The organism is Gymnodinialimonas sp. 57CJ19 (assembly GCF_038396845.1).
GTDB lineage: Bacteria > Pseudomonadota > Alphaproteobacteria > Rhodobacterales > Rhodobacteraceae > Gymnodinialimonas.
Genome location: NZ_CP151587.1, coordinates 693085 through 808427, shown reverse-complemented (window position 1 = coordinate 808427; position 115343 = coordinate 693085). Strand labels below are relative to the sequence as shown.

General features: G+C 60.0%; 94 protein-coding genes and 1 tRNA gene (2 of these 95 only partly in view). 46 read left to right on the top strand and 49 right to left on the bottom strand.

What is annotated here, in order from left to right; genetic code table 11:
• The 6 genes from AADW23_RS03935 to AADW23_RS03910 all read left to right on the top strand — a co-directional run.
• Positions 1-508, top strand: the 3' portion of a protein-coding gene (locus AADW23_RS03935; RefSeq protein WP_341863228.1) for a glutathione S-transferase family protein. Its footprint begins 158 nt before the window's first position; the window shows 508 of its 666 coding nt (coding positions 159-666); the start codon falls outside the window, past its left edge; the stop codon is at positions 506-508.
• A complete protein-coding gene (queG, locus tag AADW23_RS03930) occupies positions 505-1536 on the top strand; it encodes a tRNA epoxyqueuosine(34) reductase QueG (RefSeq protein ID WP_341863227.1) in 1032 nt (343 codons plus the stop codon). The genes AADW23_RS03935 and queG overlap by 4 nt, the downstream gene beginning before the upstream one ends.
• The gene (locus AADW23_RS03925) at positions 1533-2381 is read left to right on the top strand and encodes an SDR family oxidoreductase (RefSeq protein ID WP_341863226.1); all 849 of its coding nucleotides are present in this window, start codon (positions 1533-1535) and stop codon (positions 2379-2381) included. Before queG ends, AADW23_RS03925 begins: the two co-directional genes overlap by 4 nt.
• A gap of 60 nt (positions 2382-2441) precedes the next feature.
• Complete coding sequence (locus tag AADW23_RS03920; RefSeq protein ID WP_341863225.1) at positions 2442-2924, top strand: L,D-transpeptidase family protein; 483 nt, start codon at positions 2442-2444, stop codon at positions 2922-2924.
• Between the two features lie 296 nt (positions 2925-3220).
• A complete protein-coding gene (locus tag AADW23_RS03915; protein ID WP_341863224.1) occupies positions 3221-3406 on the top strand; it encodes a hypothetical protein in 186 nt (61 codons plus the stop codon).
• Between the two features lie 205 nt (positions 3407-3611).
• Positions 3612-3797: a hypothetical protein gene (locus AADW23_RS03910; RefSeq protein ID WP_341863224.1), complete on the top strand. Its 186-nt coding sequence runs from the start codon at positions 3612-3614 to the stop codon at positions 3795-3797.
• A 100-nt stretch (positions 3798-3897) separates the two neighbouring features.
• Here AADW23_RS03910 and rlmN read toward each other — a convergent pair whose 3' ends face one another.
• From rlmN to AADW23_RS03895, 3 genes are all read right to left on the bottom strand, one after another.
• On the bottom strand, positions 3898-5088 hold the full coding sequence (gene rlmN / locus AADW23_RS03905; protein ID WP_341863223.1) for a 23S rRNA (adenine(2503)-C(2))-methyltransferase RlmN: 1191 nt from the start codon (positions 5086-5088) through the stop codon (positions 3898-3900).
• An 84-nt stretch (positions 5089-5172) separates the two neighbouring features.
• Entirely contained in the window at positions 5173-5694 is a 522-nt protein-coding gene (locus AADW23_RS03900) for an invasion associated locus B family protein (RefSeq protein WP_341863222.1), read from the bottom strand.
• A gap of 7 nt (positions 5695-5701) precedes the next feature.
• Positions 5702-6229: an invasion associated locus B family protein gene (locus AADW23_RS03895; RefSeq protein ID WP_341863221.1), complete on the bottom strand. Its 528-nt coding sequence runs from the start codon at positions 6227-6229 to the stop codon at positions 5702-5704.
• A gap of 174 nt (positions 6230-6403) precedes the next feature.
• On the opposite strand from AADW23_RS03895, the gene AADW23_RS03890 reads away from it, so the two are divergent.
• Positions 6404-7417 carry an asparaginase gene (locus AADW23_RS03890; RefSeq protein ID WP_341863220.1) on the top strand — a complete coding sequence of 338 codons (1014 nt, stop codon included), beginning with the start codon at positions 6404-6406 and terminating at the stop codon, positions 7415-7417.
• Here the strand turns inward: AADW23_RS03890 and AADW23_RS03885 are convergent.
• A complete protein-coding gene (locus AADW23_RS03885) occupies positions 7414-9555 on the bottom strand; it encodes an ATP-binding protein (protein WP_341863219.1) in 2142 nt (713 codons plus the stop codon). The genes AADW23_RS03890 and AADW23_RS03885 overlap by 4 nt on opposite strands.
• 167 nt (positions 9556-9722) lie before the next feature.
• On the opposite strand from AADW23_RS03885, the gene AADW23_RS03880 reads away from it, so the two are divergent.
• Both AADW23_RS03880 and pbpC read left to right on the top strand, forming a co-directional pair.
• Entirely contained in the window at positions 9723-15131 is a 5409-nt protein-coding gene (locus tag AADW23_RS03880; protein ID WP_341863218.1) for an alpha-2-macroglobulin family protein, read from the top strand.
• Positions 15128-17167, top strand: coding sequence for a penicillin-binding protein 1C (pbpC, locus tag AADW23_RS03875; protein ID WP_341863217.1), 2040 nt, complete (start codon positions 15128-15130; stop codon positions 17165-17167). Before AADW23_RS03880 ends, pbpC begins: the two co-directional genes overlap by 4 nt.
• 91 nt (positions 17168-17258) lie before the next feature.
• Here the strand turns inward: pbpC and AADW23_RS03870 are convergent, their stop codons facing one another.
• The 3 genes from AADW23_RS03870 to AADW23_RS03860 all read right to left on the bottom strand — a co-directional run bounded on the left by AADW23_RS03870 (position 17259) and on the right by AADW23_RS03860 (position 21347).
• Positions 17259-18434, bottom strand: coding sequence for an acetyl-CoA C-acyltransferase family protein (locus tag AADW23_RS03870; RefSeq protein WP_341863216.1), 1176 nt, complete (start codon positions 18432-18434; stop codon positions 17259-17261).
• Between the two features lie 72 nt (positions 18435-18506).
• Positions 18507-20102: a phosphoglycerate dehydrogenase gene (gene serA / locus AADW23_RS03865; protein ID WP_341863215.1), complete on the bottom strand. Its 1596-nt coding sequence runs from the start codon at positions 20100-20102 to the stop codon at positions 18507-18509.
• Positions 20103-20189: 87 nt separating this feature from the next.
• Positions 20190-21347 carry a phosphoserine transaminase gene (locus AADW23_RS03860; protein WP_341863214.1) on the bottom strand — a complete coding sequence of 386 codons (1158 nt, stop codon included), beginning with the start codon at positions 21345-21347 and terminating at the stop codon, positions 20190-20192.
• A 547-nt stretch (positions 21348-21894) separates the two neighbouring features.
• Here AADW23_RS03860 and AADW23_RS03855 point away from each other — a divergent pair.
• The 4 genes from AADW23_RS03855 (at position 21895) to serB (ending at position 27020) form a co-directional block, all read left to right on the top strand.
• Positions 21895-22563 (top strand): ABC transporter ATP-binding protein, encoded by a 669-nt coding sequence (locus tag AADW23_RS03855; RefSeq protein ID WP_341863213.1) that lies wholly within the window; start codon positions 21895-21897, stop codon positions 22561-22563.
• Positions 22564-22566: 3 nt separating this feature from the next.
• Positions 22567-24957: an ABC transporter permease gene (locus AADW23_RS03850; RefSeq protein ID WP_341863212.1), complete on the top strand. Its 2391-nt coding sequence runs from the start codon at positions 22567-22569 to the stop codon at positions 24955-24957.
• Complete coding sequence (locus tag AADW23_RS03845; protein ID WP_341863211.1) at positions 24957-26009, top strand: lipocalin-like domain-containing protein; 1053 nt, start codon at positions 24957-24959, stop codon at positions 26007-26009. The genes AADW23_RS03850 and AADW23_RS03845 overlap by 1 nt, the downstream gene beginning before the upstream one ends.
• Positions 26010-26144: 135 nt before the next feature.
• Positions 26145-27020, top strand: coding sequence for a phosphoserine phosphatase SerB (serB, locus tag AADW23_RS03840; protein ID WP_341863210.1), 876 nt, complete (start codon positions 26145-26147; stop codon positions 27018-27020).
• A gap of 347 nt (positions 27021-27367) precedes the next feature.
• On the opposite strand, the gene gltB is transcribed toward serB, so the two are convergent.
• The 4 genes from gltB to AADW23_RS03820 form a co-directional block, all read right to left on the bottom strand.
• Positions 27368-31903 carry a glutamate synthase large subunit gene (gene gltB / locus AADW23_RS03835; RefSeq protein WP_341863209.1) on the bottom strand — a complete coding sequence of 1512 codons (4536 nt, stop codon included), beginning with the start codon at positions 31901-31903 and terminating at the stop codon, positions 27368-27370.
• Positions 31904-31914: 11 nt separating this feature from the next.
• Positions 31915-32568 (bottom strand): DUF4328 domain-containing protein, encoded by a 654-nt coding sequence (locus AADW23_RS03830; RefSeq protein WP_341863208.1) that lies wholly within the window; start codon positions 32566-32568, stop codon positions 31915-31917.
• Between the two features lie 3 nt (positions 32569-32571).
• Positions 32572-33312, bottom strand: coding sequence for a hypothetical protein (locus AADW23_RS03825; RefSeq protein ID WP_341863207.1), 741 nt, complete (start codon positions 33310-33312; stop codon positions 32572-32574).
• Positions 33313-33449: 137 nt separating this feature from the next.
• Positions 33450-34886 carry an NAD(P)-dependent oxidoreductase gene (locus AADW23_RS03820; protein ID WP_341863206.1) on the bottom strand — a complete coding sequence of 479 codons (1437 nt, stop codon included), beginning with the start codon at positions 34884-34886 and terminating at the stop codon, positions 33450-33452.
• 204 nt (positions 34887-35090) lie between these two features.
• On the opposite strand from AADW23_RS03820, the gene AADW23_RS03815 reads away from it, so the two are divergent.
• On the top strand, positions 35091-35894 hold the full coding sequence (locus AADW23_RS03815) for an undecaprenyl-diphosphate phosphatase (protein WP_341863205.1): 804 nt from the start codon (positions 35091-35093) through the stop codon (positions 35892-35894).
• A gap of 6 nt (positions 35895-35900) precedes the next feature.
• On the opposite strand, the gene AADW23_RS03810 is transcribed toward AADW23_RS03815, so the two are convergent.
• Positions 35901-36884, bottom strand: a complete 984-nt coding sequence (locus tag AADW23_RS03810; RefSeq protein WP_341863204.1) for a complex I NDUFA9 subunit family protein — start codon at positions 36882-36884, stop codon at positions 35901-35903.
• Positions 36885-36986: 102 nt separating this feature from the next.
• On the opposite strand from AADW23_RS03810, the gene AADW23_RS03805 reads away from it, so the two are divergent.
• From AADW23_RS03805 to AADW23_RS03790, 4 genes are all read left to right on the top strand, one after another.
• Positions 36987-38840 carry an autotransporter assembly complex family protein gene (locus tag AADW23_RS03805; protein ID WP_341863203.1) on the top strand — a complete coding sequence of 618 codons (1854 nt, stop codon included), beginning with the start codon at positions 36987-36989 and terminating at the stop codon, positions 38838-38840.
• Positions 38837-42457, top strand: a complete 3621-nt coding sequence (locus AADW23_RS03800) for a translocation/assembly module TamB domain-containing protein (protein WP_341863202.1) — start codon at positions 38837-38839, stop codon at positions 42455-42457. Before AADW23_RS03805 ends, AADW23_RS03800 begins: the two co-directional genes overlap by 4 nt.
• Positions 42458-42499: 42 nt before the next feature.
• Positions 42500-42586, top strand: a tRNA-Leu gene (locus AADW23_RS03795).
• 63 nt (positions 42587-42649) lie between these two features.
• A complete protein-coding gene (locus AADW23_RS03790; RefSeq protein ID WP_341863201.1) occupies positions 42650-43825 on the top strand; it encodes a DUF6538 domain-containing protein in 1176 nt (391 codons plus the stop codon).
• 570 nt (positions 43826-44395) lie between these two features.
• Here the strand turns inward: AADW23_RS03790 and AADW23_RS03785 are convergent.
• Entirely contained in the window at positions 44396-45733 is a 1338-nt protein-coding gene (locus AADW23_RS03785) for a hypothetical protein (protein ID WP_341863200.1), read from the bottom strand.
• A 212-nt stretch (positions 45734-45945) separates the two neighbouring features.
• Here AADW23_RS03785 and AADW23_RS03780 point away from each other — a divergent pair, with 212 nt between their 5' ends.
• The 9 genes from AADW23_RS03780 to AADW23_RS03740 all read left to right on the top strand — a co-directional run bounded on the left by AADW23_RS03780 (position 45946) and on the right by AADW23_RS03740 (position 56749).
• On the top strand, positions 45946-47511 hold the full coding sequence (locus AADW23_RS03780; RefSeq protein WP_341863199.1) for a class I SAM-dependent DNA methyltransferase: 1566 nt from the start codon (positions 45946-45948) through the stop codon (positions 47509-47511).
• Entirely contained in the window at positions 47508-48620 is a 1113-nt protein-coding gene (locus AADW23_RS03775) for a restriction endonuclease subunit S (protein ID WP_341863198.1), read from the top strand. Before AADW23_RS03780 ends, AADW23_RS03775 begins: the two co-directional genes overlap by 4 nt.
• Before the next feature lie 292 nt (positions 48621-48912).
• Positions 48913-52077: a type I restriction endonuclease subunit R gene (locus tag AADW23_RS03770; RefSeq protein WP_341863197.1), complete on the top strand. Its 3165-nt coding sequence runs from the start codon at positions 48913-48915 to the stop codon at positions 52075-52077.
• An 880-nt stretch (positions 52078-52957) separates the two neighbouring features.
• Positions 52958-53569, top strand: a complete 612-nt coding sequence (locus AADW23_RS03765) for a ribonuclease D (protein WP_341863196.1) — start codon at positions 52958-52960, stop codon at positions 53567-53569.
• 35 nt (positions 53570-53604) lie between these two features.
• The gene (lptC, locus tag AADW23_RS03760; protein ID WP_341863195.1) at positions 53605-54201 is read left to right on the top strand and encodes an LPS export ABC transporter periplasmic protein LptC; all 597 of its coding nucleotides are present in this window, start codon (positions 53605-53607) and stop codon (positions 54199-54201) included.
• Between the two features lie 10 nt (positions 54202-54211).
• Positions 54212-54694, top strand: coding sequence for an LptA/OstA family protein (locus AADW23_RS03755; RefSeq protein WP_341863194.1), 483 nt, complete (start codon positions 54212-54214; stop codon positions 54692-54694).
• Complete coding sequence (lptB, locus tag AADW23_RS03750; protein WP_341863193.1) at positions 54694-55443, top strand: LPS export ABC transporter ATP-binding protein; 750 nt, start codon at positions 54694-54696, stop codon at positions 55441-55443. The genes AADW23_RS03755 and lptB overlap by 1 nt, the downstream gene beginning before the upstream one ends.
• 188 nt (positions 55444-55631) lie before the next feature.
• Complete coding sequence (gene raiA / locus AADW23_RS03745) at positions 55632-56207, top strand: ribosome-associated translation inhibitor RaiA (RefSeq protein WP_341863192.1); 576 nt, start codon at positions 55632-55634, stop codon at positions 56205-56207.
• A gap of 77 nt (positions 56208-56284) precedes the next feature.
• The gene (locus AADW23_RS03740) at positions 56285-56749 is read left to right on the top strand and encodes a PTS sugar transporter subunit IIA (protein WP_341863191.1); all 465 of its coding nucleotides are present in this window, start codon (positions 56285-56287) and stop codon (positions 56747-56749) included.
• On the opposite strand, the gene AADW23_RS03735 is transcribed toward AADW23_RS03740, so the two are convergent.
• The 8 genes from AADW23_RS03735 to cysQ all read right to left on the bottom strand — a co-directional run bounded on the left by AADW23_RS03735 (position 56746) and on the right by cysQ (position 66017).
• Positions 56746-58188, bottom strand: coding sequence for a sulfotransferase family 2 domain-containing protein (locus tag AADW23_RS03735; RefSeq protein WP_341863190.1), 1443 nt, complete (start codon positions 58186-58188; stop codon positions 56746-56748). The genes AADW23_RS03740 and AADW23_RS03735 overlap by 4 nt on opposite strands.
• 3 nt (positions 58189-58191) lie before the next feature.
• Complete coding sequence (locus AADW23_RS03730; protein ID WP_341863189.1) at positions 58192-59892, bottom strand: beta-1,6-N-acetylglucosaminyltransferase; 1701 nt, start codon at positions 59890-59892, stop codon at positions 58192-58194.
• On the bottom strand, positions 59889-60899 hold the full coding sequence (locus AADW23_RS03725) for a glycosyltransferase family 2 protein (protein WP_341863188.1): 1011 nt from the start codon (positions 60897-60899) through the stop codon (positions 59889-59891). The genes AADW23_RS03730 and AADW23_RS03725 overlap by 4 nt, the downstream gene beginning before the upstream one ends.
• Positions 60900-60922: 23 nt before the next feature.
• A complete protein-coding gene (locus AADW23_RS03720; protein WP_341863187.1) occupies positions 60923-62149 on the bottom strand; it encodes a glycosyltransferase in 1227 nt (408 codons plus the stop codon).
• Between the two features lie 13 nt (positions 62150-62162).
• A complete protein-coding gene (gene galU / locus AADW23_RS03715; RefSeq protein ID WP_341863186.1) occupies positions 62163-63056 on the bottom strand; it encodes a UTP--glucose-1-phosphate uridylyltransferase GalU in 894 nt (297 codons plus the stop codon).
• A gap of 95 nt (positions 63057-63151) precedes the next feature.
• Positions 63152-64378 carry a glycosyltransferase gene (locus tag AADW23_RS03710; protein ID WP_341863185.1) on the bottom strand — a complete coding sequence of 409 codons (1227 nt, stop codon included), beginning with the start codon at positions 64376-64378 and terminating at the stop codon, positions 63152-63154.
• A complete protein-coding gene (locus AADW23_RS03705; protein ID WP_341863184.1) occupies positions 64375-65223 on the bottom strand; it encodes a manno-octulosonate cytidylyltransferase in 849 nt (282 codons plus the stop codon). The genes AADW23_RS03710 and AADW23_RS03705 overlap by 4 nt, the downstream gene beginning before the upstream one ends.
• Positions 65220-66017: a 3'(2'),5'-bisphosphate nucleotidase CysQ gene (cysQ, locus tag AADW23_RS03700; protein ID WP_341863183.1), complete on the bottom strand. Its 798-nt coding sequence runs from the start codon at positions 66015-66017 to the stop codon at positions 65220-65222. Before cysQ ends, AADW23_RS03705 begins: the two co-directional genes overlap by 4 nt.
• A 135-nt stretch (positions 66018-66152) precedes the next feature.
• On the opposite strand from cysQ, the gene AADW23_RS03695 reads away from it, so the two are divergent.
• Positions 66153-66974: an ABC transporter permease gene (locus tag AADW23_RS03695; RefSeq protein WP_341863182.1), complete on the top strand. Its 822-nt coding sequence runs from the start codon at positions 66153-66155 to the stop codon at positions 66972-66974.
• A 7-nt stretch (positions 66975-66981) separates the two neighbouring features.
• On the opposite strand, the gene AADW23_RS03690 is transcribed toward AADW23_RS03695, so the two are convergent.
• Positions 66982-67602: an alpha-ketoglutarate-dependent dioxygenase AlkB gene (locus AADW23_RS03690; protein WP_341863181.1), complete on the bottom strand. Its 621-nt coding sequence runs from the start codon at positions 67600-67602 to the stop codon at positions 66982-66984.
• 155 nt (positions 67603-67757) lie between these two features.
• Here AADW23_RS03690 and dnaK point away from each other — a divergent pair, with 155 nt between their 5' ends.
• The gene (gene dnaK / locus AADW23_RS03685; protein WP_341863180.1) at positions 67758-69677 is read left to right on the top strand and encodes a molecular chaperone DnaK; all 1920 of its coding nucleotides are present in this window, start codon (positions 67758-67760) and stop codon (positions 69675-69677) included.
• A gap of 69 nt (positions 69678-69746) precedes the next feature.
• Positions 69747-70901 (top strand): molecular chaperone DnaJ, encoded by a 1155-nt coding sequence (gene dnaJ / locus AADW23_RS03680; RefSeq protein WP_341863179.1) that lies wholly within the window; start codon positions 69747-69749, stop codon positions 70899-70901.
• Positions 70902-71004: 103 nt separating this feature from the next.
• On the opposite strand, the gene AADW23_RS03675 is transcribed toward dnaJ, so the two are convergent.
• Complete coding sequence (locus AADW23_RS03675) at positions 71005-73269, bottom strand: NADP-dependent malic enzyme (RefSeq protein WP_341863178.1); 2265 nt, start codon at positions 73267-73269, stop codon at positions 71005-71007.
• 111 nt (positions 73270-73380) lie between these two features.
• Here AADW23_RS03675 and mutS point away from each other — a divergent pair, with 111 nt between their 5' ends.
• Positions 73381-76017, top strand: a complete 2637-nt coding sequence (mutS, locus tag AADW23_RS03670) for a DNA mismatch repair protein MutS (protein WP_341863177.1) — start codon at positions 73381-73383, stop codon at positions 76015-76017.
• Between the two features lie 3 nt (positions 76018-76020).
• On the opposite strand, the gene AADW23_RS03665 is transcribed toward mutS, so the two are convergent.
• Positions 76021-76587, bottom strand: a complete 567-nt coding sequence (locus tag AADW23_RS03665) for a nucleotide exchange factor GrpE (RefSeq protein WP_341863176.1) — start codon at positions 76585-76587, stop codon at positions 76021-76023.
• A gap of 23 nt (positions 76588-76610) precedes the next feature.
• The gene (hrcA, locus tag AADW23_RS03660; RefSeq protein WP_341863175.1) at positions 76611-77675 is read right to left on the bottom strand and encodes a heat-inducible transcriptional repressor HrcA; all 1065 of its coding nucleotides are present in this window, start codon (positions 77673-77675) and stop codon (positions 76611-76613) included.
• A 100-nt stretch (positions 77676-77775) separates the two neighbouring features.
• Here hrcA and rph point away from each other — a divergent pair, with 100 nt between their 5' ends.
• The 3 genes from rph to hemW are packed head-to-tail and all read left to right on the top strand — an operon-like array spanning position 77776 to position 80247.
• Positions 77776-78489: a ribonuclease PH gene (gene rph / locus AADW23_RS03655; protein WP_341863174.1), complete on the top strand. Its 714-nt coding sequence runs from the start codon at positions 77776-77778 to the stop codon at positions 78487-78489.
• Positions 78489-79100 carry an RdgB/HAM1 family non-canonical purine NTP pyrophosphatase gene (gene rdgB, locus AADW23_RS03650; protein ID WP_341863173.1) on the top strand — a complete coding sequence of 204 codons (612 nt, stop codon included), beginning with the start codon at positions 78489-78491 and terminating at the stop codon, positions 79098-79100. The genes rph and rdgB overlap by 1 nt, the downstream gene beginning before the upstream one ends.
• A complete protein-coding gene (gene hemW / locus AADW23_RS03645; protein ID WP_341863172.1) occupies positions 79087-80247 on the top strand; it encodes a radical SAM family heme chaperone HemW in 1161 nt (386 codons plus the stop codon). Before rdgB ends, hemW begins: the two co-directional genes overlap by 14 nt.
• Positions 80248-80250: 3 nt before the next feature.
• Here the strand turns inward: hemW and AADW23_RS03640 are convergent, their stop codons facing one another.
• The 6 genes from AADW23_RS03640 to rho are packed head-to-tail and all read right to left on the bottom strand — an operon-like array spanning position 80251 to position 87001.
• A complete protein-coding gene (locus AADW23_RS03640; protein WP_341863171.1) occupies positions 80251-81153 on the bottom strand; it encodes a ParB/RepB/Spo0J family partition protein in 903 nt (300 codons plus the stop codon).
• Positions 81153-81932, bottom strand: a complete 780-nt coding sequence (locus AADW23_RS03635; RefSeq protein WP_341863170.1) for an AAA family ATPase — start codon at positions 81930-81932, stop codon at positions 81153-81155. The genes AADW23_RS03640 and AADW23_RS03635 overlap by 1 nt, the downstream gene beginning before the upstream one ends.
• A 13-nt stretch (positions 81933-81945) precedes the next feature.
• Positions 81946-82566 carry a 16S rRNA (guanine(527)-N(7))-methyltransferase RsmG gene (rsmG, locus tag AADW23_RS03630; RefSeq protein WP_341863169.1) on the bottom strand — a complete coding sequence of 207 codons (621 nt, stop codon included), beginning with the start codon at positions 82564-82566 and terminating at the stop codon, positions 81946-81948.
• The gene (mnmG, locus tag AADW23_RS03625; protein ID WP_341863168.1) at positions 82563-84437 is read right to left on the bottom strand and encodes a tRNA uridine-5-carboxymethylaminomethyl(34) synthesis enzyme MnmG; all 1875 of its coding nucleotides are present in this window, start codon (positions 84435-84437) and stop codon (positions 82563-82565) included. Before mnmG ends, rsmG begins: the two co-directional genes overlap by 4 nt.
• Positions 84438-84439: 2 nt before the next feature.
• Complete coding sequence (gene mnmE / locus AADW23_RS03620; RefSeq protein WP_341863167.1) at positions 84440-85720, bottom strand: tRNA uridine-5-carboxymethylaminomethyl(34) synthesis GTPase MnmE; 1281 nt, start codon at positions 85718-85720, stop codon at positions 84440-84442.
• Positions 85721-85729: 9 nt separating this feature from the next.
• On the bottom strand, positions 85730-87001 hold the full coding sequence (rho, locus tag AADW23_RS03615; protein WP_341863166.1) for a transcription termination factor Rho: 1272 nt from the start codon (positions 86999-87001) through the stop codon (positions 85730-85732).
• A 539-nt stretch (positions 87002-87540) separates the two neighbouring features.
• Between rho and AADW23_RS03610 the strand changes: the two genes are divergently transcribed.
• The 4 genes from AADW23_RS03610 to dnaQ are packed head-to-tail and all read left to right on the top strand — an operon-like array spanning position 87541 to position 90253.
• Entirely contained in the window at positions 87541-88137 is a 597-nt protein-coding gene (locus AADW23_RS03610) for a nucleoside triphosphate pyrophosphatase (RefSeq protein ID WP_341863165.1), read from the top strand.
• Positions 88134-88970, top strand: a complete 837-nt coding sequence (locus AADW23_RS03605) for a shikimate dehydrogenase (protein WP_341863164.1) — start codon at positions 88134-88136, stop codon at positions 88968-88970. The genes AADW23_RS03610 and AADW23_RS03605 overlap by 4 nt, the downstream gene beginning before the upstream one ends.
• Positions 88967-89551 (top strand): dephospho-CoA kinase, encoded by a 585-nt coding sequence (gene coaE / locus AADW23_RS03600; RefSeq protein WP_341863163.1) that lies wholly within the window; start codon positions 88967-88969, stop codon positions 89549-89551. Before AADW23_RS03605 ends, coaE begins: the two co-directional genes overlap by 4 nt.
• A gap of 3 nt (positions 89552-89554) precedes the next feature.
• The gene (gene dnaQ, locus AADW23_RS03595; RefSeq protein ID WP_341863162.1) at positions 89555-90253 is read left to right on the top strand and encodes a DNA polymerase III subunit epsilon; all 699 of its coding nucleotides are present in this window, start codon (positions 89555-89557) and stop codon (positions 90251-90253) included.
• A 13-nt stretch (positions 90254-90266) separates the two neighbouring features.
• Here the strand turns inward: dnaQ and secB are convergent, their stop codons facing one another.
• On the bottom strand, positions 90267-90782 hold the full coding sequence (gene secB, locus AADW23_RS03590; protein WP_341863161.1) for a protein-export chaperone SecB: 516 nt from the start codon (positions 90780-90782) through the stop codon (positions 90267-90269).
• A gap of 55 nt (positions 90783-90837) precedes the next feature.
• Positions 90838-91302: an FxsA family protein gene (locus tag AADW23_RS03585; protein ID WP_341863160.1), complete on the bottom strand. Its 465-nt coding sequence runs from the start codon at positions 91300-91302 to the stop codon at positions 90838-90840.
• Between the two features lie 154 nt (positions 91303-91456).
• On the opposite strand from AADW23_RS03585, the gene AADW23_RS03580 reads away from it, so the two are divergent.
• Genes AADW23_RS03580 through AADW23_RS03570 form a run of 3 tightly spaced genes read left to right on the top strand, consistent with a single transcriptional unit; the run spans position 91457 to position 93742 of the window.
• A complete protein-coding gene (locus tag AADW23_RS03580) occupies positions 91457-92107 on the top strand; it encodes a Tim44/TimA family putative adaptor protein (protein ID WP_341863159.1) in 651 nt (216 codons plus the stop codon).
• A gap of 3 nt (positions 92108-92110) precedes the next feature.
• Positions 92111-93127 (top strand): MltA domain-containing protein, encoded by a 1017-nt coding sequence (locus AADW23_RS03575; RefSeq protein WP_341863158.1) that lies wholly within the window; start codon positions 92111-92113, stop codon positions 93125-93127.
• A gap of 3 nt (positions 93128-93130) precedes the next feature.
• Positions 93131-93742: a Smr/MutS family protein gene (locus AADW23_RS03570; protein ID WP_341863157.1), complete on the top strand. Its 612-nt coding sequence runs from the start codon at positions 93131-93133 to the stop codon at positions 93740-93742.
• Here AADW23_RS03570 and AADW23_RS03565 read toward each other — a convergent pair.
• From AADW23_RS03565 to idi, 5 genes are all read right to left on the bottom strand, one after another.
• Positions 93739-94860, bottom strand: coding sequence for an alpha/beta fold hydrolase (locus AADW23_RS03565; protein WP_341863156.1), 1122 nt, complete (start codon positions 94858-94860; stop codon positions 93739-93741). The genes AADW23_RS03570 and AADW23_RS03565 overlap by 4 nt on opposite strands.
• Before the next feature lie 22 nt (positions 94861-94882).
• Positions 94883-96199 carry an ATP-dependent protease ATPase subunit HslU gene (hslU, locus tag AADW23_RS03560; protein WP_341863155.1) on the bottom strand — a complete coding sequence of 439 codons (1317 nt, stop codon included), beginning with the start codon at positions 96197-96199 and terminating at the stop codon, positions 94883-94885.
• A complete protein-coding gene (locus AADW23_RS03555) occupies positions 96196-97272 on the bottom strand; it encodes a hypothetical protein (protein WP_341863154.1) in 1077 nt (358 codons plus the stop codon). The genes hslU and AADW23_RS03555 overlap by 4 nt, the downstream gene beginning before the upstream one ends.
• Positions 97269-97826: an ATP-dependent protease subunit HslV gene (gene hslV, locus AADW23_RS03550; RefSeq protein WP_341863153.1), complete on the bottom strand. Its 558-nt coding sequence runs from the start codon at positions 97824-97826 to the stop codon at positions 97269-97271. The genes AADW23_RS03555 and hslV overlap by 4 nt, the downstream gene beginning before the upstream one ends.
• Positions 97827-97922: 96 nt before the next feature.
• Positions 97923-98444 carry an isopentenyl-diphosphate Delta-isomerase gene (gene idi / locus AADW23_RS03545; protein ID WP_341863152.1) on the bottom strand — a complete coding sequence of 174 codons (522 nt, stop codon included), beginning with the start codon at positions 98442-98444 and terminating at the stop codon, positions 97923-97925.
• Between the two features lie 260 nt (positions 98445-98704).
• Between idi and AADW23_RS03540 the strand changes: the two genes are divergently transcribed.
• Entirely contained in the window at positions 98705-99148 is a 444-nt protein-coding gene (locus AADW23_RS03540; protein WP_341863151.1) for a cytochrome C, read from the top strand.
• 71 nt (positions 99149-99219) lie between these two features.
• Here the strand turns inward: AADW23_RS03540 and AADW23_RS03535 are convergent, their stop codons facing one another.
• Positions 99220-100089 (bottom strand): DMT family transporter, encoded by an 870-nt coding sequence (locus AADW23_RS03535; protein ID WP_341863150.1) that lies wholly within the window; start codon positions 100087-100089, stop codon positions 99220-99222.
• Entirely contained in the window at positions 100086-100742 is a 657-nt protein-coding gene (mnmD, locus tag AADW23_RS03530) for a tRNA (5-methylaminomethyl-2-thiouridine)(34)-methyltransferase MnmD (protein ID WP_341863149.1), read from the bottom strand. The genes AADW23_RS03535 and mnmD overlap by 4 nt, the downstream gene beginning before the upstream one ends.
• Positions 100743-100796: 54 nt before the next feature.
• On the opposite strand from mnmD, the gene AADW23_RS03525 reads away from it, so the two are divergent.
• Together AADW23_RS03525 and AADW23_RS03520 are read left to right on the top strand one after the other, a co-directional pair.
• Positions 100797-101828, top strand: a complete 1032-nt coding sequence (locus tag AADW23_RS03525) for an FAD-binding oxidoreductase (protein WP_341863148.1) — start codon at positions 100797-100799, stop codon at positions 101826-101828.
• A 51-nt stretch (positions 101829-101879) separates the two neighbouring features.
• Positions 101880-103496 (top strand): thiamine pyrophosphate-dependent enzyme, encoded by a 1617-nt coding sequence (locus AADW23_RS03520; protein ID WP_341863147.1) that lies wholly within the window; start codon positions 101880-101882, stop codon positions 103494-103496.
• A gap of 9 nt (positions 103497-103505) precedes the next feature.
• On the opposite strand, the gene AADW23_RS03515 is transcribed toward AADW23_RS03520, so the two are convergent.
• Positions 103506-104849, bottom strand: a complete 1344-nt coding sequence (locus tag AADW23_RS03515; RefSeq protein WP_341863146.1) for a mechanosensitive ion channel domain-containing protein — start codon at positions 104847-104849, stop codon at positions 103506-103508.
• Positions 104850-105092: 243 nt separating this feature from the next.
• On the opposite strand from AADW23_RS03515, the gene leuC reads away from it, so the two are divergent.
• Positions 105093-106499 (top strand): 3-isopropylmalate dehydratase large subunit, encoded by a 1407-nt coding sequence (gene leuC, locus AADW23_RS03510; RefSeq protein ID WP_341863145.1) that lies wholly within the window; start codon positions 105093-105095, stop codon positions 106497-106499.
• A 50-nt stretch (positions 106500-106549) separates the two neighbouring features.
• Here the strand turns inward: leuC and AADW23_RS03505 are convergent, their stop codons facing one another.
• The 5 genes from AADW23_RS03505 to AADW23_RS03485 form a co-directional block, all read right to left on the bottom strand.
• Positions 106550-108226 (bottom strand): iron ABC transporter permease, encoded by a 1677-nt coding sequence (locus AADW23_RS03505; protein ID WP_341863144.1) that lies wholly within the window; start codon positions 108224-108226, stop codon positions 106550-106552.
• Between the two features lie 87 nt (positions 108227-108313).
• Positions 108314-109291: a DMT family transporter gene (locus tag AADW23_RS03500; RefSeq protein ID WP_341863143.1), complete on the bottom strand. Its 978-nt coding sequence runs from the start codon at positions 109289-109291 to the stop codon at positions 108314-108316.
• Between the two features lie 108 nt (positions 109292-109399).
• Positions 109400-109759, bottom strand: coding sequence for a hypothetical protein (locus tag AADW23_RS03495; protein WP_341863142.1), 360 nt, complete (start codon positions 109757-109759; stop codon positions 109400-109402).
• A 65-nt stretch (positions 109760-109824) separates the two neighbouring features.
• On the bottom strand, positions 109825-110925 hold the full coding sequence (gene leuB / locus AADW23_RS03490) for a 3-isopropylmalate dehydrogenase (RefSeq protein WP_341863141.1): 1101 nt from the start codon (positions 110923-110925) through the stop codon (positions 109825-109827).
• A gap of 57 nt (positions 110926-110982) precedes the next feature.
• Positions 110983-111870 carry a LysR family transcriptional regulator gene (locus AADW23_RS03485; protein ID WP_341863140.1) on the bottom strand — a complete coding sequence of 296 codons (888 nt, stop codon included), beginning with the start codon at positions 111868-111870 and terminating at the stop codon, positions 110983-110985.
• A gap of 90 nt (positions 111871-111960) precedes the next feature.
• Here AADW23_RS03485 and AADW23_RS03480 point away from each other — a divergent pair, with 90 nt between their 5' ends.
• Positions 111961-112827 carry an epimerase gene (locus tag AADW23_RS03480; protein ID WP_341863139.1) on the top strand — a complete coding sequence of 289 codons (867 nt, stop codon included), beginning with the start codon at positions 111961-111963 and terminating at the stop codon, positions 112825-112827.
• Here AADW23_RS03480 and AADW23_RS03475 read toward each other — a convergent pair.
• The 3 genes from AADW23_RS03475 to leuD form a co-directional block, all read right to left on the bottom strand.
• Positions 112821-113666 (bottom strand): endonuclease/exonuclease/phosphatase family protein, encoded by an 846-nt coding sequence (locus AADW23_RS03475; RefSeq protein WP_341863138.1) that lies wholly within the window; start codon positions 113664-113666, stop codon positions 112821-112823. The genes AADW23_RS03480 and AADW23_RS03475 overlap by 7 nt on opposite strands.
• A gap of 92 nt (positions 113667-113758) precedes the next feature.
• Positions 113759-114634, bottom strand: a complete 876-nt coding sequence (locus AADW23_RS03470) for a hypothetical protein (protein ID WP_341863137.1) — start codon at positions 114632-114634, stop codon at positions 113759-113761.
• A gap of 235 nt (positions 114635-114869) precedes the next feature.
• Positions 114870-115343, bottom strand: the 3' portion of a protein-coding gene (gene leuD, locus AADW23_RS03465) for a 3-isopropylmalate dehydratase small subunit (protein WP_341863136.1). 132 nt of this gene lie beyond the right edge of the window; only the last 474 of its 606 coding nucleotides appear in the window; the start codon falls outside the window, past its right edge; it ends in the stop codon at positions 114870-114872.

The window sequence follows — 115343 nt, the reverse complement described above, 5'->3', positions numbered from 1 at the left end:
GAAGATTGACGGTCTGACGCTGAGCGACAGTTCCGCGATCTGCGAATACATCGAGGAAACGGTGCCAGAGCCGTCCCTGATGCCCCGCGATCCGGTCGCAAGGGCCGAGGTGCGCAGGCTGGTGGCGTGGTTTGACGACAAGTTCTACAAGGAAGTCACCTGCAATCTGGTGCACGAGAGGGTCCACAAGAAGCTGATGCGGGGAGGATACCCCGATGGCCGCGCGGTGAAGTCCGGGGCGCAGAACATCAAGTTCCACATCCACTATATGAATTGGCTGTTGGATCAGCGGCGCTGGTTGGCGGGCGACAAGATGACGATGGCGGATTTCACCGCTGCCGCGCATCTAAGCTGTCTCGACTACATATCCGATGTGGATTGGAGCCTGAGTGAGCCGGTGAAAGACTGGTACGCGACGATCAAGTCTCGGCCTGCGTTCCGCTCGATCCTGGCGGACCAGATCTTTGGCTTCCCGCAGCCGCCCCACTACGCGAACCTCGACTTTTGAGCGCCTTGAAACACGCCCTTCTGGCCGAATCCGTTGCCGCGGGTTTTGCCAAGATGGGTGTTTGTCGCCCCGATGCGGTGCCGGAAACCGCGGAACGCCTGAAGGCCTTCGTTGACGCCGGATATCACGGGCAGATGGGTTGGATGGCAGAGCGGATGCATTGGCGCGGTGATGCCAGCGCGCTTTGGCCCGAGGCGAAGTCGGTCATCATGCTGGCCGAGCCCTACGCGCCGGACATTGACCCGTTGGAGCCCCTGAAGGCGCACGATTGCGCCACCATCAGCGTTTACGCCCAAGGGCGCGATTACCACGATCTGGTGAAGAAGCGCCTGAAGCGTGTGGGGCGCTGGCTGCTGGAGCAAGCGCCGGGGGAGCAGATCAAGGTGTTCGTGGATACCGCCCCCGTAATGGAAAAGCCGCTGGCACAGGCGGCGGGCCTTGGGTGGCAGGGCAAACACACCAACTTGCTGGGGCGCGATCTGGGCAGCTGGTTCTTCCTGGGCGCGATCTTCACCACCATTGAACTGCCCGTCGACGCCCCCGAGGCCGAGTATTGCGGCAGTTGCACCGCCTGCCTTGATATCTGCCCGACCGATGCCTTCCCCGCGCCTTTCCAACTGGATGCGCGCAAGTGCATTTCCTATCTGACGATTGAACACAAAGGCCCCGTGGCCGAAGATCTTCGCGCCAAGATGGGTAATCGGATTTATGGCTGCGATGATTGCCTTGCGGCCTGCCCGTGGAACAAATTCGCGCAAGCGGCACGGGATATTCGCTATGCGCCGCGTGAGGGTATGCAATCACCACCACTGGCTGAACTGGCGACGCTGGATGATGCAAGCTTTCGGGAGCGATTCTCGGGCTCTCCGATCAAGCGGATTGGACGGAATCGGTTTGTGCGCAATGTGCTTTACGCGATTGGCAACTCGGGCGATGTGGCACTAACGACGGCGGCGCAGCCCTTGGTGGATGATCCCGATGCGGCGGTGGCAGATGCCGCCCGGTGGGCAGTGGAGAGGTTACAATGAAACTTCTGATATTTGGCTACGGGTTTACGGCCAAAGCCTTCGCCAAGGCGGCCCCAGACGAATGGGAGATCATCGCAACCACGCGCTCGGCGGAAAAGGCGGCCCAGATGCAGGGCGTCACGCCGCGCATCTTCCCCGGCGATGACTTGCGTAAAGATGTGGCCGAGGCGACCCATATCCTGATCTCTGCCGGGCCGCAGGACGGGCGTGACCCGGTGCTGGCCGAACTGCATGATGCCTTTGCGGCAGAAAAGCCCCAGTGGGTCGGCTACCTGTCCACGACGGGCGTCTACGGCGACCATCAGGGGGGCTGGGTGACAGAGGACACGCCATTGACCCCCACCAGCATCAGGGGCGAGGCCCGCGTCGCAACCGAGGGCGAATGGCTGGACCTCTACAAAGACCACGGGTTGCCGGTGCATATCTTCCGCCTTGCGGGCATTTATGGTCCGGGGCGTGGGCCGTTTGCCAAGGTGCGCAGCGGCAACGCGCGGCGGGTCGTGAAAGAGAATCAGGTGTTCAGCCGCACCCATATCGACGACATCGCGCAGGTGCTTCTAGCCTCTATCGCGCGCCCCAACCCCGGCGCGGCCTATAACGTTTGCGACGATCAACCCGCGCCGCCCCAAGACGTGATCGCCCATGCGGCCAAACTACTGGGTCTGCCGATTCCCCCGGAGGTTGCCTTTGAAGACGCCGAGATGACGCCCATGGGCCGCAGCTTCTATTCCGAATCCAAGCGGGTCGATAACACCCGAATCAAAGAGGAATTGGGGGTAAAATTGCTCTACCCTGACTACGACACCGGCTTAACTGCGCTTCTTTCCGCTGAACGCGAAGGCTAACCCTCGCATCGGGCGCGGACTTCGGTGTAACAGGGGCAAACTCCGATAGGTGAACAGACCATGCGTTTCCTTTTGATTGCTATTCTGACTCTGGCCGCCCTGACGGGCTGTTCGCGGTTCATCGACTATGATGGCCCAGAGGTGACGCGTGTTGTCGTCTACAAGAACGACCGCATCATGTTCCTGATGCACAACGACGAAATCCTGGAAACCTACGAGATCGAGTTGGGCTTCGCCCCCGAAGGTCACAAGCTGGAAGAGGGCGACGGCCGCACGCCCGAGGGTGAATACGTCATCGACCGGCGCAATCCCAACAGCCAGTGGTATCTGTCCATTGGGATAAGCTACCCCAATGCCGAAGACATCGCCCAGGCCCGTGCTCGTGGCGTCAGCCCCGGGGGGGATATCTTCATTCACGGCACACCGCGCCCGTCGCGGCGAACCGATGATTGGACAGCGGGATGTATCGCCGTGAGCAACGCCGAAATGCGTCAGATTTATGCGATGGTGAACAACGGCACACCGATCTCCATCTATCCGTAGATCTGCCGTAAGAATCACCCCCCAGCAGCTTGATTCGGCAGCATTCCATGGTCGCAAAAACGCCGGATTGCGCGCACATTCGAGGTGAAATCGCGCCGAAAACGCCTTTAGTTAAAGGGCGATGGGAAGAAGTGTTGCCAAATTGACGACATGGCCCGTTTCCGATGCCAGCGAGAATTTCGCCAGCATTGCAATCAAACCGGGTTGCTGCTTAAAGAAAAGTACGAGGTACAGTCTTGGGTGCCCCAACCTGCGCATAGTGCGCAAAAGGGGCGTATCTTATAAGGATATCTACTATGAAAAAACTCGCTCTCGCTGCTGCACTGTCTGTTGTCGCCACTGGCGCATTCGCAGGCGGTTACGTTGCTCCTACGGTCGTTGAGCCCGTAGTCATCGTTGAAGACACTGGTTCTTCCGCAGGCGGCATCTTGGTCCCAGCCATCGCAGTTCTGCTGCTGGTTCTGGCACTGCACCACTCCTGATCCGCGGATCAGAACTTACGATTTGAATTGGCGCTGCCTTCGGGTGGCGCCTTTTCTTTTCTGCAACACCTTTGATTTCTGTTGTAGAGAATATTGCACAGCCTGTTGCAACACTGGGGGCCGAAAGGCTAATCATCTTGCCAAGGTCTTAAATATATCTGCCCAACCTACGCATACTGCGTGAAACCGGGCTAAGGAGAATACTATGAAAAAACTCGCTCTCGCAGCCGCTCTTTCCGTTGTCGCAACTGGCGCATTCGCTGGTGGTTATGTTGCCCCTACGGTTGTTGAGCCCGTAGTCATCGTTGAAGACACTGGTTCTTCCGCTGGCGGCATCCTGGTTCCAGCCATCGCAGTTCTGCTGCTGGTTCTGGCTCTGCACCACTCCTGATCCGCGGATCAGACTCGAATTTGGAAAGGCGCAACCCTCGCGGGTTGCGTCTTTTCTTTTGGGCAAACGGTGGTTGAGATACCCACCGCCTTGGGGCGCGCTACAGACCGGCCTCGGCCTCAATCTGCTTGCGAGACTTGCGCGCGCGTTCTGTCGCGGATTTCAACTGGCCACAGGCCGCCATTATGTCTTCCCCGCGCGGTGTGCGGATCGGAGAGGCATAGCCCGCCTTGTAGACGATATCGGCAAACGCCTCGATTCGCGCCCAATCTGAGCGCTCATACGGCGCGCCGGGCCATTCGTTGAACGGGATAAGGTTGATCTTGGCAGGGATGCCCTTGATCAGCTTCACCAGACGCCGGGCGTCTTCATCCGTGTCGTTCACGTCCTTCAACATCACATATTCAAAGGTGATCCGCTCACTGTTGGAGACCTTCGGGTACTCCCGCAGAGCGCCCAACAGCTCTTCGATATTCCAGCGCTTGTTGATCGGCACCAGCTTGTCGCGGACCTCATCGGTGGTGGCGTGGAACGACACGGCCAGTTGGCAGCCGATCTCCTGTGCCGTCTTGGCGATCTCGGGTACAACGCCCGAGGTCGACAGGGTGATCCGGCGCCGGGACAGGGAAATCCCCTCGGGGTCCATCGCGATTTTCATCGCGTCGCGGACGTTCTCGAAATTATAAAGCGGCTCTCCCATGCCCATCAGCACGATATTCGACACCAGACGGGGCTTGGCGTCCGAGCCCTCGCCTGTGGGCACCCATTCATCCAGATCATCGCGGGCCAGCATGACCTGACCAATGATCTCTCCGGCGGTCAGGTTACGCACTAACTTCTGGGTGCCGGTATGGCAGAACGAACACGTCAGGGTGCAGCCCACCTGGGAGGAGATGCACAGCGTGCCGCGATCCACTTCGGGGATATAGACCACCTCAACCTCATGCCCACCGGCGATGCGCACCAGGTACTTGCGGGTGCCATCGGCGCTGACCTGCTTGGACACGACCTCAGGCACATCGGCCACAAAGGTCTCGGCCAGCATGGCGCGGTAATCTTTGGACAGGTTGGTCATCTGCGCGAAGTCGCGCACGCCCTTCTGATAGAGCCACTGCCAAATCTGCCCCATGCGCATCTTTGCCTGCTTCTCAGGGGTACCCGCTTCGATCAACGCGGCACGCAAGCCATCCCGGGTCAGCCCGATCAAGTTGACCGGACCGTCAGGCAATTTACGAGGGAACGTGCGAACGTCCTGCGTGATGGGGGCATTGGCAGAAACAGGGGCAGTCATGACGACACTCCTTTGAGGAACGGTCTTTTAAGAAGCGCCTTCCATATAGGAGGCCGCCCGTCCGCGCAAATCAATCACGGCAGGTCAGTTACTGGGCGCACACCGAACCGAGGCGTCATCCATCGCACGCGAAAAACCCTGAAGGTCGAAGGTATCCACAACCTCGGTGCCACGGGTGGAGGTGGCGGTTAGCACCGCTTCCGTTCCGTCACGCATGGCGGCGATGATCCGCGCATCGTCCTCTGGCGACCCGGCCCAAGCCATCGGGCCTTCGGTGAACAGCGCAAACGTCTGATCGCCCACCACGACAGTCACGTCGCTGCCGACCGCGAATTGATACCCGCCAGTGTAGCTGATTTCACCCAGCCGCCCATCTTCGGGCCAATAGGAGACGAACATCAAAACCGTGTCACGGCTGATGTTGCCCGATACGTCCGTGCCGTTGCGCGAGGCGGTCGTTCCCGTGGGGGGTGACACGACCCAGCAACGCGCAGGATCTTCCTGCACGTAGACAGGCCAAGGGGCATCAGCGGTTTGCGCAAATCCGGGCATCGCTGTGCAAAGACCCAAGGCCAGCACGGTCACGCCGCTCAGTCCAGTTTTCATGGCGATGTCAGTTCCCGCAACGTGTCTCGGCGTCTTCTACCGCAGCCGTGAAGCCCAACAGGCTGAACGTGTCCTGCGTCTGGGTGCCCCGCGACGAGCGTGCTGTCAGCACAGCCTCTGCGCCGCGCTTCATGGCGGTGATGATCCGATCATCGTCCTGCGGCGACGCGGCCCACGCCATTTCGCCGTCGGTGAACAGCTCGAACGAGGTGCTGCCGATTGACATCGTCACGGTGGAGCCATCGGCGAAAGGATAGCCGCCCGTGAAGCTGACTTCGCCCAAACGCTCTTGGCCGGGCCAGAACGACACGAACATCAGGATTTCGCCGCGACGCACGGACACCACACGACCATCGCGCGTGTTCACCGTCTCAGATGGTGTGGAAACGACCCAGCACTGCGTTGGATCATCTTCGACGAACACGGACCAATCGGTCTCGGCGTTCACTCGGTTAGTTGATTCGTCCTGCGCAAACGCGCCTGTGGCCGAAAGGGCCAGTGCGCCCGCCAGAATACCAGCAAGATATGTCTTCATGAGTAAGAGCCTCCAGCCCCTTCGCTGCCTCTGGTCGGCACCCGTTTTTTAGGTCATCACAAAAGATGGGGCGTCCGACCGTAATTGCCCGTTAACGTAGACGAAAGACACGGTTGAAAAAAGCCCCGTGTGCGGAAATTCGCCGGGATGTGAACGGAGTAGGAGCAAATGACGATGACAAAGAACGCAACCGAGGTGTTGGTCGAGGTTCACAGGGGCCCGATTCTGGAGTGTTCGCACCGGGGACACGTTGCGATTTGGCGCCACGGAGAGGGTCTGATTGGCGGAATCGGCGACACGGAGGCCCGGATTCTGCCGCGTTCGTCCTCGAAAATGATCCAGGCCCTGCCGCTCGTGGAAAGCGGCGCTGCCGATGCGCGCGGGTTAACCCCAGAGCATCTGGCGCTGTCTTGCGCGTCCCATCAGGGGGCCGCGATCCATACAGATCGTGTGAGTGCCTGGCTTGCCGACATTGGCATGTCCGAATCTGACTTTCGGTGTGGCGTGCAATGGCCAAACGATGTGCCCGCCCGTGACGCGCTGATTTGTTCCCATTGCGGGCCGGATCAACGGCACAACAATTGCTCGGGCAAACACACCGGGTTCCTGACCTATAGCCAGCATGTGGGCGCGGGGCCGGAATATATCGACCCGTCACATCCCCTTCAGGCCGCCATTAGCGAGGCTTGGGACGACCTGACCGATGAGCCCAATCCCGAATTCGCCATCGATGGCTGTTCCGCCCCGAACTTCGCCACGCGCCTGTCGGGCCTTGCCCGCGCCATGGCGGCCTATGCCGCTGCCACAACCGACGGTGGCACGCGCCAAGCCGCGATGGCGCGTCTGCGCGATGCGATGATGTTGCACCCCGATCTGGTCGCCGGAGAGGGCCGCGCCTGCACCCGTCTGATGCGCGCCATGGATAAACGTGCCGCGATCAAGACCGGGGCCGAGGGCGTGTTCATCGCCATTATCCCCGAGCTGAAAATCGGCGTTGCCCTGAAGATCGCCGATGGAGCCACCCGAGGGTCCGAGGCGGCGATTGCCCACATCCTTGGCGCACTTGGGGTCCTGGACCCACAACACCCCGAGGCGCTTGCCTTCACCCACGGCCCGATCCGCAACTGGAACGGGATTGAGACAGGCCACTATCGCATTGCCGACGCGCTGACGGGGTTGCAGCTTTAGGCATCGGCAAAGGCCGCCTCGATCTTGCAGTGGATCACATCCTTTTTCAGGGGCTTGGTGATGTAGTCATCAAGCCCCGCGGCAAGGATACGCTCCCGGTCACCCTCTACGGCATGGGCTGTCATGGCAATAATTTGCACCCGTGGTAGACCCTGTTCAGCCTCATAGGCTCTGATTTGTTGCGAGGCTTCCAGCCCATCCAACTCAGGCATCGAGATATCAGTCATCACCAGATCCGGCACGTCGCGTTTGTAGGCGTCGACCAGTTCGACGCCGTTGTTGGCGATCTCCAAATCTAACTCCAACCCCTTCAACATGGCCTTGAACACGAGCTGGTTGGTCTTGTTGTCCTCCGCCGCCAGAAGGCGGAGCGGCTTGCTTGGCGATGGCGCCGGTTCAGCTTGTGTCACGGCGGGTGCAGGGCTGTGGGCATCGGACACTTCCCACATCAGCTGCTCGCGAAACGCGGCGAGCCCTTCGTGCAAGGCGCAGCTTTCGTAATCCTTTGGCGTATTGTCCGGCGGCTGAACACATAGACGCGGGCCGTTGAAATCACTCGCGTCCAATGCCGCGTTGACCTGTTCCGCGCCTATGCCCAGATCGCAGAGCACCACCGCTGCCGTCCCTTCCAGATCGCGCGGTGTAGGCAACCGCCTGATCTGCGTCGTTTCCGCATGGAGTCGCCCAAGGGCGGCAAACAACTGCGCCTCAAGCTCGGCGCACTGCCCGATCAACAACACCCGAGATTTCGTCACGGGCAGGCCCGCAACCGGTTCTTCCTCCCCCTCCGGGTCGGCTTTCAACGCGATCTTGAACCCGAAGGCGGACCCTTCTCCAAGCTCGGATTCCAACCACATCTCTCCGTTCATCAGGTCAATCAGCCGCTTGGTGATCGCAAGACCAAGCCCGGTGCCGTCGTGGCTGCGGTTCCGTTCGTCTTCGACCTGGTTGAACTCTCCAAACACATGGGCTTGTTTTTCCTTCGCAATCCCCGCGCCCGTATCCTCAACCACGATGGACACCTCCAGCGCGTCACTGGGATCGAGAGTCGGCATCGCCATAACGTGCACGGTTACATGGCCCTTTTCAGTGAACTTCACGGCGTTCCCGATAAGATTGATCAGAACCTGCCTGATCCGCCCGGGATCACCGATCAACCGCCGAGGCATGAAGATGTCGTAGTCCAGCACAAGCTCCAGCTCCCTTTCGCCAATGCTGGGTTCCAATAGACGGAAAATCTCACGCAATAGGGCGTTGAGGTCGAAGCTTTCTTCTTGGAGGACGAGCTTGCGTGCTTCGATTTTCGAGAAATCAAGGATGTCGTTGATGATCACCAACAACGCCTCTCCCGAATTGCGGATGGTATCGGCAAATATCTGTTGTTCTTCATTCAACGGCGTTTCGCGCAGCAGTTCCGCCATCGAGACGACGCCATTCATCGGCGTCCTGATTTCATGGCTCATGTTGGCGAGGAAATTGGACTTCGCCCGATTCGCTGCCAGTGCAGCATCGCGCGCCTCGGCCAGTTCCCGTTCACGGCGAATGTTGCCGGTAATATCGACCGCCAAAGATACGAAATCGCCCTGCGGGGTCTGTTTATCGTTCAACCGAATATAGGCGCCGTTCCATAGTTTGATGTCGGCTTTGGGGATCGGGTTCATTTCCCAACGGGCGATCATCTGATCGACCCAATCTTCCGGGTCTTCGCCTTGCAGATCAACGATCCCCTCTTCCACCCCGATGCGAAGAATCGCCTCGTAGGTGGCGCCTTCCGTCACATCCGCGACGCCATCAAAGATCGAAAAGAAGGCAGAGTTGGCCGCGACCAGTCGCCAATCACGATCAAAGATCGCAAAGCCATCTTCCGTGGCCGTTAACGCATCCCACAAGCGCCGCTGCGCCGTGACCGCGCGTTCAGTCGCCACCTCCAACTGCGCTTCGGTCTTGACCGACAAGCCCTTTAGCGCTGCATTTTCTTCACGTTGTTCAATGACTTGCGTAGACAGCGCCGTGGCATGTTCGGCTAGCTTTCGGTTTGCTGAATAAAGCTCCTCTGACCGCAGGGCGAGCAGTTGCTCGGCCTGTAGGCGGGCGCGCCTTTCCTGCGCCATTTTGTCGTTGAAATCTCTCGCCGCCATCGGGTGAAGTCCTGCACGTTTCAGACCCGCCCGTTTTGCGGCAACTTGCTGAACATAGCGTTAATCCGCCATTGCGCGGGCCCTAGTCGGAGGAATCATCGACAGACTCCCCGGCCCCGTGCCACCCTTGCCCCATTCAATTTTGCATAATTTTGTTTGAGGTCCGTATGACGCGCTTATTCGCTGTTGCTGCCGGTATCTTTTTTCTTCTGACCGGGGCCGTGTTGGCCCAAGGCGTTTTGCCCGACCGGACGCTGATAATTGTCCGCGATACCGACTTTCCGGGCAACGATCTGCGCCCGATCCTCGACACCACGCTAAGCAATTGCACCGCCGCTTGCCGCGCCGATCCTGATTGCGCGGCGTTCACCTTCAACAGCGCCAATAACAGTTGTTTTCCCAAGACCGCCGCGGGCGAGGGGCTGACCTACGCGGGGGCCATTTCGGGCATCTTCAGCGTCACGCCAGAGCCCGCCCACCGCCTTGCCGCACAACGGCGCATTGATCTCGCCTTCCTGCGCGACGCGGATTTCTCCGCCGCGCGCGATCAGGCCATAGGGCTGGGGCTGGTCCATTATGCCGGGCAATTCCCCGCCAGCGATTGGCGGCGTAGCGCTCAAAACGCTTTTGCGGAGGGGAACATCCAAGGCGCAATGCGCCGGATCGGGGCCGCAATCACAGCAGGCGACGTGGCCGAGGATTGGGCGACCTACGCCACCTATCTGCTCGCGCTAGAGCCTGACAATCGCTCGGCAGGGCAACGGCTGGAGGAACGCGCCCTGCTGGCCGCCCTGAACGCCGCCTTACGGTCCAATGACGGGGCACCCCTTGCCGCCGCACTTGATACGCTGGCCGAGGCGTTGGAACGGCGCGGACGCGGGCGCGACACCATCCCGACCCTGCGCCTTGCCCTGTCCCACGACGATACACCCGCCCGCGACGAGGCGCTGAGCCGTGTGCTTGGCCTTTATGGCTTCCGCGTCACCGATACCCGGGTGGATATCGAGGCGGACTTCCCCCGCATCTGCGCCATTTTCTCTGAACCCCTCGCAGCGGGGGGCGTCACCTATGGCGACTTCGTGCAGACCACGGTGTCCGACATCGCGGTCGAGGCCGATGGCCGCCAGCTTTGCCTGTCCGGCGTGCGCCATGGCGGGCGGTATGAATTCACCCTTCGCGCGGGCCTTCCCGCCGCCTCGGGCGAGGTGCTGCACGCCCCCATCTCTCTGCGCCAATACGTACGCGACCGGGAGCCTTCAGTGCGTTTCGCCGGGCGTTCTTACATCCTTCCGGGGTCTTCAAACGGCACTATTCCGCTCGTTGGGGTCAATACAGGGCTTGTCGACCTGCGCCTGTTCCATGTGGCGGATCGCAATATTCTGCGGACCTTGCAGCAGGATTACTTTGGACGTCCGCTGGCCGAATGGCAGGTGGATCAATTCGCCGATGAGATCGGTGAAGCCGTTTGGCAGGGGGAGGCTGAAGTCGCCCAAGAACAAAACCGTAGCGTCACCACGCGCCTGCCGATTGGGGAGGTCTTGCAAGGCCGCGCCCCCGGTCTTTATGCGCTGGAAGCCCGTGTGGGCGGTGCAGGCACGGCCGAGGGCGGAGCGACCCAGTGGTTCCTTGTCAGCGACCTTGGCATCAGCGCCATGAGCGGCACCGACGGCGTCCACGTCCTTGTGCGGTCCCTTGCCACGACTGCGGCCCATGCTGGCGCAACGGTTGACCTTATCTCGGAGTCGAACCGGGTTTTGGCCACGTTAGAGACGGATGAAGACGGCTACGCCCATTTTCCCGCAGCCCTTGCCGCTGGCGAACAGGGCGCTTCCCCTGCGCTTGTGACGGTGCGCCAAGGTGACAATGATCTTGCCTTTCTGTCCCTTCGTGACGCCGAATTTGACCTCTCGGATCGGGGGGTTGAAGGCCGCGCGCCCGCCGGGCCGATTGATGTGTTCCTGACCACCGATCGGGGCATCTACCGGGCGGGCGATACGATCCACCTGACCACCCTTGCCCGCGACCCTCAGGCGCAGGCGATTACCGGGTTGCCCCTTACCGCCATTCTCACGCGGCCCGATGGGGTCGAATACACGCGGCACCTTTTGGCGGAGACTGGCGCGGGGGGCTTTGTCGCTTCCCTCCCCCTTGGCGCGGACGTGCCGCGGGGCACGTGGCGGTTGGCGATCCACGCTGATCCCAACGCCCGCCCCCTGCGCGATACGCGGCTGTTGGTGGAAGATTTCCTGCCCGAACGCCTCGACCTCAGCATTGATCTGGACGCCGACGCAGGCACCGCGCAGTTTCAGGCCGATTACCTTTTTGGTGCGCCTGCCGCTGATCTTGCCATCACGGGCCGGCTTGCCCTGCGCCCCCGCTTCACCCTGCCTGATTACCCGGGCTTCCGGTTTGGCCGTTACGATGCCCCGCCGGAACCCGCGTTCACCAGCCTCGACACGCTGACAACCAATGCCACCGGGGCCGCCTCTGCCACCCTGCGCCTGCCCCGCTTTGACGGCATCAGCCATCCGGGTGAGTTGACCCTAACCGCAGAAATCACCGAAGGCTCTGGCCGCCCGGTGGAGCGTGCCGCCGTGGCCACCATCCTGCCCGACGCGCCCCTGATCGGCATTCGTCCCCTCTTTGATGGGGGGCTTCCCCAAGGGGTCGAGGCCCCCTTCCACCTTATCACAACAGGCGCTGACCCTATGGCGGTCCGATGGACCCTCAGCCGGGTAGAGCGGCGCTATCAATGGTATCGGCAGAACGGCAATTGGACGTGGGAGCCGATTACGACGCGCCAGCAAATCGCCATCGGCGAGGCGACGCTATCAACAGAGCCCACGGCCCTTTCCCTTCCCGTTGAATGGGGCGAATTTGAGCTGCGCGTTGAAAGCGATGAAGGCGGGTTTGCCGTGTCCTCCGTCAGCTTCAGCGCCGGGTGGTATGGGGCCAACGACGGCACCGATACGCCCGACGCGCTAGAGGTGTCCTTGGACGCCGAAGCCTACCGCCCCGGCGACACCGCGACCTTGCGGATTGTGCCCCGCACCGGCGGCCTTGCCCTCGTGCAGGTAGTGACGGATCGGTTGATTGATCAGCAGATCATCGAGGTCGGCGATGACCCCACCGAAATCACCCTTCCCGTGACCGACGATTGGGGCGCCGGAGCCTATGTGACTGCGACCCTGATCCGCCCGTTAGAGACTGTTTCTGGCCCCGCGCCAACCCGTGCCATTGGCCTTGCCCATGCCGCTGTCGCCCCCGGTGATCGGGCGCTGAATGCCACCCTTGAAGCGCCAGAAACCATGCGCCCCCGTGGACCGCTCGACGTGGTGCTGGGGGTGGAAGGCGCGCGGGCGGGCGAGGTTGTGCACGCCACCATCGCCGCCGTTGATCTGGGTATCCTCAACCTCACCGGGTTCGATGCCCCCGATCCTCAGGGGCACTACTTTGGGCAACGCCGCCTGGGCATGGCGTTCCGCGATATTTATGGTCGCCTGATTGATAGCCGTGACGGGGCCGAGGGGCGCATTCGCCAAGGCGGGGACGCAGGCGTGGGCTTGCGGATGCAGGCTGATCCCACGTCCGAAGACCTCGTCGCGCTGTTTTCCGGCCCGCTCACCGTTGGCGCAGATGGCACCGTCCGCGCCAGTTTCGACATGCCCGCTTTCAACGGCACGATTCGCCTGATGGCCACTGTGTGGAGCGATACCGGCGTCGGGCAGGCCGAGGCAGACGTGATTGTCCGCGACCCGGTCGTTGTTACCGCCAGCCTGCCCCGCTTCCTCGCCCCCGGCGACAGCGCCGCGCTTTTGCTGGAGATCACCCATGCCGAAGGACCGGTTGGAGAGATGCCTTTGGCCATAGCCTCCTCGCCCGAGTTCCAGATTTTCGGGCAGATCATCCCCACGGTCACGCTTGCCGAACGCGAAGCCACCCGCCTGCGCATCCCCTTTATCATCGCCGACCGCACCGGGCCGGCAGAACTTACCGTCACACTGACCACACCGGACGGTATCGACATCGTGCAGACCCTGACGGTCCCCGTGCAAGCCAATGACCCCGAAGTGGCGGAAACCACCCGCCTGACCCTCGCGCCCGGCGAAAGCTTCACCCTTGATGCAACGGCCTTCACCGGCTTCCACCCCCAAGGCACCCGCGCGATCCTGTCCGCCGGGCCTTTGGCCCGCTACGATGTGGCCGGGCTGTTGCAACGATTGGACCGCTACCCCTACGGCTGCACCGAACAAACGGCGAGCCGCGCGATGCCGCTATTGTATCTGTCATCGGTCGCGCAGGCGCTGGACCTGGGCACGGCCGACGATCTGGCGACGCGGATCGAGGGGGCCATCGCCTCGGTCCTGACCAATCAGTCGGCCAACGGAAGCTTTGGCCTTTGGCGCGCCTCCTCCGGCGATCTGTGGCTGGACGCCTACGTAAGCGATTTCCTCTCCCGCGCGCGGGCCGAGGGGCACGAGGTGCCAGACATCCCTTTCCAGACCGCTTTGGACAACTTGGCGAACGCGGTCGCGTCTCATCCCGACTTCGAGAACGGCGGAGAGGGGCTGGCCTATGCCCTGATGGTGCTGGCCCGCGAAGGGCAAGCCAGCATGGGCGACCTGCGCTATTATGCGGATGTGAAGGCGCAGGATTTCGGCACCGCTCTGGCCCTTGGGCAGTTGGGGGCGGCGCTGGCGATGTATGGCGACCAACCTCGCGCCGATGCGATGTTCGTGGCGGGATTTGCCCGGCTGTCCCTGCCCGGTCTGTCCGAGGACACGCGGCGCTGGCGTGTGGATTACGGCAGCCGCAGCCGCGACGCCGCAGGGCTTGTGGCCCTTGCCACCGCCGCCGGATCGCAAGCGGGGAACCTGCATGCCACCTTGCTGGAGACCGCGCCGCCCGTCGCGGATGCCTCTACCCAAGAGGCCGTCTGGGCCCTTCTCGCTGCCCATGCCTTGATCGACAATCCTTCAAGCAACGGCCTGCTTCTGGACGGGGCGCCGGTCGTTGGTCCATTGGTGCAGGTGCTCGACGATGAGAGCCTAACCCACAGGTTAGAGAATGGTGGAGAGCGTGATGAGGTCGTCACCCTCACCCGCTTTGGTCGCCCCGAAGGCGCGACAGAGGCGTTTGGCAATGGCTACCATATCGGCCGGGAGTACCTTTCACTGGAGGGTGAATCCGTTGACCCGGCAAATGTTGCCCAAGGCACGCGGTTGGTCACGATCTTGACCGTGACAAATACCGGGGCGCCAGAAGGGCGGCTGATGGTGAACGACCCTCTCCCCGCCGGGTTCGAGATCGACAACCCCAACCTACTGCAATCGGGCGATATCCGTGCGCTCGATGGGGTAGACGTGGCGATTGGTACCGAGATGACAGAATTCCGGGCCGAACGTTTCCTGGCCGCTGTAGACATGCGCGGCGGGCAGGACAGGGTGCGCATGGCCTATATCGTGCGGGCGGTGTCGCCGGGGGACTTCCACCATCCTGCGGCTTCGGTCGAGGATATGTACCGTCCTACCTATCGGGCGCAGACGGCCTCCGGCCGGATAAGCATCTTGGAATGAAACGCGCCCTCGCGATTACCTTCAGCCTGCTCCTCGCTGCGCTCCTCGCCGGCGGGCTGTTGTGGCTGGATCGTTGGATCGACGAGACAGAGCTGCCGCCGCTAACGCTGGAAACCGGGGTGGAGGTTCTGGACCGCAACGGCGACCTTCTACGGGCCTATACCGTGGAAAACGGGCGCTGGCGCTTGCCGGTGTCCTATGACGCGGTCGATCCGGCCTATATCGACATGCTTGTTGCCTATGAAGATCGCCGGTTTTGGTCCCATCCGGGCGTTGATTTGCGTAGTTTTTTGCGGGCCGGGTGGCAACGGCTCTCCACAGGGCGCATCGTCTCTGGCGGCTCGACCCTGACGATGCAGGTGGCGCGGCTGTTGGAGGATTCCGGCACCGGTGCGTGGGGCGGAAAGATCCGGCAAATCCGCCTTGCCTTGGCGCTGGAGCGGCGGTTGTCGAAGGAAGAGATCCTTACGCTCTACCTCCACCTGGCACCTTTTGGCGGCAACATCGAAGGGGTGCGTGCCGCGACGCTTACGTGGTTCGGGACTGAGCCCCATCGCTTGACCGCCGCGCAGTCCGCTTTGCTCGTCGCCCTGCCCCAAGCGCCGAACTCCCGCCGCCCGGACCGCTTTCCCGAGGCCGCGGAAATCGCCCGAAACCGGGTCTTGTCCCGCGCGGTGCAATTCACCGAATTGACCGAAGCGGAAATTGCCTGGGCCCGCGAGGAACCTATTCCAACCGAACGACGAGATTTCCCCGCCCTCGCCGCGCATCTGGCGGACCGGGCGATCACCGACAGACCCACGCAGGGGACGCATCACCTGACGCTCGACGCGAGCCTGCAACGGCAGATGGAGCGTCTCGCGATGCGCGCGATTGGCGATCTGGGGCCTCGCATGTCCGCCGCGATCATGGTGCTGGACCACGGCACCGGAGAGGTCTTGGCCTCGGTCGGATCGCCCGATTACACCGATGCCGCGCGAGAGGGGTTCGTGGATATGACCCAAGCCGTCCGCTCTCCGGGATCAACCCTGAAACCGCTGATCTACGGCCTCGCCTTTGACGCGGGGCTGCTGCATCCGCAAACGCTGATCGAAGATCGCCCGATCTCGATCGCTGGCTATGCGCCGCAGAATTTCGACGCCCTGTTTCGAGGGGAAGTGACCGCCGCGCAGGCTTTGCAAACGTCGCTGAACATACCCGCAGTGACCCTTCTGGAAGCAATCGGTCCGCACCAGATGCTATCGGCGATGGGACGGGCGGGAATGGAGGTTCACCTGCCCGAAGGGGAGGAACCAGGCCTTGCCATTGCCCTGGGCGGATTGGGCACGTCGATGCAGGATCTGATGGCGCTCTATGCCGGGATTGCGCGGGGCGGCGTGGCGGCGCCCCTGCACTGGCGGGAGGGAGACGCGGAGGAAGGGCAGCGCATCCTGTCGGACACGGCGGCATGGTATCTGGGCGACATCCTGGGGGGAGTTGCGCCGCCACCCAACGCGCCGCGCATCGGGTTGAGCTACAAGACGGGCACCAGCTACGGACACAGGGACGCTTGGGCGTTCGGTTTTGACGGGCAGCATGTGGTTGGCATCTGGATGGGCCGCGCCGATGGCGCCTCGGTGCCCGGAGCGTTCGGGGCAGAGCTTTCCGCGCCGCTGCTCTTTGAAGCTTTCTCCCGCATCAGTGACGAGACAACGCCGCGCCGCCCGCCGCCGCCGGGCGCATTGACCCTCACCACAGCGCAACTGCCCGAAACCCTCCGCCGCTTTATCCCCTCCGCTGCGTCCGGTGGCGACTCTGGCCCCGCCATTACCTTCCCTCCCGAAGGCGCGGTTCTGGCCTATCAACCGGGCTTGCCGCTTCTGGCGCGGGTCGCGGAAGGAACGCCGCCTTTCACCTGGCTTTGGAACGGCGCACCGGTGGCCACGCGCATATACGACCGCGAAATCGCACTAGAGGCCGAGACCGGCTTCGCGGAACTCACCGTCATTGACGCCACCGGCCAGGCTCAGCGCCGCCGCGTGGAAATCGAAAACTAGCCCCCCGCCACCCCAGTCTTTTGCAAAAGACTGGGGCAGAGCCTTGCAAGGCTCTGGTAGAGACTTTTGCAAAAGTCTCTACCTCACCGGATCACGGGCGTTCGATGGCGAGCGCGATGCCCTGTCCGCCGCCGATGCACATGGTGATCAGGGCGCGTTTGCCGCCGATCCGCTCCAGTTCGTACAACGCCTTCACGGTGATAATCGCTCCGGTCGCGCCGACCGGGTGGCCAAGGGCAATCGCGCCCCCGTTGGGGTTCACCTTGTCCGGGTCAAGGCCAAGCCCCTTGTTCACGGCAAGCGCCTGAGAGGCGAAGGCTTCATTCGATTCGATCACGTCAAAATCGCCGATGCTCAGGCCCGTTTTCGCGAGCAGGTTTTCGACCGCTGGCACAGGGCCGATCCCCATGACCTCAGGGCGCACGCCGGCGTGCGCGTAGCCCAGCACACGGGCGCGGGGGGTGAGGCCCGCGGCTTCCGCCGACTCAGCACGCGCCAGCACCAAGGCCGCTGCACCGTCGTTGATGCCGCTGGCATTGCCCGCTGTCACGCGACCGTCCTTCTGGAAGACAGCGCGCAGACCGCCCAACTTTTCCAAAGAGGTCGCCTTGGGGTGCTCGTCCACTTCAAACGGTACCATGTCGCGCTTCACGCGGACCTCTACCGGCACGATTTGTTCTGCAAAATACCCCTGCTCAATCGCATGTGCCGCGCGCTCTTGCGAGGTCATGGCAAAAGCGTCCATTTGGGCGCGGGTCACGTCATGCTCGTCGGCGACGTTTTCTGCTGTTACCCCCATATGGCCCGTTCCGAACGGACAGTTCAGCGCCCCCAACATCATGTCGAGCGTCTTTAGGTCGCCCATCTTTTGCCCGAACCGCGTGGCCGTTGAGATATACGGCGAACGCGACATGCTTTCCGCGCCGCCTGCCAGGCCGAAATCAGCATCGCCCAGGGCCAGCGATTGAATGACTGACACAATCGCTTGCGCCCCAGAGCCGCAGAGGCGGTTCACGTTCATCGCTGGGGCTGTCTCTGGAATGCCCGCCTGCATCGCTGCAACACGGGACAGGTACATGTCACGGGGCTCCGTGTTGATGACATGGCCAAAGACCACATGGCCGATCTGGCCACCCTCTACTCCGGCGCGTTCCAGCGCGGCTTTGGCAACAACAGTGCCCGTGTCGATCGGCGCCGTGCCCGCCAGCGATCCCCCAAATGTGCCGATTGCCGTGCGTGCGCCCGACAGGATGACGATATCGTCCATAAAAAAACCCTCCGCGATGTGTCACGGAGGATTAGAGCCTAGTTGCAGCGCGTTGCCAATGCGCAGCGCGGGTTACACCGCGTCAAATTGCAGGGGCTTGACCGATTGAAACAGGCCCGTGTCCATCAATTTCTGCAACACAGCCGCCGGTGGCTGCTCGTCCAGGTACAACAGCGCAATGGCCTGACCGTCAGGGCCGGAACGACCAAGGGTGAAGTTCGCGATATTCACGCCGTTCTCCCCCATCGTTTGACCCAGGGCACCGATAATGCCGGGAACGTCGTTGTTGGTGGTGTAGAGCATATGCGAGCCAATCTCGGCATCGATGTTGATGCCTTTGATCTGGATGAAGCGTGGTTTGCCATCGCTGAAGACCGTGCCAGCGATCGAGCGTTCCCGCTTGTCGGTTTTCACCACAAGGCGAATGTAGCCATCAAACACGCCGGATTTGTCCTGGGTTGTTTGCGACAGCTCAATCCCGCGCTCTTTCGCGATGACGGGGGCCGACACCATGTTCACGTCAGGGTTGCTGGCCTTCATGACACCTGCAATAGCGGCGCAATCCAAAGCCTTCAGGTTCATGCCGGTGACGACACCGTTGTAAACCACGTCGATGGAATTGATCGGCTCATTTGTGAGCTGCCCGATAAAGGCACCGAGGTGCTCGGCCAGTTTCACCCAAGGCCCCATGATCGCCGCTTCTTCCGCGGTGACCGATGGCATGTTGAGCGCGTTGGTGACAGCGCCGGACAGCAGATAATCCGACATCTGCTCGGCCACTTGCAGCGCCACGTTCTCCTGCGCTTCCGTGGTGGCCGCGCCAAGGTGGGGCGTGACGACAACATTTGGCAGGTGGAACAGAGGGTTCTCCGTCGCCGGTTCCTGCGCGAACACGTCAAAAGCGGCGCCCGCCACGTGACCGGATTTCAGAAGCTCGGCCAGGGCCGCCTCATCCACCAGACCGCCTCGGGCACAGTTGATGATCCGTACGCCCTTTTTGGTCTTGGCGAGGTTTTCTGCTGACAGGATATTCGCCGTCTTCTCGGTGAAGGGCACGTGCATGGTGATGAAATCGGCGCGGGACAGAAGTTCATCCAGCTCTACCTTCTGGCAGCCGATTTCCTTGGCCCGTTCTTCGCTGAGGAAGGGGTCATAGGCGATGACCTTCATCTTCAGCCCCAAGGCGCGGGAGATAACGATGGAGCCGATGTTGCCCGCGCCGATGACGCCCAGCGTCTTGGCGGTCAGCTCGACCCCCATGAACCTGGACTTTTCCCACTTTCCGTCATGGGTGGAGGCAGAAGCCTCGGGGATTTGACGGGCGACGGCAAACATCATCGCGATGGCATGTTCTGCCGTCGTGATGGAATTCCCGAAGGGAGTGTTCATCACAATGATGCCCTTCTTGGACGCGGCTGGGATATCGACGTTGTCGACACCGATACCAGCGCGGCCAATGACCTTGAGGTTGGTCGCGGCGGCAATGACTTTCTCGGTCGCCTTGGTGGCCGAGCGGATCGCGAGACCATCGTATTGGTCGATCACGGACAGGAGTTTTTCTTTGTCCTTGCCGATTGTCGGGTCGAAGGTGACGTCGACGCCACGATCACGGAAGATTTGGACAGCGGTTTCCGAGAGCTTGTCGGATACGAGAACTTTGGGGGCCATGATGTGGCGCTCCTATAACGGGGCCTGCGCTTGGGGCAGGTTTGGGGATTGAGTTGTATTTACCAAGATGAAGGGGGGAGCAGGGGGTTAGGGCTGCGCTTCGATCTCGGCGTGGAAGGCCCAGTCGAGCCAGGGGAGCATGGCGTCGATGTCCGAGGTCTCGACGGTGGCACCGCACCAAATGCGAAGGCCCGCAGGGGCATCGCGGTAGGCACCGACATCCAGCGCGACACCTTCGTCCGAGAGCCGTTTGGCAACGGCTTTGGCGAAGGCGGCCCCGTCTTGGATGCGGGTGTCGGTGAACTTCAGGCAGACGGACGTGTTGGAGCGCGTTGTCGGATCATCGGCAAGGTTTGCGATCCAATCACGGGCGTCGGTGAAGGCGTGGATGGCGTCGGCGTTGGCATCGGCCCGCTGCATCAGGCCAGAAAGGCCGCCGATGCTGTCGGCCCAGTTCAGGGCGAAGGCGTAATCTTCAACGGCCAGCATGGAGGGCGTGTTGATCGTGGCGCCTTTGAAGATCCCGTCGATCAGCTTGCCGCCTTTGGTCAGGCGGAAGATTTTTGGCAGGGGCCAAGCCGGGGTGTAGGATTCGAGGCGTTCCACCGCACGGGGGCTGAGGATGATCATCCCATGGGCCGCTTCACCGCCCATGACTTTCTGCCAGGAAAAGGTGGTCACATCCAGCTTGTCCCAGGGCAGATCCTGGGCGAAGGCCGCTGATGTTGCGTCGCAGATTGTCAGGCCAGCGCGGTCCGACGAGATCGCGTCGCCGTTTGGCACGCGGACGCCCGAGGTCGTGCCGTTCCACGTGAAGACGACATCTGTGTCGAAATCGACCTCGGCCAGGTCCACGATCTGACCGTAGTCAGCGGTTTTCACCTCGGCATCGAGTTTCAGCTGTTTGACAACATCCGTGACCCAGCCCGCGCCGAAGCTTTCCCAAGCCAGCATGGTCGCTTTGCGCGCGCCCAGAAGGGACCACATCGCCATTTCCATCGCGCCGGTGTCCGAGGCGGGGACGATGCCGACACGGTAGCCCTCGGGCAGGCCCAGAATGCGGGCGGTGTCGTCGATCACGCCTTTCAGCAGGTCTTTTCCCACTGCCGCGCGGTGCGAGCGGCCAAGGGGCGCTTCTTTCAACGCGTCAACGGTCCATGTCGGGGGTTTGGCGCAGGGGCCGGACGAAAAGCGTGGGTTCACGGGCTTCGTGGTCGGGCGGGTGCCCGGTGTCTCAGTAACCATCTCTGGTATCCTCACAGATATGCGCCCTTCGTTGGGGAAGGGTGTCCCACCGCCGGAGATACGGAGATGAGCGCCCCCCCACAAGGCGGAAAAGGAGGGCAATTGGTCGGAAAGCGCACTTTATATGCGGGGGCTGTTCCCTATCGGAAACTTCCTCGCAGCGTCATGTGAGGAGCAGTTTGGTCAGCGGGCCTCGGGTGCTTTTGAGGCCTGCGATGATGGAGAAGTGGGCAACGCCTGGTCGCATTAAAACTTTTGTTCCGGCGCCGAAGTCAGGCCAGAGGATCGCCAAGAGCGTATTCTGGCGGCGGCGGTGATGCGCGGGCAAGCATATCGTCCGGACCCATCAGGGCGGAGCGGGCCTTTCACCCAAAGGCAACCTCGTGCACGTCCGCCGCGCCATACGCCGTTGAAACAGGCGCATCCCCATCTGTGATCTGCGTTGCATCCGTCGTTGCGCTACTTTGGGGCATATCAACGGGCGGCGCACCCGAGATGCGCGCGGGGGGGGGTGTTCGTGCCGCCGCTGCCTGCTACATCTTCGCCCATGGAAACGCCTTTGCTTGATTTGCGTGACATTCGCAAAACCTACCCCTCGGATAACGGCCCCTTACGGGTGCTTGATGGGGTATCTGTCACCTTGAGTGCGCGGGAAACGCTGGCGCTGACCGGGGAAAGCGGATCGGGCAAATCCACCCTGCTGCATCTGTCCGGCGGCCTTGACCAACCCGATAGCGGAGCGGTCGTTCTGGACGGCCAGGACATTGGACAGCTTGACGACGCGGCCCGTGCCCATGTGCGGCGGATGCGCATCGGGCTGATCTTCCAGCAGTTCAACCTTGTACCCTCGCTATCGGTCGGGGCGAATATCGCGCTTCAGGCGCGTCTGGCGGGGCGCCATGACAAGGCTTTTGCCGCTGATCTGGCAGAACGTTTGGGGCTGAGCGCCTTGCTGTCGCGCTACCCGGAACAGCTTTCGGGCGGCCAGCAGCAGCGCGTCGCCATTGCCCGTGCCCTTGCCCCTCGGCCTGCGCTTTTGCTGGCCGATGAGCCGACCGGCAACCTTGATGAGGAAACCGGCGATCGCGTTTTGACCCTGCTGCTAGAGCTGGTGGCCGAAACCGGCGCGGGGCTTTTGATGGTCACCCACTCCCCCCGGCTGGCGGATCGTTTGGGGCGGCGCGTGCATCTGTCTCGTGGTGGGTTGGGCGGCTAGAACATGCTCTACACCGCCCTTTTGAGCCTGATTTCCCATTGGCGCCGCCACCCCGGCCAATTCGCGATGCTGGCTCTTGGGCTGGCCTTGGCGACCGCCCTTTGGTCCGGCGTGCAAGCCATCAATGCCGAGGCGCGAAGCGCCTATGACCGGGCCGCCGCCACCCTTGGGCAAGATCAGATCGCCCGGTTGGAGCGCCCCAATGGGCAGCCGATTGACCCTGCCGAGTATGTCGCCCTTCGCGCGGCGGGATACCTCGTGTCTCCGGTGATCTCGGGCGAGGTGAGGGACGCCAATGGCAGGTTGCGCCTGCTGGGGATTGATCCGTTGACTCTGCCACCCGATGCACAGGGCCCTGCCTTGGACGGCGACCTGGATCTTGTCGGATTCTTCACCGCGCCGGGTGTGCTTTTGATGGGGGAGGCGACGGCCAACGGCCCGCTTCCGGCCGATCTTCCGCCGATCCAGTTCAGCGAAACGGTGCCCCCCGCCGCCGCGATTACCGATATCTCGACCGCCGCGCGGCTGTTGGGCCAAACAGGGCCGTCATATCTGCTTGTGAACCCGGTCCAGCCCCTTGGTTTGCCCCCCTTGGCTGAGGCCACAACGCTAATCCTTCGCGCACCTGATAATGGCGGTGATATCGCGCGGCTGACCGATAGTTTTCACCTGAACTTGACGGCTTTCGGCTTCCTGTCATTTGGGGTTGGGCTGTTCATCGTCCACGCCGCGATTGGGCTGGCGTTTGAACAGCGCCGTGCCATCGTGCGGACCTTGCGAGCCTTGGGCACACCGCTTCGCACGATCCTTTTGGCGCTGTCACTGGAGCTTGCCGTGATCGCGCTTTTGGCCGGAGTGATCGGCGTGGCGATGGGCTATGTGGTTGCTGCCAGCCTGATGCCCGGCGTTGCCGGTACCCTGCGAGGGCTTTACGGCGCCGAGATCGCGGGCGTGCTTCAGTTCAGTCCCTATTGGGCACTTTTGGGTCTATTCATTACCTTCATTGGCACCGCCGCCGCGGCGATTCAGGCGATGATCCGCACGGCTCGGATGCCGCTTCTGGCGCCCGCGATGCCGCGGGCTTGGGCGCAGGCGTCGGGCCGGATGATCCGCTTGCAGGCCCTCGCGGCGCTCGGGCTATTCGCCCTGTCGGGCGCGCTGGCCCTGTCGGGCGCGGGGCTCATCGCAGCCTTCGGCTGCTTGGCGTGCTTGCTGATCGGCGCGGCGCTGGCGTTGCCAGCTTTAATGACCGGGGCGCTGTCGTTGATCCGGCCGAAGGGCGCTTTCACGGAATGGGTCGTGGCCGACACGCGCCAGCAAATTCCCGACCTGTCGCTGGCGCTTATGGCGCTGCTGCTGGCGCTGTCGGCCAATATCGGGGTCTCTACCATGGTCGGCTCGTTCCGCGCGACGTTCCTCGGCTGGCTCGATCAACGGCTCGCGTCCGAGCTTTACGTGACCGCCGCCACCTCGGACGAGGCGCAGATCCTCATGACCGCCCTCGCCCCCGAGGTGGACGCGATCTTGCCAATCGTCTCCACCCCCCTGCGCCTGTTCGACCAACCGGCCGAACTGTTTGGCGTCGTCGACCATGCCACCTACCGCGCCGCTTGGCCGTTTTTGTCGCAAGCCGCGGACCCTTGGGGGCAACTCGCAACGGGCGATGCGATCTTGGTGAATGAACAAATGGCCCGCCGTGAAGGCTTGTCGGTTGGGGACACCGTAGACATCGCAGGCGGCTTGCCGATCGTGGGGGTATATTCCGACTACGGCAACCCCAGCGGGCAAGCAATTGTGTCTCTGACCCGCCTGTCAGAGATGTTTCCAAACCTGCAGGCCCGTCGCTTTGCCATCCGCATTGCCCCGGAAGCGGCCCCGGCATTGGCCACACGACTGCGAGAGGACTTCGGCCTTCCCCCCGACGCCGTGACCAACCAAGCGCAGGTGAAGGCCTTCTCTGTCGCGGTGTTCGACCAAACCTTTCGCGTGACCGGAGCGCTGAACGTGCTGACCTTGGGCGTAGCGGGCATCGCCCTGCTGACCAGCTTGCTGACCTTGGCCAACTTGCGCTTGCCGCAATTGGCCCCGATCTGGGCCATCGGCGCGTCCCGGGCGCAACTTGCTTGGGTGGAAATGGCGCGGAGCCTGATCCTGGCTGCAATCACCTTTCTGGCGGCCCTGCCCGTGGGCCTTGCGTTGGCATGGGTACTGCTCGCCTTGGTAAATGTGGAGGCGTTTGGCTGGCGCTTACCCATGCGCGTGTTCCCCGGCGATTGGCTGATCCTCGGCCTCTTGGCTCTGCTCGCCGCCGGCCTCGCGGCCCTTGGCCCGACCCTTCGACTTGCCCGGATACCGCCCGCGCGGCTCACCCAAGTTTTCGCACAGGAACGCTGATGATCCGCCCTCTCCTCGCTTTGCTTTTCCTGACCTCTCCGCTTCATGGCCAAGGCTTCGCGGGCCTCGGCACCGCGGCCGAGGGCTTTGCCGTTCCCAGCCCGAACCCGACGTTCTCCTTCCCCGCAGACCACGGCCCCCACCCCGATTACCGGATCGAATGGTGGTATCTAACGGCCACCCTGCAAGGGGCCGACGGCACCGATTACGGCATCCAATGGACGCTGTTTCGCTCGGCCCTGTCGCCAGACACGTCCACCGACTGGACCGCACCGCAATTGCTCATGGGCCACGCGGGCCTGACCACGCCGGACGCCCACTATAGCGCAGAGCGCCTTGGGCGCGGCGGCATTGGGCAAGCAGGAGTGTCTACCGCGCCGTTCAGAGCCTTCATTGACGATTGGCAGATGGTCTCCGCCGCCACTTCCGGCGACGCCCTTGATGCGCTGTCCCTCACCGCGCGGGGCACGGATTTCGCGTACGATCTGGCGTTGGAAGCCGACGGTCCGCTGATCTTCCACGGCGCCGATGGCTTCTCGGTCAAAAGCGCCGAGGGGCAGGCGAGCTACTATTACTCGCAACCCTTCTACAACGTCACCGGCACCCTCACCCTGCCTTCCGGCCCCGTGGCGGTCACCGGCGATGCCTGGTTGGATCGTGAGTGGTCGTCACAACCGCTCTCCGACAGCCAAACGGGGTGGGAGTGGTTTTCCCTGCAACTCCCCGACGGCGCGCGGCTGATGGCCTTCGCTTTGCGCGATACGGCGGGCGCGCCCTTCACCTCGGCCACCTACATCGCCGCCGATGGCACGACGCAAGCCTATGGCGACGGCGCTGTCACGCTCACGCCGCTGGCCGTAAGCGGCGCGGAGGGCCGCGATATCCCGACAGAATGGCGGCTTCAGTTTCCTGAACAGGGCATCGACATCACCACGATTGCCCTCAACCCCAATAGCTGGATGGACACGTCCTTTCCCTATTGGGAGGGGCCGATTTCATTCACCGGCACCCACGCAGGCCGGGGGTATCTGGAGATGACGGGATATGAGTAATCCGGCTCTAACCTGAGGCATAGAGACCTTAGCAGTATCACCGTCCCCCACAACGACCCCAGCAGCGACGGTAAGCACTGGCCCATCACGCCCCCGCGCTTTATTGTGCCGAAAATTTTGTGGAGCCCACCGCCAATGTTCACCGTCACTCTCATGACAAACCACGCCATGTATCTCGACACGAACCTGGTGGCGAACCTCCGTAATGCCATGGGCGGGGGCGCGGCAACCTGGCTCGATCCCAACCATTGCGCCGAGTTTGACGCCCCGAAAATCCCTCGCAACATCCAGACCGTTTGGGAAAGCCTCAGCGCTGAAGGCGTCGATATGGTGTGGCAAAAGGCGGGCGACCGGAAGCGCAAGATGTTGCTGGCCGACATGGACAGCACGATGATCCAGCAGGAATGCATCGACGAGCTGGCGGATGAAGCAGGCGTCGGCACACGGGTCGCGGAGATAACGGCCCGTGCCATGAACGGCGAGCTAGATTTTGAGGAAGCGCTGCTGGAACGCGTCGGCCTGCTGAAGGGCCTGCCCGAAGCGACGATTGCAACCGTTCTGGAAAAGCGCATCACCCTGATGCCCGGCGGGCCGACGTTGCTGGCCACGATGAAAGCCAACGGCGCTCACTGTGCTTTGGTCTCCGGCGGATTCACTGCCTTCACCCAGGCCATCACGGCGAAACTGGGTTTCGATGAACACCACGCCAACACGCTGCTTGCGGAAAACGGCACGCTAACCGGCGATGTCACCCGCCCCATCCTTGGCCGTGAAGCCAAGGTCGAGGCGCTCAATCGCATCACCAAGACCCTCAACATCCAACCCGCTGAGGTGATCGCCGTGGGTGACGGCGCCAATGATCTGGGGATGCTGCAATTGGCGGGCACGGGCGTTGCCCTCCACGCCAAACCCACCGTGCAGGAACAGGCGAAACACCGCATAAACCACGGCGACCTGACGTCGCTTCTGTTCATCCAAGGCTACGCCAAGTCCGATTTCGTCACCGCGTGAGTCGGGGGACGGGTCAAGGATCGGCGCAGCCGACGGCCTTGGCCGCTTGTCCTTGAGGCGGCCCGCGACTCGCCCCAACCCTTGCACAGGCCTGTTTGTGGCAGACCTGCCCGCAAACGGCCTCTCAGCAAAATCCATTCCCTGAATACAGACCCAAACCCGCCTGTTAGTGCGTAATCCTCAGCCCGGCATCGTGCGCCCCTGCGCTCGGTAGATCGCCCCCGCGCGGACGTGCGAGCCTTCAGGCTCGCGCCCCGCGCGCCACGCCCAAACCAGTCGCGAAAGCTCTGCTTTCGTCGTCTGGGCGGGAGAGCCCCCTTGCCGTAATGCCGGGGCCCCGGCGGAAATCACTCCGCCGGAACAGCCGTTTCCTCAATCCCCAATCCAACGGGGATCTTGTCCAGCATCTCTTTCGGGCAGACCTGCACGAAGTTGGCGCGCTCGATTTCCCAATGTTGCAGGATATCTCGGGCCTTCATGCTGTTGGTCTCTTCCGCGTGCCGCTCCACCAAGCCGCGCAATTGCGCTTCCCAATGGTCGACCGTGACCGGGCACGTCACCAGCGTTTCCATGTTCATCTGCGGCATGGCATCGCCGTCAGGGTCATACAGATACGCCATGCCACCGGTCATGCCCGCGCCGAAGTTGGCGCTGATCGATCCGAGGATCACCACAACGCCGCCGGTCATGTATTCACAACCGTTCGATCCACAGCCCTCGATCACCGTTTTTGCGCCCGAGTTGCGCACCGCGAAACGCTCTCCGGCACGGCCAGCAGCGAACAAATAGCCATCCGTCGCGCCATAAAGCACCGTGTTGCCGATGATAACGTTGGCCGACGCCACCAGCCCCGATGCCATCGGTGGACGCACCACAATCGTGCCCCCCGACAGGCCCTTGCCGACGTAGTCGTTGCTGTCGCCAGAAACCTCCAGCTTCAGCCCCGGCGCCGCAAAGGCCCCAAGAGATTGCCCGGCGCTACCTCTCAGCTTCACCGTCAGATGATCCGGTTGCAGATCGTTGCGCATCCCGAAATTCTTCACGATGTGCGACGACGTCCGCGTACCAATCGTGCGCAGCGTGTTTTGCACCGCGTAGGAAAGCTGCATCTTCTCGCCGTCTTCCAGGAAGCGATGGGCATCCTTGACGATCTGCGCATCCAGCGTATCGGGCACCGCATTGCGCGGCTTGTTGCGGTCGTAAACGATCCGATCCGCGCCATCGACGGTGATCAGCATCGGGTTCAGGTCCAGATCATCCAGATGCGCCGCCCCACGCGACACCTGCGATAGCAGATCCGCCCGGCCAATGACCTCATCCAGGGATCGTGCGCCGATCGACGCCAGAATTTCGCGCACCTCCTCGGCGTAGAAGGTGATCAGGTTCACGACCTTATCGGCGTTCCCGGTGAACTTGTCGCGCAATGCCTCGTCCTGGGTACATACGCCCACGGGGCAGGTGTTGGATTGGCACTGACGCACCATGATACAGCCCATCGCGATCAACGCGGCGGTGCCGATGCCGTATTCCTCGGCCCCCATCATCGCTGCCATGACAATGTCACGGCCCGTGCGCAGGCCACCATCGGTCCGCAGGGTCACACGGCCCCTCAGGTTGTTCATGGCCAAAACCTGATGCGCCTCGGTCAGACCCATTTCCCAAGGCAGACCCGCGTATTTGATCGAGGTCGCAGGCGACGCCCCCGTGCCGCCGTTGTGGCCGGACACAAGGATCACATCGGCCTTGGCCTTCGCCACGCCCGCCGCGATCGTTCCAACGCCAGACGACGCCACCAGCTTCACCGTCACCTTACAGCGCGGGTTGATCTGTTTGAGGTCATAGATCAGCTGCGCCAGATCCTCGATCGAGTAGATATCGTGGTGCGGCGGCGGTGAAATCAGCATCACGCCGGGGGTGGAATGGCGCAGACGGGCAATCAGGTCGGTCACCTTCATGCCGGGCAGCTGCCCCCCTTCGCCGGGCTTGGCACCCTGGGCGACCTTGATCTCCAATTCTTCACATTGGTTCAGATATTCCGCCGTCACGCCGAAACGCCCGGAAGCCACCTGCTTGATCTTTGCGCTTGGGTTGTCGCCATTGGCCTCTGGCACGAAATGCGCCGGATCTTCGCCGCCTTCGCCGCTGTCAGACTTCGCGCCAATCCGGTTCATGGCCACGTTCAGGGTCTTGTGCGCCTCGGGCGACAAGGCGCCCAGAGACATCCCCGGCGTCACAAAACGCTTCCGGATCGCGGTGATGCTTTCCACTTCCTCAATCGGGACCGGCGCCCCCATCGGCTTGATATCCATCAGGTCACGCAAATGGATCGGCGGGTTTTTTCGCATCGCCGCAGAATATTGCTTCCACAACCCGTAAGAGGCGCGGTTACAGGCTTCCTGCATCATATGCATGTTGGTCGCCTGCCAAGCGTGAGTCTCGCCCGAGCGACGCGCCTTGTAGAAGCCGCCAATCGGCAGCACGCTTTCGCCGCGCAAGAAGCCCTTGGTGTGGACTTCTTCCACCTTCGTTTGCAGACCGCTAACGCCGATACCGCTGATGCGGCTCAACATGCCGGGGAAATATTCCGCCACCATGGCGCGCGACAGGCCCACCGCCTCGAAGTTGAGGCCCCCGCGATAGCTGGAAATCACGCTGATCCCCATCTTGCCCATGATCTTCAACAGACCCGCATCAATGGCCGCGCGGTAGCGGGCCATCGCCTCGGTCAGGGTGCCGTCCAACAGGCCCCGGTCGATCCGGTCGGCGATGCTGTCTTGCGCCAGATAGGCGTTCACCGTGGTCGCGCCACAGCCCACCAGAACCGCGAAGTAATGGGGGTCGATACATTCAGCCGACCGCACGTTGAGCGAGCAGAACGTCCGCAGACCTTTCTTGGTCAGCCCCGAATGCACGGCGCTGGTCGCCAGGATCATCGGCATCGCAACGCGGCCTTCGCCTTGGCCTTGGTCCGTCAGCACAATATGCCCCGCCCCGGACCGCACGGCGTCTTCCGCCTCGGCGCGCAACCGCTCCAGCCCTTCGCGCAACGCGCCAGCTTTGCCGCCCGCATCAAAGGTACAATCCAGCGTCACGACGTTTTCGCCGAAATAGCCCACCATCTTGTCGAACTGGGCATTGGCCACGAAGGGGCTGTCCAGCACGAGGATTTCTGTCTGCGAGCTATCTTCGTCCAGCACGTTCTTCAGGTTCCCGAAGCGTGTCTTCAGGGACATCACCCGGTATTCGCGCAAGCTGTCGATCGGCGGGTTCGTGACTTGGCTGAAGTTCTGCCGGAAGTAATGGGACAAAGGCCGATACTGCGACGACAGAACCGCGCTTGGCGTGTCGTCCCCCATGGAGGCGAGCGCTTCTTTCGCGTCCTCCGCCATCGGCGCGAGGATCTGCTCCACCTCTTCGATGCTGTAGCCCGCCGCAACCTGGCGTTTGCGCAACTCTGCACCGCTGAACAGAGCCTGTTCCGTCAAGCCTCTGGTCTCTTTTTCAAGGTCGGTAATCCGGTCCACCCAAGCACCAAAATCGCGGCTCGCGGCCAGCGCGTCCTTGATCTCTGCGTCGTGGAACAGTGCCTTTTCCTGCATGTCCACGGCAATCATCTGGCCGGGTCCAAGGGCGCCCTTTTCGACAACATTGGCGTCATCCACAGGCACCATACCGGTTTCCGATCCGGCAATCAGCAAGCCGTCACCGGTCACGACATAGCGCATCGGGCGCAGGCCGCTCCGGTCCAGACCGGCACAGACCCAACGACCGTCGGTCATCGCCAGGGCGGCGGGGCCGTCCCACGGCTCCATGACCGAGTTGCAGTAGGAATACATGTCCAGCCACGGCTTCGGCAGTTCCGTCGCTGTCTGGCTCCACGCCTCGGGCACCAGCATGGTCTTGGCCATCGGCGCGGAACGGCCGGCGCGGACCATCACTTCAAACACCGCATCCAGCGCGGCCGAGTCGCTCGACCCGCCGGCAACGATCGGCTTGATGTCTTCCGCCATGTCGCCAAAGAACCCGCTCGCCATGCGGATTTCGTGGGATTTCATCCAGTTGAGGTTGCCCTTCAGCGTGTTGATTTCGCCGTTATGGGCCAACATGCGGAACGGCTGAGCCAACCACCACTGCGGGAAGGTGTTGGTGGAATAGCGCTGGTGATAGATCGCGAATGCGCTCTCAAACCGCTCATCCTGTAGGTCGGGATAGAACTCGGCCACCTGCTCGGCCAGCATCATGCCCTTGTAGATAATGGACCGGCACGACAGCGAACACAGATACAGCTCGCGGATACCCGCGGCGGCGGCGGCCTTCTCGATCCGGCGGCGGATCACGTACAATTCACGCTCAAACGTCTCTTCGTCGACGCCCTTCGCGTTCGAGATGATGATCTGCTCGATCTCGGGCCGGGTCGCGTTGGCTTTTTCACCCAGGCACAGCACATCCACCGGCACATGGCGCCAGCCGTAGATGTAATACCCCATCCGCAGCACTTCGGATTCCACGATCGTCCGACACACTTCCTGTGCGCCAAAATCGCTGCGCGGCAGGAACACCTGGCCCACCGCCATCAGCTCGTCGCGCATCTCGTGGCCGGTGCGTTTCACTTGCTCTGCAAAGAACTTGTAGGGGATTTGCACGTGAATACCCGCGCCGTCGCCGGTTTTGCCATCAGCATCCACCGCGCCCCGGTGCCAGATCGCTTTCAACGCGGTGATGCCCGCCTCCACCACTGAACGAGAGGCCTTTCCGTCGACCGAAACCACCAGTCCCACGCCGCAAGACGAATGCTCGTCTTCCTCGCGGAACATGCCATTTTCTTCCATCCATTTGCGCTTCGCCTCTTCGGCGGCGGCCCAGGCTTGATCATATTGGGTCATGGTCATCCTCCTCAGGATTGAGAGCTTGCAGAGGCCTGCGCAGAAACGCGGGTCAATTGAAGAATTAGGTGTCTAAACAGCAGTGCAGTGCCGATTGCGATGATGCTGGAGGCCACGTCGATCTGCGTAGACAGTCGGAAATCCGCAATGGAATCGGCGCTCAAGTTGATCCGCATCGCCGCCGTCGCAAGGGAATTTCCCAACAACCACGCAAGCCACCAGATCAGCGTCCAACCGGGCATCCCGTCGGTGAGCGATGGGTTCCCATGCAATCCGTTCCACGTCTGTCGCATTGCCCGGAATGGCATCACGAGGTTTGCGAACGGCACAAAGAACCAGCCAATGGACCAGCCCGGCGTGATCCGCCCCTCGGCCGGGGCAATTGCCTGCGCATTGGCCGCCGCGCGGTAAATCCACATGCCCGAAGCGATGTATGAACCCAACATCGCCAGCAAGAACAACGCGCCAATCGCCGCCCCGGTCGTGTCCACGTCGGCGGCTGCCTGATCCATCTCAATCTGGCTCAGGTTTCCGGTGTCGATCAACGCGTAGAAGCCAAACAGAGTCGAATAATGCCACAGCATGGCGAGCTCTGCGACGCAGTAAAGCAGCAAGAACATCGCGGCGGCGTTTCCGGTTTTGCTCAGGTCGTAGGGTAGACTCATCGCTTAGAACCTCGCCGGTAGAACGATTGCGTCATTGCGCAGCCCGCTCATCACGTCGCCGCAGTCGTATTGCGGCTCCGTTGAAAGGAACCCCGGCTCTCCGGGCTCGGCGAATTCCATCGGGCTGTAATTGCCTTCGCGGACCTCGCCTGAGGGCGTTGTAACAGTCTCTAACCCGCCGAAAAACAGGCCAAGGCGGCGGCTCACGAACTGGCTGCCCTCGGTTTCTCTCGGGCCAGCTTCGGTCTGCCATTGGTAGGCGAATTCCGTGACCAAAAGATCTTCGCCGTCCACGGTAACCTCAGCGCCGGTCAGCGCGTCGAAGCCGGTGTAATCGCGCTGAAACACGCCCTCGGCCCGTTCTTCGCGCACCGAGAACACCATCGTGTCGCGGCCCGTTTCCAACAATTCCGACATCGAGGCCGGGTCCTCTTCCGGCTCGATCAACGTATCCGACGACCCGCTGCGCAGATTGAACGCCCGCAACCAGCGAAACTCCCGGTCCGTATAGCTCAGGTAGAACGCGCCTTCCTGATCCAACGTCACCCGCCAATGGGTCCCCTCCGGGTCCATTTCGCAGGTCCAATAATGCGCGATCAAACAGGACCGAGATTGCACCGTCAGAAACGCCGTACATCCATCAGGCACCGGAAAGCCTTCGTTAACGCTTTGCGCCGTCACGGGCGTTGCGCAAAACGCGAACGCTAGGGCGGTGTTAAGCATTTGGTAACGATTGGCGGGCATCAGGTCAGTCTTTCTGTCTTTGTTGGTCATCTTGGGCAGATAAATTGATATACCATTGATATACGTGGTGCCGATCTGAGGGCGGGCGCATCGAACTCAAAATCCCGATTGATATACCATTGATATACCTGTTGGCGTCATTCCGCGGCGACCTTGGCCCCGGTGTGAACACGCTCCAGGATTGCTTCGGCAGCCTCTCGACCATCGCGAATTGCCCAAACCACAAGGCTCGCGCCGCGGACGATATCGCCGACGGCAAAGACGTTCGGCAGCACGGTTTCATGCCTGTGGTTCGCCTTCACGGTGCCCCAACGGGTCACTTCCAGCTCGGGCGCGTCCCATAGGGTCGGGACATCCTCGGGCGAGAATCCAAGCGCCTTGATAACCATATCCGCGTCTTCAACATAGTCAGCGTTTTCAATGACTTCAGGGCTCTGACGGCCCGTCTGATCCGGCGCACCAAGGCGCATTTTCTGGACCATCACGCCATTAACGGCACCGACATGATCGCTGAAGCCCTTGGGCGCGGTAAGCCAAACGAAATCAACGCCTTCTTCCTTGGCGTTCTGCACTTCGCGCATAGAACCGGGCATGTTGGCCTCGTCCCGGCGGTACAGGCATCTGACCGAGGTGGCCCCCTGCCGCGTCGCGGTACGCACGCAATCCATCGCCGTATCGCCGCCGCCGATCACGACCACGCGCTTGCCTTCGGCGCTGAGTTCGCCGCTATCAAACTCGGGCACAGCATCGCCAAAAGATTTGCGATTTGAAGCAGTTAGGTAATCCAACGCGCGAATAATGCCGGTGCTGCCGGAACCGGGGCCATCCAACTCACGAGACTTATAGACGCCCGTGGCGATGACCACAAAGTCGTGCTTCTCACGGATTTCCGCGAAGGTGATATCGTCGCCTACGTTGCAGTTCAGCACGAACTTCACGCCGCCGTCTTCCAGCAACTGGTTGCGACGCATGACCACGTCCTTCTCCAGTTTGAAGCCGGGGATGCCGTACATCATCAAGCCGCCGGAGCGGTCGTAGCGATCGTAAACCGTCACCTGCAAACCCGCGCGGCGCAGCATGTCGGCGGCAGCCAAGCCACCGGGGCCCGCGCCGATAATCCCAACGGATTCAGACAGTTCCACCGCAGGCGCGATGGGCATGACCCAGCCGTTATCCCATGCGGTATCGGTGATATATTTCTCGACCGAACCGATGGTGACAGTGCCGTGACCGGATTGTTCAATCACGCAATTGCCTTCGCACAGACGATCCTGCGGGCAGATGCGGCCGCAGATCTCGGGGAAGGTATTTGTCGCCTGCGAGATGTCATACGCCTCCCGCAATCGCCCTTCCGCCGTCAGCTTCAGCCAATCGGGGATGTTGTTGTGCAAGGGACAATGGGTCTGGCAATAGGGCACGCCGCACTGACTACAGCGCCCGGCCTGCTCCGCTGCTTTCGCAGTCGCATACTCGCCGTAAATCTCGGCAAAATCTTCTTTCCGCTGGTCCGCTTCCCGCTTTTGAGGCATTTCCTTGTCTACGGTCACGAACTTCAACATGGGTTGCTTAGCCACAACGCTTCCTCCGTCGATTGGAAGGCCCGTATAGCGGGGGTTTTTCGGGATAAAAAGACAGCAGTGCTGACCTAAATTGAGGTGTTGCGCGAAAAACAACTTCTGAGCACGGTCAATAAGTCGCAAATATGTCAGAATGATTTACCTATCTACATATTAGTGGTTTATTTTCAATATGTTAAAAAACTCACACAGAGACGCATCATGAGCCTCTACATCCTCTTTCTCCTCGCCCTTATCCAAGGCATCACTGAATTTTTGCCCATTTCGTCGTCGGGTCACCTGATTCTCTTGCCGAATCTTCTTGGAACCGAAGATCAGGGGAAGGCCATTGATGTGGCGGTGCATGTGGGCACTTTGGGGGCCGTGATCCTCTACTTCTGGCAAGACGTGAAAGCCGCCATTCTGGGCACACCACGCCTTTTGACCGGGCGCATCGACACGCCCGGCGCGAAGTTGGCATTCTTGCTGGTGATCGCGACGGTGCCGGTGATCTTGTTTGGCCTGTTTTTGGAGATTACCGGCATTTACGACAGCCTCCGCTCCGTCGCGGTGATCGGCTGGACCATGCTGATTTTCGGCCTCGTGCTGTATTGGGCCGACCAGAAGGGCAGCCACGAAAAGCGTAGCGAAGACTGGAACTTACGCGACGCCATCATCATGGGTCTGTGGCAGGCCATTGCATTGATCCCCGGCACATCGCGGTCCGGCATCACCATCACGGCGGCACGGTATCTGGGCTATGATCGCGAAAGTGCGGCGCGGGTGGCGATGCTGATGTCGATCCCCACGATCATCGCCTCGGGCGTCTTTGCGGGCGCCGAGGTGATCGCCACCGCAGACGCGCAAACCGCTCGTGACGGGGCCATCGCCGCGGCGCTGTCTTTCGTCGCGGCGCTTGGGGCGCTGGTGTTGATGTTCAAACTTCTGCGCAGTGTCAGCTTCACGCCCTATGTGATCTATCGTGTGATCCTGGGCGTGGTGTTGCTGTTTATCGCGTATAGCTGAAAACGCTTAGGTTTCCCGCAGGTTCTTGGCGCTGTCCTTGATGTCCGAGAACTGACCCGAGGGACGGTAGGGCCAAAGGTATTCCTCTAGCACAACGTCCATCGAAGTCGCGTGAATGTCTAAATCGGCCAGCGTTTGCGCATCGTCAGCCACAACGGAATCCGTCTGTAAGCTACGCACCTGATCGCGGGTCAGAATGCTGTTACGGAAGAGCCCGCCCGTCATCTTCGACCCGAAGTCGAATACAGCGCCCATGATTCCGGCCACAAAGAACGGGATATTAACGATCAAGCGGCGGCGGCGCACCACGTCCAGCATCTTTTCAATCAGCTCGCGGAAGGTTGCCGTCTCGGGTCCGCCAAGTTCAAACGTGCCGGTAGCTTCACCTTTCGCACCCAGAACGGCAGCTTGGGCGACGTCGTCCACATAGACCGGCTGGAATCTCGTGTCTGCCCCTGCGATGGGCAGAACCGGTGTATTGCGCGACATGGCGGCAAAGCGGTTGAAGAACGCATCCTCTGGCCCGAAAATGACCGACGGCCGCAGGATCATCGCGCTCGGGAACGCCTCCAGCACGGCGGCTTCGCCTTCGCCTTTGGACTGCGCATACAGGCTTTCGCCTTCTGCATCTGCGCCAATGGCCGAGATATGAACGAGGGACGTAGCACCCTCTTCCGCAGCGACACGGGACACGAGCGCTGCGCCCTCGTTCTGCACCGCTTGGAAGTTGTTCTTGCCGCCAACGTCAAATGTGCCGACACAATTGACCACGGCATCAGCGCCACGGATCGCCGCGCGCACGCTGGCTTCATCGCGGATATTTGCAAGGATCGGCTCCACCTGTCCGACAACCCCGTAGGGCTTCACAAACAGGGCCTCATTTGGGCGGCGCACCGCAACGCGCACGCGCCAGCCGTCTTTGGCCATGCGGCGGGCGATATAGCGGCCGACAAAACCGGAACCGCCGAAAATGGTGACGAGTTTAGCCATGGTCAGGCTCCTTCATTCGCGTCTCAGAAGTGGTGATACGTGGCCGCCCGATATGCGGCAAGGCGCAAAAGGTCTCAACTTTCCGCCGAGTGGGGTGGAACTATGTCTTATCGGCTGGCGTTCTACCCTGAAGGATCGTACGAGAATCTTATGGGCAGCCGAATTTCCATCGCTTTTCTGTGTGCAATCGTCGCGTTCGCGGGCGCGGCGCGGGCGCAGGATATCCAGTTGAACGCGCCGGGTCTGGACGAGGATTTGCAAGATCGCCTTCGGGCCTCTTCGCTTCTGTTGCAAGAAACGGAAGAACCGCGCGCCGCCCAAGATTTGATTGCTGCCGCCCGTGCAGATTATGGGCGTATCGTGGCCGCGCTGTACAACGTCGGTTACTTCACCCCGGTCGTGCGCATCGACGCCGATGGCCGAGAAGTCGCGCGCATTTCGCCGTTTGGCGCTCCAAGGTCGATCAACCAGATCACCATCCGCGTTGATCCCGGTCCGGCGTTTCAGCTTGGCACTGCAGAGATTGGCCCCCTTGCCCGCGACACTGAACTGCCTGACGAATTCCGCCCCGGCGGCGCCGCCTCTACCGCGTTGCTGCAAAACACGGCGACCGCTGCTATCGGCGCTTGGCGCGCGGTTGGCTATGCCACAGCCGAGGTTGCAGGTCAGCAGATCACCGCCCGCAGCCGCGAGGCGATTCTGGACGTACGCGTGCGCATTGCCCCCGGTCAGGTTGTGCAGTTCGGCACGCTGCAACCCCAAGGCCAGGACCGGATGCGGGTTGAACGTATCCTTGCCATCGCGGGCCTGCCGCAGGGGGAAACCTTCTCTCCCGAAACGCTTGATCGGGTGGAAGATCGCTTGCAGGACACCGGTGTCTTTTCGGCCATTGCCCTGCAGGAAGGTGAGGTCGGCCCCGATGGCGTGATGAACATCGAGGCAACGCTGGTGGAAAACGAGCCGCGCCGCTTTGGTTTCGGGGCAGAGATTTCCACCGACGACGGCGCCGCGCTGAGCGCATATTGGTTGCACCGCAATCTCTTTGGCGGCGCCGAAAGACTGCGGATCGAAGGGGAAATCAGCGGCATCGGCTCGGAAGGGTTGGCGTTCGGAAGTATGGAAGAGGTAGAGGGCATCGACGCCTCGGTCGGGCTTCGGTTCTCGCGGCCCGCGACGTTTACACCCGATACCACCGCTTATTTCGGAGTGGGGGCCGAGTATCTTGATGAACCCGCCTTCTCTCTCACTACGGTGGGCGCGGAATTCGGGGTGGAGCATAATTTCAACCGTCGCCTGACCGGATCGCTTGGGCTTGGGCTGGATTATTATGATATCGAGGACCAGTTCGGTGAGCGTCAGGTTACTATCCTATCCGCCCCCGTGGGCCTCACGTGGGACCGCCGCGATGACCCGATGGACGCGCGGGAACTGTTCTACATCGACGGCTCCGCCACCCCGTTCATCACGGACCAAGACAGCGGCGGCGCGCGGGTGTATCTGGACGGTCGTGTCTATGTGGGCTTTGGCGAAGACAACGCCAGCCGTCTTGCTCTGCGCGGGCAGGTAGGGAGTGTTTTTGGCGGTGACATCACCGACATTCCGCCCAACTTCCTGTTCTTCTCGGGCGGTGCAGGCACCGTTCGCGGGCAAGAGTTCCAATCCCTGGGGGCCACGCAAAATGGCCTTGATGCGGGCGGGCGCAGCTTTGCAGGCCTGTCCACCGAGTTCCGACAGGACATCGGCGATACGAATTTCGGCCTCGTGGCCTTCGCGGATGCGGGTTTTATCGGCGCCGACGCGACGGGCGGAAACGGCGATTGGCACGCGGGCGCAGGTATCGGGGCGCGGTATGACACGCCCTTCGGCCCGATCCGCGCGGATCTGGCAACGCCGGTGCGCGGCGATGGCGTGGGCGAAGACCTGTTCATCTACATCGGCATCGGACACGCGTTTTGACCCGATTTCTGCTGACCCTATGCCTTGCCCTTTTCCCTGTGATTGCGGTTGCACAGAACGACGGCGGCACGGCTTTGTCTCGGTTTCTGGAAAACCAGTTGTCCGACGGCGACGACCGCCAAGTGACGATCACCGGCTTCCGCGGCGCGTTGTCGTCTGAGGCCACGTTAGAGCGGATGACAATTTCCGATGCTGATGGCGTATGGCTGATTCTGGAGGACGCCGTTCTCGACTGGAACCGCTCCGCGCTCTTCTCTGGCGCGTTGGAGGTAGAGGCCCTGACCGCGGCGCGGCTGGAGGTCGTACGTCCGCCGCTACCCCCCGAAGGCCTAGGTCTCGAAGATACCGAAGCACAGCCCTTTTCCTTGCCTGAACTGCCTGTTCGGGTCGAAATTGGCACGATTGCGATCGAAGAGGTTGTCCTTGGCACGCCTGTAATTGGACTGCCCGCCACCCTTACCGTGGAAGGCAATGTATTGCTCGCCCATGGCGCGGGCGAGGCGCAGATTACCTTTGATCGCCTTGATGGGGCCGAGGGGCAATTCGTCCTTGATGCAAGCTATGACAACGCCACCCGTGTGTTGGATCTTTCGCTTCTGCTGGAAGAAGCCGAAGGCGGTCTTGTGGCAGAGCTATTGGGTCTTCCGGGCCGCCCGGACATTCGGTTGGCGATTGAGGGAAGCGGTCCCGTCGATGAATTCGCCGCTCAGATCGAGCTTGCCACGGACGGCGAAGACCGGATCACCGGGCAGGTAATCTCCTCGGTTGGAGAAAGCGGTGACAGTTTGATCGTGGCGGATATTGGCGGCGATATCTCTCCGCTATTGCTGCCTGATTACCGCGACTTCTTTGGCGATGACGTCCAGCTTCAGGCACAGGTGCGGCAGGCAGCTACGGGGGAAACATCGCTCGAGGCGCTGCGCCTTACCTCTGCCGCGCTGACCCTTCAGGGCGATGTGACCTTGAATGCCCGGGGCCTGCCGGTGGATGTCTCTTTGCTTGGGCAAATCACCCCACCCGATGGCGATACGGTCCGCTTGCCTATCGGCGGCGTTGATGCCCAAATCGCCCGCGCCGGACTCGCTATCATCTACGACCGCGAAGAAGGGGACAGCTATCGCCTGCGGCTGGACCTCGATGCATTGTCGGTGGACGATCTGGCCATCGAAGACACTTCACTGGACCTTCAAGGCGCTGTCGGAATTTCGGCCACCGGGATAGATGCTGCGACCGCGGTGATCCGCGGCACGATGGCCGGCCTGAGCCACGGTGACCCTGCCTTGGCGCAGGCCTTGGGAAGCCGCGTTGATCTGGACGCACAGATGTCTTGGGTCAACGGCGCGCCGATGATCGTTTCGGGCCTGAACATCCGATCCGGCGACGTGACGTTGACCGGCAGCGCCTCGGCCCGAACGGGGGAAGAGCGTCTTGATATGGTGCTTGATCTGTCGGCCATGGCCAGCGATCTGACCCGATTTGCCGCGCTGTCTGGGCAGCCCCTGGAAGGCGCCGTAGATCTGGGCTTGTCGGGCACCGCCGAGGCGCTGTCTGGCGCCTTTGACCTGGCGATCAGTGGCACCGGGCAGGACCTGATCCTGACCGACGCCGTGCCGGCGCAGGTTTTTGCAGGCGAAACGCTGTTGTCAGCGCAAGTGACACGGGACGAAACCGGACTGTCCTTGCGTGATCTTAGTCTCGAAAATGCGGAATTGAGCCTGACCGGAGCGGCTGACCTAAGCTCGGGCGATACCTCGGCCACGACCCGTTTCCAGCTTCAGAACGTGGGCCTGTTTACTGACCTGATGTCCGGCCCCGTCACGATCACCGCCGATGTGGCGCGAAGCGGCACCTTGCCCTTCGATGTGACCGCCACATTGACCGGGCCAAACGCGATCCGGGCCGATGTCGCCGGCACCTTCAACGCCGATACCACGGATTTCGCGCTTGATCTTGATGCCTCCGCCGAAGGGTTGAACCTTGGTGACGCCGTCCCATCACAGCTTTTTGCCGGACGCACGGCGCTGACGGCCACTGCCATGCGCGAAGACGGGGTCATCACCGTTTCGGACCTGACGCTCTCCAATCCCGAACTGAGCCTGTCCGGCGATGCCCGCATCGGGCCGGACTCCAGCCGAGCCAATATTGCCGCGCGCCTGACAAACATTGGCTTGTTCACCGATGCCCTCTCAGGTCCGGTCAGCGGCACGGGGACGATTACCCGCAATGGCACAGACCCTTGGCAATTGAGCACGAACCTGAGCGGCCCCGGCGCGATGAACGCCGCCGTGAATGGGCGCGTCGGCCTGCCCGATGGCAGCGTTGATCTAACCGCCTCGGGCCAAGCGCCGTTGGCCCTGGCGAACCGCTACATCGCCCCCCGCTCGATCCGGGGCACGTTGGGGTTCAACCTGTCTGTCGTAGGACAACCGGGCCTTGGCGCGGTGTCGGGCTCGCTCAACATCAGTGGCGCCCGGGTGTCTGCGCCGACCTACGCCATCGCGGTCGAGAATGTAGGCGTCTCCGGGCAGCTTTCCCGCGGGCAGCTTTCGATCAACGGAAGCGGCACGCTTTCCACCGGTGGGCAACTGAATGCGCAAGGGTCGATCAATTTGGCAAGCGCCGGGATGGACGGCCAGATCTCCATCGGCCTGCGCGACGCCCGGATCGTCAATTCAACGCTTTATGAGGCGCGGATCACCAGCGCCGACCTTAGCATTTCCGGCCCCCTCGCCCGGGGACCACAGGTCAGCGGCACCGTGACCCTTGGCGAATCAGAGATAAGGGTACCCGAAGCGAGCATCTACGGCAGTGCCGCCATCCCCGAGATCACCTTTGTCGGAGAGACAACCGAGCAACGCTTGACCCGACGATTTGCAGGAATGCTCGGAACGGCCGCCGATAGCGCCAGCGGCAGCGTCACCACCCGCCTGGACCTGGCGATTAACGCACCGGGGCGCATCTTCCTGCGCGGCCGTGGCATTGATGCGGAATTTGGCGGCTCTTTGCGGTTGCTGGGCACAACCGCCAACATGATCCCCACGGGACAGTTTGAACTTATCCGAGGGCGGCTGTCCGTTCTGGGAACGCGGCTGGACTTCACCGAAGGCTTTGCGACCCTTCAAGGCAGTTTTGACCCTTTTCTGCGCCTTGCGGCCACGTCTCGCGCCAGCGGGTACGAGATCACCATCAGCGTGATTGGCGAAGCCTCCAGCCCGGAAATAACATTCTCCTCCAGCCCGTCTCTGCCCGAGGATGAGGTCCTTGCGCAGCTTCTGTTCGGGCGCTCTGTCGCGGGCCTGTCACCGTTGCAGCTTCTGCAACTGGCCGATGCTGCTACCTCGCTGGCGGGAGGGTCTACCAACGCAGGCTTTATCGCCGGCCTGAGAGAGGGGCTTGGCCTCGACGATCTGGACCTGAGCACGGACGACGAAGGCAACGCAGCCGTGACCGCTGGGCGCTATCTGTCCGACAATGTGTACACCGACGTGACCGTTAACGCCGAGGGCGACGCGGACCTATCCCTGAACATTGATCTGACCCCGAATATTACCGCTCGCGGGTCTGTCGGATCGGAAGGAAATAGCTCGATCGGCATCTTCTTCGAGCAGGACTATTGACGCCCCGGCAAAGCGCCTATATCAGCCGCTCTCACGACACCTGCCCAGGTGGCGGAATTGGTAGACGCGCTAGCTTCAGGTGCTAGTATTGGCAACGATGTGGAGGTTCGAGTCCTCTCCTGGGCACCATTCCCTACAGTTAACCTACTGTTTCCCTTCAGTTTTCACTACTGAACGCTGGAGGCGTAGACCATGCTGGAGACCAAAACTGCCCCTTACACATTTGTAAAGCTGGGCATCTACTACTTCTCACGACGGGTCCCGAGTGATCTTTCACACCACTACAACGCTAGCAGGATCATGTATTCGCTTCGCACGAAGTCGGGTGCCGTGGCCGCTTCGCGAGCGCAACGTGCCGCGCAACAACTAGACGAACACTGGTATCACCTGCGCATACGTGACGTTGATCTCCCGGGAATGCACCTGCTGCGTCGTCAAAGCCATCCACCATCAGGCGTGGCCATGGTCGCCAGAGACGTCGTCCATGACGCGATAAGCCTTTCTGAAGCGGTACGCATCTACTTGCGGCTCAAGGGGCAGGGACGTCCAGTCACCTTCCAGAGGGCCGCTGAGCGCTCCTGTGGCTACGTTATTGATGTGTGTGGCGACAAGGACATCACCTCGTACACCAAGTCTGACGCCAACGCCTTCCGCGACGATCTGATCAAGCGTGGGCTCGCGGGCAGCAGTATCACACGCGTCTTCGGGACAGTTCGGTCAGTGATCAACTTCGCTGCAAGTGAGGTCGGGGTCGAAATGACCAACCCGTTCGGCAAGGTGTACTATGATCGGAACGCAGGGGTCACAAGCCGTGCAGCGCTTCCACTCGAGGTAGTCCGATCCCTTCAGGCTGAGTGCCGGAAGCTGGACGACGATCTCCGCTGGCTTGTCGCCATCGCGTCTGACACCGGAATGCGGCTTGCAGAGGTAGCTGGTCTCTTGAAGGAGGACATCAAACTCGACCACCCCATCCCTCACATTGTCGTTCAAGAGCATCCATGGCGGCGTCTGAAGACCGCTGGAAGCACTCGAATGGTCCCACTGGTGGGAGCGGCACTCTGGGCTGCGCATAGGGTCCACAAGAGCGTTACTCAGAGCGACTTCGCCTTCCCGCGATACTGCAGCCCCAACAAGACCAACGCTAACTCAGCGAGCGCTGCATTGAACAAATGGATGAAACCACAGGTCCCCCAGAAATGTACGATGCACAGCTTCCGCCACTCGATGCGTGACAGGCTGCGGGCCGTTGAGTGTCCTGCGGACATCGTAGACCAGATCGGGGGATGGCAGACCGAGGGTGTTGGACATGGCTACGGGGATGGATACCCGCTTGAGGTGTTAGCCAAATGGATGAAAGCGGCAACGTAGCTCCAGCATGGTCTACGCCTCCAGCGTTCAGTAGTGAAAACTGAAGGGAAACAGTAGGTTAACTGTAGGGAATGGTGCCCAGGAGATCATCCATCTCTTGGTTGTGTTCCCGTTACAGGCACCCTGACAGGGTCTCCCTTCAACGTAGCAAGGGGTAGCGGTAGAGGAGAGACCCAGTCAAGAGGCACCAGTTGGTCTACGGTTTGGTCTACGGTGCCCTATGCGGTCCCTGAGGGGCTACGAGAGGCATCGCCTGAGCTTCCCGGGGGCACACCCTCTCCACATCAGCATAGCCCATGCCTCCTAGGGCAAGCCTACAGCGCCCCGCAGCCCCACCCCACCACGGGGGAAAACGCGGTCACGTCCCTTATCGGTAGACCTCTCAGATGTGCGTCATGAAAACACGCCGGGAGGGCGAGGAAGAGGGAAGTTGAAGGGTGGAGGGACCGGACATCACAGGAGCTATCTCTTACGGGTCCCCCTATGGGGAGTAACCTTAGGTGATACCTAGGTGTACCTCCTCCCTCCTCTCTTAGTATCCCCTCTCTAGTAGCTTAGGTCCTGAAGGGGTCACGCAGCGATAGCGTGGGTCTGCTCCAACTGTTGCTTGGTGAGGACGTCCACCACACCGCTCTGCGCCGTCTTGTTCAAGAAGGTGTGAAGCATCACGTTCTTGACGACCTTCTCAGCTGAGGCAGGGACTAGAACGGCATCGTGGATGGGAAGAGCAATGATACCCATACTCTTCATCCCCATTAAGACACGTAGAACTTCTACCATGATCTGGCTTTCAAGGAACTGGCAGTGATGGCCAATGCCTGTGAAGAAGTATTGAGCGATAATTGGGTGGCTAACACTAACGGCGTCTGTCACGTCACACACGTTTACACCTTTGGGGAAGAGGTTACGGGTCCCCTTGGGAAATCTTGTGATCGGCTTGTCTACGAACAGCATTGACGACATGATTTTCTTTACGCCCGGTCGAAATGCTTCAAAGCCACTAATAGCGTATAGATCGTCCATCTCAGGTTCTAGCCCTGCATGAGCGTACATCAAGCGAGGCATGATCTGGCCGTAGTCGATCTCAACAACAGGCTCACCAGATATCTCGAGGTATTTCAAACGATCCAGTTTATGCATCGGCTGCCAGAAACCGCCGAATAGCCTTCCGCCCTTGCTGAAACTGCCGCGAGTGAATACGCGCCGGAGCTGCCGCCTGTTTAAGTCTACCGTAAGCGGACCAAGTGATGTGATTTGTGCGGTCGCCAGCCATGCATTGATTTCCAGTACGTCGCGGCGAAACCGCTCTGTTACATCGCTGTCTTCATACTCAATTTGTGGCGCAGGCTTGTCATGGCGAAGTGGGTTTCCTTTGAGGTGGATTGGTTCCTTGCGCTGAAGCTCGACGAAGCTCAAGGGGCACAGTCTGTAGCGCTGCAACATGTGAACAAGTTTGGGCAATGGTCGAATTATCGTTTGGATGCCGTCTCCAAATTCCGAACCGATGCCCAGTTTCTGTTCTATCAGACCAAGTGAAGGGTCACTAAGTAGGTCCAGAAGCATTGGCAGTGTCTTTGTCGTGACGGGGCTACGGTAGCGTGATTTGAACAGCAAAGTTCCGTTAGACCGTGAGATACGAAGACCGCTGCTGCGTTCCGTCATAGCATTGAGCGCAAGGTCGGAGATTATCGCATCGACCGCTCTTTCAAAGACCTCTTGATCTTTTGAGCGCCTTTTGCGCTTCCTTAGGCCATGTCGTTGTTCGTGTTCTGCGATCATAGTGATGACGGCTTGGACAAAGCGCCGTGCGTCTGGGGTCTTGGCAGTCCGCCACGGGTCGTGTGGACGTTGCATACGTGAAGTAACACCTTCGGCTGGGCCGCTGGCTTCGGGAATTGAGATTGTCATTGGGGAGCCTTGAAATTGCGATTACTGCAATGGTGTCCACTAATTCTCAGGCTGGTTCGAAAGCGCCACCTCGACTGACTTAGAAAGGGTCAGTAGTTGATTGATACCTGCATTGTGCTGGGCGCTGGATAATGGTGAGCAGAGGATGCTACGCATATGCTAAAGCCATAGATACAACACTGATGGCTTAGGGTAGTTGAGGGAGTATCCACATGGTAAATGGTGACGTCGAGAAGCGCTTGTGGGCAGCTGCAGATCAGCTTTGGGCCAACACTGGTTTGAAGCCCAGTCAGTTCTCTAACCCCGTCCTTGGTCTCATCTTTCTTCGCTACGCCGAGAAACGCTTCACTGAGGTCGAAGGTCGGATCGGTCCTGTGGGGTCAGGAAATCGCCGCAAGATCAGCAAGGTCGATTACGAGGCTGAGGGTGTCATCTTCTTGCGTCCTGAGGCTCGCTTCAGCCACCTTCAGTCCCTCACTGAAAGCGACGACATCGGCAAGGCGATCAACGCGGCGATGAAGGCCATAGAGGAGGACAACTCTGACCTCTCAGGCGCTCTCCCCCAGACCTACACGGAACTCACAAACGACGTGCTGGTCGAGCTGATCCGTTTGCTTGCGCCCATCGACTTGACCGGGGACGCCTTCGGCAAGGTCTACGAGTACTTCCTCGGCAACTTCGCCATGAAGGAAGGCCAGAAGGGCGGGGTCTTCTACACCCCTGAGAGCATCGTAAAGCTGATCGTCGAGGTGATCGAACCCTATCAGGGACGCATCCTTGACCCGGCCTGTGGCTCTGGTGGCATGTTCGTCCACTCGGCGGAGTTCGTGCAGCGACATGGCCTGACTGCAGGCAATGAGATCAGCATCTACGGGGTCGAGAAGGACCGCGTCACCGTCAACCTCAACAAGATGAACCTCGCCGTGCATGGGCTGTCTGGCGACGTACGCGAGGCCAACACCTACGCCACCGACATCAAGCAGCTTTTCCCCAAGGTCTTTGAGGAACGCGGCGGGTTTGACTTCGTCATGGCCAACCCTCCCTTCAACGTCTCAGGCGTCCGTAAGGAGGAGCTGGAGGGCGACTGGCGCTTCCCTCACGGTGTTCCCAAGCCTGACAACGCGAACTACCTGTGGATACAGATGTTCAACTCTGCGCTGAACGATCAGGGCCGCGCGGGCTTTGTCATGGCGAACTCGGCAGGAGACGCGCGGGGGTCAGAGCAACTTATCCGGCAAAAGCTGATCGAGGACGGCAGCGTGGATGTCATCGTCTCGGTCGGGCCGAACATGTTCTATACCGTCACGCTGCCCTGCACCTTGTGGTTCTTTGACAAAGGCAAGCGCGGGACGGAGCGGGAGGACAAGGTTCTCTTTCTCGATGCTCGCTCTCTCTATCGCCAGATCGACCGTGCCCACCGTGACTTCCTGCCCGAACAGATCGAGCTGCTAGCCAACATCGTGCGGCTCTACCGTGGTGAAGCAGTTGAAACCGACGCAGGCAGTGCTGAGCTGCTGACTGAGCATGGGCTTAGCGATGGCTACGTGGATGTCCCCGGCCTTTGCAAGGTCGCGACCCGCGCAGAGATCGAGGCGCAGGGCTGGAGCCTGAACCCCGGACGGTATGTGGGGGCGACGGCGCGGGGCGATGATGACGTAGACTTCGTCGAGCGGTTCGAGGAATTGAACGAGGAGTTAGTGCAGCTAAATGCTGAGGCGGCAGCACTGGAGGAGCAGATCGCGGAGAACAAAGCGCTTGTGCTGGAGGGGGCACGGTGACGCAGTTCTCACAAGATTGGCGTGAAGTTCCTTTGGGGGACCTTGTGACCTTTCAAAGGGGCTATGACATTACCAAAGCCCAACAACGCGAAGGCCCATACCCGGTGATCTCTTCATCAGGCATCAAGAGTTACCACGCTGAATATATGTTCGACGGTCCCGGTGTAATAATTGGTCGCAAGGGAAGCCTTGGAACTGTGTTTTATAGCGCAAGCCAATATTGGCCCCATGACACAACGCTATGGGTGAAGAACTTCCACGGAAATGACCCAAGGTTCTGCTACTTCTTCCTACAAGGCATGGGTTTTCAACAGTATGACGTTGGAGCTGCCAACCCAACTTTGAACCGAAATCACATACACAGCTTACCGGTCGCAATACCGCCCCTCCCCACCCAACAGCGCATAGCTGCGATCCTCTCGGCCTATGACGACCTGATCGAGAACAACACGCGCCGCATCGCGATCCTCGAGGAAATGGCCCGTCGGCTCTACGAGGAGTGGTTCGTCCACTTCCGCTTTCCGGGGCATGAAGCGGTCGAGTTTGTGGCCGAAGGTGATGATCGCCACCCTGTTGGCTGGGTACTTGGGCTCTTGTCCGACTACATCGAACTCAAATACGGGAAGGCGTTGAAAGCCTCAGAACGCGTGGAGGGCCCTTTCCCTGTCTTTGGTTCAAGTGGTGTCGTGGGTACGCATAACCGCAGCCTGGTTGACGGGCCGGGGATCATTGTTGGGAGAAAGGGCAATGTCGGAAGCGTCTTCTGGTCCGAGGACCCCTTCCACCCGATTGATACTGTTTATTTTGTGCATACCGCGCTGCCTTTGGAATATGTCTACTTCAACCTCGAGCGACAGAACTTCCTCAACAACGATGCAGCTGTTCCCGGTCTGAACAGACAACAGGCCTACAGCCTCCCGTTCCTTTGCCCACCAAATGAGCTACTGCTCCGCTTCGTGGATGTTTGCAAACCGCTCTTTGCAGCGCATCGGTTGCTCAATCTCAAGAACGCCAACCTCCGTGCCCAGCGTGACCTGCTGCTGCCCAAGTTGGTCTCCGGCGAGATCGACGTTAGCGAGGCAGAGGCAGAACTGGAGGCGGCGGAGTGACGAAGGTTATTTCGGTTCTATTTCTGTTGCCATCGCTGGCGATTGCTTCGCCCATAGCCGCGCAGTCGCATTTCTACTGTGACGAGCCTTCGCCACCCAACTGTATTGACCGATACTACACGTTCGACGACGATTGGTCATTCAATCGCTGCCGCAACGAAGTTGAGGATTACCTCGAGGACATCGCGCGATTTCAGACGTGCCTCTCGGACTGGTTTGACGCTGCAGGTCGCGAAGCGGATGGTGTTGTTGATGAGTTCAACTGCCGAGCGCAAGGGCGGAGTTTCTGCAGGTGACACCAACCGACACAGCCCACGACTACGGAGAGGATACAGCGGTCGAGCAACCGACTATCGCCCTATTCGCTGATCTGGGTTGGGACACGGTAAACCTCTACAACGAGTGGACCTCTGGCACCTCGCTAGAAGGACGTGAGAGCGAGATCCAAGTTGTGCTTGAGCCACGCTTGCGTACAGCACTTGAGCGCTTGAACCCCCTGCTCCCCTCCACAGCTATCGATCAGGTTGTTGAAGAGGTCACCCGCGACCGCTCCCGCATGGTACCCGTAAACGCCAACCGAGAGCTGTGGCAGCTGTTGCGTGAGGGCGTGAAGGTTCGCGTAACGGATGAACGGGGGCGGCAGGAGACCGAGACGGCAAGGGTTATCGACTGGCGCGATCCAGAAGCCAACGACTTCCTCCTTGCCTCGCAGTTCTGGGTGAAGGGCGAGATGCACCGGAGACGGCCCGACCTGATGGGCTTCGTCAACGGCATCCCCTTGGTCATGATGGAACTGAAGAAACCCAGCGTACCTGTGAAGAGCGCCTATGACGACAACCTAACCGACTACCGAGACACGATCCCCCACCTGTTCACACCGAACGCATTCATCCTCCTCTCCAACGGTGTGGACACTAAGGTAGGCAGCACGTTCGCGCCTTGGCAGTTCTTCAACGACTGGAAACGGATCAATGACGAGGGCGAGAAAGGCGTAGTCTCGCTGGAGACAGCGGTGCGTGGGTTATGCGCCAAAGATCAGTTGCTTGATATCGTCGAGAACTTCCTTGTCTACGAAGAGGAGAAGGCAGGGCTGATCAAGAAGCTGGCCAAGAACCACCAGTACCTTGGGGTCAACCGCGCCCTTGAGGAGGTCATAAGGTCCAAGGAGAGACCACAGGGAGAAGCGGGGCGGCTGGGCGTCTTCTGGCACACTCAGGGCAGCGGCAAGTCCCTGTCGATGGTCTTCTTCTGCCAAAAGATACTTCGCACGGTCCCCGGCAACTGGACGTTCGTCATCGTGACAGACCGACAGGAACTAGACGAGCAGCTTTACAAAACCTTCGCCGCGACTGGTGCGGTCACAAGCGCAGGTGTCCACGCAGAAAGTGGTGTGCATCTGAAGGAACTGCTGACTGCCGATCACCGCTATGTCTTCACGCTAATCCACAAGTTCAACACTCGGGACGGTGCGGCCTACCCTCAGCTCTCTAACAGGCGCGACATCATCGTGATCACTGATGAGGCACACAGGACGCAGTACGACACACTGGCACTCAATATGCGTAACGCCCTACCCAATGCGGCGTTCTTGGGCTTCACCGGGACGCCCTTGATGGCAGGAGAGGAACGGACGCGGGAGGTCTTCGGCGACTACATCTCAGTCTACAACTTTGCCCAGTCCATTGCGGACGGCGCGACGGTTCCTCTCTACTACGAGAACCGCATCCCAGAGCTGCAGCTTGCCAACGATGCGCTTGGGGACGAGCTACAACAGCTAATTGAGGAGGCCGACCTCGACGAAGCGCAGGGGCGGAAGGTAGAGCGGGAATTTGCTCGTGAGTACCACCTGATCACCCGTGACGATCGCCTAGAAGCCATCGCTGCGGACCTTGTGCGTCACTTCACAGGGCGCGGACAGCGTTCGAAAGCGATGATGGTGTGTATCGACAAAGCGACTGCTGTCAGGATGTACGACAAGGTGCAGGACCACTGGGATGCCTACCGAGTAGAGCTGGAGGAGAAACTCAAGACTGCCCCTGAAGTCGAGCGACCAGCCCTAGAAACACAGATCGACCTGATGAAGACGACAGACATGGCGGTTGTTGTTTCACAAGGGCAGAACGAGTTGGCGGAACTAGACGCCAAAGGTCTTGATATGCGACCGCACCGGAAGCGCCTCGTAGAAGAGGACCTCGACGAAAAGTTCAAGGACGATAAGGACCCCCTCCGTCTCGTATTCGTTTGCGCGATGTGGATCACCGGGTTCGACGTCCCGTCCTGCTCCACCATCTACCTCGACAAGCCAATGAAGAACCACACGCTGATGCAGACAATCGCTAGAGCCAACCGCAATTACCCTGGAAAGGAAGCAGGGTTCATCGTTGACTATGTCGGCGTATTCAGGAACCTCCAGAAGGCTCTTGCTATCTACGGTGGTGGCAACACTGGGGCAGTGGACCCACCCATTAGGGATAAATCCGACCTAGTAGAGTATTTGCGTCATCTAGTGGCTCTGACGGCGGCCCATTTGCAGCAACGAGATGTTGATCCTGCTGCTATCATACGGGCCAAGGGCTTGGAGAAACTGGCGCTCGTTGGCGATGCGGTTGAAGCGCTGATCGAGAACGACGAAGCGAAGCGTGACTATCTCACTAAGGCTAGGGCTGTATCGAGGGTCTACAAGGCGATCTTGCCTGATCCGGCATCATCCGAGTTCTCCCCTGAAGTTGTCCTCATCTCAGTCTTAGCGGATCGCATCCGGTCCCTTATGCCACAACCGGACATCAAGGCGATCTTGCAGGACGTTGAAGACCTGCTTGACCGTTCGGTCGCTCCGATCCCCTACGAGACCCCTGAAGAAGCAGAGATCATCGACATAAGCCAAGTAGACTTCGAGAAGCTCAAGGCCAAGTTTGATATCGGGAACCAACGAACAGAGGCGGAGCGACTAAGGGCACTGCTGAACCAGAAGCTGACCGCAATGGTAGCCCGCAACCCAACAAGGGCCGACTTCCTAGATCGCTTTCAACAACTGATCGATGGCTACAACAACGGTAGCCAGAACATCGAGGCCTTCTTCCGTGCCCTTATTCAGCTGGCTGACGACCTTTCAGACGAAGAACAGCAAACGGTGAAGGAGGGTCTCTCCGAGGAGGAGAAAGCACTCTTCGACATCCTGACTAAGCCTGAACCCGAACTGACAGACAAAGAACGGAAGGAGGTGAAGGTTGTTGCTAGATCACTGTTGCAGACACTCAAGGACGAGAAATTTGTGTTGGACTGGCACAACAAGCCCAGTGCCCGAAGTGCAGTCCGGCAGGCCATTGAAGTGACCCTCGACAGAGGATTACCTGACGCTTATCGCGAAGACGTCTACTCGGCAAAATGCGCCACGATCTATCGGCACGTCTATGAGGCCTACCGTAGCAATGGTGGGAGCATCTATGAAGCAGCCTGAGTGGAGCTGTGGCAAACCCACCGCGACTTGTAATCCAGCGACTTGAATGTTCGACCTATGGTGTTGCTTGGCAAATTGCCCTCCTCACCAAGCAACAGTTGGAGCAGACCCACGCTATCGCTGCGTGACCCCTTCAGGACCTAAGCTACTAGAGAGGGGATACTAAGAGAGGAGGGAGGAGGTACACCTAGGTATCACCTAAGGTTACTCCCCATAGGGGGACCCGTAAGAGATAGCTCCTGTGATGTCCGGTCCCTCCACCCTTCAACTTCCCTCTTCCTCGCCCTCCCGGCGTGTTTTCATGACGCACATCTGAGAGGTCTACCGATAAGGGACGTGACCGCGTTTTCCCCCGTGGTGGGGTGGGGCTGCGGGGCGCTGTAGGCTTGCCCTAGGAGGCATGGGCTATGCTGATGTGGAGAGGGTGTGCCCCCGGGAAGCTCAGGCGATGCCTCTCGTAGCCCCTCAGGGACCGCATAGGGCACCGTAGACCAAACCGTAGACCAACTGGTGCCTCTTGACTGGGTCTCTCCTCTACCGCTACCCCTTGCTACGTTGAAGGGAGACCCTGTCAGGGTGCCTGTAACGGGAACACAACCAAGAGATGAATGATCTCCTGGGCACCATTCTTCCTTACAGGCTGACCGGCTTTGGCCCACGGGCGTCCGAGGCCCTTGCGAGTGAAGATGCTCAAGCTTGAGCACCCCACCCAACCCCCCGAAAACAAACGCTTTACGATCTTTCGTTAACCTTTCGTTAACCCTTTTTCAGCTCTGTTTCAGCCTTCTCGCCGCCCATGGCGGGCGTCTGGGATGCTTCTTCCCTTCCCCGATGCTCGGCTTTTCTGTAAAGCACGGCAACTGTTAGTGAAGCGAGCGCCATGACCAATACACTCTACCAGAACGACCTTCCCGATGGCCTGCAACTGGGCCCCATCGTCGCCATCGACTGCGAAACCATGGGCCTGCATCCGCACCGCGACCGCCTGTGCGTGATCCAACTGTCCGACGGCGACGGCAATGCGCATCTGGTGCAGGTCGCCAAGGGTCAGACCGAGGCGCCCAACCTCTGCGCCCTGCTGGAGGACCCGAACACCCTGAAGCTGTTCCACTTTGGCCGATTCGACATTGCCGCCATGTACCACGCGTTCGGTGCCCTGACCGCGCCTGTCTATTGCACCAAGATCGCCTCCAAGCTGGTGCGGACCTATACGGACCGTCACGGGCTGAAGAACCTGTTGCAGGAACTTTTGTCGATCGACATCTCGAAACAGCAGCAATCCTCGGACTGGGGCGCGGATGTGCTGACCGACGCGCAAGTGGCCTATGCCGCCTCGGACGTGTTGTACCTGCACGGCGTGAAAGAGAAACTGGACGTGATGCTGGCCCGCGAAGGCCGGACCGAAATGGCGCAGGCGTGTTTTGACTTTCTGCCAATGCGCGCCAAACTGGATTTGGCAGGCTGGCCCGAAATGGACATATTCAGCCACTAAAGCGTTCTGTAGAACCGCACGAAGGACCTGATCCCGTGGTACGCGATAATCTTTATTCCAAGGCTGTGGTTTGGGTAAAAATTACCCTGCCCCTGATCGCGCTTGCCCTTTTATCCTCGATCTTCCTTCTGTCCGGCGCGCCTGACCCCGACGCCGCCCTCGCCTATACCGAAGTTGACGTGAACGAGATTGAGCGCGAGCAACGGGTAAGCGAGCCGCGCTTTGCTGGTGTTATAGGCGACGGCCAGGAGATCGTGCTGACAGCGCAGGCCGTGACCACGGGCGTTGAGACCACCGATAGAATTCGCGCCGAGACCATTGTGGGGCGTATGGATTTAGGCGCGACCGACTCCATGACGATCCAAGCCGCGTTCGGAGAGTTCGACATGGCCGCGCAGATGGCCACCTTCACTGACGATGTCGTACTGCAATCATCTCTGGGCTACCGCATCCAAAGCGAAACACTGGTGATGGCGCTGGATGTCATCAACATGCGGTCCCCGACCCCCGTTCACGCCACGGGCCCCGGTATCGACGTGACTGCCGACACGATGGAAGTCACAGGTCCGCAAGGAGAAACAATCCTCCGTTTCAACGGCGCCGTCCGAGTGCTATATGAACCCCAAAGTTAAAGGGTTGCCCATGCACCGTATTCTTGCCCTGTTGGGCCTGTTTCTTCTTTTTACAACGCCAGTTTCGGCGCAGGTGAATATCGGATTTGGCGGCGTCAGCTACGACGAACGCCAACCGGTAGAGGTGACGGCCGATGGCTTGACCGTCGACCAAACCACGGGCGAGGCCGTTTTCACCGGAAATGTTATCGTCGTCCAAGGCGATCTGCGCATGGCCGCCGGGGCGGTTCGCATCCTTTACGGCACCTCTGGCACGCAAGATGTCAGCGAAGTCATCGCCACTGGCGGCGTTCTGGTCACACGCGGGACGGACGCGGCCGAAGGCGCACAGGCAAGGTTCGAGGTCGCCTCGGCGCTGTTGACCCTGTCGGGCAGCGTATTGGTGACCCAGGGCCAAACCGCCATCGCCGGCGACAGCATGGTCGTCAACATGCGTACCGGCAACGGGTCTGTCGATGGACGGGTGCGGACCGTGCTTGGCGGCACTGAGTAATGGCTTTGGACGTCACAGAAGGCTCTGCCGGGCTACGCGTTGAGCGGTTGCGCAAAAGCTACCGTAAGCGTCCGGTAATCCGCGACGTGACGCTGGAGTTGAACCGGGGTGAAGTTGTCGCCCTGCTTGGCCCCAATGGCTCGGGCAAGACCACCAGCTTTTATTGCATTGCCGGGCTGATCACGCCCGACGGCGGGCGGGTCACGATTGACGGCCAAGACGTCACCTTGTTTCCCATGTATCGCCGGGCCCGCGCCGGAGTGGGCTATCTGCCGCAGGAGATGTCGATTTTCCGCGGTTTGTCCGTGGAAGACAACATCATGGCGATCCTCGAAGTGGTGGAGCCCAAGCGCAAGAAGCGGCGCGATCGGCTGGAAGAACTGCTGTCGGAGTTCTCCATCGAGCACCTGCGCCGTGCGCCCGCGCTGTCGCTGTCCGGTGGCGAGCGTCGGCGGGCTGAGATTGCGCGCTGCCTTGCCTCGAACCCGCGATATGTTCTTTTGGATGAACCCTTTGCCGGCGTGGACCCGATTGCGGTGGGTGATATCCGCGCGTTGGTGGCAGAACTGAAGACCCGCGGCATTGGCGTGCTTATCACCGACCACAACGTGCAAGAGACGCTGGCCATCGTGGACCGGGCTTACATCTTGCACGACGGCGTAATCATCATGTCCGGCACCGCCGACGAAGTGGTCCGCGATGAAAACGTGCGCCGGGTCTATCTGGGCCAGTCGTTTAAAATCACCTGAACCAATTTCATTGACACAGGCCCCCGATTCCTCGTCTGATACGAGGGATGGTTGCGATTGCTTCATCTCTTAGTGCCCGGCACGGTCAGCCGAAGTCTCGACTTCCCCAGCGCGCTCTCAATGACATTCAAAATCATCATGTTAACAAGCACGACACAGCGTCGTGTGACCATAAAACCGGAGGTTACATGCGGTATCAGATCAGCGGAAAACAGATCGAAATTGGCCAAGCTCTGCAAACCCACGTGCAGGATAATCTTGGCAGCATTGCCCAAAAATACGCCGAGCGCCCGACGGACGCGACGGTCATCTTCTCTAAATCCGGGCCGGAATATGCTTGTGAAACCACCGTCCATCTGTCGACCGGCCTGACCGCCTCTGCCAAAGCTCATGCCCATGAGATTTACGCCGCGTTTGAAGCGACGGCGGACAAACTTGAGAAGCAACTGAGGCGGTACAAGAGGCGCCTGAAAGATCACCACAAAGACCGGACGACCCCCATTGATGTCTATGGCGGTGCCTCGTATATCCTCGCTTCACCGGAGACCGAGGATGAAACGGCCGAGCCTGAGACGCTTCAGCCGATCATCGTGGCCGAGATGGAAACCAAGATTCCATCCCTGTCCGTCGGCGAAGCGGTGATGCAGATGGAAATCGCGGGCGCACCGGTTCTGGTGTTTCGCGAACAGGGGCATGGTCGGGTGAACGTGGTCTACCGCCGTGAAGACGGCAACATAGGCTGGGTTGATCCGGAGACGAGTTAACTAAAACGGCTCAGGGGCAGGCATCTGCCCCGAGCCGACGCTAGGCGGCCAAATCCGCCCGTGTGGGGAGATACGAAATGGACCTTTCATCGTTGCTGACGCCCGAGGCTGTCAGGGTTGTTGGCGATGTCAGCAGCAAGAAGCGCCTGATCCAGTCGGTCTCGGAAATCGCGGAAACGCTGGTTGATGTGCCGGCCCATCGTATCTTTGAAGCCCTGCAAGAACGCGAAAGCCTTGGGCCGACCGGTGTGGGCCAAGGCATCGCCCTGCCCCATGCCCGCCTGGCCGAGCTGGATCACGTCGTGGGGGCATTTGTGCGCCTGGAACGTCCCATCGACTTTGACGCCGCCGATCGTCAGCCGGTGGATTTGGTGTTCGTGCTTCTGGCGCCGCTGGAATCCGGTGTGGATCACCTCAAGGCGCTGGCCTTGGTTGCGCGGACCCTGCGAAATCCTGCCCTTTGCGCGAAACTGCGGGCCAACAACGACCCATTGGCATTGTTCGCCCTGTTGACCGAGGGCGAGGCAACACGGGCGGCTTAACCGGGCCGCTTGTTCCACCTTGGAAACCCGAATCCGATGTAGTCGCGCCGGTATGTGTCAATCAGCGCCTGCTCGATCTTGCCGTCGTACACAGACTTGAGCGTATGGGCCCCCGGCATCGCCTCACCCACAACTTCCGGCACATCTTCCACGCCGACCTGTCGCGCCAAAGCAGGCAACGCCTCTTTCATCTGTTCTTCATGGATCACTGCCTGAGGCACCATGACCGAGGATATGCCCTGCAAAATTGCCGTTTGCGTAGCCCATGCCTGATCGACGCGCACGCTGGTCTGGCCCGCCAAATTGCCTTTCAGAAAGCCGATGAACCCTTGGAACGCGGCTTTCTGTTCCGCTTCGGACCAATCGGGACCGGGGGCTTTGTTCGGCATTGGCACCTTGTAACGCTGTCGCAGTGTCTTGCGCGGATCGGCGTAGGCGGGGCGGTCATCGGGCAGGATGAAGCGGTTGAACACGCAGTAGGCCCGCGCGACTGGATGGCGCAACACGGTGAAGCTGCGGAAACCGGTGTTATCCTTCATCCATTGGCGCAGCTTTTTTTGGCTCATCTTGCGGATCAGGGCATCTTTGCCCACGCTGCCAAGCTCTCCCATCCAGTTTAGCACCGAATTTTCCGGCGCGCCTTTGATCGGGCAGAACAGCAATCCAAGAGTAGGATGAGCCACGAAGTTGGGCACCTGTGCGGCGCGTTCGGGCTCTAACTCAGGGGAGCGATCCAGGCCGAAGCGGTCCAGATCGCTTAACGCGCTGACCATCTCATCGTAATTTTCAACCTTATCGCGCAGGGGCGCAGGGTTTTGCTTCTTCAGCTTCTTGGAGGTCGCATCGACACGCTCATCCGAGCCGAGGAACGCCGCCAATCCGTTCAGCATTTCGGGGTCGTTGATATCCTCGTAGCGGACCTGAAAGGCCACTTGCCCGGTCTTCTGCAACCCCTGACGCAGACGCTCTTGAAACGGCAAAAGCGCGTCCAACAGCTCTCCGAACTCGGGCGTGTCAAAGCGGATCTTCGCGGTCTTCGCGTGTTTCATATCGGTCAAGCGCCACTGCCCCGTGGCGCTGGCAATCTTGCGGCTCACGTAACTATCGAGCGGGTTACGCGTGAGGATTACCTTGGCGATGCGCGGGTCTGGCAACACCCGTTCAACCACGCGGTCGTCGTGGTCGTGGAACAGGCGAAAGCCGGGGATGCCGCCATCGGCGTTTTCGATGATCGCCTCCAGTAGGCCCAGGGGGTCCTGTTCGCGCTTGTCCATGTCATAGCCATACATCTCGAACGTGTTGTGATGGCCAAGGAACGTGGGGTTATAGACCTCGCCCAGACAGTTGATATCGGGAAAATTGTTGAGGCTATCTTCCAGATAGTTGGACCCGGTGCGCATCTCGGCGAACAACACGAAGGCATCGAATTTGCGGGTCATCTACTATCTCACCAAATAGGGTCGGTTGTCGGCACCCGTGGGGGGCGGCGCCACGCCTTCTTGCGGGAAGTCACCGACGGCAAAGGGGTTCATCCCCTGGTTCTTCAGGTTTTGCAGGAATTTGGGCACACCGTTGAGGTTCGTCATCCGGGGTGCTTCCGTCAGGCGCGAGGCCTGCGCGCCCTCCATCGCATCGAGGATACGTTGCAGATTTTCCATCGGCTCTTCCAGAAACTCGGCCAAAGACCAAATCCGAATTTCCGCGCGGGAGCGGACGTGGCGCAGGGTGTTCACGAATTCAACCTCGCGCCGCTGCAATCGAGCGGCCTCGGTCCGGATATCGCCGAAATTGCGGTTCGCGGTGAACAGGCGCACGGCCCAACCGCCGGTGATCACACTGATCTGAGCATTGCTGTCAGACGCCATGAACGCGCCGGGGCGTTGGTTGTCCTGCGGGCCATACATGAACACTTGCCGTTCACCCCGGGTGTTCCAGATCAAGTTGGTCAGGAAACGTTCCGGATTGTAATCGCGCAGCTTCGGCGCCGCTGAAAGGCAGCCGGCGTAAGTGTCAGCATCGCCCGCAAAACGGACCCGCTTGGGATCAAAGATGTTGCCGTGAACGTTGGTCCCCAATCGCCGCGACAGCCACGGCTCGAAATCCAAAAACAGGTCGTTGAAGCCATGCAACACGGAATAGGGCGCGGCGGTTTTGCCGTTTTCCCAATCGTTGTTGGGATACCGGGACTGCATATAAAGACCGGACCGCCCCCGCGTCCGTCGCTCTAGCGCCTTGGCGAAAACCCGGTCGATCTTACCCGGCGTAGGCTCGGCACGGCGCAAATTAGCACCCTCGTCCCCAAGGAACGTCTCGTAGAGCCGATCCGCTCGATGCCAGATCTTGCGCGCCACAAAGCAATCGGACCGTCGCAACAGATGCAGGTGATCGTCGTAGAACACATGGGGTTTGCCCTGAAAATCGAACTTCGACAGTGTCAGAGACCGACTTTCAATGTTGCGAGAGTAATTGCGCACAAGGGTTTGGTAATAGCTTTCGTCGGGGATCCAGACGCGTTTGAAGAAACGGTCAAACTCCACCCGTTTCGGGTCTTGCAATATGACCGACAGCGTCTGCCGAGACAGGCACCACCATTGGCTACCCAGATGCGGCAAAAGCCCATCAGGCATCTTGCGCCGGAACCCAATGCGGCGCTGGAACTCTACATAGCGATCAAACAGGAAACGGTGCCGCTTCCATGAAAATGGGAACCGCAGTTGGAAGCGTTCGGTGTTCAGCCCATCCACGGTCCAATCCACATCGCGGATCGTGACGCTTTCGATGAAATCCGTCATCGGGCGCGCGGCCAGATAGGCGCGCAATTCATCGACCGGGCGCAGGGGCAGGCACGAGCCTGAGGCCAAGTAGACGTGTCGGACGCCGGGAAATTCCTCCAGCATCATCTCGGCCCCGGTCTGGCTGGCCTGCACAAGGCTCCAGGTGCCCCACTCACATTTATGACGCTTGCTGAACCGCACATTTTCCAGGTCCGAGAGCTGTCGCTTCAGCCATATGTTCTTGCTGCTGGCGACCCGTTTATCGAGGTGGATCACGACCGGGCAATCGCGTTCCGCCCAATGGCGCGCAACCTCTGCCGCGCGGTCCAGCGCGGTGTGGCACATCATCACGAAGCCCAAAGTGCTCATGCCCAATTGCCTTTCGACATCAGGCCAAGGATCTCGAGCTGGCGCCAGTTGATGTATTTCTCGGACCATTTGGTCCAGAAATCAGGGTTCTCTTGCAGACCCTCGGCATAGGCTTTGTATTCAGCAGAGGCGGCGTAATGCTCGCTCCGGGCGAGTTCTTCTTTTGCCTTGGCGCTGAACGTATCGAGGAACTTTGCGTGCAGCAGAACGCCCGAGGCTTTCTCTCCGCCCCATTCGTCGTAGACGTGGTTCAACCCACGCGGCAGCAGCATGTGCGTGGACGAGGCATAGGCATAGTGCTTTTGCCAATGGACCAGCGGCGTCTTGTTCAACGCAGGCGCGCGTTCGGGATTATCGCTGAAGAACGCCCGCGCCCTGGGGCCACCTTGAATCCACAGGTTGCCATATTCCCAGTTCCGCGTGACCGAGTAGTTTCCCGCATCGAACCAACAGGCGATCTCGAACGGATTTTGCCCTTCCCGGTAGGGCTGCGCGTCGATGGAGCCTTTGGGATACATATCCAGCAACATCGCCCCGAAGGACTTGATTGAAGAGGCATCCAACCAATCCGTCAGCGCCGGAATGGGGCGAGTATCGCTAAATGGATAGACAAGGAATTCATCGGGGTCGACGGTCAAGCACCAATGTTTGTGCCCATAGAGCCGCAGCAAGCGGTTGATCCAATCCATCCCGAACCGCGACCGCTTATAGCTTTCGTCGGTCCACCAGACGGAACAATCGGGTTGTTCGGCCAGATATTCACGTGTGCCATCAACGCTGTCATTGTCCACGAAAAAGAAATGATTAACGCCCCGGTCCCGATAGTAATTCAGGAAGTACTTCAGGCGCACCTGCTCATTGCGCAGGGTGCAGAACAGCAGGATATCCTTGTCCTTGATCCTATCCGTGCGATCGACAACGCTTTCGAGCCCGCGGGATTTACGCCACGCGCGGACAAGGAAACGCTTGCGTTCAAGGCGCAAACCGTACCGCTTGATCGCTTTCATGGGCGGCCTTTCCTGCTCGGCGTTTAGGCGGCTTCTGCCACCGAATTAAAGTGCTCTGCCCAAGTGGCAACCTTCAACGAGGTTAACTCTGACCTTGGAGCAGTACCGCATAAGTGTTGTTTAATCGTTTCCGCCCAAGGATACGCCTCGTAACTGTCCACGTAAACGGCACAATCACCAAGAGTTTCCCAGAAAACCGGGAGGTTAGAGCATATGGGCACCGCCCCCGCCATCGCGGCCTCTAGCGGCGGATAGCCGTAGCCTTCCGCGATGGAAGGGAACAGCAGCGCCGTGGCCCTTGCCAGCTGGTCCTGAACGGCCTTGTCATCCAGCAAACCGTGAGGGCCATTCAGGGTAATCTTGCTGCCGTATAGCGGGTGGTTCACCAGCCGTTCCATCAGCGCATCCACCTTCCATCCCGTGGCCCCGATGATGTGCAAACGCGGCACCTTTTCCGCCGGAAGATCTGCCGCCAATAGGTCCCACACATCCAATATCAGCGCGTGGTTCTTACGCGCCTCGATCGTGCCGAGCATCACGAACAGATCGGGCTCCCGCTCCAGATCATTTGGCGCGTCCCGAGGATCAACGCCAAGGGGCGCGGTGATCTGGTGGGGTGGCATCGCTTGCCCGGCCCAATGCTCATCCAGACTGTCCGAGGTCGCCTGAGAATTCGCGATCACATGGGTGGCGAAGGTCCGAACCCTCTCGATCCGGCCCGCGAAATTCTGCGGTTGGCTATCGGCCACATAGGTGGGGTGGGTCAGGGGGATCAGGTCGTGGATCATCACCATCACCCTTGCACCCTCGACCGCGCGAAATGCGGACAGCGTGGCAAGGGACAGGTTGGAATGGCCAACGTTGATGTAGCTCAGGTCTTTATTCGGACCCCTCGCGATCATCGAAGGCAGGCCTTTTGCGGTGCACCTGTCCACCGCGACTTCGCGCAAGGCCGCCTCTGCCCGGTGACGGGGGCGGTTGCCGCGAAACGTCATCTTTGACAGCAGATCAGCCGTGCCAAGCGGGCGGGTGCCTTCCACCATCTCAAGCAAGCGTCTACCGCCCACGTGATCCAGCCGCAGATACCCCCGCGTCGTGCGGCACAGGTAGCTTTCGCATCCCGCTGCGACCGCCTCACGCAAATAGGCATGTTCGACCCGGTCGATTCCGGTTAGCGCCCCGCGCCCGACGCGGGTTAGCAGGCGCGTCACATCCAACCAAAGGCAGGGGATGTCGGCAAACACGCGCATCCCGAACGCCGCCTTACTGCGCGGCGCTACGGATCGACATCATGTCCGCCAGATAATCCTGGAACTCGTCCTTCAGATCATCGCGGGCCAGGCCAAAGGCCACCGTGGCTTGCAAGAAACCAGCCTTGGAGCCGCAATCAAACCGCTGCCCCTTGAACCGATAGCCGTACACGTTGTCCGCGCTGGCAATTTCTTGGGCAATCGCGTCGGTCAGCTGAATTTCACCGCCAGCGCCGGATTTGATCTTGTTGAGGTGGCCCATCACATCGGGCGACAGGATGTAGCGCCCGATCACGGCAAGGTTTGATGGTGCGTCACCCGGCGCGGGTTTCTCTACCATGCCTTTGACCGACACGACCGAGCCCATGTCTTCCTTCACATCCAACACCCCGTAGGCCGAGGTCTTGTCATCCGGCACTTCCATCGCCGCAACCATGTTGCCGCCGATTTCCGCGTGGGCTTCCACCATCTGCTGAAGGCAGGGCGTTTCTGCGGCGATCACGTCATCGGGCAGGATCACGGCGAAGGGTTCATTCCCCAACAGACGACGGGCGCACCAAACCGCATGGCCCAAACCCAACGCCTTGTGCTGGCGCATGTAGGCAATCGCGCCAGAGTCCATGTTGGTGTTTTTCAACATTTCCAGCATCTCGGTCTTACCCTTCTTGCGAAGGGTATTTTCAAGCTCTGGCGTGTGGTCGAAATAGTCTTCCAGCGCGGATTTCCCACGGCTTGTCACAAAGATGAACTCTTTGATGCCAGCAGCACGGGCTTCGTCGATCGCGTATTGAATGAGGGGTCGGTCCACCAACGTCATGATCTCTTTCGGGATCGACTTTGTTGCCGGAAGGAAACGGGTTCCAAGTCCAGCGACCGGAAAGATCGCCTTGGTTACTTTCTTTTTCATACCTAGCCTCTTGTGCGCAGCACCCCGTTGTTCGGGCATTCTGCTGCCTTGTTATGAAGGGTATACTAACGAAAACAAAGGGCACGGGGAAACCATCAATCCATATCCCCCAAGGCTCCCACACCCCGCGTGGCAGAAATGCGACGGGCCTCGGCGGCGACGCGGGCCTTGAAACTGAAAAACTGAACCCTTGGGCCGCTTCTGTCCGATGGGCCAAAAAGCCCGCCTGTGTGTTCCCACCACGCCCCATCAGTAAAGCGTACCCGGTGCTTTCGGGGCGTTGGTTCAAAGGCAAACAGGCTTACCGGTTGACCCTGTTCTACAAGCGCCTTGGCCTCTGCGCGCAGGCGCGGCAGTTGGAAACTCCGACCCGAAAGAAGACGCGGCGGCGGCGGATCGGCGCGTTGAAACGGGTCGAAATCGGATGAGGGTATCTGGACGTGAGGCACCGTGCTTTCCCGCGCCTGCCCCGCCGCGATCCCGTCTCGCAGACTCTCCAGCAGGTTGCGCATTTTTTCAGCATCCAGCTTTCTCGTCTTCACCATCCGCAAGAGCCGCGTGCTTTGGGCGGCTTCCAACCCATGCAGCGCCATCGCCTGTTCTTCGGGGGCATGCTTGCGCAGGTACACCGCGCTTGAGGCCCCGATATCAAACAAGCTCAAAGGGACCCGCGCTTCGGTGCGGCGGCTGCTGGCCTTGAACCCGTGGTGAACGACGGCGCCCGGTATCCAGGCGGTTGGCAGCCCCGCTTGGCCGACCCGTATCGCCATATCGGTGTCATCAAGATAGAAATGCATTGCCTCGTCAAAACCGCCCACTTGCGCCAATGCATCCCGCCGGAACGCCATGTTGGTGCCTTGAAGTTTACGGACCAAACCGGCTCTGATCGGCGCGTTAGGCTCTGATGGAATGTCTTCAGCAGCGCCGTTCACCGCCATCGGGCCCCATTGCAACGATATCCCGTTGCGCCCCAGGACCGGGCCGGAGATGGCGGCGAGGTCAGAGCCCGAAAAGGCCCGGATCACGGCTTGCGACCACGTCGGCTCTGGCACCGCATCGTCGTCGATGAAAGCGATGATATCGCCAGCCGCCGCCGCGATCCCTGCGTTGCGCGCGGCAGAGATGTTGGCGCCCCGTTGCGGCAGCAGCTTCAACGCGCCCGCCACGGGCAATGACCGCGCCGCCGCCTGCCCTTGCGGGTCCGCCACAACGATCACTTCGCACCCAGCCTTCGCCTGTTGCGACAAGCCCAACAGACACCGCAGCAGCGCATCTGGCCGCCCAGCGCTGACAACAACAACGCTGAGCCGCCCGCCGCTCAAGCCGCGCCCATCTCGCGGAGCATGGCCTCGATCCGGGGGATATCCTCGGGGTTGTTCAACTCCCAAAACTTCGCGCCCCTTGCCTCCACTTCGACACAAAGAACGGGATGACCTGCTTCCAGGAAGCGAAGCTGTTCCAGGCCCTCCAGCGTCTCTAACGGGCCGATAGGCCAATGCGGATAAGCCCGCAACGCCCAGGGGCGGTACGCGTAGACACCCACATGATGGAACACCGGTGTCGGTGCCTCTGCGGCGTAAGTCTCGGACGTGAACGGCACCACTTCCTTCGAGAAATAGAGCCCCCGCATCTTGCTGTCGGCCACCGCCGTCGTGCCCCCGACGCGACCCGCAGCGCGGTCCGCTTTCAGGGCGGCGAGGGTTTCCCCGTCGCAGCGCAGGATCGGCGTGGCGATGGCGGCCTGAGCATCGTTGCGCAATCCTTCCACCAGCCGTTCCAGGAACCACGGCGGCGTCAGCGGCGCGTCCCCTTGCAGGTTTACGATCATCTCGACATCGCCGAGGATTTCCAACGCCTCGGCACAGCGCTCTGTCCCGTTTCGCGCGTCGGAGGAGGTCATCAAGACCTCTGCCCCGAAGGCTCGGGCTGCGTCAGCGATGCGGTCGTCGTCCGTCGCCACATAGACACTATCGAGCCCCGAAACGCCCTGTGCTGCCCGCCAGGAGCGTTCAATCAACGACACGGATTCGCCCGTTGCGCCCGTCAGCATCGCAAGCGGCTTGCCAGGGTAGCGCGTGGAGGCGTAGCGCGCCGGGATAACGCAGGCGACCTTTTCTTCGCGCGTCTTCGACACGACTTGTTCGCGCGTCTTCGACACGACCGTCATGGCTGCTTCAACTCCACACCCGGCGCGTAGGCGATGAAGAAGCCATTGGCGAAACCGTCCTTGCCGTAGTCAAACGGCGCGTGATCCTCGAACCGGACCATCTGCCCGCCCGCGCCGCGAAGCACGGCATCGCCTGCGGCGGTGTCCCATTCCATCGTGCGGCCAAGGCGGGGATAGATATCCGCCTCTCCCGTCGCCACGAGGCAGAACTTCAGCGAGGAGCCCGCGCTTTTCATATCGGCGTGGGCGTATTTGTTGATGTAGTCATCGGTCGCCTGATCGCGGTGCGACTTGCTGGCCACGACGCGCAGAGCGCCATTGTCGGGCTTGGAAACGCCAATAGGATCGAGCCTACCCGGCGCCTTGGGATCGAACGGGCCGGCTTCCTCAACACTCACCCCATCGGCGGTGGTGTAGAACAAGCGCCCCTTGGCGGGGGCATAAACGATGCCGCGAATGGGCCTGCCGCCCTCGACCAAGGCGATGTTTACCGTGAAATCGCCGCGACGCTTGATGAATTCCTTGGTGCCATCCAGCGGGTCCACGATCAGGAACTGATCGGCGCTTAGCCCGTGGCTGTCGGCCTGTTCTTCGGTAACCAGCGTCACGTCTGGGAAAGCCGCCCGCAGATGCCGAGAGATGATCGCATCTGCCGCCTCATCGGCTTCGGTCACGGGACTATCGTCGGATTTGACCTTCACGTCAAAATCATCTGCGCCATACACTTCCATGATCGCATCGCCTGCTTCCAAGGCAGCGGCGCGCATGACGGCAACAAGTTTTTCGTGATCCATACGTTCACCCACGGTTGAATTGAAAATTAACTCCTACCGCGTTATCGTCTGCGCGTGTGGGAACGGCAAGCAAAGCCTTAAGGCGCAGCGCGAACAACAAGCCGTACCATGCAGCGGCAGGCTAGGATACTCGACATGTTTGAAACCCGAACATCGCAGTCCACGTGGGCGCTGGTCTTCAATTTTTTGGAGGTCACCTTTTACGCATCTGTCCGCAAGGTCCGTAAAGGTCACGGAAATGCGTTGCTGTCGATTGTCCTGTCGATCCTGCAAAGCCTTCTGTTTATCGCGGCCTTCTACCTTATGTTCAATTTCCTTGGGGGCCGCACCGTGGCCGTACGGGGAAACTTCATGGTCTATCTGGTCAGCGGCATCTTCATGTATCTGACCCACATTCAAACCGTCCGTGCCGTCATGGGGGCAGAAGGTCCAACGAGCGCGATGATGCAGCACGGGCCGATGAACACTCTGGTTTCGATCTGCTCCGAAGCACTTGCCATCCTTTACACCCAAACCATCGCGATCATGTGCATCCTGCTGTTGATCCACACGGTCGTGCTTCCGGTAGAGATCCACGACTGGCCCGGCGCTTTGCGGATGTTTATCCTTGTCTGGGCCCTTGGGGTGGTGCTGGGCATCATCTTGATGGCCTTGAAGCCTTGGATGCCTGACCTCGTGCCTATCCTATCCATGGTCTACATCCGCGCGAATATGATTTTCTCGGGGAAGATGGTTCTGGCCAACATGATGCCAGCGATGATGCTGCCGGCGTTTCGGTGGAACCCCCTGTTCCACGTGATCGACCAGACGCGGGGATACGTGTTTGTGAATTACTTTCCCCACAACACGAATGTCGCTTATCCGTTTTACTTCTGCCTTGCGGCACTGCTCGTGGGGATGATGTTCGAAAGCTATACCCGCAAACATGCTTCGGCCAGCTGGGACGCGCGGCGCTAGAGGCGCGTCACTCCACCACCCGCATCGTCAGATTGATCCGCCCGCCGTTGGGCAACAGGGTGGAAGAGCCCGCCCGTATTCTGTCGATCCCGTGAAAATTCAACCGAGCGTCCCCGCCCATTACGGCAACATCCCCGGATTTAAGCCAAATTGACTGCGTTTTTCCGCCGCGCTCGGACCCGCCAACGCGGAAGAGCGCCTCGTCGCCGAGGGATACCGACACGACGGGCATGTCGAAATCCGCCTCGTCCCGGTCCTGATGCAGTCCCATCTTCGCATCGGCATCATAGAAGTTGATCAAACAGCTCTGTGGGTCGCAGGGAACGCCCGACAGGGAACGCCAAATATCCAACGCAATCTGCGGCATAGGGGGCCATTCCTGCCCGTTAGGGTGCTGGCGGGCGTAGCGATATCCGTCGCGACCACTGGTCCAACCAAACGCCCCGGCCGAAGTCATGCGCACCGACATCGCCTTACCGCTACGGGTTTCTGGCCGAAACAGCGGTGCTGCTCGTACGACCCGTCGCACCTGTTCCACCAACTCCGCCTGATCGGCGGCGTTTAAGTGTTCCTGATGCACAACAATTCCACCGACTTCGACGCTCAATGCAGATTCCTCGGATTCCATGAGCCGCTGACGCTTGCAGCCCTAAATTACGCTTCTTATATACCCTCCGAACTCCGGTGGGCGTTAAACTTGCTCGCTACAGTCAATTGTATGGCGGCGCGGGGGCCGCAGCTTAGGCCCCGCTCCCGTCTGTTCGCTTTAGAAAGGGACAACACATGGCTAAAGTCATTGGTATCGACCTCGGTACAACCAACTCCTGCGTAGCTATCATGGATGGCTCGCAACCCCGCGTTATCGAAAACGCTGAAGGTGCCCGTACAACGCCTTCGATCGTCGCCTTCACTGACGACGAACGTCTCGCTGGCCAATCCGCCAAGCGTCAGGCTGTGACGAACCCAGAAAACACGATCTTCGGCGTGAAGCGCCTGATCGGTCGTCGGATCAACGACGAGCATCTGGAAAAAGACAAAAAGAACCTGCCGTTCAAAATTGTTGATGGCGGCAACGGTGACGCATGGGTTGAAGCCAAGGGTGACAAGTACTCTCCTTCGCAGATCTCGGCGTTCATCCTGCAAAAGATGAAAGAGACAGCCGAAAGCTATCTCGGCGAAGACGTGACCCAAGCGGTCATCACCGTGCCTGCGTATTTCAACGACGCTCAGCGCCAAGCCACCAAAGACGCCGGCAAGATTGCTGGTCTGGAAGTGCTGCGGATCATCAACGAACCGACAGCGGCCGCGCTGGCCTATGGCCTCGACAAGAAAGAGACACGCACCATCGCCGTCTATGACCTTGGCGGCGGTACATTCGACGTGACCATTCTGGAAATCGACGACGGCCTGTTTGAAGTTAAATCCACCAACGGTGACACGTTCCTGGGTGGTGAAGACTTTGACATGCGCATCGTGAACTACCTTGCGGAGCAGTTCAAAAAAGAGAACCAGGTTGATCTGACGCAAGACAAGATGGCGCTTCAGCGTCTGAAGGAAGCGGCAGAAAAGGCCAAGATCGAGCTTTCCAGCGCGTCGCAAACTGAAATCAACCAGCCGTTCATCTCGATGGGTGCCAACGGTCAGCCTCTGCACATGGTCATGAAACTGACCCGTGCGAAGCTGGAAAGCCTGGTTTCCGACCTGATCAAAGCCTCCATCAAGCCTTGTGCGGCGGCCTTGAAAGATGCGGGCCTGTCCAAGACCGAGATCGACGAAATCGTTCTGGTTGGCGGCATGACCCGTATGCCTAAGGTGATTGAGGAAGTGACAAACTTCTTCGGGAAAGAGCCCCACAAAGGCGTTAACCCCGATGAGGTTGTGGCCCTTGGTGCCGCGATTCAGGCCGGTGTTCTGCAAGGCGACGTGAAAGACGTTGTTCTGCTGGACGTGACGCCTCTGTCGATGGGTATCGAAACCCTCGGCGGTGTGTTCACACGCCTGATCGACCGCAACACCACGATCCCCACGAAGAAGTCGCAGATCTTCTCGACCGCGGATGACAACCAGAGCGCCGTGACCTTGCGTGTGTTCCAGGGTGAGCGTGAGATGGCCGCCGACAACAAGATCCTCGGCCAGTTCAACCTGGAAGGCATCCCACCCGCACCACGCGGTGTGCCTCAGATCGAAGTGACGTTTGATATCGACGCCAACGGCATCGTATCGGTCGGCGCCAAGGACAAAGGCACCGGGAAAGAGCAGCAGATCACGATCCAGGCGTCCGGCGGTCTGTCGGATGACGACATCGAGAACATGGTGCGCGAAGCCGAAGAGAACGCGGAGGCCGATAAGGACCGTAAGGACCTTGTTGAAACTCGCAACCAGGCCGAAAGCCTTGTGCATTCCACCGAGAAGTCGCTGGAAGAGCATGGCGAGAAGGTCGATCCTTCCACCGTTGAGGCCATTGAACTGGCCCTTAACGCCCTGAAGGAAACGCTGGAAACCGATGATACTGCCAAGATCAAAGGCGGCATTCAGAACGTGACCGAAGCGGCGATGCGTCTGGGTGAAGCGATCTACAAAGCTGAAGCTGAAAAGGCCGAAGCTGCTGAAGATGGCGCCCCTGAAGAGGAAGAGCGCGGCGTTGACGAAGACATCGTTGATGCCGATTTCGAAGACCTCGACGACGACCGCAAGCGCGACTAAGCGCGATAGAACCCATGCAGCCGGGCGGCTTAACCCCGCCCGGCTCGTGTGTTTCCGAAAGGGAAAATCATGGCAAAACGCGATTATTACGAGGTGCTCGGCGTCTCCAAAGGCGCGAGTGCCGATGAGATCAAGAAGGGCTATCGCAAGAAAGCGAAAGAACTTCACCCCGACCGTAACTCTGACAATCCAGAAGCTGAAGCGCAGTTCAAAGAAGCAAATGAAGCCTATGATGTTCTGAAGGATGCCGACAAAAAGGCAGCCTACGATCGCTTTGGCCACTCTGCTTTTGATGGTGGCATGGCGGGCGGTCCGCGGGGCGGCGGCCAAGGGCAAGGCGACTTCGCCTCTGCTTTCTCGGACGTGTTTGAAGATCTCTTCGGTGATTTTATGGGGGGCCAGCGGGGCCGTCCGGGCGGCGCGCGCACTCAGGCGACGCGTGGCTCTGACCTGCGCTATAACCTCTCGATCTCTTTGGAGGATGCCTTTCACGGTCTCACCAAAACGATCACCGTGCCGTCTTCGGTACCGTGTGAGTCCTGTGATGGCACCGGGTCCGAGGCGGGCGCAGAACCCACCGGATGCCCCACGTGTTCGGGGATGGGTAAGGTTCGCGCGCAACAGGGCTTCTTCACCGTTGAACGCACCTGCCCAACCTGTTCCGGTCTGGGTCAGATCATCAAGAACCCCTGCCGCACCTGTGGTGGCGCGGGCCGTCAGGAAAAAGACCGCGCCCTTAGCGTGAACATTCCTGCGGGCGTTGAAACCGGCACGCGCATTCGTCTGTCCGGCGAAGGCGAAGCAGGTCTGCGCGGCGGTCCGACCGGTGATCTTTACATCTTCATCGAGGTGCAGGAACACGCGTTGTTCCAGCGCGATGGTCTGGACCTGTTCTGCCGCGTCCCGGTCTCCATGGCCTCGGCCGCATTGGGCGGAGAGATCGAAGTGCCAAGCATCGATGGCGGCCGGTCCCGTGTGCGCGTGCCCGAAGGCTCGCAATCGGGTCGCCAAATGCGCCTGCGTGGCAAGGGTATGCCCGCGCTGCGCGGCCCCGGTGTGGGTGAGATGTATATCGAGCTGATGGTCGAGACCCCGGTGAACCTGACCGGAGATCAGCGGGAATTGTTGAAACAGTTTGAAGAGAGCTGCAAAAAGACCAACAACCCGAACGCCACGGGCTTCTTCGACAAGGTGAAGAAGTTCTGGGACACGATCAAAGAATGATCGACCAGGCATTGCGCCTTCTCTAACCACTCATCAAAGGCCCTCGGATTGCTCCGGGGGCCTTTTCTTCGCAGTGGTCCTATTTTTGTGAGAAGATGTGGCGTCAGGTCCGCCCGATCTCACAGGCCGCCATGACCGCCATGTTCAGAATGTCATTGGCTGTGCTGACCGTGGAGGCGATCTGAACCGGCCGATCGAGACCCGTCAGGATCGGCCCGATCACCGTGGCACCCGCCATTTCCTGCATCAGCTTCACACTGATCGACGCCGAGTGCCGCGCGGGAACCACCAGCACGTTGGCAGGGCCGCTCAGGCGCTGGAACGGATACTGCGCCATCACCGCCGGGTTCAACGCCACGTCTACGGTCATCTCTCCGTCATATTCGAAATCGACGCCCTTCTCGTCCAGCACTGCCGGCGCACGGTGCATCTTTTCGGCCCGCTCGGACACCGGGTATCCGAAGGTAGAGAAGCTAACGAAGGCGACCCTCGGCTCCAGCCCCAGCCCCCTGGCCACCTGCGCGCCCCGTTCGGCGATCAGGGCCATATCGGTGTCCGATGGCCATTCATGCACCAACGTATCGCCGATCAGAACGATCTTGCCCTTATGCAGCAACGCCGTGACACCAACGGCGCCGTCTTCAGCCTTAGCGTCAAAAACCTTGCCCACCATCTCAAGCGCTTGCGCAGATTTTCGGGTGGCCCCTGTCAGCATCCCGTCGCCGTGCCCGTGAGCCAGCATGAGAGAGGCAAAGACATGGCGATCACGGGCCGCGAGGCGGTGAATATCCGTGCGGTCAAAGCCTTTACGTTGAAGCCGGTCGTAGAGAAAATCCTTGTAGGTTTCCAAATGGCGTGTGTTGGCGGCGTTAACGATTTCCAGCTCTCGCGCCGCATCGCCAAGGCCCACACTTTCCAACTTTTCCTTCACGTCGTTGTCTCGGCCCACAACCAACGCACGGCCCAGCCCTTGGCGTTGATAGGCCACCGCCGCGCGCAGGACGCGAGGATCGTCACCCTCGGCAAAGATCATCCGGGCCTGAGCGTTTCGCGCCCGCGCATAGACGCCTTGGAGGATCGAGGATGTGGGATCCATCCGCGCCTGCAAATCCTTGGCATATCCGTCCAAATCAATGATCGGCCGCCGGGCGGCGCCCGTATCCATGCCCGCCTGCGCAACAGCCGGTGGAATCGTGTAAATTAGCCTTGGGTCAAACGGCGTGGGAATGATGTAGTCGCGCCCAAAGCTGAGCTTACGTCCATAGGCCATCGCCACTTCGTCCGGCACATCTTCCCGAGCCAATTCGGCCAAAGCGTTGGCGCAGGCGATCTTCATCTCGTCGTTGATCGCGCGGGCATGGACATCAAGCGCACCCCGGAACAGGTAGGGAAACCCAAGAACGTTGTTCACCTGGTTCGGGTAATCCGAACGTCCAGTAGCCACAATCGCATCGGCGCGCACCGCGTGGGCCTCTTCTGGCGTAATCTCGGGGTCCGGGTTCGCCATCGCGAAGATCACCGGGTTATCGTTCATCGCCTTGACCATCTCGGGCGTCACAGCACCCTTGGCCGAGACCCCAAGAAACACATCCGCGCCTTCCATCGCCTCTTCCAGCGTGCGCAGTTTCGTGGTGACGGCATGGGCCGATTTCCATTGGTTCATACCATCGGTACGGCCTTGATAAATAACGCCCTTAGTGTCGCAAACGATACAATTTTCTTGCCGAGCACCCATGCTTTTCAACAGCTCGATGCAGGCGATTCCAGCCGCACCCGCCCCATTCAGAACGATCCGGCAATCCTCGATCTTCTTCCCGCTGATATGCAGCGCATTAATCAATCCGGCGGCGCAGATCACCGCGGTTCCGTGCTGGTCGTCGTGGAATACGGGGATGTCCATCAGCTCTTTCAGCTGTTGCTCGATCATGAAGCATTCGGGCGCTTTGATATCCTCCAGGTTGATCCCCCCAAAGGACGGTCCCATCAACTTCACAGCGTTCACGAACTCATCGACGTCCTCGGTGTCGAGCTCAATATCAATGGAGTTTACGTCCGCGAACCGTTTGAAAAGAACCGCTTTCCCTTCCATCACCGGTTTTGAGGCCAGCGCCCCGAGGTTGCCCAACCCCAGCACCGCCGTCCCGTTGGATATCACCGCCACCATGTTGCCTTTGGTGGTGTAATCGTAGGCTGTCTCTGGGTTTTCGGCGATCACCTCACAAGGGACGGCAACACCCGGCGAATAGGCCAAAGACAGGTCGCGTTGCGTCGCCATCGCGGTAGAGGCGTTGATATCAATCTTCCCGGGCTGCGGCCCCAGATGGTAGGCGAGCGCCTCTTCGCGCGTGACTTTTTGTTTATCGGCCATTGGTTTCTCCCTGAACAAGATAACTTAACCGCGCCTCGTCGAATTGGGCAACCGATTGCGCTTCAAACTGCCCCTCGGGTTCGTATAGATTTGCCCGTGGGGAGTGCTGATATGAACGCGCAAGTGACGCCGATGATGGCGCAATATCTGGAGATCAAGGCACAGCATCCCGATGCGTTGCTGTTCTACCGGATGGGCGACTTCTACGAGATGTTCTTCGACGATGCGGTCGCCGCAGCCGAGGCGTTGGACATCGCGTTGACCAAGCGTGGCAAACATAACGGCGACGATATCGCCATGTGTGGCGTCCCCGCCCATTCGTCTGAAAGCTACCTGCTGACGTTGATCCGCAAGGGCTTTCGCGTGGGCATTTGCGAGCAGATGGAAGACCCCGCCACCGCCAAGAAGCGCGGCGGCTCCAAGGCTGTGGTTCGACGTGAAGTCGTGCGCCTTGTCACCCCCGGCACCCTGACAGAAGACACGCTGCTTGACGCACGGAGGCACAATTATCTGGCCGCCTTTGCCGATGTGCGCGGCGAAGGGGCACTGGCGTGGTGCGATATTTCCACCGGTGATTTCCGGGTGATGCGCTGCCCCGCCGTGCGTCTTGGGCCCGAACTGGCGCGACTTTCCCCCAGAGAGGTCCTGGTCTCGGACGGCTTGGACATCGCGCGGCAGGATGCAATCGTAGAACTAGGCGCGGCGGTCACGCCTTTGTCGCCCGGCTCCTTTGACAGCGCCTCCGCTGAAAAGCGCCTGATCGACCTGTTCGGCGTGACCACACTGGAGGGTTTCGGCAGTTTCGCACGGGCCGAGATTTCGGCCATGGGTGCGCTGATTGATTATCTGGAATTGACGCAAAAAGGCGCCCTGCCCTTACTGCGCGCGCCGCGCCAACAGTCGGCGGACCGTTTGTTGCAACTCGATACCGCCACGCGCCGTAATCTGGAGCTGACCCACGCCTTGTCCGGCGGGCGGGCGAATTCGCTTCTGTCTGTCATGGATCGCACCCAAACGGCGGGCGGCGCACGGCTGCTGGAACGCCGCCTGACCGGCCCTTCCACCGATCTGAACGTGATCCGCGAACGCCATGCAGCCGTGGCGTTTTTCGTGACTGACACGCTGGTTAGAGACGATCTGGAGGCCGAACTGCGCCGCATTCCGGACCTTGACCGCGCCCTTTCACGGCTGGCGCTTGACCGGGGCGGCCCCCGCGACTTGTCAGCCATTCGCGACGGGCTTTTGGGGGCAGAGCACCTCTGCGCCAAGATCAGCACCGTGGACCTACCGCCGTTGCTGGCCGAGGCCGCTGCGAAATTGAAGGGACACGATAGCCTCTGCGCTCTGCTAGATGCCGCCCTTGTGGCCGAGCCGCCCGTGCAATTGCGTGACGGCGGGATCATCGCTACCGGCTACCACGCCGAACTGGACGAGGCCCGTACCCTGCGCGATGAGGGGCGTAGCGTGATTGCCACGATGCAGGCCGAATATAGTGAGGCGACGGGCGTGAGCGCCTTGAAAATCAAGCACAACAACGTGCTGGGGTACTTCATTGAGACGACGGCGACCCACGCCGAAAAGATGCTTAACCCGCCGCTGTCTGAACGCTTCATTCATCGCCAGACGACCGCCAACCAAGTGCGCTTCACGACGGTTGAATTGTCCGAGTTGGAAACGAAGATCCTCAATGCTGGCAACCGCGCGTTAGAGATTGAGAAGACCCTGTTCCAATCGCTCCGGGACGCGATCCTGGAAGTGCAGGATCAGATCGGAGAGGCTGCCCGTGGCCTGGCCGAATTGGACCTTGCCGCCGCCCTTGCCCGCCGTGCCCGAGAGGGCGACTGGACCCAGCCCGAAATGACCGAGGATCGCGCCTTCGTGATTGAGGCCGCGCGCCATCCGGTCGTGGAAGCCGCCCTGGCCAAAGACGGTGCCCCTTTCGTGGCAAACGATTGCGACCTCAGCGCCGATACCGGTGCGGCGATCACCCTGCTGACCGGGCCGAACATGGCTGGTAAATCGACGTACCTTCGGCAAAACGCGCTGCTCGCCATTATGGCACAAATCGGCAGCTTCGTGCCGGCCCGACGTGCGAAAATCGGGCTGGTGAGCCAGGTATTCAGCCGCGTCGGCGCGTCCGATGATTTGGCGCGGGGACGCTCTACCTTCATGGTCGAAATGGTGGAAACCGCCACGATCCTGAATCAAGCCGACGACCGCGCTTTGGTGATCCTGGATGAAATTGGGCGCGGCACGGCCACCTATGATGGCCTGTCGATCGCCTGGGCCACGCTGGAGCATTTGCACGAAACCAATGGCTGCCGCGCTTTGTTCGCCACCCACTATCACGAGATGACGTCGCTGGCCGCGAAACTGGACGGGCTGAGCAACGCGACGATGGCCGTGAAGGAATGGGACGGAGAGGTGATCTTCCTCCACGAAGTCAAGGAAGGTGCCGCGGATCGGTCCTACGGGGTGCAGGTCGCCAAATTGGCGGGCTTGCCCGACACCGTCATCGCCCGGGCGCAGATCGTGCTGGACGCGCTGGAAAAAGGTGAACGAGAGGGAGGCGAGCGCAAAGCCGTCATCGACGATTTGCCCCTGTTCGCCATGATGCCGGCCCCGGCGCCCAAGCCTTCGACCCCAAGCGAGGTCGAAGAAAAACTACGCGCCGTACATCCCGATGAGATGACGGCGCGTGAGGCATTGAATTTGCTCTATGAGCTAAAGGCCCAAATAAGCGATTAGGCCTTAGCTCGCAGGCGTAGAGGACACGCCAACCTGCGCCGGACGCAAAAGACGGTCGTGGAGCAAAAAGCCCTCGGTCATCACTTGGATGATGTCGCCCGCTTTGGTGCCGGGAACGGGGGCTTCAAACATCGCCTCATGTTCCTGCGCGTTGAAGCGATCGCCGACTTCGGGCACCACGGGCACGATGCCGTGCTTTCCAAAGATGGTGATCAGCTCTCTCATGGTCAGCTCGACCCCTTCCACCAAGCCGCTGGCGGCTTCGCGGGTTGCATCATCGGCCGCGTCCAATGCGCGGCGCATGTTGTCGTAGACAGGCAGCAAATCGCGCGACAGCTTGGAGCCGCCATATTGCTCGGCCTCACGACGGTCACGGTCGGCACGCTTGCGCATGTTCTCCGCTTCGGCCATCGCCCGCAACATGCGGTCACGCAGTTCGTCACGCTCGGCCTCCAGGCCCGCGATCACTTCATCCACGCCAGATGTATCCTCGGTCGCCAAAGAAACCTCAGCAGGTTCGTGGTCGTCCGCGTGTTCATCTTCAAAGAATTCGTCTTCTCTCTCGCCCATATTACCCTCTTGGTACTGGCCGCTCAGGACCGGTCGGAAATTAGCCGTCCAACCAGCTGCGCTGTGTAATCTACAATCGGAACGATGCGCCCGTAGTTCAACCGGGTGGGCCCTATGACCCCGACAGCTCCGACGATCTTTCGATCAGAGTTCATATAGGGAGAGACCACCAGAGAGGAACCCGAAAGTGAGAACAACTTGTTCTCTGAGCCAATGAAAATGCGCACACCGTCGCCGTCTTCGGTCAATTCAAGGAATTCGGTGATGTCCCGCTTGCGTTCAAGGTCATCAAAGAGCTGTCTGATGCGGTCCAGATCCTCGGATTCCTGAGTGTCGGACAACAGATTCGAACGCCCCCGCACGATCAGTCGAGCGGAATTGTCACCCGTGCCGTCCCATACCGCGAGCCCCGAATCGATCAGGCCGGACGCCAAATCATCAATCTCGCGGCGGCGGGTTTCGATATCGGCCTCTAGCTGGGTACGGATGGAGCTGACGGTTTGCCCCTCGATCCGCGCATTCAGGAAATTCGCGGCTTCCCGCATGGCGCTTTGGGTCATGCCAGCGGGCGGGGTGAAAATACGGTTCTCCACATGACCATCCGAGAACACCAACACGACCAGAGATTGCGTGGCGGACAGGGTCACAAACTCGATGTGCTGAATGGGCGCTTCGCGCTTGGGCGTCAGCACAAGGCTGGCCCCGTGGGTGGCGGACGACAGGGCAGAACCGACCCTATCCAGCAGGCCAGAGACGTCCGAGGCATTGTCCCCCAAGGTATCATCCAGCGCTTGCTTATCGTCTTTCGACAGATCGCCGACCTCCAGAAACCCATCCACGAACATGCGCAGCCCCTGCTGCGTTGGCAAACGCCCGGCCGAGGTATGAGGGCTGTCGAGCAGACCCATATACTCAAGATCCTGCATCGTGTTGCGGATCGTGGCGGCTGAGACCTTTTCGGTCAGGGTGCGCGTCAGCGTGCGCGACCCTACAGGGGCGCCGGTTTCCAAATATCCCTCTACCACACGGCGAAACACCTCGCGCGAGCGATCGTTAAGGTCTTCAAGCATTTTGCCTTGGTCCGTCATAAAGCGATACCGTCACGTTGTTGGCAGGTTCTGGGCCTTCGGGGTTGCGAAATGACACTGCGCCGGACTATCCCGATGGCAACAGTATCAGGAGATATTTATGCGTCCTTCCGGCCGAAACCTAGATGAAATGCGCGACATTTCCATCGAGACCGACGTAACCCGCCACGCGGAAGGGTCATGCATGATCCGTTGCGGCGATACGCACGTGTTGTGCACCGCCACGCTCGAGGCCCGCGTGCCGCCGTTCCTGAAGAATTCCGGCCTCGGCTGGGTCACGGCGGAATACGGCATGTTGCCCCGCGCGACGCACACCCGGATGCGACGCGAGTCCGCAGCTGGCAAGCAATCTGGCCGGACCCAAGAAATCCAACGCTTGATCGGACGGTCTTTGCGCGCGGGAATTGATCGCTCGGCCCTCGGCGAACGCCAGATTACTGTGGATTGCGACGTGATCCAAGCCGACGGCGGCACGCGCTGCGCCTCCATCACCGGCGGTTGGGTTGCTTTGCGGTTGGCCGTGAACAAGCTGTTGAAATCCGGCGAGCTTGTAACCGACCCGATTATCGACCACATCGCGGCGGTTTCCTGTGGCATCTACGCGGGCCAGCCCGTTCTGGACCTTGATTATCCAGAGGATTCCGAGGCGGGAACCGACGGCAACTTCATCATGACCGGCGCGGGCCAGGTTGTGGAATTGCAGGCCAGCGCAGAAGGCGCGACGTTCTCTCGTGATGAGTTCAACGCGCTCTATGGCTTGGCTGAAAAGGGCATCGCAGAGCTGGTGAAAGCCCAGGCGGCGGCGACGTCCTGATGCGGCGGTTTTCCGGTGATCGGCTGCTGATCGCGACCCATAATCAGGGCAAACTTGAAGAGATGCGGCATCTGCTGGAGCCTTTTGGCATCCAGGTGACGGGTGCCGCCGATCACGATCTGCCTGAACCGGAAGAAACCGAGACAACCTTTGTGGGCAACGCTCGGATCAAGGCGCATGCCGCGGCGCAGGCCACCGGATTGCCTGCGCTTAGCGACGATAGCGGGATCGAGATCGACGCCTTGGGTGGCGCCCCCGGCGTTTACACCGCCGATTGGGCGGAAACCCCCGACGGGCGCGACTTCGTCATGGCGATGGAGCGGACCCGTCGTGAGTTGGAGGCAGTTGACGCCCCCGCCCCCCACACCGCGCGGTTCTGCTGCACGCTGGTCTTGGCATGGCCCGACGGTCACGACGAGGTCTTCCCCGGTGTGATGGAGGGCCAAGTCGTTTGGCCCATGCGCGGGGAAGAAGGGCACGGGTACGATCCGATCTTCCAGCCCGAAGGCTATGACATCACGTTCGGCGAGATGGACCGGTGGGAAAAGAACAAGATCAGCCACCGCGCCAAGGCCGTTGCGCAATTGGTGAAGATCTTTGGAGACGCCTGATTGGCAGCAGGGGGGCTTTGGGCTCTATATTCACTGGCCTTTCTGCGAGGCGAAGTGTCCCTATTGCGACTTTAACAGCCATATTTCCGCGAAGATCGACCAAAGCGCATGGTTGCGCGCCTACCTGAGCGAAATCGAGCGTGTGGGGGCTGAGTTGCCGGGGCGCACCCTTGGGAGCGTGTTCTTTGGGGGTGGTACGCCATCCTTGATGGATCCGAGCAGCGTTGCGGCCATTATCGAGACTGTTCGGCGGGTTTGGCCCGTTTCCAATGATCTGGAAGTGACGCTGGAAGCGAACCCTTCTTCCGTTGAAGCCGGTCGGTTCGCGGGCTATCGCGATGCGGGCGTGAACCGGGTCTCCATGGGAATACAGGCGCTGAATGACGCCGATTTGCGGCGTTTGGGGCGGCTCCACTCCGTGAAAGAGGCTTATGCCGCTGTCGACGTGGCCCGCAATGCATTTGAGAGGGTGAGTTTCGACCTGATCTATGCGCGCCAAGAACAAAGTCTTGATGATTGGCGGGCAGAGCTTGCGCAGGCCTTGGACTTCGCGGCCGATCATTTGTCGCTCTACCAACTGACGATTGAGCCCGGAACCGCATTCGGGGCGCGTCATGCAAAGGGTGGGTTGAGAGGGCTTCCGGGCGAAGATTTGAGCGCGGATATGTATGATCTGACGCAGGATTTATGCGGCGCGGCGGGGCTTCCAGCCTATGAGATCTCAAACCACGCAGCCGATTTCGGCCAATCTCGGCACAATTTGGTTTATTGGAGAGCTGGGGACTATGCCGGCGTCGGGCCCGGAGCCCATGGCCGCATCACTTTGGAGGGGCGCCGGTTTGCCACGGAAACCCACCTGCAACCGCAGAAATGGTTGGACGCTGTATCTATCGCAGGAACCGGTGAGAGTTTGCGCGCCGAAGTGAGCAAGCGAGAGCAGGCAGAAGAGTATTTGATGATGTCCCTCAGGTTGGCGGAGGGGTCGGACATGGCTCGGTTCTCGGTGCTGAATGGCGATCCGATCGCGCGCGAGAAGATCAGAGAACTGGTGGGTTTGGGCTTAGTCGAGCAAAACGGAACTCGGCTGATCGCGACGGCGTCCGGACGGCCCGTTTTGAACGGTGTCTTGAGGGCGCTTCTAGCGTAGTGCCTAGTTCGTATTCAACAGACGCAGTAGATCATCCAGTTGCTGTAAATCTTTGTATTTAATGGACAATTTACCACCACCCGCATCTGTATCATGGTCAATCACGACACCCATGCCGAGAATTCTGGAAAGGTCGCTTTCTAGAATTCGGGTATCAGCGTCCTTCGTCTTCTTTTGAGACTTCGACTTGGATGTTGTGCCCTTTGGTGGGGCCTTTGCGGCTTTCTCGACGTCTCGGACGGACAGGCCTTCTTTCGCCGCACGGCGGGCCAGGGTGAGCGGATCGTCGGCAGTAATGAGGGCCCTCGCATGTCCGGGGGACAATTGACCGTCTTGCAGCATGGTTTGAATTTCGTCGGGCAGTTGAAGCAGGCGCATCGTATTGGCCAGATGGCTGCGGCTTTTGCCCATCGCGGTCGCCAACTGCTCCTGCGTATGGCCGAATTTTTCCATCAATTGACGATAACCTTGCGCTTCTTCGACGGCATTTAGGTCCGCACGCTGAATATTCTCGATAATTGCGACTTCGAGGACTTCTGTGTCGTCGAGCTCACGCACAATTGCCGGGAGATTGTGCACTTGCGCGATCTGAGAGGCACGCCAGCGACGTTCCCCGGCAACGATTTGGAAGCGGGATTGGTCGACAGGATCAGGGCGCAGGATCAGGGGTTGAATAATGCCCTTCTCGCGGATGGATGCTGCGAGTTCTTCAAGCGCTGATTGCGAAAACTTGCGACGCGGCTGATCAGGGTTTGGGCTGATCTGTTCTACCGGAACAAGACGCTCACCACGGTGTGCGCCACCGGGTTGTTCGCCGGAAGATGCCGCAGCTGTGTTTGGTTCGATATCTGCCATCAGGGCAGAAAGGCCCCGACCAAGGCCGCGTTTGTCTGAACCTCGGGCCATTATGTCGTCTCCGTTCTTGGGGTACCGCGTTCGACAAGCTCGCTCGCGAGATCAATGTAAGCCAATGCACCCTTGGATGTAGGGTCGTAAGCGATGACCGGCAACGCGAAAGACGGCGCTTCGCTGAGCCGCACGTTGCGCGGAATCATCGTTTTAAACACAAGATCGCCGAGGTTTGATCGGGCGTCATCTTCGACCTGGCGACTCAAACGGTTCCGAGCATCATGCATAGTCAGGACGATGCCATCAATCCGAAGCGACGGGTTTGCGGTTTCGCGGACCTCGCGGACCGTTAGCATGAGTTGAGAAAGACCTTCGAGCGCAAAGAACTCTGCCTGAAGCGGCACCAAGATGGAGTTAGAGGCCACCAGCGCGTTCAACGTCAGGAGGCTAAGGGAGGGAGGGCAATCAATCAGGACGAAATCGTAACCAGTGTTGGACTGCCGTAGGGCGTCTTTCAAAAGGAACACCCGATTGTCGCGTTGGCCAAGCTCCACATCTGTAGAACTGAGGTCCGTCGTAGCGGGAGCAATCGAGAGGTTTTCAATTTCCGTAGGTTGAGCGACATCCTCTAACGCAGCGCCGTCGATCAGGATGTCGTAGGTGGTTCGGGCGCGCTTAAAGGCGTCGATCCCCAAGCCAGTCGAGGCATTCCCTTGAGGGTCGAGGTCAATAATCAGAACCGAAAGCCCTGCTTGTGCAAGCGCCGCCGCAAGATTGATGGCCGTAGTTGTTTTGCCCACCCCACCCTTCTGATTCGTGATCGAAATTACCCGCATACTGCTTCTTTTCTTAACTTTGGGGTGAAAACCGAAGAACCACTGCGTCGGGGTCGGTCTTGCTTGCGATAGCTTCTACCTTGGATTGCCAATCTTGTGGGATGGATTCAAGCTCGGACTTGTAGGAACTTCCTTTGGGGAAAAGAAGACAGGTGGAAGGCGTCATATGCGGCGAAGCGTGCTTGATAAGGGCGGCCAGGTTGCTGAGGGCGCGGGCCGAGATCACATCTGCCGATTGCCTTGGGATGCCTTCAATGCGCCGGGTAAGGATGTTGACCCTCACGTCCATTTTACGGGCGGCCTCTCGCATGAAGCCACATTTGCGGATATCGCTCTCCACAAGGGTCACTTTAAGGTTAGGACGCGTCTCTTTTGCCATGGCTGCGACAATTAAGCCAGGGAATCCGCCCCCCGATCCCAAGTCCAGCCAATTGCTGGCGTCAACGGGCGCCAGTTCAAAAATCTGCGCAGAATCAACGAAGTGCCGCTCCCAAGCCGTCTGCAGCGTAGATGGGGCAACGAGATTGATGGTTTTCTGCCATTGCAGCAGGAGCTCATGGAAAATGTTCAGACGCTCCATTGTTTCACGTGAAACAATGCTCGCCATGTATTGCTGTGCCTCGTCGTCAGTCATGCTGAAAGTCGGCCGAGTTGGTGGAGTTTTGTAAGAATTAGCGCCAAGGCTGCTGGGGTCATCCCATCAATACGCCCTGCCTGCGCCAACGATTTAGGTCGAACCCGCAACAACTTTGTGCGCAGCTCATTGGAAAGGCCTATAACGGCGTTGTAAGGAAAATCTGCTGGAATGGTTTTATCTTCATCCCGCTTTAGCGCTTCGGCGTCCCTGTTTTGCCGGTCGATATAGACCGCGTAAGTGGCTTCGATCTCTAGTTGAGAGGAGATATCAACGTCCAACGCCGAAAGCTTGGGCTCCAATCTGCACAGATCGTCCATGGTGACTTTAGGATAGGCCAGAAGCTCCATTCCATTGCGTCGCCTACCATCCTGGTTGACGTTCATGCCCGCCGAAACAGCCTGCATTGGAGTGATCTGCATCGACAAAAGAGACGATTTGGCTTTGGAGAGGGCATCCATCTTCGCGGCATAGCGGAACGTTCGGTCTTCCGACAATATACCAAGTTCGGCCGCCATGGGTGTGAGCCGCTGATCCGCGTTGTCAGCCCGAAGCGAAAGACGATATTCCGCCCGAGATGTGAACATGCGATACGGCTCCGATACGCCTCGCGTTACAAGATCGTCAATGAGCACGCCAATGTAAGAGTTGCGTCGGCTGAAGTGGATAGAAGGACGATCCGTGGCCCGGAACGCCGCGTTCAAGCCCGCTACCAGGCCCTGTGCCGCTGCTTCTTCATATCCCGTGGTGCCATTAATTTGGCCCGCTAGAAACAGACCGGGATGATCTTGAAGCTCTAACTGGTCATTCAGACAGGTCGGATCTATGTAGTCATACTCAATTGCATAGCCCGGCTGCAGCACCTCTGCTTTTTCTAACCCCTTGATAGAATGCACATAATCCAGTTGAACCTCGACAGGGAGAGATGTCGAAATGCCGTTTGGATAAATCACGTCAGTCGTCAGGCCTTCCGGCTCCAAGAAGATCTGATGCGAGGTTTTTTCCGCAAAACGGACGATCTTATCTTCGATCGATGGGCAATATCGTGGGCCGACGCCTTCGATATGACCGCCATACATGGCGGATCGCTCCAGGTTCTTTTCGATGATCTCGTGGGTGCGTTCGTTGGTATGGGTAATGCCACATGCAACCTGGCGCGCCTGCACTTGCGTCGTCAGAAAGGAAAAGAACGCGGGGTTATCGTCAGCGGGTTGAGTTTCCAGCTCGCTCCAATCAATTGACTTGGCCGACAAGCGAGGCGGCGTGCCGGTCTTCAACCGTCCCAGCGGTAGCGCCATTCCGGCAAGGCGCTCGGCCAATTTGATTGCCGGATTTGCGCCGAAACGGCCACCGGACTGCGTCTGGTCACCTATATGGATAACCCCGCGCAAAAACGTGCCGGTCGTGAGAACAACGGAGCTGGCCAGCAACTCCTGACCGTTCGTCATAATCACACCGGCGATTCGCCCGTTTCGCTCAACAAGATCGGAAACCTCGCCTTCAATCACATCAAGACGATCGACTCTGCCCATGTGGGCTTGGATTGCGGTCTTGTAGAGCTCTCGGTCAGATTGAGTCCGTGGCCCCTGTACCGCGGCACCCTTCTTCCGATTCAACAGCCGATACTGGATCCCCGAAGCGTCCGCTGCACGGCCCATAACGCCACCAAGCGCGTCGATCTCTCGGACCAGGTGCCCTTTGCCAAGTCCACCGATTGCGGGATTGCAGGACATCACGCCAAGATCATCCCGGCGCAAGGTAATCAACGCAGTACGCGCGCCTGCCCGACAGGCAGCATCCGCCGCCTCCACACCAGCGTGGCCACCGCCGACAACGACAACATCAAAGTTCGGATGTTTCACGTGAAACACTCCTATTTCCCGATACAGAACCGAGAGAAAATTTCACCCAAGAGGTTCTCTACATCAACCCGCCCGATCACTGAGTCAAGCGATCGCAGGGCATCTCGGGTATGTTCAGCGGCAAGTTCCAGCTCACCCGTCACCTCAAGGACCTCTCGCGCTGCCGCCAAAGCATCACACGCACGCGCGATCCCCCCCCGTTGTCGTTCTGTTATCACGGAACGCACGGTGCTCATCCGGTCTGAAAGAACACATTCAACATCCTCAATTAATCCCGCAATCCCCGCACCCGTCACGCCGGATATGCCAACGCCATTATTCAGGTCACTTTTTGCCGCATATCGAAAGTCGATCAACACTTCCAAAGCGTCTACGGGTTCCCAGTCATCGGTTTCCAGAAGTATCCGAAGATCAGCATCCATTGCCCGAGCAATAGCCCGCTCGACACCTATTCTCTCAACCGTATCATCCGTATCCCGCAATCCAGCAGTGTCCAGGAACGTCACAGGAAGCCCATTGATATCCAACCGCGCCTCAAGCACGTCACGCGTTGTCCCCGCCACGTCGGATGTGATCGCAACATCCCGGCCAGCCAACGCATTCAAAAGCGTGGATTTTCCCGCGTTGGGGGCCCCAAGAATAGCAACCTCGAAGCCATCCCTCAGGCGCTCTGCCACCACTGTTCCCACGATCTCCGCATTGAAATCGTCCATTAGGCCGCTCAAAAGGTCCAAAACCTCTGGCACAACGTCAACCGGAACATCTTCGTCCACAAAATCAATTGACACTTCCAGCAACGCGGCGATGCGTATCAACGTGTTCCGCCAGCTTTCAGCGTTTTCGGACAACCCGCCCTCAAAACTTGCCTGCGCCACTTTACGTTGTGCTTCGGTCTCGGCGTCGATTAACCGCCCGAGGCCCTCCACCTGGGTCAGATCCAGCGTGTCGTTCAAAAGCGCTCTTTGGGTGAATTCCCCGGCTTCGGCCAGACGTGCCATTCCGGTTGCTTGAATCGCAGCTTCAACGGCGCGCACGACGGCAACGCTCCCGTGCAGCTGCAACTCAATGATATCTTCTCCGGTAAAACTGGCGGGGCCCTTGAAAGCCAGAACAAGCCCTTGATCCAGAACCTCACCCGCCTTCGACAAGACCTTTCGCAACACGAAACGCCCCGCCTCTGGTAAGTCTCCCACCAGCTTTCGCCCCACATCGAAGGCGTCAGGACCCGAGATCCTGATAACCGCAACACCCGCTTTCCCCCGGGCCGTTGCCAGAGCGAAAATCGTCTGCATCCCGGTTCCTTAGGTGTTCATAGAGTCAAAGAACTCTGAGTTGGTCTTCGTCTGCTTCAACTTGGAAATCAGGAACTCGATCGCATCCGTCGTCCCCATCGGGTTCAGAATACGTCGCAGAACAAATGTCTTCTGCAAGTCGCCCTTGTCGACCAACAGGTCTTCCTTCCGTGTCCCGGATTTAAGGATATCCATCGCCGGATACACGCGTTTGTCTGCAATCTTGCGATCCAGGACGATTTCGCTGTTACCGGTGCCTTTGAATTCCTCGAAAATGACCTCGTCCATCCGGCTGCCGGTATCGATCAGCGCGGTCGCGATGATCGTCAACGAGCCACCCTCTTCAATATTCCGCGCCGCACCGAAGAAACGCTTAGGGCGTTGTAGAGCGTTGGCATCCACACCACCTGTCAGAACCTTACCGGACGATGGCACAACCGTGTTGAACGCGCGACCCAGTCGCGTGATCGAATCGAGCAAGATCACAACGTCCCGCTTGTGCTCTACCAGGCGCTTGGCCTTCTCAATCACCATCTCAGACACGGCAACATGGCGCGTTGCAGGCTCATCAAAGGTCGAGGAAATCACTTCCCCCTTCACCGAGCGTTGCATGTCCGTCACCTCTTCCGGCCGCTCGTCGATCAGCAAAACGATCAAATAGCATTCGGGGTGATTGGTCTCGATCGAATGGGCGATATTCTGCAACAAAACCGTCTTACCGGTCCGCGGCGGGGCCACGATCAAGCTCCGCTGACCCTTGCCGATCGGAGACACCAAATCAATGATCCGCGCAGAGCGGTCTTTGATCGTTGGGTCTTCGATCTCCATATTCATCCGCTCGTCCGGATAAAGCGGCGTCAGGTTATCAAACGCAACCTTGTGCTTCGCCTTCTCTGGCTCTTCAAAGTTGATCTGAGTGACGTTCACCAAGCAGAAATAGCGCTCGTTCTCTTTCGGCGCTGACATGACACCTTCAACGGTATCACCGGTACGCAGCGAGTGCTGGCGGATCATGTCTGGCGACACATAGATATCATCAGGACCAGCCAGGTAGTTTGCCTCGGGGCTCCGCAAGAAACCAAAACCATCCTGCAACACTTCCAACACACCGTCGCCGGAAATCTCCCAACCTTCTTCCGCGCGTTCGCGGAGGATCTCGAACATCATATCCCCCTTCCGCATGGTAGAGGCGTTCTCGATCTCAAGTTCTTCTGCCATGGGCAAAAGATCTTTAGCGGCTTTCGCTTTCAGGTCAGCAAGACGAAGCGTTTCAACTGTCATGGAAATTTCCAACGTGCACGTGTCTTGGCGCTAACGCCTAAACACTCGTGTCTTCTATGTAAGATGCCGTAGCCCCGGACGGGGTACGAGACTGGAGATAGGTTCATCTCTCAGCTCTGTCAACTCAGCCTCTCTCGGCCCCCTAACTATAATAAAGAAAGAAAAAGAAGTTTTCTTGTAGTTGGTAGTAGGACCGTTAGCATCTCGAAAAACTCACTTCTACGCAGGTTACTCACAAGTCTCGCCCTCAAGCGGGGCTTATGGACAAATTGGGTGTGAGTAAGCCGTATACAGGTTTAAGCGTTATTTATCAGGTATTTACGTATAACACCGAAACTGAAAAAGAGTGGAAATTCCTGTGGATATATGTGAGTAAGCAGTTCTTCTTGGGTTTATCCCAGCGCAGGTACTCCCCGGGCAAAAGCCTTTGGCCTTTTCCTCAGAACTCGGGCAGTTTGGGGAAAGTCTGAAAAACTCGCTGGCTTACGAACACATCCTCCCAACTTGATCCCAAAGAATTCCAAAGAATTATCCACAACATGTCGCGCCTCATTCTCGCCTCCGCCTCCAGTTCACGGCAGTCCATGCTCCAAAATGCGGGCATTTCCTTCGAATCAGTGCCCGTTCGCATCGACGAAGACGCCATCCGCCGTTCCCTGGTGGCGGAAGGCGCCTCCCCCCGCGATATTGCTGATGCCTTGGCGGAGTTCAAAGCCCGAAAGGGGGCCGAGAAACGGCCAGAAGACATCGTGCTGGGATCAGACCAAATCCTTGCACTAAAAGGAAAAATCTTTTCCAAGCCTGCGGACAAGGACGAGGCAGCCGACCATCTTCGCGCCCTTTCTGGCCAGACCCATCACCTCTATTCGGCCGCGGTCATTTATGAAGCGGCGAAACCCGTCTGGCGCACCGTAGGATCTGCGCGGCTATCCATGCACAGCCTTTCCGATGCCGAGATTGACGCCTACCTTGATAGAGCCTGGCCCGACGTGTCGGGCTGCGTCGGCGCCTATCAGGCCGAAGCTTTGGGCGGGCAACTCTTTTCCCGAATTGACGGAGATTGGTTTTCCGTCCTCGGCCTCCCCCTGTTACAGTTGATATCTTACCTTCGGACGCGTGGGATGCTTACCTCATGACAAAAGAAACGATCCCCCTCGCCGGCGTGATCGGTGATCCAATCGCCCACTCCCTGTCGCCGCGCCTGCACGGCCACTGGCTGAAGCGCTATGATTTGCAGGGGCACTACATCCCCTTGCACGTGAATCATGTCGATCTTCCTGATGTTCTTCGGACCCTACCCCGCATGGGGTTTGTCGGTGTGAACGTCACCCTGCCCCATAAAGAGTTGGTGCTTTCCCTTGCCGATAGCGTGACAGACCGCGCCGCCTTGATCGGTGCTGCAAACACGCTGACCTTCACGGCAAACGGGAAAATACAGGCCGATAACACGGACGGCATGGGGTTCGTATCGAACATCCGCCAGACCTTGCCGAGTTGGTCCGCCGCTGATGGTCCAGCATTGGTATTGGGCTCAGGCGGCGCGGCGAAGGCCATCGTGTCGGCGCTGGTGTCGGACGGCGCCCCTGTCGTCCACGTAGCCAACCGCACCCGTGCCCGAGCAGACGCACTGAAAGATCAGTTCGGGGCCCGCGTGTCCCCCCAGGATTGGACAAGCATCCCCGACCTCATCGGCGATGCCGCCCTGATCGTGAATACAACGTCGTTGGGAATGTCGGGCCAAGCACCGCTGACCCTTGATCTGTCACGCCTGTCCCCGGCCACGGTGGTGAACGATATTGTCTACACTCCGCTCGAGACGGATCTGTTGAAAGAGGCAGCGGCCCGGGGCTGCACGACCGTCGATGGGCTTGGCATGCTGCTCCATCAGGCGGTACCGGGGTTTGAGCGTTGGTTCAGCTACACACCGATGGTTGATGATGAGCTTCGTCAGGCAGTTTTGCAGGGATGAGTATTGCTCTTGGGTTAACCGGTTCGATCGGGATGGGCAAAAGCACCACCGCCAAGATGTTCCGCGATCTTGGCGTGCCGGTATGGGATGCCGACGCGACCGTTCATAAGCTCTATGGCGTGGGCGGCGCGGCGGTGGAACCCATAGCGGCGCTACTGCCCAATGCCATCGTGGACGGCGCCGTTGATCGCGGTATTCTTCGCGCCGAGATCGCAAAAGATTCGACCCTATTGCAGCGGTTAGAGACGGTTGTTCACCCCCTGGTGGGTGAGGATCGCGCAGCTTTTCGGGCGCAACACGTCGATGCCCCCCTGATCGTGTTCGATATCCCGCTTCTGTTTGAAACCGGGGGGGATGCGCAATGCGATGCCACGTTGGTTGTCACCACCAGCCCGCAGGAACAGCGCCGCCGGGTGCTGGCCCGTGGCACGAGTGAGGAAACCCTGAACGATCTGTTTTCCCGGCAAATGCCTGATGCGCAGAAACGGGACCGAGCCACCTACGTGATTCACACGGATACGCTGGACGGAACCCGGGAAGACGTGGCACATCTGGTTTCGCAACTGACCCAAGGCACATGATTGATGCGTGAGATCGTCCTCGATACGGAAACCACCGGCCTGAACCCCTATGACAACCCGCGTCATCGGATTGTCGAGATCGGGGCCGTTGAGGTGTTCAACCAGGTCGCGACCGGCAAGACCTATCACCAGTATATCCAGCCCGAACGCGACATGCCGAAAGAGGCGTTTGAAGTGCACGGCATTGGCGAAGATTTCCTTGCCGACAAGCCCCTATTCGCCGCAATTGCACAGGATTTTCTGGACTTCGTGGGCGACTCTCAAATGGTCATTCACAACGCTGAATTCGACATGCGTTTCCTGAATGCCGAGCTTGAGTGGGCGGGAAAACCGACGCTGCCCAACAGCCAAGCGCTTGATACGCTGAAGATCGCCCGCAAGAAGTTTCCCGGCTCGCCCGCGTCTCTGGATGCGCTGTGTCGTCGGTTCGGGATTGATAACTCGGCCCGCGAAAAACACGGCGCGTTGCTCGACTCCGAGATCCTAGCGGATGTGTATCTAGAGCTGACAGGCGGCAAGCAGCCCGATTTTGGCCTGTCGCAGACCAAGTCCAACACAGCACAGCAGCAGCAGGATGACAATTGGCGTCCAAAGCCGCGCCCCAACGCCCTGCCGTCGCGTTTGACGGATGAAGAAAAGGCCGCTCACGCGGCCTTTGTCGAAGCACTGGGAAAAGACACGATCTGGTCGCGTCTTTCCTGATCTTGGCTAGGGCTTACGCCGTACCTTGGGGCTGCTGCGCCTGGCGCGCGGCAAGCTGCTGGCGGTAAAGCGCCACGAAATCAATCTGGTCAAGGTTCAGCGGTGGATAGCCACCGTCACGCGACACGTCCGAGATGATGCGGCGCACGAAAGGGAACAGCATCCGAGGGCATTCGATCATCAAGAATGGGTGCAATTGCTGCTCGGCAATGTTTTCGATCAAAAAGACGCCGCCATACTCAAGCTCGATCAGGAAAATCGCTTTGGGCTCATCTTCCTTGGTCTTGCTTTCGACCTTCAGCTTCATGATGACGTCGTACTGATTTTCCGTCGTCCGCTTGCGGGCGTCCAGCGCCACCTGCACCTGAATGTCGGGCTGGCCTTGGGCCACAACGCCGTTCTGCACAGCTGCATTTTCAAACGACAGATCGCGGATGAATTGGCCCAGGATTTGCATCTTGGGAAGTTGCGCGGCAGGTTCAGCTGCTGCGCCTGCGGTTGCGTCGCCGTTAGCAGAGGCGTCGGACATAGGGTCTCTCCTTCATTCGAGGTCGGAGGTGCTTTAACAGGCCCGTCGCCCGGCCTCAATCCCTGCGCCAGCCCGAGGGCCCCGAGGGGCGCTCGGGATCATCGGCGGTAAAGGTGCCTTCGATGATCGTCTCATCCTGAGGCTGCCAGCCTCGGTCCGTGCGTACTGTCTGCACATTCACCCGTTCCTTGATCCGTTTCAGAACGAAACGGCGGAACGCGGGCACCAGAAGCGCGAAACCAAGGGCATCAGTAAAGAAGCCCGGCGTTAGCAAAAGCGCGCCGGAAAACAGGATCATTGCGCCGTGGGCCAAAGGCTCGGTCGGGTCGCGGAGGTCGTTGAAACTGTTCTGCAACTGCGCAAGGGCCTGCGCCCCCTGGCTTTTGACCAGAGCGGTCCCGGCGATGGCCGTCAGCAACACAATCGCCAGGGTCGGCCAAAGGCCAAGCCAGCCACCGACTTGGATGAACAGACCAATCTCAATCAGCGGAACCGCGATGAATACAAAAAACAGCCACATTTTCTTAACGCCTCTTCAGCCTTCACGCGGCCTTATCGCCGCAAACCGTGTAAACCGCACCCATGCATCTTGGCGCAATGGACTTGATCCCACCCCTGCCCTACATATGTGCCTGAAGATCAATATTTTAACCCACACACCCAATCGAGGCGACATGAACTCCTCCCTTTTGTCCTTGTTGGTGCTGGCTGGCATCGCAGTTTTTCTGATTTTGCGCCTACGTTCTGTGTTGGGCTCTCGGGATGGGTTTGAAAAACCGCCCGCCCCTGCTGGCACCCGTGTCCGGCGAGAGTTCGAGGTCATTGAAGGTGGCCCGGACGAAGATATTACCGATCACGTTGAAGACGGCACCGATAGCGCCAAAGCACTGGCCGCCATGAAGATGGCAGAGCCGGGCTTTCGCGTTGGTGAATTCCTGGGCGGCGCACGGCAAGCCTATGAGATGATCCTGATGGCCTTTGAACGCGGCGACGTGGAGGGCCTGCGCCCGTTCCTTGCCCCCGATGTGCTGGAGACCTTTGAACAAGTCATCAACCAGCGCAACGAACAAGGTCTGAAGATCGAGGCAGAGTTCATTGGCGTGCGCGAAATCAACTTGCAACGCGCCACCTTTGACCGGGCCACCAGTGTTGGCGAAATCACCGTGCGTTTTGTGGGCGAGCTGACAAGCGTTGTGCGCAACGCCGAAGGGGAGATCATTGAAGGCGACAGCACGGCCATCAAACGTCAGCGCGATGTGTGGACGTTCGCCCGCACTATGGGGTCCGATGATCCGAACTGGGCCTTGGTGGCCACCGACGGATGACCGATGAGACGGCTCGCAAGTGTCATTGCCTTTCTGATGATGGCGAGCGTCGCCGTGGCGGATGAGCCTGTGCAGCTTCTTGATTTCGACGACCTGAATGGATGGGCCACGGACGATCACGCCGCGGCCCTTTCGGTTTTCCGAAACACCTGTATGGATCTTGAAGGCTCCGATTGGGCGGCGCTGTGCAATGTGGCGGAAACCGCCCCTGATGCCCGCACTTTCTTCGAGCTGTTTTTTCGCCCCGTCTTGATTGGCGGCGAAGGCCCGGCGCTATTCACGGGTTATTACGAGCCGGAACTCAGCGGATCACGCACCCGCACCAGCCGCTACCGCTTCCCGGTCTACCGCATGCCGCCCGAGGTCACGGGCCAATGGCTGTCGCGTGAGCAGATCGAGGATACCCGCGTGTTGGAAGGCCGAGGGCTGGAGATCGCCTGGGTCGACGACCCGGTAGAGCTGTTCTTTCTGCAAATCCAAGGTTCTGGCAGGATAAGCCTTGCGGGCGGCGGCGCCATTCGGGTGGGCTATGGCGGACGCAATGGCCATGAATACCGCTCCATCGGGCGGGAACTTGTGCGGCGCGGCGTGTACCAGCCCCATCAGGTCAGCGCACAGGTGATCCAATCCTGGGTGCGCCGAAATCCGTCACAGGGGCGCGACCTGTTGCACCATAATCCCAGCTACGTGTTCTTCAGAGAGGTCGATATCACCGACCCGAACCTTGGCCCCCTCGGGGCGATGAACCGCAACATTACGCCCCATCGCTCTATCGCTGTGGACCCGGATTATACCCCCCTCGGCGCCCCCGTCTGGATCGAGAAAGAGGGTAACGGCCCGATCAACCGCCTGATGATTGCCCAAGATACCGGCGGCGCCATCCAAGGCGCGCAGCGTGCGGATATCTTTTTTGGCTATGGGGATGAGGCCGGTGAAGCCGCAGGCGTGATCCGTGACCCCGGACGCATGATGGTGCTTTTGCCGATCGAGCGGGCGCACCAGTTAATCCCGGACGCTTAAGCAATGGCCCGGCGCAGCAAGAGAGGCATGTCGGAGGACGACAAAGCCCTATGGGACCGGGTCGCAGCAACGGCGACACCGATGGACCGCAGCGGTGCGCCTAAGATCACCGAAGACGCGCCCGCCAAAAAGCCCGCCCCGATCCGGCCACAGCCAAGTACCACCGCCGAGCGTCTGCCTGCGTTCCGCGTGGGAGAGAAATCTTCGTTCAGCAAAGGCGCCGTGAACCATGCGCCGAGCCTTTCGGCGCGACTGGCCCATGCCCCTGTGCGTATGGATCACGGCACCCATAAACGCATGACACGCGGCAAGCTGAAGCCCGAGGGTCGCATCGACCTTCACGGCATGACCCTGGCCGAGGCGCACCCCGCCTTGATCAGTTTCATCTTCCATTCCCACGAAATGGAGCGGCGTTTGGTTCTGGTGATTACGGGCAAAGGCAAGGATCGCGACAGCGGCGGGCCGATCCCGATCCGACGCGGGATTTTGAAGCATCAGATACCCAATTGGCTGACCTCTCCGCCTCTGGGTGCGATGATCCTTGATATCCGCGAGGCTCATCAACGCCATGGTGGTGGCGGTGCTTACTACGTCTACCTCAAACGGCGGCGCTAGTTCTGGCTCAAGGGGGTCAGAAGCACCTGCGTCGCGTTCTGGATTGTCAGGATTGTGCCGGGCAACAGGCCGGTTTGCTGGCTCGTGTCCTGTTCGAACGCGCTGTTGAGCTGTGCCACCTCTCGCAAGATCTGCACCACGGCGGGCGAAGAGGCCCCGGCAAAATGGTTCAACGGATCACGCACACCGCCCGCAAAGGCGCTTACGTCGATCAAGGTCACTTCAAAGTCGGCCAGGTCCTCAGGGTTGGACAGGTTGCCAACCCGTTCCCTCAGCCCTGTAATGCGGGCCGAGACCGTTAACGCCCGGTCCCGTTGCGAGGTGAAGATGACAAAGGGCTGAGGCAAGGTGCCAATCCGCGCCGCCTGCCCCCGGAACACATCCACGTCGATATCGGGAGAGAACAAGATCACGCCGTTGATCCGGTTCATCACGGCGTCTTGGCCGCCGATGCGAAGTTGACGAAGCACCTCCATCACCACAGCGGATCCAAGGGAATGGGCGGTCAGGACGATGTCCAGACCCGCAGCGACAATCTCACGAAGCAACGCCTCCAACCCGTCGCGGGCAAACAGGGCCGAATCCCGATCATAGGCATAGCCCAGTGGGTTCCCGGCGCTGGGCCACGAATAGTGCACGGGAATGCCGGGAATGGCGAAATCGTGGTGGATTTGCGCAGTGCGATATAGGCCGGTTCCAATGGTGCTATTGAAGCCGTGAATAAACACCATAACCTCGCGCGAGCCAGACCTTTGCGCCTCGGCTTGAAGCGCGGCGCGAAAGGCTTCGGGCGATCGCAAGTGGTTACCGGCGCTGGCGACAAATTCGGTTTGCAGATCAGGCCCCCGGCGTCGGGAGCGGCCGGGCTGCACGGCGCCGACTTCCCTTTCGGGCGGAACGGAGATGTCGAACTGCGTAAACGACAGCTGTTCCTGCCGGACGGACTGGAACGCGCCGTCGCGGAAGACGCGATTGGTGGCCGTAAAGACCGTCTCATTGGTACCAACCGAGGCCGCTTCCGGCACGATCATGATATCGGGCACCGCCCCGCACCCCACCAGAGGCAGGGCAGCAACACCGCACATCAAGGCGCGCCGGGTGATTTGGGCGTTTTCCATAAGCCCTGATACCAGCAAGCGCTTACAAAACGTAGCGGCTTAAATCGGTGCTGCGCGTTAATTCGCCGAGGTTCTCTTCCACAAAGGTAGCATCCACCTTTACCACGTCGCCGGAACGGTCGGGGGCGGTGAAGCTCAGCTCCTCAAACACGCGCTCCAGCACGGTATAAAGTCTGCGTGCGCCGATGTTTTCGATGCTCTCGTTCACTTCGGCCGCGATATGCGCCAGCGCTTTGATCCCGTCTTCAGTGAATTCTACCGTGACTTCTTCGGTTGCCATCAGGGCCGTGTATTGGCGCGTCAGGGCGTTGTCGGTTTCCGTCAGAATGCGCACAAAATCATCTTCGGTAAGCGCCCGCAGGTTCACGCGGATCGGCAAGCGGCCCTGTAATTCCGGCAACAAGTCGGACGGCTTGGCAATGTGGAACGCGCCCGAGGCGATGAACAGGATGTGGTCGGTCTTCACCGGGCCATGCTTGGTGGATACGCTTGTGCCTTCAATCAACGGCAACAAATCGCGCTGCACCCCTTCACGGGACACATCGGCACCGCGGGCATCGGACCGGGCGCAGACCTTGTCGATCTCGTCAATAAACACGATCCCACTTTGCTCCACCGCCCGCAGAGCCTCTTTCGAAACGGTTTCCGCATCCAGCAGCTTGTCGGCCTCTTCCTCGATCAGCAGATCATAGCTCGCGGCCACGGTCAGACGCCGCTTTACGGTGCGCCCACCCATGCCTTTGAACAGATCGCCCAGGTTCATCATGCCGGGGCCCATGCCCCCCATGCCGCCGGGCTGACCGGGAATCTCAAAGCCACCAAGAGGGTTAGAGGTATCGGCAACCTCAAGTTCAATCACCGTATCGTCCAACTCCCCCGCGCGGAGCTTTTTGCGGAACATCTCGCGCGTTTGATCGCGGGCGCTTTCGCCGGCCAAAGCCTCGATCACGCGGTTTTCGGCGGCATCGTGGGCCTTGGCCTTCACCTCTTCGCGCATGTGCTCGCGGATCATCACTTGCGCGGATTCCACCAGATCGCGGATGATTTGCTCCACATCGCGGCCCACGTAGCCCACTTCGGTGAACTTTGTGGCTTCGACCTTGATGAATGGTGCTTTCGCCAGTTTGGCCAAGCGGCGGCTGATCTCGGTTTTACCGACGCCTGTGGGCCCGATCATCAGGATGTTCTTGGGATAGACCTCATCGCGCAGGTCGTCGCCCAACTGCTTGCGCCGCCAACGGTTGCGCAGGGCCACGGCGGTGGCGCGTTTGGCGTCGTTCTGACCGATGATGAAACGGTCAAGTTCGCTAACGATTTCGCGGGGGGTTAGGTCACTCATGATTGAGCCTCCTTTGCTGCCCAGGGGGGCAGACGGGTTTTACCGGGGAAGTTGGGAAGGCCGCGCATGATCGCGCCACGGATACGTTCCCATTGGGCGCCAAGCACAACCATGCCGACCCCAAGAAGCAGGATCACAAGGAACGCGCCTTCACCTTCAACGACTGAAATGGAGAGTGCCACGACGTAGCCAACGCCCGACACGAGGAAAGAGCGGCGGTCGATCACCACGGCAAACAGCGCCATGAAGGCGATGAAGACCAGCAGCATCAGCTTTGCGCCCGCGTCCGGGTTCTGAAACAGGGTCAGCGCCACGGTGTTCACGATCGCAGGCGCGGCGATGACGTGCAGCCAAAACCCCGAGGCGGCCCGCCGCGTCACGCGGTGCGGGTCGCTCATGTCGAAGGCCAGCGCAATGGCAAGGCCCGTGAGGCCAAGAAGGATCGTGATGATCGCAAAAGGGCCATCGGCGGACAGAAGAAACAGATCATCAACTCCGTCCGGCACGGTGCCGCCAATCGTGACAAGGCCGAAGGTCAGCACCACAACGGACACAGCGATCAGCGCAACGGTAAACGGCACGCGGTAGAGCAGATAATAGAAGGCCAGCAGCACGCCCGAAAGACCCGCGGCCACTGTCCAACTGGCCTGAAACGTCATGTCCATCATCGCCGCAAAGGACAGGCCGAACTGCACGGCAGAAAGCCCAAACATGATCGCCAACGCGATCGATGGGGCCACCATGCGCCGCGCGATGGTGAAATAACGCGCCAGAAGAACCAGCACGCCCATCGCCACAAACGAAAACACCATTCCCAAGACATAGCCGCTGGTGGTGGTGAAGATCGACAGGCCCGTCACGCCCGTCCAGCCCGCGAACAAGATCGAGAGGCCGACGACTATGAAGATCTCGTTGAATCCTTTGAACAGCTCAAACGGTTCATCAAGGCCGCTCCGCCGCGCCCGCACGCCTTCACGCTCTTCCGCCAGTGCCAGCAGAGAGGCTGCCTGAGCCTCGGACATCAGGCCCGCACCCACAGCCGCGCGGAGGTCATCGCGGGTCACATCGCTCATGCAGAGATCGTTTCTACGGTCAGGTTACCGTTGGTGTAGACGCAAATGTCGGACGCAATCGCCATGGCATCGCGGGCAATCGCCTCGGCGTCTTTGTCGCTGTCGAGCATCCCGCGCGCAGCGGCCAAGGCGTAGTTGCCCCCTGACCCAATCGCGGCAATGCCGTGCTCTGGTTCCAACACGTCGCCCGCGCCGGTGATGATATAAAGCTCGGACCCATCGGTGACGATCAGCATCGCTTCCAGCTTTTGCAGGTATTTGTCGGTGCGCCAGTCCTTGGCCAATTCAACGCTGGCCCGCTGCAATTGACCGGGCGTTGCCTCTAGCTTGGCTTCAAGACGCTCCAACAGGGTGAAGGCATCGGCGGTGGAGCCCGCAAACCCGCAAACGACATCGTAGCCGCCCGGCGACAATCGCCGCACCTTGCGGGCGCTGCCCTTGATGACCGTCGGCCCAAGGCTGACTTGTCCGTCACCCGCAACAACCACTTTGCCGCCCTTGCGCACGCCAATGATCGTTGTGCCGTGCCAGCCGGGGAATTCATCTTTCGCCATAGGGGCCTCCATCCGTTCAGGCCCTATATGGACAGCACGATGGCCTCTCGCAACCTATGGGCTCGGTGGGGTCGGCAATTCGGTGGCGTTGCCCGGCTAATTCCCGTCGAATATCAGGTCGGCATGATCATTCAGATAAATGCGCAGCCATGGGGTATAGAGTTCCGGCGCGACGTCGACCTGGGCCTTCAACGTGGCAAGGGGCCGCCAAGCGACATCCATGACCTCATCGGGGTTCATTACCGGCTCCTGACCCGACGTCAGTTCGCCCACAAAGATATCTACAACTTCGTGTTCTATCAGGCCGCCGCCCACGTCCGCTCGGTATTCCACGGTATCCCGAAACGTTAAGGAAACGCCTTTAATCCCCAGCTCTTCATCCAGCCGCCGAACGGCGCAATCCATGGCACTTTCGTCCCACTGGGGGTGCGTACAACAGGTGTTCGCCCAAAGACCGGGCGTATGGTATTTCCCCATCGCGCGCTGTTGCAGCAGCACGTCCCCATCCCTCAGCAGAAAAACCGAAACCGCCTTGTGCCGGAGCCCGCGCTGATGCGCCTCCAGTTTCTCCACAGGTTGCAAGGTTCCGTCGACCCAGGTGGGGATGTGAATTTTCATCGGCTTATCGGCTACATCAATGGCCCCAAATGGGACCAGTTTCTCGTTACAGCGCCCCATGCGCCATTGCGCGCAATTTGACCAGTGGCGCGGGATTATTTCAGATCATTTGTGAAAGCACCCGCAGCGTCTTATCAATGCTTTGTACGAGTCTTGTATGGGTGAACACAGCCCCTGCGGGCGTTATGCCTCACCAAAAGGTGTGAACATTCGCCGAAGAACCTAGTTATACTTTCATCAGCTTTTGTAGGAGACGATCAATGAAGCCACTTTCTATCCTAGCCGCCACAGCGACACTCCTTGCGACCCCTGTTTTTGCCGATGGCCACGCCACCGGAGACGCCGCCGCCGGAGAGCGTACCTTCCGCCAGTGCGTTGCCTGCCACGTTGTTGTGGATGCCGAGGGCGAAACACTCGCCGGACGCAACGCGCGTACGGGTCCAAACCTGTATGGCATCCATGGCCGCACGATCGGGTCCGTGGAAGACTTCCGCTATTCCGGAGGTCTTGAAGCGCTTATGGACGCAGAAATGATGTGGGACGAGGAATCCTTCGTTGCCTATGTCCAAGATCCGACGGGTTGGATTCGTGAAGCAGCTGGTGACGACAGCCTGCGCGGCGCGATGAGCTTCCGGGTCCGTTCGGAAGAAGACGCGTTGAACCTTTATGCTTACCTCGTATCCCTTGGTGGCTCGGAAGAGTAATTCTTCCCCTGCGATGTACTTGAACAGGGCGGCTCCAGTTTGGGGCCGCCCTGTTCGTTGCCCAAGTGCCCTTAGCCCTCAGCAACCTTCTTTTCGCGCCACAGGGTGAACAACCCGGCGCAAATCACGATGCCCGCCCCGATCATGACGTTGTTTGCCAAGGTCTCGTGAAACACGAACAACCCGATGGCAGACGCAAAGACCAATTGCAGATAAGCAAAGGGCTGAACCTCGGACGCTTCGGCGACCTCGTAGGTTTTGATCAGAAGGAAGTGGCCCGTCGCCCCGGTGACGCAAAGCACAGCCATCCAGATCCAGTCGGCGGAGATCATCGGCTCCCAAAACCAAACGCCGATACAGGTCGAAACGATCGCGCCCATGGTGCCGGTCCAGAAAAAGCTGGTGGCCGCGCGATCCTTGGCGGCGACGTATCGGGTCAGCAAATTGTAGAGCGCAAACATGAATGCGGCCGTCAAAGGCACCAGCGCGTAGATCGAGAACACGCCGTATCCCGGTTGCAGAATAACCAAAACGCCCACAAAGCCGATGCCGATTGCCGTCCACCTGCGCCAGCCGACCCTTTCGCCCAGAATGGGGCCGGAAAGGGCCGCAACAAGAAGCGGGTAGCAAGCAAACATGGCGTGAGATTCCACAAGACCAAGCAACACGAAACCGCCTACCATCACGCAGATCTCGCCCGCCAAAAGGATACCTCGAAACGCTTGTACGAAGGGTTGAGAGGTTTTGGCCGCCGCCCGCACGCCGCCCGCCTGCCGCGAGGCGATGGTGATGACAAAGGCCGCAAAGAACCAATAACGGATCATTACGACCATAAACACGTTGTATTCCGACGCCAAATGGCGGCTGATCCCGTCTTGAACGGCGAAGACGAAAGTGGTGGCAATCATCAGGTAGATGCCAAGCTTGGGATTGCTGCTCATCCCAGTTTCCCCCGTGTCATGTGACGTTTCCTGCCAAAACCTGTGACCCGTTCGACGGTGAAGCCAGCCTCTGCCAGCGTGCGGCGGATGCGCCCGGCGGCCGTATAGGTGGCAAAGGTTCCCCCCGGCGCGGTGTGGTGGGCGACGGCGTGCAGAAGATCATCCTCCCACAGCTCGGGGTTCTGGGCGGGGGCGAAGCCATCCAGGAACCATGCATCGGCTCTAAGGGGCAGGTTAGGCAGTGTTTCGCGGGCGTCGCCGATGATGACGGATAGCTCAAAATCATCGCCGGTAATCCGCGGCTCAAACGGGTCTTTCAGCAAGATATCCACCGGAAGATCAGGGAAAGGGGCAAGGGCGCGGGCGCGGTCTTGGGGGCTGATTGGAAAAGCCTCGAACGAGGTGAAATGCAGCTTGCCCGATGCGCCAGACGCCCGGAACGCCTGTAGCGTCGCCAGAAAGTTCAGGCCGGTGCCAAAGCCAAGCTCTGCCACGTGGAAGCCGTCCTGAAACCGCGCGGGCAAGTCGTTGCCGCCGAGGTAGACAAACCGGGTTTCGGCCAAGCCATCGTTGAGGGAATAAAAGGGGTCAGCGAACCGTGTCGAGACCGGAACATTGTCTCGCCATTCGATGTTGTGCTGGTCCTCGATCATGGCGCGTCCTATCCATTCTGCGGCGGACCATCTGCCAAGCCTGACGGAGTTGCAATGACCGAAATCACAGTCAAAGGGGCCGGCATTACCGGGCTGATGTGCGCATGGATGTTGGTGCAACGGGGCGCGAAGGTTCAGGTGGTTGACCCCAATGGTGTGGGCGCGGGTGCATCCGGTGGCATCGTGGGGGCATTGGCCCCCCATGTGCCGGAGAACTGGAACCCGAAGAAAGCAATGCAATTCGCCGCTTTGGACAAGGCCGAGGCGTTGTGGAAACGTATCGCAGACGTCGGCGGCAAGAACCCCGGCTATGGGCGCACGGGGCGGATACAACCGCTTGCCGATGACGCCGCCGTTGCCTTGGCCCGGAAGCGGGCAGGGACGGCGACGGCGCTTTGGGATGGTCGCTACACTTGGCGGGTCGTTCCTGTGAGGGAGATTTCGTTTGGCATTGAAACGCCCACGGGCCTAGTGATTCTCGATACTCTCACCGCGCGAATCCATCCTCGCCAAGCCTGCGCTGCGTTGGCCGCCGCTCTGGCTGTTTCGGGGGTAGAGGTCGTGCCCGAAGCACCGACACGTGGGACCGAGATTTGGGCCACCGGCGCCGCCGACCTGTCCGAGATATCAAACGCGCTCGGCAAGTTGGTCGGTGCGCCGATCAAAGGGCAGGCGGCTTTGCTGAAGGTCGATCTGTGCATTGCCCCGCAGGTGTTTGTGGATGGGTTGCACGTGGTCCCCCATGGCGACGGGACGGTGGCCATCGGTTCCACCACCGAGCGCGAGTTTGACGCAGCCGATACCACCAATATGCAGCTAAACCCCCTTATTAGTGCCGCGCGGGCCGCTGTTCCGGCCTTGGCCGATGCACCGGTTATTGCCCGCTGGGCGGGCGTGCGGCCACGGGCCAAAAGCCGTGCACCCATGGTGGGGCCGCACCCGACGCGAGACGGCGCGTATATCGCCAATGGCGGCTTCAAGATCGGTCTCGCCATGGCCCCGGTGATGGCCGAAATGCTCACATCGCTGATCCTTGATGGCCACGATACCATCCCGCCAGAGTTCCACCCAAACGCAAGCTGTTGACCTTCGCAATGTGGGCGGCAAAGGTCGCCCAAACGGGTAGAAAGGCGCGACATGACACAAGTTCACGGCGGTAAAATTCTGGCTGATCGGCTGGCGATGCACGGGGTGGGGCGGGTGTTCTCGGTTCCGGGTGAAAGCTTTTTGGCGGCGCTTGATGGTCTTCATGACCTCGACATTCCCAACATCGTTTGTCGCCAGGAAGGCGGCGCGGCGATGATGGCGGAAGCCCACGGCAAGATGACGGGGCAACCCGGTGTGCTGTTCGTGACCCGTGGCCCCGGCGCGACAAATGCCAGCGCGGGCCTGCATATCGCCATGCATGACGCCACGCCGATGGTATGTTTCGTGGGGCAGATCCCGCTGAAACATCGGGACCGCGGTGTGTTTCAAGAGGTTGATTACAGGGCGTTTTTTGGACCTCTGGTAAAATGGTCCGCTGAGGTAGAGCGCACGGATCGTCTGGCCGAATACATCGACCGCGCTTTTGCCATCGCCCAATCAGGCCGCCCCGGCCCTGTGGTCCTGGCCCTGCCTGAAGATATCCTTTCGGCGCTGGCAGATGTGCCCAAACAACGCCCCGGCGCCCGCGCGTCGGCCAGCGTTCACCCCGATGATATTGCCCCGATGGTCGAGGCCTTCGCCCTGGCCAAACGCCCGCTGATCCTATGCGGCGGCTCTCATTGGAGCGAGACGGACAAACAAACCGCGCAAACTCTGGCCGAGCGGACGGGCGCACCCATCGCCGTAACCTTCCGCAGACAAGATTACATCGACAACGACCACCCGAATTACGCGGGCGATCTTGGCGTTGGCGCAAACCCAGCGCTGGGAAAACGCCTGACGGACGCCGATTGCATCCTGCTTCTGGGGGCCGAGTTGAACGACATCACCACGGCGGATTTCACCTTGCTGGACCCGGCCAATCCACCGGTGATTTTACAGGTCTCCCCCTCGGCCGAGGCGGCAAGCAAAACCTATCCGGCAAGCTTCGCGATCACCGGCACCCCTATATCAATGCTATATCAATTCCTGTCGGCCACGTCAGAGTGCGGTGACCGGGGCGCAGCGGAAGCACGGGCCGAATACGAGGCTTGGCAACAGCCCCAAGCCACCCCCGGCGACGTCCAGATGGAACAGATCATCGGCTGGCTACGCGACAACGCCAGCGCTGATACGATCATCACCAACGGCGCGGGCAACTACGCGGCGTTCCTGCATCGCTATCACCGTTTCCGGCAGTACGGGACGCAACTTGCGCCGACGTCGGGCTCGATGGGATATGGATTGCCCGCCGCGATCTCGGCCAAGTTGCAGAACCCGGATCAGCCGGTGATTTGCCTTGCGGGCGACGGTTGCCTGCAAATGACGATCAATGAGCTTTCGACGGCGCAACAGCATGGGGCCGATATCATCGTGATCGTGGCCAATAACGGGCGCTATGGCACGATCCGAATGCATCAGGAGAAACACTATCCGGGGCGGGTTTCGGGGACTGATCTGTTCAATCCCGATTACGCCGCACTTGCCGGGGCCTATGGCGGCACCGGGCACACGATCACGGAAAACGCGCAGTTCGCCGCCGCCTATGCAGAGGCCCTGAAGGGCGGATTGCATATCATCGAGCTGAAGCTGGACCCGAAGATGCTGGCTACCACAAAGAACCTGTAAAAACAGGCTCTAATCGGCGGGATTGTCCAGCATTTTTACTTCGCGCTGCGGGAACGGGATCGAAATCTCGTTCTCGCGGAACGTATCCCAAAGCGCCAGATAGACGTTGCCGCGAATGTTGGTCAGACCGCCCGTGGGGTCCTGAATCCAGAAGCGCAGGATGTAATCCACGCTGGAATCGCCGAAACCCACCACATGGCACACGGGCGCTCGGTCGGGCAGCACGCGAGGCACGCTTTTGGCCGCTTCGATCGCCAGTTTGCGCACCAGATGGGGATCATCGGCGTAGGCGGTGCCGAAATAGATATCGAGGCGCACAAAATCGTTGGAATGGGACCAGTTCACCACTTGGCTGGTGATAAGGTCCTCGTTGGGGATCAGGTATTCCTTCCCATCCCGCGTTACGACGCTGACGTATCGGGCCCCAAGGGAATTGATCCAGCCGAAGGTCTCGCCCAGAGAAATCACGTCGCCGGGCTTGATCGACTTATCCAGCAGAATAATGACCCCGGACACGAGGTTAGAGACAACTTTCTGCAAGCCAAAACCAAGGCCCACACCAATCGCACCGGACAAAACGGCAAGCCCGGTCAGATCAATTCCCGTGAGCCTCAGCCCGGCATAAACAGCGACGCCGTAGAAGGTGAGTTGCAGGAACTTGACCGCCAGAACCCGCATGGAGGGCGACATTTCATCGTTCTTTTCAATCCGCGAGCTGGCAGTGCCGGTCAGGAAACGAGCGATAATGATGAGAGCGGCGACAACAAGAACGCCTTGGATCACGGTGAACAGGGAAATCCGGGCATTGCCGATGTCAAAGCCAACGGAATCAAGAATCGCAATGGCCTCGTCCCGGACATTCAGAATCTCAATCGTGACGTAAATCCAGGCGCCGTAGCGCACGATGGTCCGAAAGAAGGCGGATCGGATCAGCCGAGTGACAAAAACCACAAAGAGCCAAGCCGTCGAAAGCTCCGCCGCGATGGTCAGCAAGAATGACCGGGACGGCCATGTCACCTCACGCATGATCAGGACGACGATCCAGATCAGGATAACGAAAAAGATGATGAAAAGGCGGCGATGGATGATTGCAAGGATGCGCATTCGCCACGTCGGCCAGCCTTCCCGCGATGCCATCCAGTTGCGGATCGGCCCACCAAAAATGCGCCGTAACAGCCAAGCGCCCGCCAGAAGCACCAGAAAGATGCCGACCTGATAGGCATTCCAAGGCCGAAGGAGAGAGGAAAGAAATGTCTCGAACTCGCCGATCAGACCCGTAATTTCACCCATTGCGGCATCCAACGCCTGCGCTTCGGCGTCGATAATTTCCGGCGGAATTTCCTCAGGGTCCATTCTTGTCCTCGTTTGTGTTCTTGCAGCCTACGCTTGCCGGGCGGCATCGGGCAAGCGCCACCCTTGGCAAGCAGCGCGCACCCGTGTAATTCCTGCCCCATGAGAAGCTTTTTCGATATCGGCGACCGCGCCCGCCTGCCCTGGCGCTTTTTTGGCGCGCAGACGCTTTGCCTTGGTGGACTATGAGCTAGCGCGCCTGAAGATATCGACCAGACCCACACCTTTTTCCGACAGGATCCAGCCATGACCGGCAAGACACTCTACGACAAAATCTGGGACGCGCACCTCGCCCATGAGGCTGAGGACGGCACCTGCCTTCTCTACATCGACCGCCACTTGGTCCACGAAGTGACCAGCCCACAGGCCTTTGAGGGCCTGCGCATGGCGGGCCGTGGTGTTCATGCGCCCGACAAGACCATCGCCGTGCCGGACCACAACGTGCCCACAACGCCGGGCCGGAACGACCCCAAGAACATGACCGAGGATAGCGCCATTCAGGTCGCCGCCCTCGACAAGAACGCCAAGGATTTCGGCATTCACTACTATCCCGTGTCTGATGTCCGCCAAGGCATCGTGCATATCGTTGGTCCCGAGCAGGGTTGGACGCTGCCCGGGATGACAGTGGTTTGCGGCGATAGCCACACGGCCACCCACGGTGCGTTCGGCGCCTTGGCGCACGGCATCGGCACGTCCGAAGTGGAGCACGTATTGGCGACGCAAACGCTGATCCAGAAGAAATCCAAGAACATGAAGGTGGAGATCACCGGCAAACTCGCCCCCGGTGTGACCGCCAAGGACATCACCCTGACCGTGATCGGCCGCACCGGCACGGCGGGCGGCACCGGCTATGTCATCGAGTATTGCGGCGAAGCGATCCGCGATCTGTCCATGGAAGGGCGGATGACCGTCTGCAACATGGCGATCGAAGGCGGCGCCCGCGCGGGTATCATCGCCCCGGATGAGAAGACGTTTGAATACTGCATGGGCCGCCCCCACGCGCCGAAGGGTGCCCAGTGGGAAGCTGCACTGGCCTGGTGGAAAACACTCTATTCCGACGACGACGCCCAGTGGGATGAGATCATCACGATCCGAGGCGAAGACATCGCGCCGGTTGTGACCTGGGGCACCTCGCCCGAGGACGTGCTGCCGATCACCGCAAATGTCCCTGCTGCCGACAGCTTTGAGGGCGGCAAGGTGAACGCGGCGCAGCGCTCGCTTGATTACATGGGTCTGACAGCGGGCACACCGTTGGATCAGATCGAGATCGACACGGTCTTCATCGGGTCCTGCACCAACGGCCGGATCGAAGATCTGCGTGCCGCGGCGGCTATCTTGAAGGGCAAGAAGATCAAAGACGGCCTGCGGGCGATGATCGTTCCCGGCTCGGGACTAGTCCGGGCGCAAGCGGAAGAGGAAGGCTTGGCCGACATCTTCAAGGACGCCGGTTTCGAATGGCGCCTTGCCGGCTGCTCCATGTGCCTTGCGATGAACCCCGATCAGCTTTCCCCCGGAGAGCGCTGCGCGGCCACATCCAACCGCAACTTTGAAGGCCGCCAAGGCCGGGGCGGGCGCACACACTTGATGTCGCCTGCAATGGCAGCTGCCGCCGCGATCACCGGCCGCCTGACGGATGTTCGCGAATTGATGTGAGCGTGACCAAACCCTTGCAAGGGTTTGTACAGAGCCTTGCAAGGCTCTGGTTACGCCTCCGTCGGCTCGGGGACGAACCGGCGGGCGGTGTGTTCGCGTCCCAGGCTGAGGCATAGGATCACGACCGGCAGCAGGCCAACGCCAGCAATCACGAGGGAGGGGCCAGCGGCCTCTCCCAACCGTTCATCGGCGGCAAGGCGGTGCGCCTGCACGGCCAGCGTGTCAAAGTTGAACGGTCGCATGATAAGCGTCGCGGGAAGCTCTTTCATCACATCGACAAAGACGATCAGGAGCCCGGTCAGGATCGACGGCCGCAGGATCGGTAAGTGTACCCCCGCCAGCATCCGCCGCGGGCTGCGGCCAAGGGTCCGGGCCACGGCATCGACGTTGGGGTTGATCGTACTCAAACCCGCATCGTAGGCACTAAGTGCTGCGGCCATGAAGCGGACGCCATAGGCGGCAATCAGCAACCAGATCGAGCCGGTGATAAGCAGCCCGGTGTCGATGCCAAACCGTGCCTCCATAAACGCATCAAGGGCGTTGTCGAAGGCGGCGAAGGGCACGATCAGCCCCACGGCAATCACACCGCCGGGCACCGCATAGCCAAGGCCCGCCACGCGGATCGCGGCCCTGGCGGCCCGGGTCGGATGCAGCCGGGCGTTGAAGCCCAGAATGACGGCCGCGGCGACAGTGAAAACAGCGGCGATTGAGGCAAGGATCAGAGAGTTACGCAGAAACCGCAGGTAGCGATCTGTCAGCATGTTGTCGAAGTGATCCCACCCCAGTGACAACAAAAGCCCCACCGGAAGCAGGAAGCCAAGAACCACGGGCAGCCCGCAAAACGCCACTGCGGCTGCGCTATTCCAGCCCGAAAGCTCCACGGCTTGCATCGCCTCAAACCGGCGCCCCGCCCCGTGTTGGCGTTGACCGCGCCGCTGGCGTCGCTCCAACGCGGCAATCACCAGTGCCACGATCATCAGGCAAAGGGCCAGCTGCGCCGCGCCGCCTCGGTCAAAGAAGGAATACCACGCCTGGTAGATGCCCGTCGCGAAGGTCTGGACGCCGAAATAGGACACGGTGCCGAAATCCGCCAACGTCTCCATCAGCGCGAGCAGAACGCCACCGGCGATGGCCGGTCGCGCGATGGGCAGGGACACGCGGGTGAACGCCCCCCAAGGCCCGGCCCCAAGGGTCCGCGCAGCGATATAGGCGGTGGCGCTTTGTTGCAGAAAAGCGGCGCGGGTCAGCAGGTAGACGTAGGGGTATAGCACCAGAACCAACATCAGCGCCGCGCCACCAAGGGAGCGGATTTCCGGGAACCAATAATCGCGCGGCCCCCATCCGGTGAAGTCCCGTAAGCTCGATTGCACCCAACCGGGATGGTCCAGAAAATCGGTGTAGGCATAGGCCAGCACATAGGCCGGAAAGGCCAGGGGCAGGGCAAGCGCAATTTCCAGCACCCTCCGACCAGGAAAACGGGTAGCGGTGACCAACCAGGCGGCGCCTGTGCCGATGATTGCCGTGCCCAGGCCCACCAGCAGAATCAACAGCGCCGTGGTGCCGGCATAACGTGGCAGAACCGACGTGGAGAGGCGCGAGAACGTCTCTATCCCGCCCGTCAGAGCCGCAATCCCCACGGCAATCATCGGCAGAAGGCACATCGCAGCGGCGAGCCAAGCAAGGCTACCAAGCCGTAGCGGAGAAGGGATGCGAAAATTTCGAGCCATGGTGCTTCGTGTATTCGTCAGGATTGACCGGAATTGCAAGCAACACAGCACAATAGGTAAAGCTGCGAGGAGCGAAGCGAGGAGGGGCTACTTGTCCCGACGAGGCCAAGGCCCCCGCTTCTCGGACGATAGGAAGGGTGCAATACGCAGGGCGCTCGGAGTTCCCACCCGGGTTCGTGTCCGCAGGACCGGCGTTGTGGCAGACGTCCCACCACGTTCCTCGCGTAGCACGATATATATCCCAGACCCGATAATAATGGCTGAACCGATCAGTGTCGGCGTGTCCAGCGTTTCATCAAACAGAAGGAAGCCGTAGACCGTCGCCCAGAGGATCTGGCTGTATTGCATGGGCGCCACCATGACCGCCGGGGCAGCGCGGTAGGCGAAGATCAGGCAAGCACTGGCCGTAAGGGCAAAGGCGGCTATCACCGCGACCGCGGCAAGGTCTTGGCCGGGCATCGGCACATAGAAGAACGGCAGCGCCGCTCCCATCAGCACAAAATTGGCGACCATCGGGTAAAGTAGCATGACGACCGAGCGTTCCTCTCGGCCGATCTTACGCACAATCAACGAGGCAACCGCGCCGCCGACCGCTGCCAACAGGGCCCCGATATGCCCAAGCGAAAACTCTGTCTGGCCCGGTTGCAGCACCACGAGAACGCCCACCAACCCCACGGCCACAGCGATGCCACGGCGCAGGCCGACCTTCTCGCCCAGCATCGGGATCGCCAGAAGCGTAATCAGCAACGGAGAGGCAAAGATGATCGCGTAGACCTGCGCCAAAGGCAGCACGGTAAACGCGTAAAACGCGCTGATCCCCACCACGACAGAGGCCGCCGTGCGCAGGGCGACCCACCACGGATGATTAGGCCGCAAATTCGCCTCGGTCTGGTCGCGCAGCAGAACGAAGGTGGCGATGGGAAAGCCGAACAGGACCGAGAAGAACACGATTTGGATCGGAGAATAGCTTCCGCCGAGGTACTTCACGATAACATCGTGGGTCGAGAAGATCCCAAAGGCCAGCAACCCAAGGAGGGCACCGCGGAGGTTGGAGGAAGGTGTCACTTGAACGATCCGAATAGAAGGTGAAGGTCTGGTAGCGATACCAGCGTTGCGGCAGTGTTCAAGCCACCGCAGCGCATGGCTGTCATGCGTGGGTTGTCCGGTCGCGGGTTACGAGCACAGATCCGTCTGCCATGTAACGGTATTCACGCCGCGCCAGCAGAGGTAGTGCTGCTGCATGTAGCTGAGCGTCCAGGCGCCGTCCTGCGGGTTCAGGACATACTGCGTCCGCTGGCCATTCACCGAATCGTCGGCAAAGCCCGTCTCGGACACCAGAATCGTTATTTGCCCGGAGTAATGGGAACTGACGTCCACAGAGAACGCAGGCGGCCGTTCCTCTCCCTCATAAGGGAAACCGGCCAAGGCTTCGTGGGCGATTTGCAAGGGGTCTTCGAAGGTATCGCCAACCGCATAGCCATCGGCATGGACGGCGGTGGTCAGAAGGCAAAGGGCAGTGGCGAGGCGGAACATGGCAATCTCCTTGGTGTGTAATACCGTTGAGACTGCCATGTCTTTGGTCGTCTGGCGAGGGGCCCTTAGCTCGCCAGCTTCGCCACAATAGCGTCACCCATTTCAGAGGTGCTGATCGCGGTGCCCCCATCGGGGCCCATCAGGTCAGCGGTGCGGGCACCGTCGGCCAGAACGCCCTCTACGGCGTTTTCCAGCAATGTCGCCTCATCCCCCAGATCAAAGCTATAGCGCAGCGCCATGGCGAAGCTGAGGATACAGGCGATGGGGTTCGCTTTGCCTTGGCCGGTGATGTCAGGGGCCGATCCGTGGACGGGCTCATACATTGCCTTGGGGCGGCCGTTCTCCATCGGCGCGCCGAGGGACGCAGACGGCAGCATGCCGAGCGATCCGGTCAGCATCGCGGCGCAGTCGGACAGGATATCGCCGAACAGGTTGTCGGTCAGGATCACGTCAAACTGCTTGGGCGCGCGCACCAGCTGCATCGCGCCGTTGTCGGCATACATATGCGACAGTTCCACATCGGGGTATTCAGCGGCGTGGATTTCGTTCACCACATCGCGCCACAGGATACCGCTTTCCATCACGTTGGCCTTCTCCATGGAGCAGACCTTGTTGTTGCGGCGGCGGGCGAGTTCAAACGCGGACCGCGCGGCGCGGGCGATCTCGGTTTCCGTGTAGCGTTGGGTGTTGATGCCAACACGCTCATTGCCCTCGGTATGAATGCCGCGAGGCTCGCCGAAATAAACGCCCGAGGTCAGCTCGCGCAGGATCATGATGTCGAGGCCCGAAACGATTTCGCGCTTCAGGGACGAGAAATCGGCCAAAGCGTCGAAGCACTGGGCCGGGCGCAGGTTGGCATAAAGGTCCATTTCCTTGCGCAGACGCAGAAGGCCACGCTCGGGCTTCACGCTGAAGTCGAGGTCGTCATAGGCCGGGCCACCCACGGCACCGAGCAGAACCGCATCGACTTCCTGCGCCTTTGCCATCGTCTCATCCGCCAGCGGCACACCGTGGGCGTCATAGGCGGCACCGCCGACCAGATCTTCGGACACATCGAAGGCAATACCACGGGCAGAGCCGAACCAATCAATGACCTTACGCACCTCGGCCATAACCTCGGGGCCGATCCCGTCGCCGGGAAGGATAAGTAAAGAGCGGTCGGTCATGGGTCTATTCCTCGTCTGAAACTGTTGCCTTTGCGGTATCGCGCGCCTGCGGGGTCGTCAAGAAAGCAGCGGAGAGATTGCACTGTCCAAGGCCGTCCAAACAGCCGCGACACGGGGCTGATGGCGCAAATTGGGGTGCGCCGTGAGCCAGACGGGAAGCGAGGGTAGGCGCAGTTCAGGCAAGACCGCGCGAATGCCGGCGGTGCGTTCCGCCACCAACTTCTGCCCCGCGCCAATGCCACAGCCGGCCGCGACAAAGTTCCAATAGGCTACCTGGTCATCGGTGCAGGTGGTGAAGAAATCGCGCGTCACATCCATCCCCATCTGGCGCATTCCGCGCAGGATCAGATCGCTGCGGTCGTAGCCAACCATCTGATGATGGCGCAGATCAGCGGGGGCTTTCGGCAAACCGTGGCGGGCGATGTAGCGCTCTGAAGCGTAGAGCCCAAGGGGCAGATCACCCAGATGCTTGGCCACCATGTCCAACTGCGTCGGGCGATACATGCGCAGGGCAATATCGGCTTCGTGGAACAACAGGTTTTCAGAGGTGTCCGTGGCCACGACATCCAGGGCAACGTTGGGATGATCCTCGCGTATTTGGGCAAGGATATCGGGCAGGATATGGGCGGTCACAAAAACCGAGGCGGTAATTCGCACGCGGCCACTTGTGTCGGGCGATTGCCCCGCCGCCAACACGCTGACGGCCTTCGCCGCCGCGTCCATTTGCCGGGCGGATGGCAGGAGTGTTTCGCAAAACGGCGTTGGCGTCAGGCCACGGGCGTGGCGGGTGAACAAGGGCTGCCCCAAGGTCTGCTCGGCTGCTTTGATCTGACGCCCCAAGGTGGGCTGTGTCAGCTTCAGCTGATCCGCCGCGCCCGAAAGAGACCCGGCCTCTGCCACGGCAAGAACGGCCCGCAGAAGGCTCCAATCCAAAGACGTATCCATGCGTTTATGTATATCATAAGCCCATATTTTCGCAATATAAATACGAATGTGCATGGACAAGAAAGGGGTCAGCAAACAAGGAGAATCCACATGCCCCGCACCGCTCTTATTCTTGGATCAAACGGCCGGTTTGGCCGCCACATGGCCACTGCGCTTTCCCGTCATGGCTGGACACTGCGCCGTTTTGACCGAGCTATGGATACCCTGCCAAAGGCCGCCCGTGGGGCTGATCTTATCGTGAACGGTTGGAACATGCCCTATGCGCAATGGGCCGAAGAAATCCCCCGGCAAACGCGTCAGATCATAGATGCGGCCACAGCCACCGGCGCGGCGGTTCTGATCCCCGGAAACATCTACGTTTACGGAGAGGACCTGCCAGAAACCCTGACCCCGGACACGCCCCACCAATCCACGCACCACCTGGGAAAAATCCGCCGCAAGATGGAGCAAGCCTACCGCGACGCGGGCGTTAAGACGATCATCCTGCGGGCAGGCGACTACCTTGATACCGAAGCCTCGGGCAATTGGTTCGACCTGATTATTGCGGCGAAGATCGCGAAGGGGAAGTTCAGCTATCCCGGTCCCTTGGACCGTACCCACGTATGGGCCTATCTGCCCGACGTGGCCGAGGCTGGTGCCCAGATCGCCGAAAGGCTGGACAGCTTGCCGGTGTTCTCGGACATCCTGTTTGACGGCTTCACGCTGACAGGGGCAGAGATGGCCGAGGCCATAACCCGCGCCACCGGGCAGCCTGTGTCGCCGAAACAGATGAGCTGGCTGCCGTTCTACATCGCACAACCGTTCTGGAAAGAGGCCAAGCACCTGCGAGAGATGCGCTATCTCTGGAACCGAGCCCATCGTTTGGATGGCACCGCCTTGGCCCGAGCGGCCCCCGGTTTCACGCCGACCCCCTTGGATGATGCCTTGCGTCAGGCAACCAAGCCGTTGCTTCAGTAATCCACATCGACCCAGACGATCCGGTGGTCCGAGGCTTCTTGCACAGCCTCGACCAGTGGCCCGTCTGTGGGCCAAAACACGCCCGCGTCGATGACACTCAGGGTGCGGGATGGCAGCAGATAATCAACCCGCAGATCGCCGGGTGACGGCTCGTCCCAATCGGCGGTTGGCAGGTTGGGTAGCGGGTCTTGCAAGGTGGGATGCGCCAACAGATCCTGCACGGGCGCGCGCAGCCCCTCGCCGCCCGATGGATCGACGTTGAGGGTGCCCATATAGGCGAAATGCCGGGGGGCGGAGGTGTCCAGATACTGGTGCCAGAACCGCGTTTCATCGGCGTTGCGCAGGCCGTTGCGATCCTCTGGACCGTCGAACACGGGGGTTGTTGCGTGAGACATAAGAATATGGAGCGGGCCATTGGGGGCCAGCACCTCTACCTCCCACGCGCCGACGGAATGTAGGCGAAGCAGGGGAAGGGCGGCGACAAGATTAACCCCGGCGGCGCTGTTGCCGGGCAGATCGGCCCACAACATATCCGAGAAATCCTGCACTTGTCCCAAGGGATAGCGGGCCAGCAACGCCATGCCGCCTTGGCCGTTGAACCTGCCATATCCATGGGCATCCCGAGGGCCATCAATGCGCCCGTCCCCGTCCAGATCAAGCCCCGTCAACAGCCCGGAATTGGGACGGAGGGTAAGAAAATGCGGATAGCCAAGCGCCTCGGCCAGTGCTGCAAGGGCAAGATGATTGCCGTCGTAGTCAATGTCTTGCAGGGCAAGGATATCGGGGTTGATCGCCGCGATAACGTCAATCGTTGCCGCAATCTGATCGTCTTGGCGCAAGATATCGCGCAGGATCAGGCCGGGGCCACGGGCGGAAAGATCACTATGAAAACTCGCAAGTCGAAGCGGGTCAGCCTGCGTCGCACCCGCGCTTAAGCAGCCGACGAGGACAGAACAGAGCCCGACGCATTGATATCGACGCCGGCCATCAAACGGGCCCGGCGAGACCGGATCATCCGTGCCACGCGAAGCATCGCCTGGCCCCGTACAATCAGGCTGAGGGGAAGGAACATCCATATCGTAATCGCCCATACCATTGTTTGCGGCGACCGGAGGATGGACACCTGCAACTGACTGGCCGCCATGACGGCCACCACTGGAATTACAAATGGCGCGAAAATTCCAAAGATAATGTTAACGCGGCCGTCACGGCTTAACCTTTTAACAACATCTCCGCCCGCGGTGGGGTCGAAAGTGGGCAGGTTGATCCAAACATTGAAGCTTGATCCTCGGTTCGGCCAATTTCCAAGCCGCAGGAGCGTCGCGAACAAGAACAACGAGATCAACGTCAGAAGAATGGCCAAACCGGCCATCGCCTGGATTTGCGCAGCCATGGTCGGATCAACATCGGCTGGTAGGTTGGTAACGATGATGCGCAGAGGGCTGTACGGAAAGTCGAGCGCTTGCCCAACCACGTAGCCAAGGGCCGTCACGACCATGGAAAAAGTAGACCCGTCATGGGTGCTACCGCTGATTACGCTCAACCCAAAAAGCATCAGAAAAAGCGCAACCGCACGGATACGGTTTATCGGCGGCGCGTCGCGGAACTCGATCAAGCTGGGGCATTTCGCGCCGTATTCAAACAGGATGATCGTGGCAAAAGCCAAGGCTACCAGAGTCGCCATCTGAGCGCCTTCAGCGGTTGTCCCCGGCAACAACAGGGACGGCGTCAAAACGACGATAATGATCATAATCGCCCGCAAAAGCGCGCCGACCAATCTGGTGAACACTGCATCTACCTCAAACATGGTGTCGGTTCATGCCAACACACTTATTCTGCCTTCTGACCCATTTCGTGGCGCGATTGGTCCAATTTCATGTGAATTGGTTCCACCACACCCAGCATGGGCACTATTTTGACACAATTGTGCCCAATTTGGCTGGATGCCGCAATGCAAAACGGCGCCCTTTCGCGTGAAGGACGCCGTTTAAGAGGCTGAGATGTCACTGTTTTGCACCACAGCGACTCTGCATTGGGCGCGATTAGACCCAGGGACGGGCCTGCGCTGCCTCCGCTTCAAATGCCTTGATGGCGGGCGCTTTTTCCATCGTCAAACCGATGTCATCGAGGCCATTCATCAAGCAATGCTTGCGGAATGCGTCAACTTCAAAGCTGATCGAGCCGCCATCGGGGCCGGTGATGGTCTGGCTTTCCAGATCAACAGAAATGACAGCGTTCGCGCCGCGATCGGCGTCGTCCATCAACATATCAACCTGCTCTTGCGGCAAAACGATGGGCAGGATGCCGTTCTTGAAGCAGTTGTTGTAGAAAATATCGGCAAAGGATGGCGCGATCACACAGCGGATGCCGAAATCCAGCAACGCCCAAGGGGCATGTTCACGGGACGAGCCGCACCCGAAGTTATCGCCCGCCACAAGGATTTGCGCTTCACGGTAGGCGGGTTTGTTCAGCACGAAATCAGGGATTTCGTTGCCGTCGTCGTCAAAGCGCATCTC

Coding starts and splice junctions, on each gene's coding strand:
- AADW23_RS03925 (WP_341863226.1), top strand. CDS start 1,533: ATGAAACTTCTGATATTTGGCTACGGGTTTACGGCCAAAGCCTTCGCC.
- AADW23_RS03920 (WP_341863225.1), top strand. CDS start 2,442: ATGCGTTTCCTTTTGATTGCTATTCTGACTCTGGCCGCCCTGACGGGC.
- AADW23_RS03915 (WP_341863224.1), top strand. CDS start 3,221: ATGAAAAAACTCGCTCTCGCTGCTGCACTGTCTGTTGTCGCCACTGGC.
- AADW23_RS03910 (WP_341863224.1), top strand. CDS start 3,612: ATGAAAAAACTCGCTCTCGCAGCCGCTCTTTCCGTTGTCGCAACTGGC.
- rlmN (WP_341863223.1), bottom strand. CDS start 5,088: ATGACTGCCCCTGTTTCTGCCAATGCCCCCATCACGCAGGACGTTCGC.
- AADW23_RS03900 (WP_341863222.1), bottom strand. CDS start 5,694: ATGAAAACTGGACTGAGCGGCGTGACCGTGCTGGCCTTGGGTCTTTGC.
- AADW23_RS03895 (WP_341863221.1), bottom strand. CDS start 6,229: ATGAAGACATATCTTGCTGGTATTCTGGCGGGCGCACTGGCCCTTTCG.
- AADW23_RS03890 (WP_341863220.1), top strand. CDS start 6,404: ATGACAAAGAACGCAACCGAGGTGTTGGTCGAGGTTCACAGGGGCCCG.
- AADW23_RS03885 (WP_341863219.1), bottom strand. CDS start 9,555: ATGGCGGCGAGAGATTTCAACGACAAAATGGCGCAGGAAAGGCGCGCC.
- AADW23_RS03880 (WP_341863218.1), top strand. CDS start 9,723: ATGACGCGCTTATTCGCTGTTGCTGCCGGTATCTTTTTTCTTCTGACC.
- pbpC (WP_341863217.1), top strand. CDS start 15,128: ATGAAACGCGCCCTCGCGATTACCTTCAGCCTGCTCCTCGCTGCGCTC.
- AADW23_RS03870 (WP_341863216.1), bottom strand. CDS start 18,434: ATGGACGATATCGTCATCCTGTCGGGCGCACGCACGGCAATCGGCACA.
- serA (WP_341863215.1), bottom strand. CDS start 20,102: ATGGCCCCCAAAGTTCTCGTATCCGACAAGCTCTCGGAAACCGCTGTC.
- AADW23_RS03860 (WP_341863214.1), bottom strand. CDS start 21,347: ATGGTTACTGAGACACCGGGCACCCGCCCGACCACGAAGCCCGTGAAC.
- AADW23_RS03855 (WP_341863213.1), top strand. CDS start 21,895: ATGGAAACGCCTTTGCTTGATTTGCGTGACATTCGCAAAACCTACCCC.
- AADW23_RS03850 (WP_341863212.1), top strand. CDS start 22,567: ATGCTCTACACCGCCCTTTTGAGCCTGATTTCCCATTGGCGCCGCCAC.
- AADW23_RS03845 (WP_341863211.1), top strand. CDS start 24,957: ATGATCCGCCCTCTCCTCGCTTTGCTTTTCCTGACCTCTCCGCTTCAT.
- serB (WP_341863210.1), top strand. CDS start 26,145: ATGTTCACCGTCACTCTCATGACAAACCACGCCATGTATCTCGACACG.
- gltB (WP_341863209.1), bottom strand. CDS start 31,903: ATGACCCAATATGATCAAGCCTGGGCCGCCGCCGAAGAGGCGAAGCGC.
- AADW23_RS03830 (WP_341863208.1), bottom strand. CDS start 32,568: ATGAGTCTACCCTACGACCTGAGCAAAACCGGAAACGCCGCCGCGATG.
- AADW23_RS03825 (WP_341863207.1), bottom strand. CDS start 33,312: ATGCCCGCCAATCGTTACCAAATGCTTAACACCGCCCTAGCGTTCGCG.
- AADW23_RS03815 (WP_341863205.1), top strand. CDS start 35,091: ATGAGCCTCTACATCCTCTTTCTCCTCGCCCTTATCCAAGGCATCACT.
- AADW23_RS03810 (WP_341863204.1), bottom strand. CDS start 36,884: ATGGCTAAACTCGTCACCATTTTCGGCGGTTCCGGTTTTGTCGGCCGC.
- AADW23_RS03805 (WP_341863203.1), top strand. CDS start 36,987: ATGTCTTATCGGCTGGCGTTCTACCCTGAAGGATCGTACGAGAATCTT.
- AADW23_RS03790 (WP_341863201.1), top strand. CDS start 42,650: ATGCTGGAGACCAAAACTGCCCCTTACACATTTGTAAAGCTGGGCATC.
- AADW23_RS03785 (WP_341863200.1), bottom strand. CDS start 45,733: ATGACAATCTCAATTCCCGAAGCCAGCGGCCCAGCCGAAGGTGTTACT.
- AADW23_RS03780 (WP_341863199.1), top strand. CDS start 45,946: ATGGTAAATGGTGACGTCGAGAAGCGCTTGTGGGCAGCTGCAGATCAG.
- AADW23_RS03765 (WP_341863196.1), top strand. CDS start 52,958: ATGACCAATACACTCTACCAGAACGACCTTCCCGATGGCCTGCAACTG.
- AADW23_RS03755 (WP_341863194.1), top strand. CDS start 54,212: ATGCACCGTATTCTTGCCCTGTTGGGCCTGTTTCTTCTTTTTACAACG.
- lptB (WP_341863193.1), top strand. CDS start 54,694: ATGGCTTTGGACGTCACAGAAGGCTCTGCCGGGCTACGCGTTGAGCGG.
- raiA (WP_341863192.1), top strand. CDS start 55,632: ATGCGGTATCAGATCAGCGGAAAACAGATCGAAATTGGCCAAGCTCTG.
- AADW23_RS03740 (WP_341863191.1), top strand. CDS start 56,285: ATGGACCTTTCATCGTTGCTGACGCCCGAGGCTGTCAGGGTTGTTGGC.
- AADW23_RS03735 (WP_341863190.1), bottom strand. CDS start 58,188: ATGACCCGCAAATTCGATGCCTTCGTGTTGTTCGCCGAGATGCGCACC.
- AADW23_RS03730 (WP_341863189.1), bottom strand. CDS start 59,892: ATGAGCACTTTGGGCTTCGTGATGATGTGCCACACCGCGCTGGACCGC.
- AADW23_RS03725 (WP_341863188.1), bottom strand. CDS start 60,899: ATGAAAGCGATCAAGCGGTACGGTTTGCGCCTTGAACGCAAGCGTTTC.
- AADW23_RS03720 (WP_341863187.1), bottom strand. CDS start 62,149: ATGCGCGTGTTTGCCGACATCCCCTGCCTTTGGTTGGATGTGACGCGC.
- galU (WP_341863186.1), bottom strand. CDS start 63,056: ATGAAAAAGAAAGTAACCAAGGCGATCTTTCCGGTCGCTGGACTTGGA.
- AADW23_RS03705 (WP_341863184.1), bottom strand. CDS start 65,223: ATGACGGTCGTGTCGAAGACGCGCGAACAAGTCGTGTCGAAGACGCGC.
- cysQ (WP_341863183.1), bottom strand. CDS start 66,017: ATGGATCACGAAAAACTTGTTGCCGTCATGCGCGCCGCTGCCTTGGAA.
- AADW23_RS03695 (WP_341863182.1), top strand. CDS start 66,153: ATGTTTGAAACCCGAACATCGCAGTCCACGTGGGCGCTGGTCTTCAAT.
- AADW23_RS03690 (WP_341863181.1), bottom strand. CDS start 67,602: ATGGAATCCGAGGAATCTGCATTGAGCGTCGAAGTCGGTGGAATTGTT.
- dnaK (WP_341863180.1), top strand. CDS start 67,758: ATGGCTAAAGTCATTGGTATCGACCTCGGTACAACCAACTCCTGCGTA.
- dnaJ (WP_341863179.1), top strand. CDS start 69,747: ATGGCAAAACGCGATTATTACGAGGTGCTCGGCGTCTCCAAAGGCGCG.
- AADW23_RS03675 (WP_341863178.1), bottom strand. CDS start 73,269: ATGGCCGATAAACAAAAAGTCACGCGCGAAGAGGCGCTCGCCTACCAT.
- mutS (WP_341863177.1), top strand. CDS start 73,381: ATGAACGCGCAAGTGACGCCGATGATGGCGCAATATCTGGAGATCAAG.
- AADW23_RS03665 (WP_341863176.1), bottom strand. CDS start 76,587: ATGGGCGAGAGAGAAGACGAATTCTTTGAAGATGAACACGCGGACGAC.
- hrcA (WP_341863175.1), bottom strand. CDS start 77,675: ATGACGGACCAAGGCAAAATGCTTGAAGACCTTAACGATCGCTCGCGC.
- rph (WP_341863174.1), top strand. CDS start 77,776: ATGCGTCCTTCCGGCCGAAACCTAGATGAAATGCGCGACATTTCCATC.
- rdgB (WP_341863173.1), top strand. CDS start 78,489: ATGCGGCGGTTTTCCGGTGATCGGCTGCTGATCGCGACCCATAATCAG.
- AADW23_RS03640 (WP_341863171.1), bottom strand. CDS start 81,153: ATGGCCCGAGGTTCAGACAAACGCGGCCTTGGTCGGGGCCTTTCTGCC.
- AADW23_RS03635 (WP_341863170.1), bottom strand. CDS start 81,932: ATGCGGGTAATTTCGATCACGAATCAGAAGGGTGGGGTGGGCAAAACA.
- rsmG (WP_341863169.1), bottom strand. CDS start 82,566: ATGACTGACGACGAGGCACAGCAATACATGGCGAGCATTGTTTCACGT.
- mnmE (WP_341863167.1), bottom strand. CDS start 85,720: ATGCAGACGATTTTCGCTCTGGCAACGGCCCGGGGGAAAGCGGGTGTT.
- rho (WP_341863166.1), bottom strand. CDS start 87,001: ATGACAGTTGAAACGCTTCGTCTTGCTGACCTGAAAGCGAAAGCCGCT.
- AADW23_RS03610 (WP_341863165.1), top strand. CDS start 87,541: ATGTCGCGCCTCATTCTCGCCTCCGCCTCCAGTTCACGGCAGTCCATG.
- AADW23_RS03605 (WP_341863164.1), top strand. CDS start 88,134: ATGACAAAAGAAACGATCCCCCTCGCCGGCGTGATCGGTGATCCAATC.
- coaE (WP_341863163.1), top strand. CDS start 88,967: ATGAGTATTGCTCTTGGGTTAACCGGTTCGATCGGGATGGGCAAAAGC.
- dnaQ (WP_341863162.1), top strand. CDS start 89,555: ATGCGTGAGATCGTCCTCGATACGGAAACCACCGGCCTGAACCCCTAT.
- secB (WP_341863161.1), bottom strand. CDS start 90,782: ATGTCCGACGCCTCTGCTAACGGCGACGCAACCGCAGGCGCAGCAGCT.
- AADW23_RS03585 (WP_341863160.1), bottom strand. CDS start 91,302: ATGTGGCTGTTTTTTGTATTCATCGCGGTTCCGCTGATTGAGATTGGT.
- AADW23_RS03580 (WP_341863159.1), top strand. CDS start 91,457: ATGAACTCCTCCCTTTTGTCCTTGTTGGTGCTGGCTGGCATCGCAGTT.
- AADW23_RS03575 (WP_341863158.1), top strand. CDS start 92,111: ATGAGACGGCTCGCAAGTGTCATTGCCTTTCTGATGATGGCGAGCGTC.
- AADW23_RS03570 (WP_341863157.1), top strand. CDS start 93,131: ATGGCCCGGCGCAGCAAGAGAGGCATGTCGGAGGACGACAAAGCCCTA.
- AADW23_RS03565 (WP_341863156.1), bottom strand. CDS start 94,860: ATGGAAAACGCCCAAATCACCCGGCGCGCCTTGATGTGCGGTGTTGCT.
- hslU (WP_341863155.1), bottom strand. CDS start 96,199: ATGAGTGACCTAACCCCCCGCGAAATCGTTAGCGAACTTGACCGTTTC.
- AADW23_RS03555 (WP_341863154.1), bottom strand. CDS start 97,272: ATGAGCGATGTGACCCGCGATGACCTCCGCGCGGCTGTGGGTGCGGGC.
- hslV (WP_341863153.1), bottom strand. CDS start 97,826: ATGGCGAAAGATGAATTCCCCGGCTGGCACGGCACAACGATCATTGGC.
- idi (WP_341863152.1), bottom strand. CDS start 98,444: ATGAAAATTCACATCCCCACCTGGGTCGACGGAACCTTGCAACCTGTG.
- AADW23_RS03540 (WP_341863151.1), top strand. CDS start 98,705: ATGAAGCCACTTTCTATCCTAGCCGCCACAGCGACACTCCTTGCGACC.
- AADW23_RS03535 (WP_341863150.1), bottom strand. CDS start 100,089: ATGAGCAGCAATCCCAAGCTTGGCATCTACCTGATGATTGCCACCACT.
- mnmD (WP_341863149.1), bottom strand. CDS start 100,742: ATGATCGAGGACCAGCACAACATCGAATGGCGAGACAATGTTCCGGTC.
- AADW23_RS03525 (WP_341863148.1), top strand. CDS start 100,797: ATGACCGAAATCACAGTCAAAGGGGCCGGCATTACCGGGCTGATGTGC.
- AADW23_RS03520 (WP_341863147.1), top strand. CDS start 101,880: ATGACACAAGTTCACGGCGGTAAAATTCTGGCTGATCGGCTGGCGATG.
- AADW23_RS03515 (WP_341863146.1), bottom strand. CDS start 104,849: ATGGACCCTGAGGAAATTCCGCCGGAAATTATCGACGCCGAAGCGCAG.
- leuC (WP_341863145.1), top strand. CDS start 105,093: ATGACCGGCAAGACACTCTACGACAAAATCTGGGACGCGCACCTCGCC.
- AADW23_RS03505 (WP_341863144.1), bottom strand. CDS start 108,226: ATGGCTCGAAATTTTCGCATCCCTTCTCCGCTACGGCTTGGTAGCCTT.
- AADW23_RS03495 (WP_341863142.1), bottom strand. CDS start 109,759: ATGTTCCGCCTCGCCACTGCCCTTTGCCTTCTGACCACCGCCGTCCAT.
- leuB (WP_341863141.1), bottom strand. CDS start 110,925: ATGACCGACCGCTCTTTACTTATCCTTCCCGGCGACGGGATCGGCCCC.
- AADW23_RS03485 (WP_341863140.1), bottom strand. CDS start 111,870: ATGGATACGTCTTTGGATTGGAGCCTTCTGCGGGCCGTTCTTGCCGTG.
- AADW23_RS03480 (WP_341863139.1), top strand. CDS start 111,961: ATGCCCCGCACCGCTCTTATTCTTGGATCAAACGGCCGGTTTGGCCGC.
- AADW23_RS03470 (WP_341863137.1), bottom strand. CDS start 114,634: ATGTTTGAGGTAGATGCAGTGTTCACCAGATTGGTCGGCGCGCTTTTG.